94 protein-coding genes, 2 tRNA genes, 1 other RNA gene, 2 pseudogenes and 1 riboswitch (1 of these 100 running past the window's edge) are annotated in these 115,343 nt (G+C 64.3%); of the genes and pseudogenes, 38 read left to right on the top strand and 61 right to left on the bottom strand.

Annotated elements, in window-relative coordinates; all coding sequences use genetic code 11:
- The 7 genes and pseudogenes from KYG_RS20185 to KYG_RS20155 form a co-directional block, all read left to right on the top strand.
- A pseudogene (locus tag KYG_RS20185) lies at positions 1–618 on the top strand (SDR family oxidoreductase) (it extends 143 nt beyond the left edge of the window).
- A gap of 96 nt (positions 619–714) precedes the next feature.
- The gene (locus KYG_RS20180; RefSeq protein ID WP_008906782.1) at positions 715–1,134 is read left to right on the top strand and encodes a BLUF domain-containing protein; all 420 of its coding nucleotides are present in this window, start codon (positions 715–717) and stop codon (positions 1,132–1,134) included.
- Positions 1,135–1,187: 53 nt separating this feature from the next.
- Entirely contained in the window at positions 1,188–2,324 is a 1,137-nt protein-coding gene (gene moaA / locus KYG_RS20175; RefSeq protein WP_008906781.1) for a GTP 3',8-cyclase MoaA, read from the top strand.
- Positions 2,325–2,478: 154 nt separating this feature from the next.
- Positions 2,479–3,117, top strand: coding sequence for a molybdenum cofactor guanylyltransferase MobA (gene mobA / locus KYG_RS20170; RefSeq protein WP_008906780.1), 639 nt, complete (start codon positions 2,479–2,481; stop codon positions 3,115–3,117).
- 57 nt (positions 3,118–3,174) lie between these two features.
- Complete coding sequence (glp, locus tag KYG_RS20165; RefSeq protein WP_008906779.1) at positions 3,175–4,530, top strand: gephyrin-like molybdotransferase Glp; 1,356 nt, start codon at positions 3,175–3,177, stop codon at positions 4,528–4,530.
- Positions 4,531–4,624: 94 nt separating this feature from the next.
- Positions 4,625–4,951 carry a thioredoxin family protein gene (locus tag KYG_RS20160; RefSeq protein WP_008906778.1) on the top strand — a complete coding sequence of 109 codons (327 nt, stop codon included), beginning with the start codon at positions 4,625–4,627 and terminating at the stop codon, positions 4,949–4,951.
- Between the two features lie 407 nt (positions 4,952–5,358).
- Complete coding sequence (locus tag KYG_RS20155; protein ID WP_008906777.1) at positions 5,359–7,314, top strand: DUF262 domain-containing protein; 1,956 nt, start codon at positions 5,359–5,361, stop codon at positions 7,312–7,314.
- A 428-nt stretch (positions 7,315–7,742) separates the two neighbouring features.
- On the opposite strand, the gene KYG_RS20150 is transcribed toward KYG_RS20155, so the two are convergent.
- The 4 genes from KYG_RS20150 to KYG_RS20135 all read right to left on the bottom strand — a co-directional run bounded on the left by KYG_RS20150 (position 7,743) and on the right by KYG_RS20135 (position 13,748).
- Positions 7,743–10,904 (bottom strand): efflux RND transporter permease subunit, encoded by a 3,162-nt coding sequence (locus KYG_RS20150; protein ID WP_008906776.1) that lies wholly within the window; start codon positions 10,902–10,904, stop codon positions 7,743–7,745.
- A 21-nt stretch (positions 10,905–10,925) separates the two neighbouring features.
- Positions 10,926–12,239 carry an efflux RND transporter periplasmic adaptor subunit gene (locus KYG_RS20145; protein WP_008906775.1) on the bottom strand — a complete coding sequence of 438 codons (1,314 nt, stop codon included), beginning with the start codon at positions 12,237–12,239 and terminating at the stop codon, positions 10,926–10,928.
- A gap of 199 nt (positions 12,240–12,438) precedes the next feature.
- The gene (gene rnhA, locus KYG_RS20140) at positions 12,439–12,888 is read right to left on the bottom strand and encodes a ribonuclease HI (protein ID WP_008906774.1); all 450 of its coding nucleotides are present in this window, start codon (positions 12,886–12,888) and stop codon (positions 12,439–12,441) included.
- Between the two features lie 8 nt (positions 12,889–12,896).
- Positions 12,897–13,748, bottom strand: coding sequence for a class I SAM-dependent methyltransferase (locus tag KYG_RS20135; RefSeq protein WP_050813903.1), 852 nt, complete (start codon positions 13,746–13,748; stop codon positions 12,897–12,899).
- Between KYG_RS20135 and gloB the strand changes: the two genes are divergently transcribed.
- Both gloB and KYG_RS20125 read left to right on the top strand, forming a co-directional pair.
- The gene (gene gloB, locus KYG_RS20130; RefSeq protein WP_008906772.1) at positions 13,747–14,523 is read left to right on the top strand and encodes a hydroxyacylglutathione hydrolase; all 777 of its coding nucleotides are present in this window, start codon (positions 13,747–13,749) and stop codon (positions 14,521–14,523) included. The two genes, KYG_RS20135 and gloB, sit on opposite strands and share 2 nt — an antisense overlap.
- Complete coding sequence (locus KYG_RS20125) at positions 14,520–16,037, top strand: transglycosylase SLT domain-containing protein (RefSeq protein WP_008906771.1); 1,518 nt, start codon at positions 14,520–14,522, stop codon at positions 16,035–16,037. Before gloB ends, KYG_RS20125 begins: the two co-directional genes overlap by 4 nt.
- Before the next feature lie 9 nt (positions 16,038–16,046).
- Here the strand turns inward: KYG_RS20125 and KYG_RS24070 are convergent, their stop codons facing one another.
- The 6 genes from KYG_RS24070 to dnaX form a co-directional block, all read right to left on the bottom strand.
- Positions 16,047–16,199 carry a DUF3096 domain-containing protein gene (locus tag KYG_RS24070; protein ID WP_008906770.1) on the bottom strand — a complete coding sequence of 51 codons (153 nt, stop codon included), beginning with the start codon at positions 16,197–16,199 and terminating at the stop codon, positions 16,047–16,049.
- A gap of 190 nt (positions 16,200–16,389) precedes the next feature.
- A complete protein-coding gene (locus KYG_RS20120) occupies positions 16,390–17,445 on the bottom strand; it encodes an ABC transporter substrate-binding protein (RefSeq protein ID WP_008906769.1) in 1,056 nt (351 codons plus the stop codon).
- A 115-nt stretch (positions 17,446–17,560) separates the two neighbouring features.
- Positions 17,561–17,986 carry an MAPEG family protein gene (locus KYG_RS20115; protein ID WP_008906768.1) on the bottom strand — a complete coding sequence of 142 codons (426 nt, stop codon included), beginning with the start codon at positions 17,984–17,986 and terminating at the stop codon, positions 17,561–17,563.
- A 103-nt stretch (positions 17,987–18,089) separates the two neighbouring features.
- Complete coding sequence (recR, locus tag KYG_RS20110; protein WP_008906767.1) at positions 18,090–18,680, bottom strand: recombination mediator RecR; 591 nt, start codon at positions 18,678–18,680, stop codon at positions 18,090–18,092.
- 245 nt (positions 18,681–18,925) lie between these two features.
- Complete coding sequence (locus tag KYG_RS20105) at positions 18,926–19,258, bottom strand: YbaB/EbfC family nucleoid-associated protein (RefSeq protein WP_008906766.1); 333 nt, start codon at positions 19,256–19,258, stop codon at positions 18,926–18,928.
- Positions 19,259–19,488: 230 nt separating this feature from the next.
- A complete protein-coding gene (gene dnaX, locus KYG_RS20100) occupies positions 19,489–21,492 on the bottom strand; it encodes a DNA polymerase III subunit gamma/tau (RefSeq protein ID WP_008906765.1) in 2,004 nt (667 codons plus the stop codon).
- A 98-nt stretch (positions 21,493–21,590) separates the two neighbouring features.
- On the opposite strand from dnaX, the gene ffs reads away from it, so the two are divergent.
- Positions 21,591–21,687, top strand: an RNA gene (gene ffs / locus KYG_RS24065) — signal recognition particle sRNA small type.
- A 117-nt stretch (positions 21,688–21,804) separates the two neighbouring features.
- Here the strand turns inward: ffs and KYG_RS20095 are convergent.
- From KYG_RS20095 to KYG_RS20085, 3 genes are read right to left on the bottom strand one after another with little or no spacing between them, the layout of a single operon-like run.
- A complete protein-coding gene (locus tag KYG_RS20095; RefSeq protein ID WP_085942629.1) occupies positions 21,805–23,181 on the bottom strand; it encodes a TIGR03862 family flavoprotein in 1,377 nt (458 codons plus the stop codon).
- Positions 23,182–23,237: 56 nt separating this feature from the next.
- On the bottom strand, positions 23,238–26,717 hold the full coding sequence (locus KYG_RS20090; protein ID WP_008906763.1) for an exodeoxyribonuclease V subunit beta: 3,480 nt from the start codon (positions 26,715–26,717) through the stop codon (positions 23,238–23,240).
- Positions 26,714–29,320: a PD-(D/E)XK nuclease family protein gene (locus KYG_RS20085; protein WP_008906762.1), complete on the bottom strand. Its 2,607-nt coding sequence runs from the start codon at positions 29,318–29,320 to the stop codon at positions 26,714–26,716. Before KYG_RS20085 ends, KYG_RS20090 begins: the two co-directional genes overlap by 4 nt.
- 109 nt (positions 29,321–29,429) lie before the next feature.
- On the opposite strand from KYG_RS20085, the gene trxA reads away from it, so the two are divergent.
- The 5 genes from trxA to KYG_RS20060 all read left to right on the top strand — a co-directional run bounded on the left by trxA (position 29,430) and on the right by KYG_RS20060 (position 35,010).
- Positions 29,430–29,762: a thioredoxin TrxA gene (gene trxA, locus KYG_RS20080; protein WP_008906761.1), complete on the top strand. Its 333-nt coding sequence runs from the start codon at positions 29,430–29,432 to the stop codon at positions 29,760–29,762.
- A gap of 262 nt (positions 29,763–30,024) precedes the next feature.
- A complete protein-coding gene (rho, locus tag KYG_RS20075; protein ID WP_008906760.1) occupies positions 30,025–31,287 on the top strand; it encodes a transcription termination factor Rho in 1,263 nt (420 codons plus the stop codon).
- 272 nt (positions 31,288–31,559) lie between these two features.
- Positions 31,560–31,814: a type B 50S ribosomal protein L31 gene (locus tag KYG_RS20070; RefSeq protein ID WP_008906759.1), complete on the top strand. Its 255-nt coding sequence runs from the start codon at positions 31,560–31,562 to the stop codon at positions 31,812–31,814.
- Between the two features lie 106 nt (positions 31,815–31,920).
- Positions 31,921–33,621: a hypothetical protein gene (locus tag KYG_RS20065; protein WP_034695545.1), complete on the top strand. Its 1,701-nt coding sequence runs from the start codon at positions 31,921–31,923 to the stop codon at positions 33,619–33,621.
- 21 nt (positions 33,622–33,642) lie between these two features.
- Complete coding sequence (locus tag KYG_RS20060; RefSeq protein WP_008906757.1) at positions 33,643–35,010, top strand: MATE family efflux transporter; 1,368 nt, start codon at positions 33,643–33,645, stop codon at positions 35,008–35,010.
- Here KYG_RS20060 and phoR read toward each other — a convergent pair.
- The 7 genes from phoR to pstS all read right to left on the bottom strand — a co-directional run bounded on the left by phoR (position 34,964) and on the right by pstS (position 41,805).
- Positions 34,964–36,310: a phosphate regulon sensor histidine kinase PhoR gene (gene phoR / locus KYG_RS20055; protein WP_008906756.1), complete on the bottom strand. Its 1,347-nt coding sequence runs from the start codon at positions 36,308–36,310 to the stop codon at positions 34,964–34,966. The two genes, KYG_RS20060 and phoR, sit on opposite strands and share 47 nt — an antisense overlap.
- Before the next feature lie 113 nt (positions 36,311–36,423).
- Positions 36,424–37,131, bottom strand: a complete 708-nt coding sequence (gene phoB / locus KYG_RS20050) for a phosphate regulon transcriptional regulator PhoB (protein WP_008906755.1) — start codon at positions 37,129–37,131, stop codon at positions 36,424–36,426.
- Positions 37,132–37,151: 20 nt separating this feature from the next.
- Positions 37,152–37,853 carry a phosphate signaling complex protein PhoU gene (gene phoU / locus KYG_RS20045; RefSeq protein WP_008906754.1) on the bottom strand — a complete coding sequence of 234 codons (702 nt, stop codon included), beginning with the start codon at positions 37,851–37,853 and terminating at the stop codon, positions 37,152–37,154.
- A 91-nt stretch (positions 37,854–37,944) separates the two neighbouring features.
- Positions 37,945–38,727 carry a phosphate ABC transporter ATP-binding protein PstB gene (gene pstB / locus KYG_RS20040; protein ID WP_008906753.1) on the bottom strand — a complete coding sequence of 261 codons (783 nt, stop codon included), beginning with the start codon at positions 38,725–38,727 and terminating at the stop codon, positions 37,945–37,947.
- 56 nt (positions 38,728–38,783) lie between these two features.
- Positions 38,784–39,638, bottom strand: coding sequence for a phosphate ABC transporter permease PstA (gene pstA, locus KYG_RS20035; RefSeq protein WP_008906752.1), 855 nt, complete (start codon positions 39,636–39,638; stop codon positions 38,784–38,786).
- A gap of 41 nt (positions 39,639–39,679) precedes the next feature.
- On the bottom strand, positions 39,680–40,699 hold the full coding sequence (gene pstC, locus KYG_RS20030; RefSeq protein WP_008906751.1) for a phosphate ABC transporter permease subunit PstC: 1,020 nt from the start codon (positions 40,697–40,699) through the stop codon (positions 39,680–39,682).
- Between the two features lie 80 nt (positions 40,700–40,779).
- Positions 40,780–41,805, bottom strand: a complete 1,026-nt coding sequence (pstS, locus tag KYG_RS20025; protein ID WP_008906750.1) for a phosphate ABC transporter substrate-binding protein PstS — start codon at positions 41,803–41,805, stop codon at positions 40,780–40,782.
- A 265-nt stretch (positions 41,806–42,070) separates the two neighbouring features.
- On the opposite strand from pstS, the gene KYG_RS20020 reads away from it, so the two are divergent.
- The gene (locus KYG_RS20020; RefSeq protein ID WP_008906749.1) at positions 42,071–43,549 is read left to right on the top strand and encodes a Ppx/GppA phosphatase family protein; all 1,479 of its coding nucleotides are present in this window, start codon (positions 42,071–42,073) and stop codon (positions 43,547–43,549) included.
- Between the two features lie 57 nt (positions 43,550–43,606).
- On the top strand, positions 43,607–44,110 hold the full coding sequence (locus KYG_RS20015; RefSeq protein ID WP_008906748.1) for a hypothetical protein: 504 nt from the start codon (positions 43,607–43,609) through the stop codon (positions 44,108–44,110).
- Between the two features lie 39 nt (positions 44,111–44,149).
- On the opposite strand, the gene KYG_RS20010 is transcribed toward KYG_RS20015, so the two are convergent.
- Genes KYG_RS20010 through KYG_RS19990 form a run of 5 tightly spaced genes read right to left on the bottom strand, consistent with a single transcriptional unit; the run spans position 44,150 to position 49,597 of the window.
- Positions 44,150–44,611 (bottom strand): histidine phosphatase family protein, encoded by a 462-nt coding sequence (locus tag KYG_RS20010; RefSeq protein WP_008906747.1) that lies wholly within the window; start codon positions 44,609–44,611, stop codon positions 44,150–44,152.
- Positions 44,611–46,767, bottom strand: a complete 2,157-nt coding sequence (gene ppk1 / locus KYG_RS20005; protein WP_034695538.1) for a polyphosphate kinase 1 — start codon at positions 46,765–46,767, stop codon at positions 44,611–44,613. The genes KYG_RS20010 and ppk1 overlap by 1 nt, the downstream gene beginning before the upstream one ends.
- Positions 46,768–46,806: 39 nt before the next feature.
- Positions 46,807–47,895 carry a glycosyltransferase family 1 protein gene (locus KYG_RS20000; RefSeq protein ID WP_008906745.1) on the bottom strand — a complete coding sequence of 363 codons (1,089 nt, stop codon included), beginning with the start codon at positions 47,893–47,895 and terminating at the stop codon, positions 46,807–46,809.
- Positions 47,892–48,761, bottom strand: a complete 870-nt coding sequence (locus KYG_RS19995) for a UDP-2,3-diacylglucosamine diphosphatase (protein ID WP_008906744.1) — start codon at positions 48,759–48,761, stop codon at positions 47,892–47,894. Before KYG_RS19995 ends, KYG_RS20000 begins: the two co-directional genes overlap by 4 nt.
- The gene (locus KYG_RS19990; protein ID WP_034695534.1) at positions 48,761–49,597 is read right to left on the bottom strand and encodes a GNAT family N-acetyltransferase; all 837 of its coding nucleotides are present in this window, start codon (positions 49,595–49,597) and stop codon (positions 48,761–48,763) included. Before KYG_RS19990 ends, KYG_RS19995 begins: the two co-directional genes overlap by 1 nt.
- A gap of 180 nt (positions 49,598–49,777) precedes the next feature.
- On the opposite strand from KYG_RS19990, the gene KYG_RS19985 reads away from it, so the two are divergent.
- Together KYG_RS19985 and KYG_RS19980 are read left to right on the top strand one after the other, a co-directional pair.
- Positions 49,778–52,750 carry an EAL domain-containing protein gene (locus tag KYG_RS19985; RefSeq protein WP_008906742.1) on the top strand — a complete coding sequence of 991 codons (2,973 nt, stop codon included), beginning with the start codon at positions 49,778–49,780 and terminating at the stop codon, positions 52,748–52,750.
- 108 nt (positions 52,751–52,858) lie between these two features.
- Positions 52,859–55,084, top strand: coding sequence for a bifunctional diguanylate cyclase/phosphodiesterase (locus KYG_RS19980; protein ID WP_050813902.1), 2,226 nt, complete (start codon positions 52,859–52,861; stop codon positions 55,082–55,084).
- Between the two features lie 96 nt (positions 55,085–55,180).
- On the opposite strand, the gene KYG_RS19975 is transcribed toward KYG_RS19980, so the two are convergent.
- From KYG_RS19975 to KYG_RS19935, 9 genes and pseudogenes are all read right to left on the bottom strand, one after another.
- A complete protein-coding gene (locus KYG_RS19975; RefSeq protein ID WP_008906740.1) occupies positions 55,181–55,924 on the bottom strand; it encodes an amino acid ABC transporter ATP-binding protein in 744 nt (247 codons plus the stop codon).
- 23 nt (positions 55,925–55,947) lie between these two features.
- The gene (locus tag KYG_RS19970; protein WP_008906739.1) at positions 55,948–57,051 is read right to left on the bottom strand and encodes an amino acid ABC transporter permease; all 1,104 of its coding nucleotides are present in this window, start codon (positions 57,049–57,051) and stop codon (positions 55,948–55,950) included.
- A 4-nt stretch (positions 57,052–57,055) separates the two neighbouring features.
- Positions 57,056–58,234, bottom strand: a complete 1,179-nt coding sequence (locus tag KYG_RS19965) for an amino acid ABC transporter permease (RefSeq protein WP_008906738.1) — start codon at positions 58,232–58,234, stop codon at positions 57,056–57,058.
- A 199-nt stretch (positions 58,235–58,433) separates the two neighbouring features.
- Positions 58,434–59,465, bottom strand: a pseudogene (locus tag KYG_RS19960) (amino acid ABC transporter substrate-binding protein).
- A 202-nt stretch (positions 59,466–59,667) separates the two neighbouring features.
- A complete protein-coding gene (locus KYG_RS19955) occupies positions 59,668–60,201 on the bottom strand; it encodes a GNAT family N-acetyltransferase (protein ID WP_008906737.1) in 534 nt (177 codons plus the stop codon).
- Positions 60,202–60,224: 23 nt separating this feature from the next.
- On the bottom strand, positions 60,225–61,559 hold the full coding sequence (glmM, locus tag KYG_RS19950; RefSeq protein ID WP_008906736.1) for a phosphoglucosamine mutase: 1,335 nt from the start codon (positions 61,557–61,559) through the stop codon (positions 60,225–60,227).
- Between the two features lie 104 nt (positions 61,560–61,663).
- On the bottom strand, positions 61,664–62,494 hold the full coding sequence (gene folP, locus KYG_RS19945) for a dihydropteroate synthase (RefSeq protein WP_034695531.1): 831 nt from the start codon (positions 62,492–62,494) through the stop codon (positions 61,664–61,666).
- 119 nt (positions 62,495–62,613) lie between these two features.
- Complete coding sequence (gene ftsH / locus KYG_RS19940; protein ID WP_008906734.1) at positions 62,614–64,536, bottom strand: ATP-dependent zinc metalloprotease FtsH; 1,923 nt, start codon at positions 64,534–64,536, stop codon at positions 62,614–62,616.
- Positions 64,537–64,711: 175 nt separating this feature from the next.
- Positions 64,712–65,374, bottom strand: a complete 663-nt coding sequence (locus KYG_RS19935) for an RlmE family RNA methyltransferase (RefSeq protein WP_008906733.1) — start codon at positions 65,372–65,374, stop codon at positions 64,712–64,714.
- Between the two features lie 47 nt (positions 65,375–65,421).
- Between KYG_RS19935 and KYG_RS19930 the strand changes: the two genes are divergently transcribed.
- Positions 65,422–65,895 carry a YhbY family RNA-binding protein gene (locus tag KYG_RS19930; RefSeq protein WP_008906732.1) on the top strand — a complete coding sequence of 158 codons (474 nt, stop codon included), beginning with the start codon at positions 65,422–65,424 and terminating at the stop codon, positions 65,893–65,895.
- Positions 65,895–66,671 (top strand): hypothetical protein, encoded by a 777-nt coding sequence (locus tag KYG_RS19925; protein WP_008906731.1) that lies wholly within the window; start codon positions 65,895–65,897, stop codon positions 66,669–66,671. The genes KYG_RS19930 and KYG_RS19925 overlap by 1 nt, the downstream gene beginning before the upstream one ends.
- A 56-nt stretch (positions 66,672–66,727) precedes the next feature.
- On the opposite strand, the gene KYG_RS19920 is transcribed toward KYG_RS19925, so the two are convergent.
- From KYG_RS19920 to rpsB, 21 genes are all read right to left on the bottom strand, one after another.
- The gene (locus tag KYG_RS19920) at positions 66,728–67,177 is read right to left on the bottom strand and encodes a DUF4149 domain-containing protein (RefSeq protein ID WP_034695561.1); all 450 of its coding nucleotides are present in this window, start codon (positions 67,175–67,177) and stop codon (positions 66,728–66,730) included.
- A gap of 11 nt (positions 67,178–67,188) precedes the next feature.
- Positions 67,189–67,665: a transcription elongation factor GreA gene (gene greA, locus KYG_RS19915; RefSeq protein ID WP_008906729.1), complete on the bottom strand. Its 477-nt coding sequence runs from the start codon at positions 67,663–67,665 to the stop codon at positions 67,189–67,191.
- A 180-nt stretch (positions 67,666–67,845) separates the two neighbouring features.
- Positions 67,846–71,091, bottom strand: a complete 3,246-nt coding sequence (gene carB, locus KYG_RS19910; protein WP_008906728.1) for a carbamoyl-phosphate synthase large subunit — start codon at positions 71,089–71,091, stop codon at positions 67,846–67,848.
- A gap of 10 nt (positions 71,092–71,101) precedes the next feature.
- Positions 71,102–71,527 carry a hypothetical protein gene (locus tag KYG_RS19905; protein WP_008906727.1) on the bottom strand — a complete coding sequence of 142 codons (426 nt, stop codon included), beginning with the start codon at positions 71,525–71,527 and terminating at the stop codon, positions 71,102–71,104.
- A 20-nt stretch (positions 71,528–71,547) separates the two neighbouring features.
- Positions 71,548–72,720, bottom strand: a complete 1,173-nt coding sequence (carA, locus tag KYG_RS19900) for a glutamine-hydrolyzing carbamoyl-phosphate synthase small subunit (protein ID WP_034695527.1) — start codon at positions 72,718–72,720, stop codon at positions 71,548–71,550.
- 277 nt (positions 72,721–72,997) lie between these two features.
- Positions 72,998–73,771 (bottom strand): RNA methyltransferase, encoded by a 774-nt coding sequence (locus tag KYG_RS19895; RefSeq protein WP_008906725.1) that lies wholly within the window; start codon positions 73,769–73,771, stop codon positions 72,998–73,000.
- 12 nt (positions 73,772–73,783) lie between these two features.
- Positions 73,784–74,410 carry a ribonuclease HII gene (rnhB, locus tag KYG_RS19890; protein ID WP_008906724.1) on the bottom strand — a complete coding sequence of 209 codons (627 nt, stop codon included), beginning with the start codon at positions 74,408–74,410 and terminating at the stop codon, positions 73,784–73,786.
- A complete protein-coding gene (gene lpxB, locus KYG_RS19885; protein ID WP_008906723.1) occupies positions 74,376–75,539 on the bottom strand; it encodes a lipid-A-disaccharide synthase in 1,164 nt (387 codons plus the stop codon). The genes rnhB and lpxB overlap by 35 nt, the downstream gene beginning before the upstream one ends.
- A 10-nt stretch (positions 75,540–75,549) precedes the next feature.
- A complete protein-coding gene (gene lpxA, locus KYG_RS19880) occupies positions 75,550–76,338 on the bottom strand; it encodes an acyl-ACP--UDP-N-acetylglucosamine O-acyltransferase (protein ID WP_008906722.1) in 789 nt (262 codons plus the stop codon).
- Positions 76,339–76,359: 21 nt separating this feature from the next.
- Positions 76,360–76,800 carry a 3-hydroxyacyl-ACP dehydratase FabZ gene (gene fabZ, locus KYG_RS19875; RefSeq protein ID WP_008906721.1) on the bottom strand — a complete coding sequence of 147 codons (441 nt, stop codon included), beginning with the start codon at positions 76,798–76,800 and terminating at the stop codon, positions 76,360–76,362.
- Positions 76,801–76,816: 16 nt separating this feature from the next.
- The gene (gene lpxD / locus KYG_RS19870; RefSeq protein ID WP_008906720.1) at positions 76,817–77,800 is read right to left on the bottom strand and encodes a UDP-3-O-(3-hydroxymyristoyl)glucosamine N-acyltransferase; all 984 of its coding nucleotides are present in this window, start codon (positions 77,798–77,800) and stop codon (positions 76,817–76,819) included.
- Between the two features lie 24 nt (positions 77,801–77,824).
- On the bottom strand, positions 77,825–78,343 hold the full coding sequence (locus KYG_RS19865) for an OmpH family outer membrane protein (protein ID WP_008906719.1): 519 nt from the start codon (positions 78,341–78,343) through the stop codon (positions 77,825–77,827).
- Entirely contained in the window at positions 78,343–80,640 is a 2,298-nt protein-coding gene (gene bamA / locus KYG_RS19860; protein WP_008906718.1) for an outer membrane protein assembly factor BamA, read from the bottom strand. Before bamA ends, KYG_RS19865 begins: the two co-directional genes overlap by 1 nt.
- Positions 80,641–80,685: 45 nt before the next feature.
- Entirely contained in the window at positions 80,686–82,050 is a 1,365-nt protein-coding gene (rseP, locus tag KYG_RS19855) for an RIP metalloprotease RseP (protein WP_008906717.1), read from the bottom strand.
- Between the two features lie 29 nt (positions 82,051–82,079).
- Complete coding sequence (gene ispC / locus KYG_RS19850) at positions 82,080–83,261, bottom strand: 1-deoxy-D-xylulose-5-phosphate reductoisomerase (protein WP_008906716.1); 1,182 nt, start codon at positions 83,259–83,261, stop codon at positions 82,080–82,082.
- Complete coding sequence (locus tag KYG_RS19845; protein WP_008906715.1) at positions 83,258–84,112, bottom strand: phosphatidate cytidylyltransferase; 855 nt, start codon at positions 84,110–84,112, stop codon at positions 83,258–83,260. Before KYG_RS19845 ends, ispC begins: the two co-directional genes overlap by 4 nt.
- A 27-nt stretch (positions 84,113–84,139) precedes the next feature.
- On the bottom strand, positions 84,140–84,871 hold the full coding sequence (gene uppS / locus KYG_RS19840; RefSeq protein WP_008906714.1) for a polyprenyl diphosphate synthase: 732 nt from the start codon (positions 84,869–84,871) through the stop codon (positions 84,140–84,142).
- 30 nt (positions 84,872–84,901) lie between these two features.
- Positions 84,902–85,462, bottom strand: coding sequence for a ribosome recycling factor (frr, locus tag KYG_RS19835; RefSeq protein WP_008906713.1), 561 nt, complete (start codon positions 85,460–85,462; stop codon positions 84,902–84,904).
- Between the two features lie 49 nt (positions 85,463–85,511).
- Positions 85,512–86,234, bottom strand: coding sequence for a UMP kinase (pyrH, locus tag KYG_RS19830; protein ID WP_008906712.1), 723 nt, complete (start codon positions 86,232–86,234; stop codon positions 85,512–85,514).
- A gap of 53 nt (positions 86,235–86,287) precedes the next feature.
- Entirely contained in the window at positions 86,288–87,214 is a 927-nt protein-coding gene (gene tsf / locus KYG_RS19825) for a translation elongation factor Ts (protein ID WP_008906711.1), read from the bottom strand.
- A 105-nt stretch (positions 87,215–87,319) separates the two neighbouring features.
- On the bottom strand, positions 87,320–88,072 hold the full coding sequence (gene rpsB / locus KYG_RS19820; protein WP_008906710.1) for a 30S ribosomal protein S2: 753 nt from the start codon (positions 88,070–88,072) through the stop codon (positions 87,320–87,322).
- 187 nt (positions 88,073–88,259) lie between these two features.
- On the opposite strand from rpsB, the gene KYG_RS19815 reads away from it, so the two are divergent.
- The 3 genes from KYG_RS19815 (at position 88,260) to KYG_RS19805 (ending at position 92,529) form a co-directional block, all read left to right on the top strand.
- Positions 88,260–89,618: an amidase gene (locus KYG_RS19815; protein ID WP_008906709.1), complete on the top strand. Its 1,359-nt coding sequence runs from the start codon at positions 88,260–88,262 to the stop codon at positions 89,616–89,618.
- A 50-nt stretch (positions 89,619–89,668) separates the two neighbouring features.
- Positions 89,669–90,901, top strand: coding sequence for an FAD-dependent oxidoreductase (locus tag KYG_RS19810; protein WP_008906708.1), 1,233 nt, complete (start codon positions 89,669–89,671; stop codon positions 90,899–90,901).
- A gap of 86 nt (positions 90,902–90,987) precedes the next feature.
- Positions 90,988–92,529, top strand: coding sequence for an NAD(P)H-hydrate dehydratase (locus KYG_RS19805; protein ID WP_008906707.1), 1,542 nt, complete (start codon positions 90,988–90,990; stop codon positions 92,527–92,529).
- A gap of 3 nt (positions 92,530–92,532) precedes the next feature.
- Here KYG_RS19805 and KYG_RS19800 read toward each other — a convergent pair whose 3' ends face one another.
- Entirely contained in the window at positions 92,533–93,273 is a 741-nt protein-coding gene (locus KYG_RS19800) for an AraC family transcriptional regulator (protein WP_008906706.1), read from the bottom strand.
- Positions 93,274–93,402: 129 nt separating this feature from the next.
- Between KYG_RS19800 and KYG_RS25300 the strand changes: the two genes are divergently transcribed.
- Together KYG_RS25300 and KYG_RS19795 are read left to right on the top strand one after the other, a co-directional pair.
- Positions 93,403–93,702 carry a hypothetical protein gene (locus KYG_RS25300; RefSeq protein ID WP_008906705.1) on the top strand — a complete coding sequence of 100 codons (300 nt, stop codon included), beginning with the start codon at positions 93,403–93,405 and terminating at the stop codon, positions 93,700–93,702.
- Positions 93,663–94,394, top strand: a complete 732-nt coding sequence (locus KYG_RS19795) for an alpha/beta fold hydrolase (protein WP_008906704.1) — start codon at positions 93,663–93,665, stop codon at positions 94,392–94,394. The genes KYG_RS25300 and KYG_RS19795 overlap by 40 nt, the downstream gene beginning before the upstream one ends.
- A gap of 92 nt (positions 94,395–94,486) precedes the next feature.
- Here the strand turns inward: KYG_RS19795 and rnr are convergent, their stop codons facing one another.
- Entirely contained in the window at positions 94,487–96,817 is a 2,331-nt protein-coding gene (rnr, locus tag KYG_RS19790) for a ribonuclease R (protein WP_008906703.1), read from the bottom strand.
- 19 nt (positions 96,818–96,836) lie between these two features.
- Here rnr and KYG_RS19785 point away from each other — a divergent pair.
- Both KYG_RS19785 and KYG_RS19780 read left to right on the top strand, forming a co-directional pair.
- Positions 96,837–96,921: transfer RNA gene (locus KYG_RS19785), tRNA-Leu, on the top strand.
- Between the two features lie 314 nt (positions 96,922–97,235).
- Positions 97,236–97,320 (top strand) — tRNA-Leu (locus KYG_RS19780).
- Between the two features lie 144 nt (positions 97,321–97,464).
- Here the strand turns inward: KYG_RS19780 and KYG_RS19775 are convergent.
- Entirely contained in the window at positions 97,465–100,212 is a 2,748-nt protein-coding gene (locus tag KYG_RS19775) for a DUF349 domain-containing protein (protein ID WP_008906702.1), read from the bottom strand.
- Between the two features lie 952 nt (positions 100,213–101,164).
- Between KYG_RS19775 and KYG_RS19770 the strand changes: the two genes are divergently transcribed.
- The 4 genes from KYG_RS19770 (at position 101,165) to KYG_RS19755 (ending at position 105,166) form a co-directional block, all read left to right on the top strand.
- Positions 101,165–102,007, top strand: coding sequence for a lytic transglycosylase domain-containing protein (locus tag KYG_RS19770; protein WP_008906701.1), 843 nt, complete (start codon positions 101,165–101,167; stop codon positions 102,005–102,007).
- A 70-nt stretch (positions 102,008–102,077) separates the two neighbouring features.
- Positions 102,078–102,229, top strand: a riboswitch (ZMP/ZTP riboswitch).
- A 35-nt stretch (positions 102,230–102,264) separates the two neighbouring features.
- Positions 102,265–103,509 (top strand): serine hydroxymethyltransferase, encoded by a 1,245-nt coding sequence (gene glyA / locus KYG_RS19765; RefSeq protein ID WP_008906700.1) that lies wholly within the window; start codon positions 102,265–102,267, stop codon positions 103,507–103,509.
- A 17-nt stretch (positions 103,510–103,526) separates the two neighbouring features.
- Positions 103,527–103,976: a transcriptional regulator NrdR gene (gene nrdR, locus KYG_RS19760; protein WP_008906699.1), complete on the top strand. Its 450-nt coding sequence runs from the start codon at positions 103,527–103,529 to the stop codon at positions 103,974–103,976.
- Positions 103,977–104,263: 287 nt separating this feature from the next.
- A complete protein-coding gene (locus KYG_RS19755) occupies positions 104,264–105,166 on the top strand; it encodes a DMT family transporter (protein ID WP_008906698.1) in 903 nt (300 codons plus the stop codon).
- 12 nt (positions 105,167–105,178) lie between these two features.
- On the opposite strand, the gene aroC is transcribed toward KYG_RS19755, so the two are convergent.
- Entirely contained in the window at positions 105,179–106,276 is a 1,098-nt protein-coding gene (gene aroC / locus KYG_RS19750; RefSeq protein ID WP_008906697.1) for a chorismate synthase, read from the bottom strand.
- Between the two features lie 197 nt (positions 106,277–106,473).
- Here aroC and KYG_RS19745 point away from each other — a divergent pair, with 197 nt between their 5' ends.
- On the top strand, positions 106,474–108,675 hold the full coding sequence (locus KYG_RS19745; RefSeq protein WP_008906696.1) for an EAL domain-containing protein: 2,202 nt from the start codon (positions 106,474–106,476) through the stop codon (positions 108,673–108,675).
- Between the two features lie 67 nt (positions 108,676–108,742).
- On the opposite strand, the gene KYG_RS19740 is transcribed toward KYG_RS19745, so the two are convergent.
- On the bottom strand, positions 108,743–109,192 hold the full coding sequence (locus KYG_RS19740; RefSeq protein WP_008906695.1) for a CBS domain-containing protein: 450 nt from the start codon (positions 109,190–109,192) through the stop codon (positions 108,743–108,745).
- 158 nt (positions 109,193–109,350) lie between these two features.
- Between KYG_RS19740 and KYG_RS19735 the strand changes: the two genes are divergently transcribed.
- From KYG_RS19735 to KYG_RS19725, 3 genes are all read left to right on the top strand, one after another.
- Positions 109,351–110,661: an O-acetylhomoserine aminocarboxypropyltransferase gene (locus KYG_RS19735; RefSeq protein WP_008906694.1), complete on the top strand. Its 1,311-nt coding sequence runs from the start codon at positions 109,351–109,353 to the stop codon at positions 110,659–110,661.
- 2 nt (positions 110,662–110,663) lie between these two features.
- Complete coding sequence (locus tag KYG_RS19730; protein WP_008906693.1) at positions 110,664–111,482, top strand: alpha/beta fold hydrolase; 819 nt, start codon at positions 110,664–110,666, stop codon at positions 111,480–111,482.
- A 155-nt stretch (positions 111,483–111,637) separates the two neighbouring features.
- On the top strand, positions 111,638–111,985 hold the full coding sequence (locus KYG_RS19725) for an Mpo1-like protein (RefSeq protein WP_008906692.1): 348 nt from the start codon (positions 111,638–111,640) through the stop codon (positions 111,983–111,985).
- Positions 111,986–112,119: 134 nt separating this feature from the next.
- On the opposite strand, the gene KYG_RS19720 is transcribed toward KYG_RS19725, so the two are convergent.
- The gene (locus KYG_RS19720; protein ID WP_008906691.1) at positions 112,120–113,370 is read right to left on the bottom strand and encodes a YhjD/YihY/BrkB family envelope integrity protein; all 1,251 of its coding nucleotides are present in this window, start codon (positions 113,368–113,370) and stop codon (positions 112,120–112,122) included.
- A gap of 21 nt (positions 113,371–113,391) precedes the next feature.
- Here KYG_RS19720 and KYG_RS19715 point away from each other — a divergent pair, with 21 nt between their 5' ends.
- Positions 113,392–113,811 (top strand): DUF2069 domain-containing protein, encoded by a 420-nt coding sequence (locus KYG_RS19715; protein ID WP_034695513.1) that lies wholly within the window; start codon positions 113,392–113,394, stop codon positions 113,809–113,811.
- Between the two features lie 37 nt (positions 113,812–113,848).
- Positions 113,849–115,273: an FAD-binding oxidoreductase gene (locus tag KYG_RS19710; RefSeq protein ID WP_008906689.1), complete on the top strand. Its 1,425-nt coding sequence runs from the start codon at positions 113,849–113,851 to the stop codon at positions 115,271–115,273.
- Positions 115,274–115,343 lie beyond the last annotated feature (70 nt).

Here is a 115,343-nt window from a genome sequence, read left to right as displayed (position 1 = left end):
GATCACGGCCGCGGGCGGCACGGCAGCGTTCTTCAAGGCCGACGTGACGAAGTCCGCCGAAGTGAAGGCCATGGTCGACGAAGCCGTGCGCCTGTACGGCCGCCTGGACGTGGTGGTCAACAACGCAGGCTGGACACACCGCAACCGCCCCATGCTGGAGGTGACCGAGGAAGAGTTCGACAAGGTCTATGCCATCAACATGAAGAGCATCTACCTGAGCGCCATCCACGCCGTGCCCGCGCTGCGCCAGGCGGGGGCGGCAGCATCATCAACATCGCCTCCACAGCAGGGCTGCGGCCCCGCCCGGGCCTGACCTGGTACAACGGCTCCAAGGGCGCGGTCATCATCACCAGCAAGTCCATGGCGGCAGAACTGGGCCCGGACAACATTCGCGTCAACTGCATCAACCCCGTGTTCAACCCCGACACGGGCCTGGCCGCCGAATTTGCCGGTGGCCCGGTGGACGAGGCGCGCCGCGCCAAGTTTCTGGCCACCATTCCGCTGGGGCGCTTTTCCACCGCGCTGGATGTGGCCAATGCGGCGCTGTACCTGGCCAGCGACGAGGCCGCGTTTGTGAGCGGCGTGTGCATTGAAGTGGACGGCGGGCGCTGCGTGTAGCGCTGCTGCGCCGCCCGTCGCCCGCCAAGGGGCATTGCCGCGCCCACCGGCCACGGGGGGCCAAACCTGACACACTCCGCGTTTCAGGAGGCAAACATGTTGATACAACTTACCTACGCGAGCCGCACCTCGCGCGTGCTGGGCCCCGCCGATGTCAAGGACATCCTGGGCGCATCCCAGCGTAACAACGCCCGCGCGGGCATCACGGGCGCGCTGTGCCTGAACCATGGCATCTTCCTGCAGCAGCTCGAAGGCGACCGCACTGCGGTGAACGCGCTGTACCACCGGCTTCTCAAGGATTCGCGCCACAAGGACACGGCAGTGCTGGACTTTTGCGAGATCCCGCACCGGCGGTTTGCCAGCTGGTCCATGGGACTTTTGGGGTCGGTGGATGCCAACCGCCAGCTGTTCCTCAAGTACTCCAGCAGTAACGAGTTTGACCCGTTCAGCATGAGCACCTTGACGCTGCGCAGCTTCTTTGACGAAATCCTGCAGAACGTGCGCTGGCTGGAGTGAGAAAATGCGGCGCATGCACCCACCCTCTGCACCGCCGCTCTACGAGTCCGCCCATGGCTGAACGCGTCATTCCGCTCGTCGATGAACGTCTGGCCGCCCGTGTGGCCCAGGTGCCTGATCGCCTGGTAGCGCCCACAGGCCTGCTCACCGACACCCGGGGCCGCCCGCTGCGCGACCTGCGCATCAGCGTGACGGACCGCTGCAACTTCCGCTGCAACTACTGCATGCCCAAGGAAGTGTTCGACAAGGACTACCCCTACCTGCCGCACAGCGCCCTGCTGAGCTTTGAAGAGATCACGCGGCTGGCGCGGCTCTTTCTGGCGCATGGCGTGCGCAAGATACGCCTGACCGGCGGCGAGCCCCTACTGCGCAAGAACCTCGAAGACCTCGTCGCCCAACTGGCCCGGCTGCGCACGGTGGACGGGCTGGCGCCCGACCTCACGCTCACCACCAACGGATCCCTGCTGGCGCGCAAGGCCAAAGCGCTGAAAGACGCCGGCCTGAACCGCGTGACCGTGAGCCTGGACGGCCTGGACGACACGGTCTTTCGCCGCATGAACGATGTGGACTTTCCGGTGGCGGATGTGCTGGCGGGCATCGAGGCCGCGCACGCTGCGGGCCTGTCGCACATCAAGGTCAACATGGTGGTCAAGCGCGGCACCAACGACCACGAGATCTTGCCCATGGCGCGCCACTTTCGCGGCACGGGCACCACGCTGCGCTTCATCGAATACATGGACGTGGGCGCCACCAACGGCTGGCGCATGGACGAAGTGCTGCCCTCGGCCGAACTGATTGAGCGCCTGCGCGCCGAGCTGCCGCTGGTACAGCTGGATCCGAGCAGCCCCGGCGAAACTGCCGAGCGCTGGGGCTACACCAATGCCCAGGGCCAGCATGACCCCGCCCTGGGCGAGGTGGGCGTGATCAGCAGCGTGACCCAGGCCTTCTGCCACGACTGCAACCGCGCCCGCCTGTCCACCGAAGGCAAGCTCTACCTGTGCCTGTTTGCGTCCGACGGCTACGACCTGCGCACCCTGCTGCGCGGCGGCGCCAGCGACGAGGCCATTGCCTCGGCCATCGCCCCCATCTGGCAGCAGCGCACTGACCGCTATTCGGAGCTGCGCAGCAGCCTGCCTGCCGATACATCCCAAGGCGCCCGCCGTGTGGAAATGAGTTACATCGGCGGATAGCACGTGACACCTCCCCCTCAGTCGCCTTCAGCGCCTTCCCCCTCCTCTCGCGCTGCGCGCGGGAAGGGGAACACAGCCCTCGCTGTGGGGCGGCCCTTGCCCGGCTGCCCGGGCCTGGGCGGCGCTTACTGCATGAGCACTCACCTTTCAAAACATGATTGACACCCAAGACATCACCGGCCTGGTCCTGGCCGGAGGCCGCGGCTCCCGCATGGGCGGGGTCGATAAAGGCCTGCAGAACTTTCGCGGCCTGCCGCTGGCGCTTCACACGCTGATGCGGCTACAGATGCAGACCGGCAGTGTGATGGTCAACGCCAACCGCAACCTGGCCGCCTACGAGGCCTTTGGCGCGCCCGTGTGGCCGGATGTACTGGCTGACTACGCGGGGCCGCTGGCCGGCTTCCTCACCGGGCTGGAGCGTTGCGAGACGCCCTGGCTGCTGACGGTGCCGTGCGATACCCCGCTGTTCCCGCTGGACCTCGCCGCGCGCCTGGCCGCTGCGGCAGATGCCGAGGGCGCCGACATCGCCATGGCTGCCGCCCCCGAGGACGATGGCACGGGCCACAACACCGTGCGAACCCAGCCAGTGTTCTGCCTGCTGCGCGTGGACCTGCTCGAAAGCCTGGTCGCTTTCACCCAGGCCGGTGGCCGCAAGATCGACGCGTGGACAGGCCAGCACCGCTGCGCCATCGTGCCTTTTGACCAGCCCGGCGATGACCCCAAGGCCTTTTTCAACGCCAACACGCTGGCCGAGCTGCACGCGCTGGAAAGCGCCGGCACGCCCTCGCCCTGACGCCAGGCGCCGCGCACCCGCGTGCCTGCGCCACCTGCCGCCCCCACTTGGATTGCCATGAAAACCATTGCCCAGATTGCCGCCGAGCTGCAAGGCTACGACCCGCAGGCCCTGAGCGCCGCCGATGTCAATGCGTTCCTGGAACGGCTGGTCGAGCCCGTCACCGCCACCGAATCCCTGCCCCTCTTCAACGCCCTGGGCCGCGTGCTGGCGCAGGATGTGGTCTCGCCCATCAGCGTGCCCCCGCACGACAACTCGGCCATGGACGGCTATGCGTTTGCGGGCGCGCAGCTTGTTGCGGGCCAGCCTCTCGCGCTGCACGTGGTGGGCACGGCGCTGGCGGGCAAGGCCTGGGTGGGCACCGTCGCGGCGGGTGAATGCGTGAAGATCATGACCGGCGCCATCATGCCCGCAGGGCTCGACACCGTGGTGCCGCAGGAGTTCACCACGGCCGCTGCCGACGGCCGCATCACCATCGCGGCCGATGTGCTCAAGACCGGCGACAACCGCCGATTCAAGGGTGAAGACCTGATGGAGGGTAGTGTGGCGCTGGCCCGTGGCGCGCTGCTGACGCCCGCTGCCCTGGGCCTGGTGGCCAGCCTGGGCCTGCCCACGGTGACGGTGTTCCGCCGCCTGCGCGTGGCCTACTTTTCCACCGGCGACGAGATCCTGAGCCTGGGCGAGCCCCCGCGCGAAGGCGCCGTGTACGACAGCAACCGCTACACCGTATTTGGCCTGCTCACCCGCCTGGGCGTGGAGGTGATTGACATGGGCGTGGTGCGCGACGAACCCGCGCTGCTCGAAGCTGCCTTCCGGCAGGCCGCAGCACAGGCCGACGCCATCATCACCAGCGGCGGCGTGAGTGTGGGCGAGGCCGATCACACCCGCACCATGATGAAGAAGCTGGGCGACGTGGCCTTCTGGCGCATCGCCATGCGGCCCGGCCGCCCCATGGCCGTGGGGCGCATTGCCGCCGCCGAAAATCAAGCAAAATTGGCCGCTAGCGCTTATCCATCAAGCGCAAGCAGCTATCAAAAAAATAGCTTACAAACTGAGCACGGCGCCGTGCTGTTCGGGCTGCCCGGCAACCCCGTGGCGGTGATGGTGACCTTTCTCGCCTTCGTGCGGCCCGCCCTGCTGCGCATGATGGGCAGCACACACACCGCCCCGCCGCTGCTGCGCGCCATCAGCACCGAAGCGATGCGCAAGAAGCCCGGCCGCACCGAATACCAGCGCGGCCTGGTCACCACCGCGCCGGACGGCACGCTGCAGGTCTGCACCACGGGCAACCAGGGCTCGGGCGTGCTCAGCTCCATGGTGCAGGCCAACGGGCTCATCGTGCTGCACCATGGGCAAGGCAATGTGGCGGTGGGCGACGCCGTGGATGTGATGGTGTTTGACGGCGTGATCTGACACGGCGATGCGCCGCAAGCCGGGCCACGCACTCTGATACCGGGATAAGCTGAATGCAGCTTTTCGCCCCACTCACACACCCGCGTTTCACACCATGCCCTACGCCGCACAACACCTTGCCCAACCCCCGTCCCGCGATGACGTGGACAAACTGCCCGGCGCCACCGTGGTCGAATTTGGCACGCCCTGGTGCGGCCATTGCCAGCGCGCCCAGCCGCTCATCGAGCAGGCATTGAAGAACCGCGCAGACATCGCGCACGTCAAGGTGGAAGACGGCCCCGGCCAGCGCCTGGGCCGCAGCTTTGGCGTGAAGCTCTGGCCCACGCTGGTGTTTTTGAAAGATGGGAAGGAAGTGGCGCGGCTGATGCGGCCGCAGGGCGGTCAGGAAGTGCAGGACGCGGTGCGTGCTGTCGCGGGCTGAGTCGGGTGGATTTCGAGGGGAGATCTCGCCCCACCGAACTTTAAACTGCGAAAGCCGGGGCTGAGCGTTGATCGGCGACGGGATGCGCTGATCCGTGTCCGAGATATGGCCATCACCTGCCGTTCGTGAACGACAGGTCTCGGGGCACTTCAGGGTCCTGGACATCCAGGCAGCCGGGGCCGCAGCGCAGCTCGCTGCGCTGCCGCAGACGTCCGCCGCACCCGAACCGGTTGGCGCAGGTCGGTTCGCAAGGCCGAGTCCAGATGCTCTGCACACGCATAGAGCACAGCGATCTCGCCGCGCATGGCGTCCGACATAATTGGTCGAGATACAAAGCGGCCCGTCAATTCCTGAAGATGACGCGGATTAGGCTTCGCAAAGTACCAGACCTAGGGAGAAACCGACACATGGCAAAAACGACGTTCGACACCAATCCGGTGTTGCTCCAGACCCTGCTCAAGAACTGCGAAGACGGCAAGTTGCAGCTTCCCGATTTCCAACGCAGTTGGGTGTGGGAAGAAGAGCGCATCATGAGCCTGATAGCGTCTGTCTCTCGCGGCTTCCCGATGGGCGCGCTGATGTCGCTCAAGTCAAAGATCGACACGAGAGTGGTCTTCGCCTATCGCCCCATCGAGGGCGCTTTAGTTGGTCCGAATATCAAGCCCGAGCAGCTGTTGCTCGATGGACAGCAGCGCATGACATCGCTGTATCAAAGTTGCATGCGCCGTCAGGTTGTAGCCACCATCACTGCTAAGAAGCGGCTGGTCAAACGTTGGTTTTACATCGACATCACAAAAGCGCTTGTTAACGAGGCTGACCGCGAGTCTGCGATTTTCGCGATGCCCGAGGACCGCATGCTGAAGGCGAATTTCGACAAGGACATCGTGCTTGACCTGTCCTCGTCGGCCCTAGAGTACGAGCACCTGATGTTCCCGCTGAATCAAGTCTTCAGCACGGACGAGTGGATGCAGGGGTTTTGGAAATACTGGAACGCGAAGGGGGAGGACAAGATCGGCCTCTTTTTCCGATTCCAGAACGACGTGCTCAAGAACTTCACTGAGTACCAAGTCCCTGTCATCGCCCTCGGCGCAGACACCTCGCATGAAGCCGTTTGCCTTGTATTCGAGAAAGTAAACACTGGCGGCAAAGCATTGGATGCCTTTGAACTGTTGACCGCCATGTACGCGGCCCAAGGCCACAAGCTGCGCGACGACTGGCTGGGTGAGGAGAAATCCGAAGACCCCGACCGCAAGCTCGGCACACAGAAGCGGCTCGCTGCCTACGGCCGAGCTGCCAGCCAAGTGCAGGGGGTGCTGGCCAATGTCGCCGCGACCGACTTCTTGCAAGCCATTGCGTTGTTGCACACCAAGGAAGTGCGCCAAGCGGCAATGGCTGACCCCACCAAGACGGAAAACGACTGGCCGGCGGTTCGTGCCACTCGGCAGTCATTACTGGACCTACCGCTGGCGGCCTATAAAAAGCACTGCGACGCAGTGCACCAAGGCTTTGAACGCGCCGCCAGGTTTTTGCGCCAACAGCAAATTCACCGCATCAAAGACCTGCCGTACCAAACGCAGCTGGTGCCGCTGGCCGCAATCTTTGCCGAAATCGGCGACAAGGCTGACCACACCACCAACAACGAAAAGATCGCTCGTTGGTACTGGTGCGGTGTGTTTGGCGAGCTGTATGGCTCAGCCGTTGAGAGCCGCTTCGCAAAAGACATCGTTGAGGTCCCGGCTTGGCTGGATGGGGGGCCAACTCCATCGACTGTGATAGACGGCGTCTTGCGCCCTGACCGCTTGCTTACCATGCGCACCCGTCTCTCTGCGGCATACAAGGGCTTGCAAGCATTGCTGCTGCGACAAGGAGCCATCGACTTCAGAAGTGGCCAAGCCTTCGATCAAACGGTTTTTTTCGACGAAGACGTCGATATCCATCACATCTTTCCGCAAGATTGGTGCGGCAAGCAAACCCCAAAGATCCCGCCGAGCATATACGACTCCGTCATCAACAAGACGCCGCTCGGCTACCGCACCAACCGCATCATTGGCGGCGTGGCACCCTCTATCTATCTGAGAAAATTGGAAGCTGGCAAGCTTGGCCCCGGGGGGCAGATCGTGGAGCCGCCCATCGCCAAAGGCACGCTTTCTACATATCTCCAAACGCACTGCATACCAGTGCCTGAGCTATACGCCGATGACTTCATCGGTTTCATGAACGCACGCCAAAAGCTGCTTCTTGACTTGGTTGTCAGCGTAACCAAGAACGCCACACCGGCAAGCACCATTGCCGACGACGAGGGCGAAGAGCTCTCCCTGGCCATTGCCCACGACAGTGGTCTTGAACTTACTGAATCCGAATAAACAGCCAGTTCAGCGTGACCGGGGCGCTCTACACCTGCCGCCCCGATTCGGTGGACGTCATAAATGGCTTCTCGATGCGCGTCATGTTCATTCGTGGCCGTGAGGCTTGGGGTGATTTGCCGCCCAAGCCGAAGGCCGATAAGCATAAATATTGGCGCGCATAGACCTGATCCGACGCTGAAAGGCTATGCGTAGCAATCTGCTCGACTTACTTAGCGCAGGGCGAGAGCAGGCGTTGCTCGTCTCCAGTGAGGCTCTTTCCCCGACGCCCAGGACAGCACTGGGTCGAATGCACGCATATCGATCCCCGCCAGATGACCGACTGCTCTCCGGCAGGCAAACCCGCGATGGCGAATGACAGCACCGGGCCCGAAGCAGTCTTCGAGCAGATGAGGGCCCAGTCGGGCCTTTCTTAACCTTCTACCTACCTACTTGGCCACGTAATCATGCCCATGCGGATGCAACGGATGCGCCGGCTCATCCGCCGCCACCGCCGTATTCGCCCCCGGCACCACCTTGCGCGCAAACAGCGTGTACATGGTGGGCACGACAAAAATGGTGAGCAGCGTGCCCAGCGACATGCCGCCCACGATCACCCAGCCAATCTGCATGCGCGTTTCGGCGCCCGCGCCGGAGGCCAGTGCCAGCGGGATGGCGCCCAGCACCATGGCGCCCGTGGTCATCAGAATGGGGCGCAGGCGCTGGGCCGAGGCCTTGACGAGCGCATCCACCATCTCCATGCCCTGCTCGCGCAGCTGGTTGGTGAACTCCACGATCAGGATGCCGTGCTTGGTGATCAGCCCCACCAGCGTGATCAGCCCGATCTGCGAATACACGTTGATCGAGCCTCCGCTCCATTTGAGCGCCAGCAGCGCGCCAATCATGGACATGGGCACCGACACCATGATGACCAGCGGATCGATGAAGCTCTCGAACTGGGCGGCCAGCACCAGGAAGATGAACACCAGCGCCAGCACAAACACGATGCCCAGTGCGCCCTGCGAGCTCTTGAATTCGCGCGAGATGCCGTTCAGGTCGGTGGTGTAGCCCGGCTTGAGCACCTTGGCGGCGGTGGTGTCCATGAAGTTGAGCGCCTCGCCCAGCGAATAGTCGGGCGAAAGGTTGGCGGTGATGGTGGCCGAGCGGCGCTGCCCGAAATGGTTGAGCTCGCGGGGGCTCACGCTTTCGCGCACGTTGACCAGGCTGGACAGCGGGATCATCGCGTCGTTGCGCCCCCGCACGTAGATGGAGTCGATGTTCTCGGGCGTGCTGCGGCCACTGGCGGCGGTCTGCACGATCACGTCGTACTGTTCGGCGTCGCGCTTGTAGCGTGTCACGGTGCGGCCGCCCAGCATGGTTTCAATCGCCTTGGCGACCACGTCCACGCCCACGCCCAGGTCGGCGGCGCGCTCACGGTTGACCTCGATGCGCAGCTCGGGCTTGTTCAGGCGCAGGTCCACGTCGGGCCCGACAATGCCAGGGTTGCGTGCCATCTCGGCAAGAAATGCCGTGGCCACCTGGCTCAGGTTCTCGTAGCTGTCCGATGTCTGGATCACATACGTGAGCGGCCGTGAGCGAAAGCCCTGGCCCAGCGACGGCGGGGTGATGAGAAAGGCGTTGACCCCCGGCAGGCTGGAGACCTTGGGTTGCAATTCGCGGGCGAGTTCCAGCGTGGTGCGGTCGCGCTGCTCCCAGTCCACGGTGCGGTAGATCACGCTGCCCTGCGCCACCGTGGGGTTGCCGATGTTGGCGAACACCCGGTCGAACTCGGGGTAGTCGCGGCCGATTTTCTCCAGCTCCAGCGCATAGCGGTTGGTGTAGTCCAGGGTGGCCCCGTCGGGCGCTGTGACGCTGGCCAGAATGGTGCCCCGGTCTTCGAGCGGAGACAGCTCCTGCCGGATGCTGGGGTACACCAGGACCAGCGCAGCGCCACTGAAGGCCATCACCGCCACCACAATCCAGCGCGCTTGAAAGATCATGCCGCGCACGCCTGCGCGCTCGCCACCGGGGCTGCGCCAGCGCGCCGTCACCAGCCAGCGCAGTAGCCGCCCGTAGGCATCTGACAGATTGGTGAGCCAGCGCTCCATCGAGCGGTCAAACCAGTTCGGCTTGGGGTTGTGCTTGAGCAGCAGCGAACACATCATGGGCGACAACGTTAGCGCCACAAAGCCGGATACCACCACCGCCCCGGCCAGCGCCAGCGCAAACTCCATGAACAGCCGCCCCGTGCGCCCCGGCGTGAAGGCCAGCGGCGCATACACCGCCACCAGGGTCAGCGTCATGGCCACGATGGCAAAGCCGATCTCGCGCGCGCCCTTGATGGCGGCCGAGAACGGGTCGAGCCCTTCCTCGATGTGGCGGTAGATGTTTTCCAGCATCACGATGGCATCGTCCACCACCAGGCCGATGGCCAGCACCAGTGCCAGCAGCGTGAGGGTGTTGATCGAAAACCCCGCCAGTGACATCAGCGCAAAGCTGCCCACCAGGCTGACCGGGATGGTGATGATGGGAATGATGGACGCGCGGAAGGTGCGCAGGAACACAAAGATCACCAGGGCCACCAGTACCACGGCCTCGGCGATGGTGGTGTACACGCTCTTGATCGAGCGGTCGATGAAGAGCGAGTTGTCGTTGGCAATGTCGATGCCGATGTCGGGCGGCAGGTCGGCCTGCAGCGTGGGCAGCATCTCGCGCACACCTTTGGACAAGTCCAGCGGGTTGGCTGTGGCCTGGCGGATCACCCCCACCGAAATGGCATCGCGGCCGTTGAGCCGCACGCGGCTGCGGTCGCTGGCAGGCCCCTCTTCCACGCGGGCCACGTCTTTCAGGCGCACCGGAAATCCGTTGACGGTGCGAATCACCACATTCGAGAACTGTGCAGGCGTGCTCAGATCGGTCTGCGAGGTGACGCTGAACTCGCGCTGCTCGGACTCGATGCGCCCGGCGGGCAGCTCCAGGTTGTTGCGGCGGATGGCGTCTTCCACGTCCTGCGTGGTCAGGCGATAGGCCGCCAGGCGCTCCGGGTCAAGCCACACGCGCATGGCGTACTTGCGTTCGCCATAAATCGGCACGTCGGCCACGCCCGTCACGGTCTGCAGGCGGGGCTTGACGATGCGGTTGACGAGGTCGTTGATCTCCAGCGGGCTGCGGGTCTCGCTGCTGAAGGCCAGCCACATCACGGGCGAGGCGTCGGCCTCCACCTTGGCGATGACGGGCTCGTCCACCGCGTCGGGCAGGCGGTTGCGCACGCGCGCCGTGCGGTCGCGCACCTCGGCGGCAGCGTTGTCGGCATCCTTTTCAAGGCGAAAGCGCACGCTGATCTGGCTTTGCTCGGCGCGGCTGATCGAGGTGATGACGTCCACGGCGTCGATACCCGCGATGGAGTCCTCCAGCGGCTTGGTGACCTGCGATTCGATCACCTCGGCCGACGCACCCGCGTAGCGCACGCTGACCGTGACCACGGGCTCATCGATCTTGGGGTATTCGCGAACCGACAAACCCGTGAAGCTCACGGCGCCGATGAGCAGGACGAGCAGCGACAGCACGGTCGCAAAAACGGGCCGGCGGATCGAAATTTCAGCGAGTTGCATGGCTGTCCTGAAACGTGTTCATCATGCTGGCTGGCGCTGCGATGCCGGCGCCTTGCCGGCCGGACCGCACGGATTGGGGCCCGGCAGCGGTGCGATCTCGGCCACGGACGATGCCGGCGCCGAGGCCACCTTGCTACGCCCGAGGGGCGCAGGCACGTCGGGCACCGATGCCGCGCCATTGGGGGCGCTGGAGGCAGCGCCTTGCGGGGCCGGGCTGCCCAGCTCCACCACCCGCACAGCCGTGCCATCCCGCTGCACACGTTGCTGCCCCGCAGTCACCACCAAGTCACCTACAGCCAGGCCTTCCACCACTTCCACCAGCCCAGGAACCCGGGTGCCCAGCGTGACCGGCGTGCGCTGTGTGATGCGCGTGCCGGGCTCTTTGCCATCGACGATCTTGAGCACGTAAGGGCTGGCGCCATCCGGCACGATGGCCTCTTCAGGAATCACGCGGGCATCACTGCGCTCTGAAAACACCGCCGTGACGCGCGCGAACATGCCAGGGCGCAGCTGCAGGCGCCGGTTGTCAATGCAACCGCGCACCGCCACGGAACGGCCGTCGGCATCGATCTGGGGGTTGATGGCCTGCACCACGGCGCTGTAGCGCACGCCGGGCAAGGCGTCAAAAGCCACCTGGGCGCTCTGGCCGGTGCGGACCTTGCCCTGCAGCCGCTCGGGCAGGCGGAAATCGACGTACACCGCGTCCAGGTCTTCGACATTGACGATGTCCGCGCCGTCCTTGAGGTAGTCGCCCACGTTCACGCCCCTGATGCCGGCAATGCCATCAAACGGCGCCACGATCTTCAGGCGCGAGGCGGTAGCCTGCGCGAGCGACAGCTTGGCACGCGCCACCTGCAGGTTGGCGGCACTTTCATCCACCGAACGCTGGCTGATGAAGCCCTGGGCCACCAGCTCCTCATTGCGCTTGTGGTTGGCCTGGGCAATGGACAGTTCGGCCTGGCTTTGCTGGACCTGCGCGCGGGGCAACTGGTCGTCAAACTGCACCAGCACCTGGCCGCGCCGCACACGCTCGCCATCGCGGAAGTTCAGCGCCGTGATGCGCCCACTCACCTCGGGGCGCAAAACCACACTCTGGCGCGACCGCAGGCTGCCCACGGCCTCGGCATCATCGCGCAGGGCCATCTGGCGCACGGCCACGGCCTCCACCGCCACGGGGCGGCCCGCCCCACCCGCCCTGGCCGCACCATTTGCGGGCGCATTGCCTGCGACGGCGGCCTCGGTGCGCTGCTCAGGCCGCTGGAGCCACCACGCGGCACCAGAAGCGGCAGCGATGCCGATGACCGCGAAAACGATGTATTTGTTCTTGGACGCCATGGATCAGTGAAAGCGGGTGATGGGAGAAGCACGACCGAACAATGTATCAGTGCGTGTCTTGCGCCGCAGCAAACCCGAACATGACCCCAAGGACAATCGCGGAAGATTTACGCAGGCTTTACATGCCCCGGGCACAAAAAAAGCCCCGAGGGGCCTGTTGAAGCAACGCACATGCTCCGTGGCAGCGGTGAGCGCAGCCCTACGCGCGCCCCTGGGCCTTTTCAACCCCCCGGTTGGCCAAGGCATCGGCGCGCTCGTTGCCAGGATCGCCGGAATGGCCTTTAACCCATCGCCATTCAATGCGATGGCCACCCGTGCTGACCAGCGCGTCCAGCCGCTGCCACAGCTCCACGTTCTTGACCGGCTGCCGCGAGGCCGTGCGCCAGCCCTTGGCCTTCCAGCCGTGAATCCACTCGGTGATGCCCTTGCGCACGTACTCGCTGTCAAGGTACAGCGTCACCGCGCAAGGCCGCTTCAGCGCTGACAGCGCTTCGATCACGGCCATCAGCTCCATGCGGTTGTTGGTGGTGCCCAGCTCGCCGCCAAACAGCTCTTTCTCCGTCGACCCAGAGCGCAACCAAGCGCCCCATCCTCCCGGGCCGGGGTTGCCCTTGCAGGCGCCATCTGTATATATCTCTACCTGGTTCAAACTATGTCCTATCTATTTTTGTCAGTACCTGTGGCCGCCCTGGAAATCTGCGCAGGAGCCACGCGGTTGGCTACGGGCACCGTCGCCGCAGACCGCTGCCGGCCCGACCGCCATGCAGGCTCCAGCAGCCGCATGCCGTGCACCCGTTTCACTGCCACCAGAAAATATGCGGCTCCCAGAATAGGCCACCAGCGCTCGCCCCATGGGTCCATGAAGCCAAAACGTTCCAGCCACTGCGTGCTGCGCACCGCGGGACGATAGCAGCCAAACCGGGCCGATTCGACCTCGAAACTCAAAAGCCTGAGCCAGTCTCGCAGGCGCCGGTAACCAATGAACTCGCCCACGTCCGGCAGGTACAAGGTTCCCTTGCCCCCGCTCACGCGCTGGACCATGCGCGCACGCCACTGGCGCAGCCCCCAGAGGCTGGTGGGATTCAGGCCGCTGATGACGACCCGGCCCTCGGGCACCAGCACGCGCTCCACTTCGCGCAGGGCCGCGTGGGGGTCGATGCTCAGCTCCAGGGTATGGGGCAGTACAAGCAGGTCCAGGCTCGCTGCAGCGAACGGCAGGGCCACGGGCTCTGCCAGCAGATTCACCGGGCGGCGCTGCAGAGCGTCATCGCCAGCCCCGTTCTCCACAAAGGCGATGGAACCGTGCACTGCCTCCTGCCCCAGGCCCAGCCATTGGTGGGGCATGCGGTTGGCCCGCAGGCCATCGAGCAGCGGCATTCCAAGCTGCAGGCTGTGGTAGCCAAAGATATCCGCCACCGCTTCATCGAAACGCGCCTGCTCCCAGGCGAGCAGGTAGCGGCCCGGCGGGGAATCGAACCAGTGGTGCAAACCTATAATTTGATCGCTCATGAACTTGCTGCCGCTACCCGCCTTTACCGACAACTACATCTGGATGCTGCACGACGGCCGCCAGGCGATCGTTGTGGACCCGGGAGATTCCGCGCCTGTGCTGCAGGCCCTGCAGCACCTTGGCGTGCAGTTGAAGGCCATTCTAGTCACGCACCACCATGCCGATCATGTCGGCGGTGTGGATGCCCTGCGCAGCGCCACCGGCGCCGTGGTCTACGGCCCCGCACGCGAAAAAATCCCCGAGCCGCTGCACCGCCTGGCGCACGGTGATGCCGTGGAAACCATGGGACTTCGGTTCGCAGTCATTGATGTGCCTGGCCATACCGCTGGCCACATTGCCTACTACTGCCCCGACATCGACGGGGAGCCTCTGCTGTTCTGCGGCGACACGCTTTTTTCGGGGGGCTGTGGTCGGCTTTTTGAAGGCACCCCTGCCCAGATGCTGGACTCCCTGGACGCGCTGGCCGCTTTGCCCGGCAACACGCGGGTATGCTGCACCCACGAGTACACGCTCTCCAACCTGAAATTTGCGCGGGTGGTGGAACCCGGCAATGCGGCATTGCTCCACTACAGCAGCCATTGCGAGGCACTGCGGTCCAAAGACCAGCCCACGCTGCCCTCGCGCATGGCGCTCGAGCGTGACATCAACCCCTTCCTGCGCGTGCGTCAGCCTGCGGTGGCCCTTGCCGCCCACAGCCACGACGCGCAGGTGAACAAAGACGATGCCGTGGCGGTACTGGCCGCCCTGCGTCAATGGAAAAACGAGTTCCGATGAAAATTCTGTACATCGCCTGCCTGGCCTGCACGCTCTGGCTCACAGGCTGCGCCACCACCGGGCCCTCGCAGGACAGCGCGGCGGGTACCACCCCCGCCTCACCACCCACCGGCACGCCGGCCGCAGCGCCACATACCCCTGTCATCCCCAACGGCCCGCTCCGGCCCATCACGGCTGCGCAGGCTGCCAGCGGCGAAGTGGCGTCGCTCTCCACCCCTGCCGACCTCTGGGACCGTATCCGGCGCGGCTTTGCGATGCCGGACCTGCAGCACGAGCTGGTGCAGGACCGCGAGCAGTGGTACGCCACACGCCCCGACTACATGCAACGCATGACCGAGCGCTCCAGCAAATACCTGTTCCACATCGTCGAAGAACTGGAGCGGCGCGGCATGCCCACCGAGCTGGCGCTGCTGCCCTACATCGAAAGTGCGTTCAACCCGCAGGCCGTGTCCCACGCCAAGGCGGCGGGCATGTGGCAGTTCATGCCCGCCACGGGCAGTTATTTCGACCTCAAGCAGAACGCGTTCCGCGACGACCGCCGCGACGTGCTGGCATCCACGCGCGCTGCACTCGACTACCTGCAAAAGCTCCATGGCATGTTTGGCGATTGGCACCTGGCGCTGGCCGCCTACAACTGGGGCGAAGGCAGTGTGGGCCGGGCCATTGCCCGCAACCAGAAGCAGGGGCTGGGCACCAGCTACACGGACCTGAGCATGCCGGCCGAGACGCGCATGTATGTGCCCAAGCTGCAGGCCGTCAAGAACATTGTGGCCAACCCCGAAGCCTTTCGCACCGAGCTGCCGCTGATCGAGAACCACCCCTACTTCCAGACGGTGGACATCACCCACGACATTGACGTGGCCCTGGTGGCCACGCTGGCAGGCATACGCCAGGAAGATTTCCGCGCCCTGAACCCTTCCTTCCACCGGCCGGTCATTCTGGCTGCCGGCACGCCGCAGATCCTGCTGCCCTGGGACAATGCCAAGGTGTTCCAGCGCAATCTGGAGGCGCGCAGGGAAGGCCAGTACGCCAGCTGGACGGTGTGGTCGGTGCCCTCCACCATGACGGTGGCCGAGGCCGCGCAGCGGGCAGGCATGAGCGAGCATGATCTTCGCAGCGTCAACAGCATCCCGCCGCGCATGCTGATCAAGGCGGGCTCCGCACTCATGGTGCCGCGCTCTTCCGCCGTGCGCCAGGATGTGTCGCCGCAGCTGGCGGACAACGGGCAGATCGCATTTGCGCCCGAGATCGTCACCCGGCGCACCACGGTGCGGGCCCGCAAGGGCGAAACCGTTGCCAGCATTGCACGCCGCTACAAGCTCAGCGCTGCCAGCGTGGCCGACTGGAACGATGTGCGCGCCAACGCGGCGTTCAAGCTGGGGCAGGAGGTGGTGATGTACCTGCCGGTACGCCAGGCCACCCAGGCGCGCGGAACGGTTGCGCGCGCCGCACCGGCCAAGCGTTCAGCACCACCTGCGCGTCGCGGTGGCACGCCCTCAAAAAAGCGCCGCTGACGCCGCCGCTCAGAATTTGAGCGAGTGCATGCCCAGCAACCCCAGAATCCCCATGATGATGAGGTACAGCGCCACAATGGTGCTGAGCAGGCGGGGCATCACAAGAATCAGAATGCCGGCGATCAGGGATACCAGCGGGCCGATGCTGAGGGTGAAGGTCATGGTGAAGCAATCCTTGAGATGTGAATGACGGGTACACCGAGGCTACGGCACACCGAACGCCGACGAATGTAAGCCATCTTCCCGTTCCAGCCCGAACACCAGGCTGGCGGCAGCCGTCACCCCGCCATCCAATCACCATCACCTCGCCATCGGCCACGCAGCCGCCCGACGAACCGGGCGCACCACCTCGTCAGACATTGAATTTCTGGCGCGCCTTGCGGACGAAATCGTTGGTATAGGTGCGCGACAGGTCCACCCTGGCGTCCCCGAGTTCGGGGTGCGCCCTTGACAGCGCGCGCAACGCGGTGGCCGCACCATCATCGGGCATCATGCCGTTGGTCGAATAGGTTTCACGCACCCGCCCAAAAGCTGCCAGATACAGGCCACGGTCTCCCATGAGGTAGGCCGGCGGCACCGCTTTCACAAGGTCCGCAGGGGCAGCCGTTTGCAGCCACTTGAGGGCATGCACGATACCGTTCGCCAATGCCTGGGCCTGGGCGGGCTGCTTGTGCACAAAGGCCTGTGGTGCATAGATGCAGCCAGCCGGCATGGCGCCACCCAACATGTCCTGCGCGGTCTTGAGCGACCGCATGTCTCCTGCAATGCGGGTGTCGGCCTTTTGCTCCAGCAGCGTCATGAGCGGATCTGCGTGGCACAGCGCATGGACCTGACCTGCGCGCAGCGCGTTCATGGCAGCCACGCCCGAACCCACACCCACATACGCCACGTCACCCGGGCCCATGCCTGCACGCGCCAGCAGCAGCGTGGCCGCCAGGTGCGTGGAGGAGCCGACCGAAGACACGCCAATGCGCCGCCCGCGCAGATCAGGCAAATCCTTGTAAGACGGCAGCGCGCGGAGCGACACCCCCAACGCCAGCTGCGGGGCACGCCCGAGCAGCACCAGCGAACGATAGGCCTGGCCGCGCACCTGCTGGCGGAGGGTGTGCTCGAACGCCCCGGCACAGACATCGGCCGTGCCCTCTTGTACGGCCTGCAGCGCCATCGCCCCGGCAGAGAAATCGCGCACCCGCACGTCCAGGCCCTCTGCCCGGAAGTAACCCAGCTGGTCAGCCAGTGCCAGAGGGAGGTGGTACAGCACCCCCTGGCCACCCACTGCAATGGTCACCGCGCCCAGCGCCGGGACTTCGGGTTGTGCCGCGCGCACCACGGCGGGCAGGCACACCGCTGCCGCCGACAGGGCGGAAAGGGCACCAAAGGCGCGACGGGTCAGCGGAGATCGGTTCATGAACTGGGAAGAATGGGCTAATGCTGCACTGCAACAATCGTGCCGCAACGCGAGCGATCCCGCATCAGGGTGAATCCCACCGGGTTTCTACGTACCAGGCCCTCCGGCCTCGGGATCACCGGTATCCCAGAAACAGGATGGCGATGTTGACCAGAAACGCCGCGGCCCACACCGCGCTGCGCACGGTCGGCATGTCGGAGACATACATCAGGATGTAGAAGATGCGAAGCATCACGTACAGCAGCGCCAGCATGTCCAGCAGCGTCTGCCCTGCACCCAGCAGGTGCGCAATGATGACCGCACCGATGAAAAACGGCAAAGCCTCGAAACTGTTGGCCTGCGCGGCATTGGCACGGGCGCGCCAGTCGGCCTGCCGCGCCATCCATGCGCGGGGATCATGGTTGTCGTACCCGCCGTCCTTGAGCGACTTGCCAAAGCTGCCGCTCTTGGCCAGCCAGGCGCAACCGATGGGCAAAAGGGCCGCGATCAGCACGCACCAGTAAGCCACTGTGAACCGTGCGACATGCATGGTGGTATTCATTTTTAAGCCTTTTTGGGCTCCAGCGCTTGATAGTCAAGCGCCAGCAGCTATTAAATTGTGAGTATTCTAGCTGCGGCGGAGCCCGATTGTGCGAGCCCGCTGGCTACCGCCGGTCCACCAGCGCATGCGCAATCGTGCCCAGGTCCACGTACTCGAGCTCGCTGCCCACGGGCACACCGCGCGCCAGCCGGGTGACATGCACCCCCCGGCTCCTGAGAGCCTCGCTGATTACATGGGCGGTGGCCTCGCCTTCAGCATTGAAATTGGTGGCCAGAATGACCTCCTGCACCGTACCGTCCGTGGCGCGGTCCATGAGCTTCTGGATCCCGATTTCCTTGGGCCCGATGCCATCGAGCGGGCTCAAGCGGCCCATCAGCACGAAGTACAGACCCTTGAACGCGCCCGTACGCTCCAGCGCCGCCTGGTCGGCCGGCGTCTCCACCACACACAGCCGCGTGGCATCGCGCTCAGGATCGAGACAGGTGCTGCACACCTCGGCCTCGGTGAACGTGTGGCAACGCGCACAGTGGTGCACCGTGCCCACCGCCTCCGAGAGCGCCCGCGACAGGGCCAGCGCCCCTTCGCGGTCATGCTGCAGCAGATGAAACGCCATGCGCTGCGCAGACTTCACCCCCACCCCCGGCAAGCGGCGCAGCGCCTGGATCAGAACGTCGAGGGAGTTGGTGGTGGACATGGTAAGCAGGCGATGCGGATGAGCGGCCAGACAAGAGCGGTGCCAAGCTTCGACAGGCTCAGCCCGAACGGTGGTTGGGGCATTAAGCAAACTCTCACGAAGGCTTTCACACCCCGCCCTCAAGGGCGTAGCGAGCGCCTGCCAGGCTAGGCGGACGGAGCACAGCAACCGGAACGTACTTGCCTAGTACGTGAGGATTGCGAGCACCGCCCAACGACGCATGGCTGGCGCGCAGTAGCCAACCCTTAGAAAGGGAATTTCATGCCGCCGGGGAGGCCTGGCATGCCTTGGGTCAGCTTGCCCATCTTCTCCGCCGAAGTCTCTTCCGCCTTGCGCACCGCAGCATTGAACGCCGCCGCAACCAGATCTTCCAGCATGTCCTTGTCTTCGGCCAGCAGGCTCGGGTCGATGGTGATGCGCTTGACGTCGTGTTTGCAGGTCATCACCACCTTCACCAGGCCCGCGCCCGATTCACCCTCCACTTCGATGAAGGCCAGTTCGTCCTGGGCCTTCTTGAGGTTGTCCTGCATCGCCTGGGCCTGCTTCATGAGGCCAGCAAGTTGTCCTTTGTTGAACATGGTGTGATTTCCTTTGCTTTCTTTCTGGTTGATCGATTCCCACGAAGGGAGAGAGATTCGGTATCCGAGATGCACGGTATTGTGCTGTGCAATGTCAGCGGCCGTCGAAACTGGCTCACGCCAATCCGGTGCACTCGTGGAGCTGGCTTTGCCAGGCCACCGAGTGCGTCCCCCTCCCGCGAAGCGAGAGAGGGGGAAGGCGCCGCAGGCGACTCAGGGGGCGCTTCATCTCACGCAGGCTTGATGCTGCCCGGCACGATTCTCGCGCCAAGGTCGCGCACCAGCGACTGCACATAGGGGTCGTTGTTCACAATCTCCTCAGCACGGCGCTGGCGCTCGGCAGCGGCAGCGGCATTGCGGCGGGCGGGGCTGTCAATGACGTGGCCCACCTCCACACTGATCTGGGTGGCGTGGCCCGCAGCCTCCAGCGCGGCGCGCAGGCGCTCGCGTGCAGTAGGCTGGTTCAGCGACTCACGCTCCACGCGCAACAGCCAGTGGCCACCGTCGCGCGCCACCAGCTGCGATTGCAGGGCCAGCTCGCGCACCAGGGCGGTAATCGATTCTGCCGCCACCATCTGCTGCACGGTGGCATGCCAGACATCGCCCTCCTCGGTGGGCGTGTAGCGCGCAGAGACGGGCGTGGGGGCAGAAAGCGGCAGCGGTTGCAGACGCTCCCCTGGTTCGGGCGATTCACGCACCGGGATTGCTACATATTCAGGAGCGCCCTGCGCTTGCTGAGGTTGCGCTGGACGCTGATTTTGTCCAAATCTCTCGGGCGTACGCACCGGCAGTGCCGTGGCGGCGGAGTTTGCAGGTGATGCGGCACCCGGCTCTTCAGAACCTGGCCAGGGTGGTGGTTCCGAAGAGTCCACGGATTCGCCGGGTTCTGCAGAAATCTCCGGGGGCAATGCTGGCGCGGCACCTGTTGCAGGCGCTGCGGGAGGCACCGCCGGTGGCGCCTGGGGAACAGGCGCGGGCGTCGGCGCCGTTCGCGCCACGGGCGCTGGTACCGCCAAGGCAGCCGCTGCGGGAGCGGCACAAACCGCAACTGCTGGGCTGGAAGACGCCGCTTCAGCCCGCGTCAGAGTTTTTTTTTCAGCCGATTCGCCAACGCCGCCAACACCGCTTACAGGCTTGAACGCCAGCAAGCGCAGCAGCACCATGGTCAGTGCCGCGTACTCATCGGGCGCCAGGCCCAGTTCACCGCGCCCATGCAGGCACAGGCTGTAGAGCAGCTGGGTTTCGTCGGCAGGCATCAGCGCGGCAAGGCGGGCCGTTTCTGCGGCCTCGGGGTCGTCGGCATCCACGGTGCCTGCCATCTGGGGCACGGCCTGGAACACCGCCATGCACTGCAGCACGGCGCTCATTTCTTCGAGCGTAGAGGCGGCCGACAGGCCATTGAGACGCAGCGTGTCCGAGGTTTCCACCACGGTCTTGCCATCGCCCTCGGCCAACGCGCCGATGAGGCGGAACACGTAGGAGCGGTCCACCGCGCCCAGCATCTGGCGCACGGCGGCTTCCTGCAACTGGCCGCTGCCAAAAGCGATGGCCTGGTCGGTGAGCGAGAGCGCATCGCGCATGGAGCCACGCGCCGCGCGCGAGAGCAGGCGCAGGGCCTGGGGCTCGGACGATACGTTTTCCGATGCCAGCACCTGCGTGAGGTGCGAGAGCACGGTTTCGGGCGCCATCGGGCGCAGGTTGAACTGCAGACAGCGGCTCAGCACGGTCACCGGCACCTTCTGCGGGTCGGTTGTGGCCAGCACAAACTTGAGGTACTCGGGAGGCTCTTCCAGCGTCTTGAGCATGGCGTTGAACGCCGTGTTCGTGAGCATGTGCACTTCGTCAATCATGAAGACCTTGAAGCGGCCCTGCACTGGCTTGTAGACCGCCTGCTCCAGCAGGCTCTGCACTTCGTCCACACCCCGATTGGATGCGGCATCGAGCTCGGTGTAATCGGGAAAGCGGCCACTATCGATGTCCGTGCACGCCGAGCACCCGCCGCAGGGTGTGGCGGTGATGCCGCCCTGACCGTCGGGCCCCTGGCAGTTGAGCGATTTGGCCAGAATGCGCGACACCGTCGTCTTGCCCACACCCCGCGTGCCTGTGAACAGGTAGGCATGGTGCAGGCGCTGTGTGTTGAGCGCATTGGTGAGGGCCTGCACCACATGCTCCTGCCCCACCATTTCGGTGAAATTGCGGGGGCGGTACTTGCGGGCGAGCACGAGGTAGGACATCCGGCAGATTCTACGGGCTGTGCCGAGTGTCCTTCCAGCGCCCACGGCAGCGGGGCTGTTCAGAAAAGTGCATCCGCATCCGTCGTACAATCGACGGTGACGGGCCTCCTCGCATGGTGAAGCGGCCAACCGGGTCAGGTGGGGAACCAAGCAGCCCTAACTGTGGAGTCAGTGCCGGGGGTAAGGCTCGTCAACTTCTTTTTTTGCGCTGTCGCGCAGCCCCCTCCCAGCGGCGACATCCTTCGCGATGTCCCCTTGCCTGGCAAGGCCAGGCCCTTCGCCCCAGGCGCAAGCCCCTTTCGTTCAGCGAGCTCAAGCTCCGGCTGCTTGGCGCAGCCAGTGCAGCGCGCCCAACCCCGCCACACGGCCACTGGCCAAGCTGGCCGTGAGCAGATAGCCCCCGGTGGGCGCCTCCCAATCGAGCATTTCGCCCGCACAGAACACGCCCGGTAAGGCATGGGCCATGAGGTGCGTGTCCAGCGCCTCAAAAGCCACACCACCGGCGGTGCTGATGGCTTCGTCGATGGGCCGTGTGGCCACGACCGTGATGGGCAGTGCCTTGATGGCGTGCGCCAGAGCCACCGGGTCGTTCATGCCGTCCTTGCCCAGGTGTTCATACAGGATGCCCGCCTTGATGCCATCGAGCCCCAGACGGCTCTTGAGGTGGCTGGACAATGAACGTGATCCGCGTGGATGGCGCACTTCCACCAGCACGCGTTCCGGCGTGTGGTCGGGCAGCAAATCCAGATGAAAAGTGGCATGGCCGTGGGCCTCGATCTCATCGCGCAGCAGGTGCGACGCGGCGTAGACCAGGCTGCCCTCGACGCCCGTCGCTGTGGCCACGAATTCACCCCTGCGGCTGAATGTGCGGCCCTGGCTGTCGGTGAAAGCCAGCGCCACCGTCTTGAAGGGCTGGCCTGCAAAACGCTCGACAAAATGGGGCGTCCAGCCCACAGCGGGAACGGGGGTGCGGCCGATCAGCTCCTGCAAGAACGCGCGGCGCGTCTCACCCGCCGGCGCATCGGCGCGCAGCACGTCAAAACCACAGTTGGAGGGCCGCAGCGGCGCCACGGCCACACCGCGCTGCGCCAGCAGCGGCACCCAGGCACCATCCGACCCCAGGCGTGCCCAGCTGCCGCCGCCCAGCGCCAACACCACCGACTTGGCGGCCACTGGCACCTCGCCCGCAGGGGCTGCAAAACGCAGGGCACCGTCGTCCGACCAGCCCAGCCAGCGGTGTCGCATGTGGAACACCACGCCCTGCCCGCGCAGGCGCTGCAACCAGGCGCGCAGCAGGGGCGCGGCCTTCATGTCGGCGGGGAACACGCGGCCGGAGGTGCCCACGAAGGTCTCTACACCCAGGCCTTGCGCCCAGGCCCGGACCTCGGGCCCGCCAAATTCCTGCAGCAAAGGTTCCAGCTGAGGCTGGCGCTCTGCATAGCGGCTGACAAACGGAGCATGGGGCTCGGAATGTGTGAGGTTGAGCCCGCCCTTGCCCGCCAGCAGAAATTTGCGCCCCACCGAAGGCATGGCGTCAAACAGATGAACGGCCACCCCCGCCTGGGCCAGCACCTCGGCCGCCATCAGGCCCGCCGGGCCACCGCCGACGATGGCCACATCGCACCGCAAAGTCCCCGCAGAGAGGGCTGGTGCGACGGGTGAATCGGAAGGAGAAAGGGTGTGAGACACGGGAGAACCTTGCTAAAAGTGGGGGCGTTGCGCGGGTTGGAGGCCCTGGGTGCGGGTCAAAACAAAGAGCCTTGCGCAGAATCTGAAGGCCCCGGCGCGGGGCGTGGACGCTCGGGCTTTGCTAAGGCATCCGGCGCAGCGGGGGCGAGAGTATGCCCGACGGCGGCAGGGGTGGGCCCGCCCCCTGCCCGCACCAAACGCCCATCGCCTGTGAGGAAGGCCGCGTGCACGGCCTCGCCCGGCATCAGGGCCTGTACGGCTTCTTGGTAGCGCTGCAGTTGCGCCACCAGCGCTTGCTGGCGCTGAGGCTGGGCGGCGCTTTTGTAGTCGAGCACCCACCAGCCTGCCACGGCGTCATCTGCAGACAGGGCACGGCGCAGCACCAGCCGATCGATGCGCAGGCTTTGGCCCTGGTAATGCAGCGGGGCTTCGTTGATGGCGGTCTGCACCTGCTCCGGGTCCCACGCCCAGGCGCCCTCCCCGGCCAGGATGCCCTGTGCCATGCGGGCCGCCAACTCGGCCGCTGCAGGGGCAATGTCGTGGTCGCTGCCCAGCCTTGCAATGCGCGCAGCAGGCCAGCCGTGGGTGCGCAGGTCGGCCAGCGGGGCACCGGCCACACCGGCCTGCTCCAACAGTTGGTGCATGGCGTCGCCCTGGCGTGACAGGGGGGTGGACTCGGCGTCGCCAGGCATGGCCACGGGCGTAGCACTGGTGGGGTCGGCAGCTGCAGCACCAGGTTTGGTGCGGGCGCTTTGCAGGGCTTCGGGCAGGGGGTGCAGCGCGGCGATGGTGAAGGTGTCGGGGGTAGCACCGGCTCCAGCGGAAGACGCTGGGGCCGCGCCCGCGTCCACCTCGGTCACCAGTGGTGCCAGTCGGTTCCACCAGCTGCCCGGCGCCGAATTGCCGGGTTGCACGGACGACAGCGCCAGGCAATGTTTGGCGCGCGTCATGGCCACGTAGAGCATGTTCAGCTCCTCGCGGCTGCGGGCCTGCTGCTCGGCGGCGAGCGCGGCTTCTGCGCTGGGCGGTGGGTTCGATTCGCTGGCCAAAAAGACGAAGGCCGACGGCACGGCCTGCTCGCCAGGCCAGTCCAACAGCACGCCCATGGTCTCGGCCTTTTGCGGGCGGGTGTCGGTGTCGAGCAGCAGCACGCAGTCGGCCTCCAGCCCCTTGGCGCCGTGCACCGTCAGCAGGCGAACGGCCTGCGCATCCGCCCGGCCGGGCGCGCGCACGCCGCCCTTCTTCATGGCCCGCACAAACGCATAGGGCGTGAGGTAGCGGCCGCCGTCGTGCTGCAGCGATGCCGCCAGCAGCGCGCGCAGGTTGGCCTGCACTGCCTGGCGCTGGGTGACCGGGGCAGCAGCGGCGAAGCGGGCCAGCACGTCGCCGTGCTCGTAGATGGCATGCAGCGCATCGTGCGGCGGCAGGCCACTCACCCAGCCTTGGTATTGAGTCAAAACAGGTCCCAGCGCTTTCAAATCAAGCGCAAGCAGCTCATTTTTTAATAGCAACTCAAACCAACTGCAGCCCGCATGTTCCGGCTGGCGGCGCAGCACGGCCAGGGCCACCAGGGCGTCGTCGCCCAGGCTGAAAAGGGGCGACTTGAGCGCGCGGGCCAAAGACAAGTCGTGTGTGGGCGAAACCAGCACGTCGAGCAGCGCCACCATGTCCTGCACCTCGGGTGCGTCGAACAGGTCAGCCTTTTCGGGCTGCACGCAGGGCAGGTGCAGAGCGCGCAGGGCGTCTTGCATGCTGGCGAGGCGGTCGCGCTTGCGGGCCAGCACCAACACCTCTTTGGGCGGGGTGCCGCTGGCGATCTGCGCGGCCACCCAGGCGGCGGCCTGCGTGCACTCGCGCATGCGCTGGGTTTCTTCGGCCTCGTGGCGGGGTTCGGTCAGGCTATCGCGCCAGGCCAGGGGGTCGCGGCCTGCGCCTTGGCTGTCGTCGTCCGCGTCGGTGATGGCGGGCAGGCGCAGCAGCTGGCCCGCGTGTTTGGATTCGGTGGTGTGGTCGCGGAAGCCGCTGGTCTCTTGCTGCGCCTGGGCCTGGCCCATGACGGCGTTGACCGCGGCAATCACGCCCTGTGCGTTGCGGCGCGTGTGGTCGCAGCTGAGCAGGTCGCCGCGCAGCCCATCGCGGACAAACGCCTGCGCAGCGATGAACACCTGTGGTTCGGCGCGGCGAAAGCGGTAGATGCTCTGCTTGGGGTCGCCCACGATGAACACGCTGGGCGCGGCCGAACCACCGCCCGAGCCCGCGTAGCCCGACAGCCACGCGTGCAGCGCCTGCCACTGCAGCGGGTTGGTGTCCTGGAACTCATCGACCAACAGGTGGCGGATGCGCGCGTCCAGCCGCTCCTGCACCCAGCCACTGAGCACCGGGTCGGCCAGCATGACCAGGGCGGTGCGCTCCACGTCATTCATGTCCACCCAGCCATGCTGCTGCTTGACGGCCACAAACTGCGCAATCAGGCAACGCGCCAGCCGGGCCATGCGCTGCTGGTGTTGCCAGGCCTCGTGCTGGCGGCGGGCGGTGAGCAGGCGCTGCAACTCGGGCTCGGCCTCCTGGGCGGCGGGGAACTTCTCCAGGTTCTTGGAGAGGCGGTCTTCCTTGGCCACAAACATCGCCTTGCGCAGCATGTCCAGGCGCTGGTTCAGGTCGGTGCAGGCCAGCGCGTCGATGATGGCGTCCGCCGCCTTCTGCGGGGTCTTGTTGGCCTCGGCGCCCAGGGTGCTGGCGCGGCTGCGCCAGCGTTGCAGGGCGGCTTCGGTCTGCAGGGCCTCAGCGGGCTCGGCCAACGCGGCCAGATCGGGGTACGCGAGCTGGAAGGGTGGCACCGACGCATCCACCACGCCTGCCTCATCGGCCAGATCAAACTCCACCCGCTTGGCCAGCGCCGCTGCCAGGGCCTTGTGGGTTTGCGAGCGGCCGTGGCGGGCCACCACGGCTTCGTAGTCGGCGCGCAGGCTGGCGCTCTCGGCCACGGTCTGCAGGAACGGCGGCCAGACTTCGCGCACGGCCTCGGCATCGTCTTCGAGCAGCTCAAAGTGCGCGGGCAGGCCCTGTTGCTGCAGCAGTGCCAGCGGTGCTGTGCCCAGCAGCGCGGCAAACCAGCTGTGGAAGGTGCGAATCTGCACCGGGCGGCCCGCTTCGAGCAGCTGGCGGTATAGATTTTGTAGCGCCTCGCGCTTTTCCAGCGCGCCTTGGGGGCTTATTCCGCGTGCAATCAGCTCGGCGGTGAGCTCCTCCAGCGGCTTGTGGCTGAACTGCTCCAGCCACTCCTGCAGGCGCTGGCGCATTTCGCCTGCGGCCTTTTTGGTGAAGGTGATCGCCAGGATTTCGTGCGGCGCGCAGCCGTCGAGCAGCGCGCGCAGCATGCGCGAGACCAGCATCCAGGTCTTGCCCGCGCCCGCGCAGGCCTCCACCGCCACGCTGCGGGCGGGGTCGCAGGCAATGGCGTAGAAGGCCTCGCGCGAGACGGGGCGGCCGTTGTGTTCGTAGGCGGCCTGGGTGGGTTGTGGAATGCTGACGGTCATGGCGTCTCTTGCGCGGGCAACGCCTGTTCAGCGTCCGCCCAGTAGTCTTTGCGGCACAGGCCGCGCACGGCGCAGAACTCGCACACCGAGCCCTCGCCCAGCGCGGGCAGCGACGCACCGGCGGCGATGCGGGCGATGTCGTGCTGGATGCCTTCGATGAGCACATCGCGCAGGTGCACCACTTCGTCCTGTTCGTGCATTTGCGTCTCGCCGCGCTCGCCCACGTTGACGTAGGCAGCGCGCAGGGTGTCGTGGCTCAGCAGGGCGGCGTAGAAGGCCAGTTGCGTGTCCTCCGCTCCGCTCTTGATGCGCTGGCGGGTCACGCTGTCGCTTTCGGTTTTGTAGTCGATCACCAGCACCGTGGGCTCGCCGGTGGACGAGACGCCGTCAATGCGGTCGATGGTGCCGACCAGTTCCAGATCGCCCAGCGGCTGGCGGGCCTTGACCTCGGCCTGGCGGAACATCGCGCCCTGCTGCTCATGCCCTGCCAGCCATTGCAGGTAGCCGTCGCGCAGTTGCGCCCAGCCTGCGGCAAAGGGCAGAAAGTCTCCGTCTTGCAGCCGTTGCTCGCGGGTGACAGCCTCGGCGGCGGCGTCCATGCGGTTGCGGCGCTCGTCCACGTGGTCGGTGGGCTCGGCCAGCAACGCCTCGTGAAAGTGTTGCAGCACGGCGTGCAGCCAGTTGCCAAAGTCGCGCTTGTCCACTTCGGCATCCAGTTCGTCGGCCTCGCGCAGACCCAGCTGGCGCTGGGCAAAGAAGCGGTACGGACAATGGCGCAGGTCGGAATACGCGGTGGACGACAGGTGCGCCACCGGCAGCGCCTGGCCCACGGGCTGGGGACGCAGCGTGGGGGTGGCGGCCACGGCACGGGCCGCACGGTCGTCCGTGCCGGGTGTAGCGGCGCCATCCAGTTGCAGGGCCAGCACCAGGGCGCTGGCCAACAGGGGCTCGCCGCCCTCGTCGCCGGTGCGCCACAGCACGTCCACCACGGGCGTGCGCAGGGCTTGGGCCCAGGCGGCCCGCTGGGCGGCCTCCAGCGACTGGCGTGTGGGCAGGCCCCAGGCCTCGCGCTGGGCCTGCGACCAGTCGCCTGATGGTTCAGGTGCGGCTTGCAGACGCTTTTCATCGCAGCCCGGCAGCACGGCGGCGGCAAAGGGGCGAGCCAGCAGTTGCGGCAGGGGCACCACCACCACGGGCGCATCGGCGGCCTGGGTGGCCACGTAGCGCCCGGCTTCGAGCACGTCCTTGGCCCAGCGGGTGAATTCGGCCAGTGTCATGCGCCGGCCCGCGCTGTCGCCCCAGGCGTCCAGCTCGGCCTGCTGGCCGTCTTGCAGGCGCAGGGCAGCCAGCACACGCATGCCGGCCGGGTCGGCCGAGAGTCCTTGCCACTGGCCCGCCTGCTCCAGCACGGCGCGCAGGGCGGGCAGCCACTGCGCCAGCGGGCGCGCAGTGCGCAGGGTGTCACGCCAGGCCTCCACCGTGGCCACTGCGCGGGCCAGGTGGGGCTGGGCGCTCAGGTCGCGGGCGGCAGCAGCGGTCCAGTGCTGCACCACGCCCTTGCGCAGCCATTGCTCCAGCCGATTCACATCGCCCGGCATCAGCGCAGGGGTGTGTTTGATCCAGTCCAGCACCGCGTTGGAAGAGGCGTTCCACGCCGCAGCCTGCAGCGCGGCCATGACCCGCGAAGCGGCGCGTGTGGTCGAGAGTATCCAGCCACTTTCATCGCGCACCAGCACGCCGCTGCTGTCCAGGTGAGCGAGCACGCGGCGGATCAGTGCGCGGTCGGTGGCGGCCAGCGCGACGGGCACCCGGCCATCTCGCACGTGGGCCAGCACGCAGGCAGCGGCGCGGTGGGCTTCGTCTTCGGCATCGGTGGCGGCATGCAGAGAGCGTTTTGGCGGCGCGGGAGCTTCATCGACCAATGCTGGCAGCGCAACACAAGCCCCCTGCTCGCACCAATGGGCCAGCAGGGCCTGGGGCAGCGCGTCGGACTGAAAGCCTTCGAGCACCACCAGCGCATCCACCGCCGCGCGCACACCGGGCTCGAACAGCACATCGGTGGCGTGGCGTGAGGCCAGCACCCATTCCAGCGCCAGGCGCGCCACCAGGGCCTCGTAATGCAGACTGCTGCCTTCATCGGCGGTGGCCAGCAGTTTACGGGCCTCGTCGCCCCAGGCCGCGCGCTGCGCCGGGGGCACAGCGGCCACGGCGGGGGCCAGTTGGGCGGCGGCTTCTTGCAGGGGCGTGGCCAGCATCTCGCGCTGGGCGCCCTGCCCCACACGATCGAGCAAGGCGCGCGCCGTGAGGGTGTCGCGCGCCACGTCGCCCGCAAAGTCGTCGGCCGAAGGCTCAAACACCTGCAACTGGCGGGCCCAGTTGCGGGTGGTTTCAAAGCGCGGCGCAAAGCCTTGCGGAAACTGCAGCGCCCAGTGGCGCTGGGCCCAGGGCATGAGCTGGGCGTAGGGCACCAACACCACTGTGCGCGCCAAATGGGCGCCATGGGCCTGGGCATGTGCGGCCACCAGGGCCAGAGCACGTTGCCACAAGGCGGTGCTGGCGACAGCAAACCCACTGGTTTGATCGCTTTTCGCTATGACTGTCATAGCGTCGCAAGGCCCGGCCACACCGGTGAACGTGGGATTGGTTTCTGTCACAATGCCCAGACTTTAAACGTACACCGGTCACAACCCGCTCAAAATCAAGGAATCCGCCATGGCCAGCGAACTCATCAAACATGTCTCTGACGCCAGCTTTGAAGCCGACGTGCTGCAACCCGGCTCCGCCGTGCTGGTGGACTACTGGGCCGAATGGTGCGGCCCCTGCAAAATGATTGCCCCCATCCTGGACGAAGTGGCAGGCACCTACCAGGGCAAGCTGCAGATCGCCAAGATGAATGTGGACGAAAACCGCGAGATCCCCGCCAAGTTCGGCATTCGCGGCATTCCCACACTGATGCTGTTCAAGGACGGCCAGCTGGCCGCCACCAAGGTCGGCGCCATGAGCAAGGCGCAACTGACCGCCTTCATTGATCAACAACTCGCCTGATCCGCACCCACAACCCCGCGCCTGCCCCCATGCACGCGGGGTTGTCTGTTTTCACGACACCTATTGCAGCGCCAGACACAGACCGAATTCGGATCCCGTGAATCTCCCGCTTTTTTTCCTGTCATAATTCCTTCAGATCACCGGCCTGCACGCATTGGCAGCCGGACCGAGATCCCCGGCGCGCCGGATCTGCAAACAGCAGTCCATCCGGCACCAGCCCTCCTCCCCCAGATTCATACCCGCTCCGCCAAGGAGTCATTCCATGCACTTAAACGAACTCAAGGCACTGCACGTGTCTGAAGTCCTGAAGCAGGCCGAAGAACTCGAAATCGAGAACACCGGCCGGATGCGCAAGCAGGAGCTGATGTTTGCCATCATCAAGAAGCGCGCCAAGGCGGGCGAGCAGGTATTTGCCGATGGGGTTCTGGAAATCCTGCCCGACGGATTCGGCTTTCTGCGCAGCCCCGACACCAGCTTCACGGCCAGCACGGACGACATCTACATCTCGCCCAGCCAGGTGCGCCGGTTCAATCTGCACACGGGTGACATGATTGAAGGCGAAGTGCGCACGCCCAAGGATGGCGAGCGCTACTTTGCCCTCACCAAGCTCGACAAGGTCAACGACGGCCCGCCCGAGCAGAACAAGCACAAGGTGATGTTCGAAAACCTCACGCCGCTGTTCCCCAAGGAGCACATGCGGCTGGAGCGCGACATCAAGAGCGAAGAGAACATCACCGGCCGCATCATCGACATCATCGCGCCCATCGGCCGCGGCCAGCGTGCGCTGATCGTTGCCCCGCCCAAGAGCGGCAAGACGGTGATGATGCAGCACATCGCCCACGCCATCACGGCCAACAACCCCGACGTGCACCTGATGGTGCTGCTGGTGGACGAACGCCCTGAAGAAGTGACCGAAATGCAGCGCACCGTCAAGGGCGAAATCATTGCCTCGACCTTCGACGAGCCCGCCGCCCGCCACGTGCACGTGGCCGAGATGGTGATCGAACGCGCCAAGCGCCTGGTCGAACTGAAGAAGGACGTGGTGATCCTGCTGGACTCCATCACCCGCCTGGCCCGCGCCTACAACAACGTCGTGCCCTCCAGTGGCAAGGTGCTGTCAGGCGGTGTGGACGCCGCCGCACTGCAGCGCCCCAAGCGCTTCTTTGGCGCCGCACGCAAGGTCGAGGAAGGCGGCTCGCTCACCATCATCGCCACGGCACTGGTCGATACCGGCAGTCGCATGGACGAAGTGATCTTTGAAGAATTCAAGGGCACGGGCAACTGCGAAATCCACCTGAACCGCCGCCTGTATGAAAAGCGCGTGTTCCCCGCCATCGAACTCAACAAGAGCGGCACGCGCCGCGAGGAACTGCTGCTGGCGCCCGAGATCCTGCAAAAGACCCGCATCCTGCGCCAGTTCATGTACAACATGGACGAAATCGAATCGATGGAGCTCATGATCAAGAACATGAAGGCCACCAAGACCAATGTGGACTTCTTCGACATGATGCGACGCGGAGGGTGACAACCCCCTGAGGCGCTTTCGCGCCTTCCCCCTTCTCTCGAATTGCTACGCAATTCGGGAAGGGGGACACCGCCAGCGCGGCGGGGCGGCCCTTGCGCGGCGGTTCTGGCCAAGGCCTTGCCAGTTTCAGCCGTTACGGGCCGTCGCGAAAATGCCATCAAACCGCCTGTGCAATAATAGAGGGCTTTTTCTGCGGAAAGTACGTTGGATGCTCCACGGCGCAAAGGTTGCTCCGGGTTCAGCGCGGCTCCCGCACTTGACAAGGATTGATCATGAAAGAAGGCATTCACCCCAACTACCGCGAAGTCCTGTTCTCGGACCTGTCCAACGGCTTCAAGTTCGTGACCCGCTCGTGCGTGAACACGAAGGAAATGGAAACCTTCGAAGGCAAGGAATACCCGCTGTTCAAGCTGGACACCTCCTCTGAATCGCACCCCTTCTACACCGGCACGCAAAAGTCGGTGGACAACATGGGTGGCCGCGTCGAGCGCTTCCGCAACCGTTTCGGCAAGACCGCCGCGAAGTAATTCGCGCTTGCGTCCCCGCCATAAAGGCAGCCCGGGCAACCGGGCTGCCTTTTTGTTTGGTTTTGCCCTTATTCTCGGTGGCTTCGCTTGTGCCACCGCCTGACGCGTGAATCTACCCACTCCCGCCATCGTTACCCAGAACGCTGTCAGCCCCCTGCCGCGCTGGGCGTTGATTCTGCTGTGCATTGCCTACGTCGTTCCCGGCTTTGTGGGGCGTGACCCCTGGAAGAGTGCGGATGTCACGGCGTTCGGATACATGCTGGAGCTGGCCCAGGGCCGCACTCCCTGGCTGAACCCGCTGCTCGGCGGCATGCCCCCCGACACCGAAGGGCTTTTGCCGTACTGGCTGGGCGCTTGGGCCCTCCAGCTGGCGCCCACATGGGTTACCGCCGACATGGCCGTTCGCCTGCCGTTTGCGTTCCTGCTGGTCATCACCCTTGCGGCCACCTGGTATGGCGTTTACTACCTCGCTCGCAGCCCTGGCGCCCAGCCTGTGGCTTTCGCGTTCGGGGGTGAAGCCACTCCCGCCGACTATGCCCGCGCTATTGCTGACGGAGGCTTGCTGGCGCTGATTGCCTGCCTGGGCCTCGCGCAGCTATCGCATGAAACCACGGGTTATGTGGTGCAGCTGAGCTGCACAGCAATGGTGTTCTTCTCTGTGGCGGCCATGCCCCACCGCACCGTTGCGCCCGCCCTCGCGCTGGTCACGGGGATGGTCGGTCTGACATTGGCGGGGGGGCCGGCGCTGGCGGCGCTGCTGGGCTTGGGCAGTATGGCGGTGGTGGTGTGGGCGCCCGGCAGTGACACCGACCATCGCTGGCGCTGGGCACTGGCCGTGGCTTCGGTGACCTTTGTGGCCGCCCTGATCGCATGGGGGCTGGATCTTTGGGGGTGGCGAATTGTCGATTCCGGCTCCGGCGGCAAGGAATGGCAGAGCCTGGCGCGGCTTCTGCTGTGGTTTGGATGGCCGGCCTGGCCCCTGGCGCTGTGGACGCTCTGGCGCTGGCGCAAGCAGATCATCAGCGCCCAGGGGCACCGTCACCTGCTGCTCCCGCTGTGGTTCTCGGCGGTGTCCATCGCAGCCACCCTCACCACGCGCCCGGCAGACAGGGCCTTGCTGCTGGGCTTGCCGGCGTTGGCGGCACTGGCAGCGTTTGCGCTGCCCACCCTGAAGCGCAGCGTGGGGGCGCTGATCGACTGGTTCACGCTGCTGTTCTTCACCATTTCTGCGCTGGCGATCTGGGTGATCTGGATTGCCATGCAGACCGGCGTGCCCGCCAAGCCTGCGGCCAATGTGGCCAAGCTGGCCCCGGGTTTTGTGCCGCAGTTTTCGGCCCTGGCCCTGGTGGTGGCCCTGGCCGCTACGGTGGGCTGGTTCACTCTGGTGTGGTGGCGCGCGTCACGCAACCGGGCGCCCATCTGGAAGAGCCTGGTGCTGCCCGCCAGCGGCGCTGCGCTGGGCTGGCTGCTGCTGATGACCCTTTGGCTCCCGCTGCTGGATTACGCCCGCAGTTACCGCGCCCAGATCAGCGGCGTGACGGCGGCGCTGGGCACATCGCCAGGGTGTGTGCAGACCGTGGGACTGAGCCGCTCGCAGGTGGCAGCGTTGCAATACCATGGCGACCTCGTCCTGCAGCGCGCGGGCCTGCAGGACGAGTGTGACTGGCTGGTGGCCGATATCGCCTCCTGGCCTGCTTCAGAGCGCATGGTGAATGCAGCGCATTGGGAGGCCCGCGCCAAGATCGCCCGACCGACCGACAAGAACGAGCATCTTCTGGTGTTCCGCCGTGTGGCATCTGCACGCTGATGCCCGCATGACATCGGCGTAATGTCAGAGCTGTCGACCATTTCGCGCCACGCCATCACGGTGCTGGCGGGGCAGCTGGCGGTAATGGCGTTTGGCGTGACGGACACCATCGTCGCCGGGCGCCACGGAGAGGCCTCGCTTGCCGCTTTGTCGGTGGGCAGCGCGATTTTCATCAGCGTGTATGTGGCGCTGATTGGCGTTTTGCAGGCGCTGCTGCCCGTGTGGGCCGAGCTGCGCGGTGCCCGGCAGACCGATGGCGTGGGACGGTCGCTGCGGCAGTCGCTGTATCTGTGCGCAGCAGCCTCGCTGGTGGGCATGGCCATCCTGTTGTCCCCGGGGCCCCTGTTGCGCTGGACCGAGGTACCGCCAGCCCTGCGCACAGAGGTGGAAAATTACCTCGCCGTGCTCGCCCTGGCGCTGCCACCGGCCCTGCTCTTTCGCATCTACAGCACCCTGAACCAGGCGCTGGGCAGGCCCCAGCTCGTCACCTGGCTGCAGGTGGGCTCACTGTTCATCAAGCTGCCGCTCTCGGTCTGGTTCACCTTTGGTGGCGCAGGCCTGCCCGCGCAGGGCGTGGTCGGCTGCGCCTGGGCGACCCTCGTGGTCAACTGCAGCATGCTTGCGCTGGCCTTCTGGCTGCTGCGCACGCAAGACATCTATGAGCCCCTGCGCATATGGCGCCGCATGGAGCCCCCGCACTGGCCCACGATTGCGGGATTTGCCCGCCTGGGCATTCCGGCCGGGCTGGCGGTGATGGTGGAAGTGACCTCGTTCACGCTGATGGCGCTGTTCATCGCGCGCCAGGGCACCACCTCGGCGGCGGCCCACCAGATCGCCGCCAACGTGGCGGCGGTGCTGTACATGGTGCCGCTGTCACTGGCCATTGCCACCAGCGCCCGCGTCAGCTACTGGCTGGGTGCGGGCAATCCGGCACAGGCCCGCAGGGTGGTTTTTATAGGTTTCAGGCTCGCAGCGCTTATGGGTATTGCGCTGGCAGCTATTTTATTAATAGCAAAAAATCACATCGGCAGCATCTACTCTGCCAACCCCGCGGTGGTGGCCCTGACGGGCGGGGTCCTGGTGTGGGTGGCGGCCTATCACGCAGCCGATGCACTGCAGACGCTGTGTGTATTTGTGCTGCGCTGCTACCGCATCACCGTGGCGCCACTGGTGGTGTACTGTGTGTTGCTGTGGGGTGCGGGCCTGGGGGGCGGCTACCTGCTGGCCTACGAAGGACTGGGCCCCTGGGCCGCAGCACCATCGCCCACCCCCTTCTGGGCAGCAAGCGCTGCGGCGCTGTGGGTCACGGCAGCGCTGTTCCTGGCGATGCTGTGGCGTGCCATCAGCCCGGCAGGGCAAAGCCACGCAAACGGTTGGCCGGGAAGGTGACCGAGAACACCGAGCCCTTGCCCAAGGTGCTGGTGATGTCCAGCGTGGCGCCGTGGCGCTGCACCACATGCTTGACGATGGCAAGCCCGAGGCCCGTGCCCCCGGTCTCGCGCGAACGGCTGCGGTCGACCCGGTAGAAGCGCTCTGTCAACCGTGGCAGGTGTTCGGGCGCAATGCCCGGCCCCGTGTCCTGTACGGAAAAGACCGCGCTGCCATCTTCCTTGCGGGTCCACGCCACCGTGATCATCCCGCCCGCAGGGGTATAGCGCACGGCGTTGTTGATGAGGTTCGACAGGGCGCTCTGCAATTCGGCGGGCACACCAGCAATGTCCCCCTCGGCATGCAAGGCGTCCGTCGACGGGAACACCATGGCATGGGGGCGCTGCTGGGTCTGGGTCACCAGCGCGGACAACGCGCGGCCCTCCTCCTCGCAGCGCTGCAGCAGCGCCTGCACTGGCGTCCACTCGGCCATGCCGGGCGGCGGGCTGCCCTCCAGGCGCGACAGCGTCAACAGGTCCTGCACCACACTTTGCATGCGCAGCGCCTGCTGGGCCATCATGCCCAGGTAGCGGGAACGTTCGTCGGCACTCAGGGGCAGGGTTTGCAGCGTTTCCACAAAACCGGTCAGCACCGTCAGGGGCGTGCGGATCTCGTGGGACACATTGGCCACAAAATCGCGCCGCATGGCCTCGGCCTGCTCCAGTGCCGTGACATCGCGTGACAGCAGCAAGGTGCGCCCATCGCCATAAGGGTGCAGGTGGACCGAGATGCGCACCGGTCGCGACGGCGTGCTGAAGCGCCCCTCCAGCACCACGTCGTGGGAGAAGTCCTGGGCGGCATAGTAGGCCGTGAACTCGGGGTCGCGCACCAGGTTGCCAATCGACTGCATCACATCGCGCTGCGCATCAAACCCGAACTGGCTCGCGGCGATCTGGTTGCACCATTCGATGCGGCCCTGCCCATCGAGCAGCACCACGCCATTGGGCGTGGCCTGCAGCGCGGCCAGGATTTCCTGCAGGCGGTCCTGGCTGTCGCGAATCTGTGCTTCCTGCCTGCGCAGCAGGCGCCGTGCGCGGTCTGCCGCCTCGCCCCAGATGCCACGCATGGCCGGGACTTCAGTCAGGTCGCCCGCGCGCAGCCAGCGCAGCACACGTGCGCCGCGCAGCAGATCCCAGACAAACCACGCCCACGCCGCCAGGGCGGCGCCCAGAGCCGCGCCCCAGGGACCACCCTGCCACCACCAACCCAGCCCTCCACCGGCTATCTGCCAGAGCAGGAAATACGAAATACGCCACAGCATGCCGTCAGCAACGCCTTCTCATAAAAGCAGGGGCGCACCCTTGTGCGCCCCATCCAGGACATCCGGCCCGCGCCCTCAAAACAGATTTACCCCGTTGCCAGAACCCTGCACGCTCAGGCCTGCAACTGAACCTGGGGCTGGGCGGTAAGCCGGTAGCCTGCGCCCCGCACGGTTTCCACCATCACAGAGGCGCTGCCCAGGGCCTCACGCAGCCGCTTGACGTGCACGTCCACGGTGCGCTCCTCGATGAACACGTGGTCACCCCAGACCTTGTCGAGCAGCTGGGAACGGCTGTGCACACGCTCGGCATGCTTCATGAGGAAGTGCAGCAGTTTGAACTCGGTGGGGCCCACCTTGAGCGGCTGCCCCTGGAACGTCACGCGGTAGGTGCCGGCATCAAGCACCAGCTCGCCAATGGTGACGCTGTCGCTGACCTGCTCGGGCGCCCGGCGGCGCAGCACGGCGCGGATGCGGGCCAGCAGCTCCTGCGTGGAGAAAGGCTTGGTGATGTAGTCGTCTGCGCCCGCATCCAGCCCGGCGATCTTGTCGGGCTCGTCGCCCCGCGCCGTGAGCATCAGGATCGGGATCGGCTTGGTACGGCTGTCAGCACGCCACTTGCGCGCCAGCGACAGGCCGCTTTGCCCCGGCAGCATCCAGTCGAGCAGGATGACATCCGGCAGCACGGCATCGAGCTCGCGCTGGGCAGAGTCACCGTCTTCCGCCCAGAAGGGCTGGAATCCGTTGTGCCGGAGATTGACCGCAATCAGCTCGGCAATGGCAGGTTCATCCTCGACGATGAGGACGCGTGGGAGTTTTCTCATAACGGTGCCAACGCCCTTTCTTACAAGACGGCCGACTCGATCTCGTCGAGGGCAGTGTGGCGCACATCCTTGCCCTTGACCAGATAGATGATCAGCTCGGCCACGTTCTTGGAATGGTCTCCGATGCGCTCGATGGCCTTGGCCAGGAACAGCAGGTCCAGGCTGGGCGAGATGGTGCGCGGGTCTTCCATCATGTAGGTGATGAGCTTGCGCACGAAGCCGTCGAACTCCTTGTCGATGAGGTCATCCTCTTTCAGGATGGCCACCGCCGCCTTGACGTCCAGGCGCGCAAACGCATCCAGCGTCTTGCGCAGCTGGCCAGAGGCCAGATCGGCTGCCGTGCGCAGGTCGCTCGAGGGCAGCGAGCGCGGTGCCCCGCCTTCTATGATGGAGCGCACCATGCGGGCCATCTTGTTGGCCTCATCACCCATGCGCTCCAGATTGGCCGTGGCCTTGGAGAAGGCCAGCAGCAGGCGCAGGTCGCGCGCTGTGGGCTGGCGGCGGGCGATGATGGAAGACAGCTCCTGGTCGATCTCGATTTCCATCGCATTGATGCGGGTTTCCATCGAAGCGACGGTTTCCACCGCCTCCAGGCTGAACTGCGACAGCGCATAAACCGCCTGGCGGATCTGCGACTCCACGAGGCCGCCCATCTCCATGACACGGGCGGAGACACTGTTGAGTTCGCTGTCGAACTGGGAGGAAAGGTGTTTGTCTGGCATTGGGTGTACAACCTCACGGTTATGAATCAAATATGGCTCCAGCGCTTATCCATCAAGCGCCAGTAGCTATAAATATAGTAGCAAACATCCATCAGCCGAAACGGCCTGTGATGTAGTCCTCGGTTTCCTTGCGCTCGGGCTTGAAGAAGATCTGCTCGGTGGCGCCGAACTCGATCATTTCGCCCAGGTACATGTAGGCCGTGTAGTCGCTGCAGCGCGCGGCCTGCTGCATGTTGTGCGTCACGATGGCGATGGTGTAGTCGTGCTTGAGCTCGTCGATCAGCTCTTCGATCTTGGCAGTGGACAGCGGGTCCAGCGCCGAGGTGGGCTCGTCCAGCAGCAGCACCGAAGGCTTGACGGCCACGCTGCGCGCGATGCACAGGCGCTGCTGCTGGCCGCCCGACAGCGACAGGCCACTCTGGTGCAGCTTGTCCTTCACTTCATTCCACAAGGCGGCCTTGGACAGCGCCCACTCCACGCGGTCGTCCATTTCGCTTTTGCTCAGGCTCTCGTAGAGCTTCACGCCGAAGGCAATGTTGTCGTAGATGGACATGGGAAACGGCGTGGGCTTCTGGAACACCATGCCGATGCGCGCGCGCAGCAGGTTGATGTCCTGCTTGGGGTCCAGAATGTCCTGGCCGTAGAAGTTGATGGTGCCTTCTGCACGCTGGCCGGGGTACAGGCTGTACATGCGGTTGAGCGTGCGCAGCAGCGTGGACTTGCCGCAGCCCGAGGGCCCGATGAAAGCGGTGACCTTGTGCTCGGCAATGTTGAGGCTCACGTTGCGCAGGCCCTGAAACTTGCCGTAGAAAAAGCTCAGGTTGCGCAGTTCCAGCGCGTTCTTGCTGGGGGTGAGGGTAGCGGTGGCGTTCATTGTCAAATCCTGAAAATGGAGGCTGTCTGGGTGTGTCTGCTGGGTGGGCCGCCCACTCAGGCGCGGCTCTTTTCACGCAGGAACACCCGCGCAACGATGTTGAGCACCAGCACCGACAACGTGATGAGCAACGCCCCGCCCCAGGCCAGGCGCACCCAGTTTTCGTAGGGGCTCAGCGCAAACTGGAAGATCACCACCGGCAGGTTGGCCATGGGGGCGTTCATGTTGGTGCTGAAGAACTGGTTGTTGAGCGCCGTGAACAACAGCGGCGCCGTCTCGCCACTGATGCGGGCCACGGCCAGCAGCAGGCCGGTCATCACGCCACTGCGCGCAGCCCGCAGCGTGACCATGGTGGACACCTTCCAGCGCGGCGCGCCCAAGGCAAAGGCAGCTTCACGCAGGCTGCCGGGCACCAGGCGCAGCATGTTCTCGGTGGTACGCACCACCACCGGCACGGCAATCAGCGACAGGGCCAGGCTACCGGCCCAGCCCGAAAAATTGCCTACCGTAGCCACCGCAATGGCATAGACAAACAGGCCCAGCACGATGGAAGGCGCTGACAGCATGATGTCGGTCACGAAGCGGGTGAGCTCGGCCGTCTTGCTCTGGTCACCGTATTCCGCCAGGTACACGCCGGCCAGCACACCGATCGGTGTAGACACCAGCACGGTAAAGCCCACCATCATCAGGCTGCCCACAATGGCGTTGGCCAGGCCACCGCCTTCGGAGCCTGGTGCGGGCGTGGACTGGGTGAACATGTTCCAGTCCAGAGCGGCAAAGCCGTTGGACAGCAAAACGCTCAGGATCCAGAGCAGCACGAACAGGCCCAGCACCATCGCCCCCAGGGAGAGGGTGAGGCCAATGGCGTTGGAGCGCTGGCGTTTTTTGTAGAGTTCTTGGTTGAATTCCATGGAGCTGGTCTCAAAAGAGGTTCATGGTCGGCCGCACGGGCTTACAGGCCCTTGGCCTTTTCAGCACGCAGCATCAAGATCTTGGCCGCTGACAGCACCACGAAGGTGATCACGAACAGCAGGAAGCCCAACGCGAACAGCGTGGAGAGGTGGAAGTCGGCGGCTTCGCCAAACTCGTTGGCCAGCGTCGAGGCGATCGAGGTTCCGGGCGAGAAAAGCGATGTCGGCATGCGGTTGGCGTTGCCGATCACAAAGGTCACAGCCATGGTCTCGCCCAGGGCGCGGCCCAGGCCCAGCATGATTCCGCCGATCACGCCTTTTTGCGTGTAGGGCAGCACCACGCGGCGCACCACCTCCCAGGTCGTGCAGCCCAGCCCGTAGGCCGACTCGCGCAGGATGGGCGGGACGATTTCAAATACGTCCCGCATCACAGCCGCCACAAACGGCAGCACCATGAATGCGAGCACCACGCCCGCCGCGAGGATGCCGAACCCGTTCGTGCTGCCGCCAAACATAAAACCCACCAGCGGCATCGAGCCCAGCAGCTTCTGCACAGGCATCTGGAAATAGTCGGCAAACAGCGGCGCGAACACAAAAAGGCCAAACATGCCGTAGATGATCGAAGGGACGGCCGCCAGCAGCTCCACCGCCGTACCCAGGGGCCGACGCAACCAGACCGGGCAGGTTTCTGTCAGAAACAGGGCAATGCCAAATGCCAGCGGCACCGCAATCAGCAGCGCAATGCCGGCACTGGCCAAGGTGCCGACGATGGCAATCGCGGCACCGAATTCTTCATTGATGATGTCCCATTCAACGCGCCAGATGAACTGGACACCGAACTTGTGGAAGGTCGGCCAGGCGTAGATGAAAAGCGAGACGATGATTCCCAGAAGCGCCGCCAGGACCAACAGCGAGAGACTTTGGGTGAGCCGATGAAAAAAGATGTCCTGCAGGCGCTGCCGCCTTGCAATCGATACCATCGACTCGGTAGGGGCGTCTGTCTTCTTGACGGACCCGGTTTGCGAACTCATGGTGGTTCCCACGCTCATGTTGACTCCCATCTGGCTTCTGGAGACCCCCACAAACCAGCACCCATCGGCCAGACCAGCCGGCCGATGGGGGGTATTCTGGGGCAGACTGCTTACTTCTTGATCTGCGACCAGACTTTGGAGCGGATCTCGGCGGTCAGGGTGTCAGGCAGCGGCACATAGTCGAGCTCGGCGGCCATGGCCTTGCCGTTCTTGAATGCCCAGTCAAAGAACTTCAGCACTTCGGCCGACTGGGCCTTGTCCGCAGGGTCCTTGTACATGAGGATGAACGAAGCCGTGCTCACAGGCCAGCTCTCTGCGCCCTTGGCGTTGACCATCGAGATGCCCATGCCAGGAACGCTGAACCAGTCGGCACCCGCTGCTGCGGCTGCGAAAGACTTGTCGTCAGGGCTGACATACTTGCCGTCTGCGTTTTGCAGCTGCAGGAAGTTCATGTTGTTCTTCTTGACGTAGGCGTACTCGACATACCCGATGGCGCCCTTCACCCGCGTCACGTTGGCGGCCACACCTTCGTTACCCTTGCCACCCACCGAGGAGGCGGCAGGCCACTTCACGGCAGCACCCTTGCCCACGGTGTCCGCCCATTCCTTGCTCACGGCGGACAGATAGTCCGTCCAGTTGAAGGTGGTGCCCGAGCCGTCTGCGCGGTGCACCACGGTGATGTTCTGGTCGGGCAGTGTCTTGCCGGGGTTCAAAGCCGCGAGCTTGGGATCATTCCATTTGCTGATCTTCCCCATGAACATTTCGGCCAGCACAGGGCCGGTTACACGCAGTTCGCCGGGTTTGAAACCCTCGACGTTGATCACAGGCACCGTACCGCCGATGATGGCGGGAAACTGCACCATGCCATCCTTGTCCAGATCCGCACCGGAAACAGGAGCATCGGAGGCGCCGAAAGCCACAGTCTTGGCACGGATCTGGCGAATGCCGCCCGAAGAGCCAATGGACTGGTAATTCAGGCCGGTGCCGGTTTCCTTCTTGTACGCTTCCGCCCACTTGGCATACATCGGGAAGGGGAAGGTGGCGCCAGCGCCCGTGATGTCTGCCGCAAAGGCAGCGCTACCGACCGCCATCGTGGCCAGCGTTACAGCGACGGTTTTGAGAAATGTGCGTTTCATTCGATACCTTTCGGCTAGGGTTAACAGGAACAGGGGGAACTGTAGAGACCCAAAATGACAATTCAGTGACAACCACATTTCTGGGCAACTGCACCAAAACTGGCGGCCTGCACCCCGGTGACACCGTCACTGCACTGTCATGAAAGCTTCGGAAACTCACAGGATTTCAGGAAGTTGGTGGCCTGCACGCGGTGCAGCCGTGTGCGCCGGGGCGCAGCACCCTCGACCGCGTTACCATGCCCCACAAGCTATCACCCCCTGACACATGCACAACGGCACCCGTCTCGCCGCAGTCGACCTCGGCTCCAACAGTTTTCGCCTGGAAATCGGGCGCTATGAATTCGGACACATCCAGCGGGTTGAATACCTCAAGGAGACCGTTCGCCAAGGCAGTGGACTGGATGAAGAGCGCAATCTGAGCAAGGAAGCCATGGAGCGCGGCTGGGCGTGCCTGGCCCGGTTTGGCGAACGTCTGGCAGGCTTTCCCCGCGCACAGGTGCGCGCAGTGGCCACCCAGACTCTGCGTGAAGCGCGCAACCGGGAGGAGTTCCTGTCACGTGGCAGCGAAGTTCTGGGCTACCCCATTGACGTGGTTTCCGGCCCCGAAGAGGCTCGGCTGATTTACCAGGGAGTCGCACGACTGCTTCCCCAGTCCGACGAGCGCAGGCTGGTGGTAGACATCGGCGGACGTTCTACCGAGCTCATCCTGGGTCACCAATTCACGCCCCACGCAGTGGCGTCGTACCGGGTGGGCAGCGTCGCATGGTCGCAGCGCTACTTTGCCAGGGGTGAGTTCACTCCGCAGGCGTTTGCCACGGCAGAAATCGCCGCAAAGGCGGTACTGGATGAAGCACTGGGGACCTTCCGCCGGGACGCCTGGGAAATCGCCTATGGTTCCTCCGGCACTGCAGGAGCTGTTGGTGACATTTTGCAAGCGGCAGGCGGAGCGCCCGGCGTCATCACCCGTGAAGGGCTGCAGTGGCTGCAAGATCGCCTGCTGCGCGCCCAAACTGCGGATCGCGTGCGTCTGGAAGGGCTCAAGGAAGAAAGGCGGCCAGTGATCGGCGGCGGCATCAGCGTGTTGCGCGCCGTGTTTGATCTGCTCGATATCCAGCAAATGCATGTGGCTCAAGGTGCCCTTCGCCAGGGCGCCCTCTACGACCTGCTCGATCGTGAACAACCTGGAACCGACCTGCGAACGGCTACCGTCAACGGCCTCATGCACCGGTTTGCGGTCGATATGGAACACGCCGAGCGGGTCGCACACACGGCTTGCGCCCTTTTCTCCCAGGCAGCGCCGGCAGGCTGCGAGCGCGCTGCGCGAAAGCTGGAATGGGCGGCAAGGCTTCATGAAATCGGCTGCCGCATCTCCCACAGCGACTACCACCGCCATGGCGCCTACATCCTCGACAACACGGATGCAGCGGGCTTTGCCGTTCCCGAACTTCATCGCCTGGGGGTGCTGGTGCAGGGACAACGTGGCAAAGTGCGAAAAATTGACGCTGACCTGCAGGACTCCATTTTCGCGCTGCAACTGGTTTGCATGCGGATCGCCGTGGCCCTGTGCCACGCCCGCCGGGATCCGGACACGGCGGGACTGTCTCTGCGCACCGATCGCAACCGGTTCCTACTTGCCGCCCGCCCCGGATGGTCCGCAGCATTCCCACAGTCGGCCCACCTCCTCCACGAAGAAGTGCAAGCCTGGCAAAAGACTCCCTGGGAGCTGGTGGTTGATCTTCCTTGAAGTAAAACAATAAACTATATAAACTGTTTACACCGTTTATTCATCACCCTTCACGCCATGACACCCACCACCACCCCGTCTGCAGGCAACTCGCCGCTTTCCGATGTCGCTGCAGCAGCGAAGGCTGCCAAAGCAGCACCCGCAGATTCCGGCAAGCGGCCCAGCAAAGCAGACTCCAAACCGCGGACAGTTGCGAAAACCAGCCCAAAGCCCGCCGCGGCCAAGCCCCCGGCCCCCACGGCCAAACCGCGTGAGCCAGAAGAAACCCGAGATAGCAAGTTCAAGAAACCGAAGCTGGTGCGCGACAGTTTCACCATCCCCAAAGACGAATACGCAGTAGTTGAAACGCTGAAGCAGCGCTCGGCGGCGCTCGCACATCCGGTGAAGAAAAGCGAACTGTTGCGCGCAGGTCTCAAGGTACTTGCCGCAATGTCCGATGCCGCGCTGCGCAGTGCGGTCCAGGCAGTGCCCTCCATCAAGACGGGGCGCCCCAAGGCGGTAGCAGTCAGCGCTGCTCCGGCGGCTGCGGCGAAGAGCAGGACAAAAGCGTCCCGCAAGTAATCCTGCCGTGGCTGAACCGGCTTTTGCCAGCAACAGGCGTCACAGCAGCTCTGGCGACTGGACTGTCACAAGCACGGTCTGGCTTTGATCCAGGCGTTGCCTTTGCCTCAGCCACCAGACAGCCCCCTTGCGCACGGCGCAGTCAGACGCCTGCAACCCCATTAGCTGAGCAATCGTTTGACCCAGCATTGGCTGGTGTCCCACAACCAGCACGGCCCCTTTGGCGCGCGGCCACTGCGCAAGTTCGAGAAGGTCCTGCGGCGAGCCCCCGGGCAACAGCTCGGCGCGCATCTTGAATTTGCGCCCCAGGGCGCGTGCGGTCTGCTCGGTACGCCGGGAGGGGCTTGCAAGCACACGCAACCCTTCCGGCAGCTGTCTGTCCAGCCAGGCAGCCATGCGTGCGGCCTGCTTTTCACCCCTTGGTGTCAAAGCACGCGCAAGATCCTCGCTTCCGTCCTCGACATCCTCTGCCTCTGCGTGCCGCCACAGGATGAGATCCATCACGCCACAACCTCGCTGCCATGGACCGCAGACGGCAGGGGCCCATATCGCACCATGAGAGCATTCTGGGCACCCAACCCATCCTTCGGCCGGGGGGCGCGTGTGTAAGAGCCGTCCGCGCCGAGCGTCCATGCATCCCGGTCGTCATGCAGATACGCGACCAGACACTCATCCACAATCTGCTGCCGCAGCAACCGGTCGGTCACCGGCCAGGCCAGTTCGACACGCCGCATCATGTTGCGGTTCATCCAGTCCGCACTGGACAGATAAAGGTCTTCCTCCGAGCCGCTGCGGAAATAGAAAACCCGCGTGTGTTCCAGAAACCGGCCTATCACCGAGCGCACGCTGATGTTGTCGGTCATGCCCGGAACGTTGGCTGGCAGCATGCAGGCGCCGCGCACAATGAGGTCAATACGCGCACCGCGCTGGCCGGCCAGCACCAGGGCACGCATGAGACCCTCATCGGTCAGGGCGTTCATCTTGGCAACGATCCGCGCGTCCTCGCCCCGGCTCGCTGCCAGACCGACCTGTTCAATCTTCTCCAGCATGCGCCGATGCAGGTGAAAAGGGGCCAGCATCAGTTTGCGCAGCTTGGGTGGACGGTTCTGGCTTGCCAGGTGATTGAACACGCCGTCCATATCGGCAGTGGTTTCCGCATCCGCCGTGAGGTAGCTCAGGTCGGTATAGAGCCTTGCGGTGCGCACGTTGTAGTTGCCGGTCGACAGGTGCCCATAACGCCGCAGCTTTCGCCCCTCGCGGCGCGTCACCAGCAGCATCTTGGCATGGGTCTTGAGGCCTACAACGCCATAGACCACCTGGGCTCCGATCGACTCCAGCGCTTCAGCCCAGTTGATGTTGGCTTCTTCATCAAAGCGTGCCTTGAGTTCAACAACCGCCATCACCTCCTTGCCACGACGCACGGCTTCGGAAAGCAGATCCATGAGTTCTGAATCGGCACCGGTCCGGTAGATGGTCTGCTTGATCACGAGCACATCCGGATCGTTGACGGCTTCCCGCAGGAAAGCGAGCAAGCCGTCGAAGCTCTCAAATGGCTGGTGAATGACCACGTCGCGCCTGCGCAGCTGTTCCATGATGGAAACGCCCGACTGCAATTGCCGCGGCCATGCCGAACTCCACGGAGGAAACAGCAGCTCGGGCGCATCCACCAGATCCACCAGCTGCGTCAGGCGCACCAGGTTCACCGGCCCCTGCACGCGGTACAGCGCAGCGGACGGCAGTCCGAACTGGGCCAGCAGAAAATCCGAAAGAAACTGTGAACACCCCGAGGACACCTCCAACCGCACTGCCTGCCCGTAGTGCCGGTGCTGCAGGCCTTGCCGCAGTGCGGTGCGCAGATTGCGAACATCTTCTTCGTCCAGCGCAAGATCGGAATGGCGGGTTACGCGGAATTGCGAAAACTCGGTCACCTCGCGCCCCGGGAAGAGGTCTTCCAGATGCGCCCGGACTATGCTTGAAAGGCTTACGAACAATGCCTCGCCCGGCGCCACACGCGCCGGCATGCGGACGAGCCTCGGCAATGCGCGAGGCACTTTGACAATGGCAATCTCGTTCTCGCGGCCAAAAGCATCGTGGCCCTTCAACCGCACAATGAAGTTGAGCGACTTGTTGGCTACCTGGGGAAACGGGTGCGCCGGGTCCAGCCCCACCGGAATCAGCAGCGGCCGAACCTCGTTGACAAAGTAATCATGGACCCAGCGGGTCTGGGCAGCGGAGCGCTCCCCGTACCCCACGATCCGGATTCCGTGCGCAGCGAACGCCGGCACCAGCGATTCGTTGTAAAGCGTGTATTGCCGCGCAACCAGGCTGTGCACCTTGGCAGCTACCGCCTCGAAGGAAGCGGTGGAATACACCCCTTTGGTTTCACCTTTTTGTGCCGCAGTAATGTGGGGTGCTGCGCGGACTTCAAAAAACTCGTCGAGGTTCGACGACACGATGCACAAGAAGCGTAACCGCTCGAGCAAGGGGACATCCTCGCGAACGGCCCAGTCAAACACCCGTTCATTGAAGGCCAGAATGCTGTGATCCCTGTCAAGAAACTGCAGCGCCCCGCCTGAACTCCGGGCCTCTACGGCGCTCGCGTCACCCTCTTCCAACGGAACGGGGCTGGCAGAACCATCAATATGCAAGGACGACATGGATCTCAAACAGGGCTGGTGCAGGACGGCTCCCAGTATTTAACGCCCAGATGACAAAGTTGTGACAGTCTTTGTGACTGTCACAGGGACATCAACGGGTGGTCGTGCGGGTACCAGATACTGTTCGAACAACCGTGCGGCCTGTGCCCATGTGAAATCCAGAGCGCGCGCCCTGGCTTGCGACCGCGGTATCGCCAGCGCAGCTTGCGTCGCCGTGAGCAGGTCGCTGGCCAGTGCCCCGCCCTTTGGTGGTGCGCCGCTGTCTGCACCCAGCACCTGCAAAGGCCCGTCCACCGGAAACGCCGCCACAGGGGTACCGCACGCCATGGCCTCAAGCATCACCAGACCGAAGGTCTCGGAGCGGCTCGGAAACACAAATACATCCGCCGCTGCATACACCTGCGCCAGTTCGGCCCTGTCCAGAATCCCCAGCCAGCGTACCTGTGGGAACCGCGCTTTTAGGCGCGCTTCCAGCGGCCCCACGCCGCACACCACCTTGGACCCCGGCATCTCGAGTTCCAGAAAAGCCTCGATGTTTTTTTCGTAGGAAACCCGCCCGACATACAGGCAAACGGGATGCGCCAGCGCACCGGTCATTGCATTCGGCGTCGGAGCTCCGTGGAAAGCAAAGGCGCGTGTGTCGACACCATGGCTCCACAGGCGAAGATTGCGAAATCCGCGCCGCTCCAGCATCTCCAGAACACCCCGGGTGGGCACCATGACCCCGGAAGACGGGCGATGGAAATGCCTGAAAAGCGCGTATCCCCATCCAAGCGGCATGCGCAGGGCGGCGTTCAGAATCTCAGGGAATCTTGTATGGAAAGCGGTAGTAAACGCCAGCCCCCTGCGCAGGCAGTGGCGGCGCGCAGCCCAGCCGAGCGGTCCTTCGGTGGCCAGGTGAATGGCGTCCGGCTCCATCGCTGTGAGCATTTTTGCGACACGTGCTGAAGGTCGCACCGCCAGGTCGATACCGGAATAGCCAGGACACGGCCGAGTGTCAAACAGGCCAGGGTGCAGCACCTGCACGTCATGGCCCGCATTCTCCAGCTCCTGCACCAGCTCCACGAGGGTGGTGACGACACCATTGACCTGCGGGTGCCATGCATCGGTAATCAGCGCGATTCTCATGGCGATTCGACCGTGAGTGCACGCGCGGCCTCGGCCCGGGCAGATCCTCGCCATTGCAGCAGTTCTAGCCTGCCGTCCAGATGTTCGACCAACGCCGTGTGGCTTTCCACCCAGTCGCCGTCGTTGCAATACAGCGTCCCTGCGATGTCTCGCATCTCTGCGCGGTGTATGTGGCCGCATACAACGCCGTCATGCCCTCTGCGTCGCGCCTCGGCGGCCACAGCTACTTCAAAGTCGGTCACATAGTTGAGGGCCGTCTTCACCTTGCCCTTCAGGTACGCTGACAGCGACCAGTAGGGCAACCCGATGCGGGCACGCAGGGTATTGAGATGCCGGTTGAGCTTGAGCGTGAACTCATAGAGGTTGTCCCCCACGTACGCCAGCCACTTTGCACACTGGATGACACCGTCAAAATGATCTCCATGGGTCACCCAAAGGTTGCGACCATCGGCGGTGGTGTGGACTGCATCCTGCCGCACCTCTATCCCCCCAAAGGAATGGCCCACAAAGGCCCTCGCAAACTCATCGTGGTTGCCGGGTACAAAAACCACCCGGCATCCCTTGCGCGCACGTCGCAGCAGTTTTTGAACCACATCGTTGTGGGCTTGTGGCCAAAACCACCTGCGGCGCAGCTGCCAGCCATCGACGATGTCCCCGACCAGGTAGAGGTACTCGCTCGGGTGGTGCCTGAGAAAGTCCAGCAAAGCATTGGCCTGGCACCCTGGAGTGCCAAGGTGCAGGTCCGAGATGAATACGGCCCGGTATCGCTGCCGACCGAGTTCAAAGGCAGCTGCGTCCTCGCCCCCGTCTGTGGTGCCCCTGGAATGATCCATCCAGGGGCCCAGAGCGTCGAACGCGGTTCGCATCAGGCACCCAGAAAGTGGCGACGATAGCGCGGATGCAGATCAGCCAGCCGCATCAGCATGGGCAGGTCGGCCGTGTTGAAATCGGGGTCCCAGGCCGGAGCGCCCAGCACCCGCGCGCCCAGGCGCAGGTAGCCTTTGATCAGGGCCGGCGGCTCCACCGGCACGGATCCGTCAAGCTGGTCTATCGGCAGTGGCAGACGGGGCAGCACATGGTGTTCGATGGGTGCCAGGTGCGTTTTGCGCACCTGATGCCAGATGCTGGCAGCAGCGTTGCCACTGACAACACCGTTGTGCAACATCGGGATGCTCGCGCAGCCGATCATGGTGTCGAGCTGGTTGCGAACCATGAAGTCGGCCAGTGCACTCCACAGCGCCATGATCACGCCGCCATGGCGATGCTCAGGATGCACACAGCTGCGGCCCAGCTCCACCATGCGCGGCCGCAGCGAACGCAAGCGCGTGAGGTCAAACTCCGTGTCGCTGTACGTGCCGCCGACGCGCCGGGCCTGTGCCGGTGTGAGCACCCGGTAAGTCCCAATGACTTGCTGGCTCACGGCATCGCGCACAAGCAGGTGTTCGCAGTAGTCGTCAAAAAGATCCACGTCATGACCAGGGATGGGGGTCGTCAATCGAGCGCCCATTTCCCCTGCAAACACGTCGAATCGCAGCTTTTGCGCCTGTCGCACCTCGTCTTCATGGCGAGCCCAGCGCACTTCAATGGCGCCACGCTCCGGAACCGGGCGCTTGGCCCCGGCCAACCCGCCTGCTCCGGGGATGGCCCCCGGGGTAGCAACTTCAGCCGTCGGGGGTAGCGTCAACGCGGGCAGTTCATTCATGGTGCAAGGTTTCCTTGTGTGAGGACGGGCTCACCGGGTGGCCCCTTGATGAGCCGCAACCCGCTTACCCTGGCCCGCAGTGTGAAATTGGCCCGTGACCACACCATGTCGGTCTGGTGTCAATCCAGTGACATTTGCCCCTGTGCAAGCCCCAATGCAGCCAGGCGTGCCGTCTGCATAATGGGCGAAGGACATCCAGACGTGCAAAACCACACGCCCCCCAACCCTCGAACCCCAGTGGCGGGACCGCTGCTGGTGTTTGTGCTGGCCGCACTGTGCGCGGGCCTCGTGGTGTGGGCGCTGGAGCGCCAGGAGCGTGCCCAGCAGCGCACGCAGGTGGCCGACCTGGCTGGTGACCATGTGCAGGCCCTGCAACGCGCCATCGAGCTGTCTCTGTCGGCCAACAACGCCCTGGTGGCGTTGGTCCGCCAGGGCAACGGACAGGTCACGCAGTTTGAAGAAATCGGCACGCAGATGCTGCCGTTCTATCCGGGCATCGCTGCCATGGGGCTATCGCCCGATGGGGTGGTGCGGCAGGTGGTGCCCCGCCAGGGCAATGAAAGCCTACTGGGGTTCGATCAACTCAATGACCCGCGCCAGGGCCCTGAAGCGGCCCGCGCCCGGGAGTCGGGGCGATTGACCCTGGCCGGCCCGGTGGAGCTGGTACAAGGCGGCCTGGGGGTGGTGGGTCGGCAGCCCGTGTATCTAGAAGACAGCCAGGGGCAAACCAGTTTCTGGGGTTTTACCTATGTGACGATCCGGCTGGCGGAAGCGCTGGATGCGGCCCGCCTGCCCCAGCTGATGCAGCGGGGATACCACTACCGGCTGTGGAGAATCCGGCCAGACACCGGTGAGGAACAGACCATCTCCGCTTCTGCCCCGTCACCGGGCCTGGACGCGGTGGGCCGGTCGCTTACCTTGCCCAACGGCCAATGGACCCTGAGCCTGGCTCCCGCCAAAGGCTGGGGTGACCCGGCGGTGTTGGCTCTGCGCAGCGCAGTGGCGCTCATGTTCGCGTTGATGATGACGTACCTGGCCAGGCTGTTGTTCGAGCTGAAGGCGCATGAACGGGGACTGGCGTTCCAGGTGGCGCAGAGGACGTCGGAAATCCAGGCCACCCAGCAGCAGCTGCGTGCCACCATTGATGCCATTCCGGACCCCCTGTTCGAACTCGACCAGGACGGCAACTACTGCAGCTTGCACAGCCAGCGCCCCGAATTGCTCCTGGCGCCCGCTGAAACACTGGTGGGGCGCAACGTCGCGGACGTGATGCCCGCGCTCGCTGCGATGTCCGTCATGGACGTGCTCAACGAGGCCCGGACACTGGGCTGGTCCACGGGACGGCAGATCATGCTGGACCTGCCCAGCCAGGGTGCCACATGGTTTGAACTGTCTGCAGCGCGCAAGGCGACCTCGCCCGGAGCCAAACCAAGGTTCATCGTGCTGTCGCGCGACATCACGGAGCGCAAGCGCGCGCAGGAGCAGCTGCTGCTCACCGCCCAGGTATTTGACCAGAGCAGTGAGGCCATCGTGATTGCCGATGCAGGCCACTGCATCGTGCGCATCAACCGTGCCTTCACACGCATCACGGGCTACACCGACAGCGAGGCCATGGGGCAATCCGTGCGCCTGCTGACGGTGGCAGATGCGGGGCACGATGTGAACCTCGATACCGTGTACACCCGGCTCCCGCAAGGCGTGGACTGGGAGGGTGAAGCATGGGGCCGCCGCAAGGATGGATCCACCTATGCCCAGTGGCTGTCGGTCAGCGGCGTCCGCGATGGCAACGGTACCGTGACCCACTCCATCACGCTGTTCCGCGACATCACCGTGCAGCGTGAGGCGCAGGACCGCATCCAGCGCCTGGCGCATTTTGACCCACTCACCAATCTGCCCAACCGTGCGCTTCTGGCCGAGCGTGCGCACCGCCACATTGCAGAAGAGCAGGCCCGCGGTGGGACCCTGGCCATGCTGTTTCTGGATCTGGACCATTTCAAGAACGTCAACGACTCGCTCGGCCACCGCACCGGCGACATCCTGCTCGTGGCCGTGGCGCAGCGGCTCCAGGCTCTGTTGCGGCCGCAGGACACGGTCTCGCGGCTGGGCGGCGACGAGTTTCTGCTGCTCCTTCCCGCCACCACCCCGGCAGTGGCTGCCGACATGGCCACGCGGCTGCTGGCCGCCGTGGCCCAGCCGTTTCAGGTGGAGCCCTATGAACTCACGACCACGCTGTCGGTGGGCATTGCCATGTATCCGGCAGACGGAGACTCGTTCGACACGCTGTACCAGCGGGCAGATGCCGCCATGTATCGCGCCAAACAGAACGGGCGCAACCGCTACGGTTTTTTCACAGCCGACCTGGAGGCCCGCACGGCGCGCGCGCTGCTGATCGAGAACGCGCTGCGCCGCGCCCTGGAGCGCAACCAGTTCGAAGTGCACTACCAGCCGCAGGTGTCGCTGACCTCGCGCCAGGTGGTGGGTGCGGAGGCACTGCTGCGCTGGCGCCACCCCGAGCTGGGAGTGGTGTCACCAGCGGAGTTCATTCCCGTGGCCGAGAGCAGCGGGATGATTGTGGCCATCGGCGAATGGGTCATCCACACGGCCGTGAACGACGCCAAGCGCTGGCTGGACCAGCAGCTGCCCCTGCGCGCAGTCTCTGTCAACCTGTCGGCAGTGCAGTTCAGGCACCCGCAGCTGCCCGAAATGGTGACCCGCTGCCTTGCACAGGCAGGGCTTCCTGCTCGCAGGCTGGAGCTGGAACTGACCGAAGGGGCTGCCGTGGATGACCCCGCAGCCGCTTTGGCGATGATGGACGATCTGCACGACCGGGGCGTGCGCCTGTCGATGGATGACTTCGGCACCGGGTATTCGTCACTCAGCTACCTCAAGCGGTTTCAGATCTACAAGCTCAAGATCGATCAATCGTTTGTGCGGGACCTGGACGACGACGCCAACGACCGCGCCATCGTGAGCGCCATCATCCGCATGGCCCAGGCGCTGGGCATGCAGACCACGGCCGAAGGGGTTGAAACCGACGGGCAACTGGCCTTCCTGCGCGAACAGGGTTGCGACGAGGGGCAAGGCTACCTGTTCAGCCGCCCCCTGCCCCCCGCCGAATTCGAGGCGTACCTGCGAAGCCACCTGGCACGCTGAGTGCCATCGCCTGTCGTGGCCGGGTGCGAAGCACCGGGCTGAATCTGCCTGCTGCTACAATTTGCAACAAACATCAGGCCGCCTGGCCCCATTGCCGCAACGGTCTCCATGTCTCCGCCGTACAGCACTCCGCAATTGCAGCGCCCGGCTGTTGCCCCCGATACACCCCTGCAACGCACCCTGCGTGAACAGCAAATCCTGCTCGACAGCGCGGGCGTGGGCATTGTTTTCTTGCGCCAGCGCAGCGTGGTGCGCTGCAACCAGCGGTATGCGGAAATTTTTGGCTATGCCGCTGCCGAGCGGATGGTCGGCCTCAGCACCGAGGCGTTCTATCCGAACCGCGAGGCTTTTCGCGAACTGGCGCGCTCCGCCTACCCGGTGTTGGCCCAGGGGCAGTCCTTTCGCGTAGAGCGCCAGCTGCGGCGCCGCGATGGCAGCGCGTTCTGGGGCAGCCTCACCGGGCGGCTCATCAACCCCCACGACACCACCGAGGGTTCGATCTGGATCGTTGACGATATCGACGAGCAAAAACGTGCCCAGGCCGCACTGAGCGCGGCAGTGCGTGAAAAGCAGTTGCTGTTTGACAGCGCCATGGTGGGCATCGTTTTCCTGCGCGACCGGCATCTGACCCGCTGCAACGACCATTTCGAGCAGATGCTGGGCTACGAACCGGGCGAGCTGATGGGCTCCCCATCGCGCCGCTGGTATGCCAGCGATGCAGCATGGGAAGAGGTTGGCCAGCGGTGCTACCCCGCTCTGGCGGCCGGGCACTCGTACGAAGGCGAGGTGGAGCTGTGCCGCAAGAACGGCTCGCCCGTCATCTGCGAGGTGCGCAGCAAACCCATAGACCCCGTCGACCCGGCGCAAGGCTCCATCTGGATCACGATGGACATCACCGAGCGCAAGCAGGCCCAGGCCGCGCTGGCCCGTGCCCATGAGAACCTTGAGCGGCAGGTGCAAGACCGCACCCGCGAGCTGCGTGAAACTGTGGACAACCTGCACCAGGAGATCCGCGACCGCAAGGCTGACCAGGAGCGCATCTACTGGCTGGCGCACTACGACGCGCTGACCGGCCTGCCCAACCGCACACTGCTGTCCGAGCGCGCGCAGAAGGCCATCCGCGTTGCGCAAGCGGGCGGAACCCCCCTGGCGGTGATCTTCCTGGACCTGGACCACTTCAAGCATGTCAACGACTCACTGGGCCACCGCGTGGGCGACGCGCTGCTGGTCGAGATCGCCAAGCGGCTGCGGGCGGTGGTGCGCGACAAGGACACCGTCTCACGCCTGGGTGGTGACGAGTTCATCCTGCTGCTGCCCGGTGCCAACGCCCACGGCGCTGCGCGCGTGGCTGGCAAGCTGCAGGAGGCTTCGCGCCAGCACTACCAGATTGACCACCACGAACTCACCATGGCGCCGTCCATGGGCATTGCGCTGTTCCCGCAGGACGGTGCCGACTTCGACACCCTGACCCAGTCGGCCGACGTGGCGATGTACCACGCCAAGCTGGACGGCCGCAACACGTTCCGCTTCTTCACGCCCGAGATGCAGGCCCAGTCGGTGCGCGCACTGCAGTTGGAGAACGCCTTGCGCCGCGCGCTGGAGCGCGACCAGTTTCACCTGCACTACCAGCCACAGATGTGCCTTGCAACGGGCTCGGTGCACAGCGTGGAGGCGCTGTTGCGCTGGCACCACCCGCAACTGGGCCCTGTGTCTCCCGCCGAATTCATCCCCATCGCGGAAGACAGCGGCCAGATACTGCAGATCGGCGAATGGGTGCTGCGCACGGCGCTGGCCCAGCTCAAGACCTGGCGATGCGGCGGGTTCCCGGGGCTCGCGATGGCGGTCAACCTGTCGGCGATCCAGTTCCGCCAGCCCCAGCTGCCCGAGCTGGTCAGCCGCATGCTGGCCGAGTTTGACCTGCCGCCGGATTCGCTGGAGCTGGAGCTGACCGAAGGCGTGGCCGTGGACGACCCGCACGCCGCGGTGGCCACCATGGACCAGCTGCACGCGCGCGGCGTGCGCATGTCGATGGACGACTTTGGTACCGGTTATTCATCGCTCAGCCAGCTCAAGCGGTTCCAGATCTTCAAGCTCAAGATCGATCAATCGTTTGTGCGCGACCTGGGCAACGACATCAACGACCGTGCCATCGTCAGCGCCATCATCCGCATGGCACAGGCCCTTGGCATGCGCACCACGGCCGAAGGCGTGGAGACGGAGGGCCAGCTGGCGTTCCTGCGGGAACAGGGCTGCGACGAAGCGCAAGGCTATCACTTCAGCACGCCGCTACCTGCGCCGGAGCTGGAGGCTTTCATGCGACGCATCGTGCACTAGAAATTCAATCAAAAACGGTCTCCAGCGCTTATCCAGCAAGCGCTAACAGCTACTAATTTAATAGCACCAAGACATTGAAATCCGCACTGCCAACCCTCAGTGACCGAGGATCTTGGACAGGAAATCGCGGCTGCGCTCGTTCTGTGGGTTGTTGAAGAACTCGGTCGGGGTGTTCTGCTCCACGATCTGTCCCTGGTCCATGAAGATCACGCGGTCGGCCACCGCCTTGGCAAAGCCCATTTCGTGCGTGACGCAGATCATGGTGATGCCCTGGTTTGCCAGCTCGATCATCACGTCCAGCACTTCCTTGATCATCTCCGGGTCCAGGGCCGACGTCGGCTCGTCAAACAGCATGATCTTGGGCGTGAGGCACAAGGCCCGCGCAATTGCCACGCGCTGCTGCTGCCCGCCCGAGAGCTGCAGCGGGTACTTGCCCGCCTGCTCGGCAATGCGCACGCGTTCGAGCTGCTGCATGGCACGCGCCTCGGCCTCCTTCTTGGGGAGCTTGCCCACCCACATGGGCGAGAGTGTCAGGTTCTCCAGCACTGTCAGGTGCGGAAACAGGTTGAACTGCTGGAACACCATGCCCACCTGCTTGCGGATGGTGTCAATGGCCTTGATGTCGTCGGACAGCTCTACGCCATCCACAATCAGGCGCCCTTCCTGGTGCTCTTCCAGCCGGTTGATGCAGCGGATCAGCGTGGATTTGCCCGAGCCCGAGGGGCCGCACACCACAATGCGCTCGCCCTTGGCAACCTGCAGGTCGATATCGCGCAGTACATGAAAGTTATTGCCGTACCACTTGTTGACTTTGTCAAAGGTAATGATGGGTTCAGACATGGCGGAATGGATTTCGGGTGGCATTAGCGCTGGCGTCCTTTGTTGGCCTGCTTCTCCACCCACAGGCTGTAGCGCGACATGGAGAAACAGAACGCAAAGTAGATGAGCGCGATGAACAGGTAGCCCTCGATCTTGTAGGGCCGCCAGTCGGCATCGGAGTTGAGGGCCAGCCCCAGCGAGCCGGTCAGCTCGTACAGGCTCACGATGGTGACCAGCGAGGTGTCCTTGAAGATCGCGATGAAGCTGTTCATGATGCCGGGCACCACAATGGCCAGCGCCTGCGGCAGCACGATCTTGCGCTGCGTCTGCCAGTACGACAGGCCCAGCGTGGCAGCCGCCTCCACCTGCCCCTTGGGAATGGCCTGCAAGCCACCCCGGATCACCTCGGCCATATAGGCCGCAGCAAAGAGCGTGATGCCCGCCAGCACGCGGATGAGCACATCAATCGTCATGCCTTGGGGCATGAACAGCGGGAACATGAACGATGCCATGAACAGCACCGAGATCAGCGGAACCCCGCGCACCAGCTCCACATAGATGGTGCAGAACGTGCGGATGGCCGGCAGCGACGACCGCCGGCCCAGCGCCACCACCAAGGCCAGTGGGAACGCCATCACGATGGACAGCGAGGCCAGCAATATGGTGAGCGGCAACCCGCCCCAGCGGTCGGTTTCCACCTTAGTCAGGCCCAGCACGTTGCCGTACATCAGGCCAAAAAAACTGGCCAGCACCACCGCCCACAGCAACACCAGCCACGGGCGCCAGAACGCACGGGTGCAACTGGCCACCAGCATCGACACCATCAGCACCGTGGCCACCAGGGGGCGCCACTGTTCGTCAAACGGATAGCGCCCGAAGATGATGAGGCGGTATTTCTCGGCGATAACGCCCCAGCAGGCGCCGACCCCGTCCACCCGGCAGGCGTCAGAATCTGGCCGCCAGATGGCCTGGAACACACCCCAATTGAGGAACTGCGGCACATACCAGAGCAGCAACCCACCCAGGATGACGGTGGAGAGCGAGGTTTTCCAGTCGGCAAACAGGTTGCTGCGCAGCCATCCAGCGAGGCCGCGGTTTTGCACCGGCGCGGGGCGCGGGGCAATGGGTTCAAAGGTTTTGGCCACCATGGTGTCAGCGCTCCTTGATCGCGGCGCGCGCGTTGTACCAGTTCATCAGCAGCGAGGTGATGAGGGACGTGCTGAGGTACACCAGCATGACGATGGAAATGCATTCCACCGCACGTCCGGTCTGATTCAGCGCGGTGTTGGAGATCGACACGACATCGGGGTAGCCAATGGCCACCGCCAACGAGGAGTTTTTGGTGAGATTCAGGTACTGGCTGGTCAGCGGCGGAATGATGACGCGCAAGGCCTGCGGCAGCATCACCAGGCGCATCTGCTGGCTGCGGTTGAGCCCCAGCGCCGCTGCCGCCTCGCCCTGCCCGCTGGAGACCGACTGGATACCGGCGCGCACCACTTCGGCCACAAAGGCCGATGTGTAGAACGTGAGGCCCAGCAACACGGCCAGAAACTCGGGCGTCAGCGCGCCGCCATTCTCGATGGCGAACTCCCCCTTGATGGGCGAGTTCATTTGCGCGGGCGCACCGCCGGCCAGCCAGCCCAGCAGCCCCCCGGCCAACACCACGGCCACGGGCACCCAGAAGGTGCTGCGAATCCGGCCCGTGGCTTCAAACTGCCGCATGGCCCAACGCCGGTAAGCCCACGCCGCCACGCACCCCAGCAGCAGCCCGACAGCGGCGACTCCGTGGCCCGTGGCCCACACAGGGATCGGAAAGTTGAGCCCGCCCTTGCTCAGGAAGAACGGACCCACTTTCCAGGGCTCGTAACTGGCGGGCAGGGTTTCGGTCAGCACCAGGTACCAGGTCAGCAACTGCAGCAGGATCGGCACGTTGCGAAACAGCTCCACATAGGCCGAACACAGGCCACGCACCAATGCGTTGCGTGAAAAGCGCCCCACGCCCAGCAAGGTACCGAGCACAGTGGTCAGCACGATGCCAATCACCGCAACCCGCAGCGTATTGACCACGCCCATCAGGAATGCGCGCCAGTAGGGCTCGCCGGAGTCGAACGGGTACAGGCCTTCGCCAATGTCAAAACCGGCGGGCTGGGTCAAAAAATCAAACCCGCTCTGGATGCCGCGCACCTGCATGTTGTGCATGGTGTTCTTGGCCAGAAACCACACCACGAAGCCAATCAGGCCAGCAGCCAGCAACTGGTAGATCAGCCCCCGGAAGGCCTGACTGCGCCAGGACCAGGAGCGTTTTTTGGGAGGAAGGCGGGAGGGTGGCATGCCTGCTCAATCAAAGACGATGGGAACGCGCAACCTCCGGGGTGTCAGAGGTCACGACAGGACAAGGTCGCACACACGGTAGCGCGTGGAGCCTCGGTATCCATCAGGAAATGGGGTACCGCTTGCCAGCGCAGGGCCAGCCGGCGGCATCCGGCACAACGGCTGTGGCGTGCGCAAGCACACCACAGGGTGGCCAGGATCAGCGAATCGGGAAGGCGTACATCAGGCCTTCCTTGTTCCACTGGTTGTTCAGACCACGCGGCAGGGCCAGGGCCGACTTGGGCCCCACGTTGCGCTCAAAGATCTCGCCATAGTTGCCCGTCGTCTTGATGGCGCGGGCCATCCAGTCGCGCTCCAGCCCCAGCAGCTTGCCGGTGTCTTCCGTGGTACCCAGAATGCGCTGCACCACGGGATCGGTGCTGGTCTTCATCTGATCAAGATTGGCCTGGGTGATGCCATATTCCTCCGCCTCGATCAGCCCATACACCACCCACTTGACGATGGCAAACCACTCGTCGTCACCCCGGCGCACCATGGGGCCGAGCGGCTCCTTGGAGATGAGCTCGGGCAGGATCACATGCTCGGTGGGGTCCTTGGCTTCCTTGTTGCGCACCGAGGCCAGGCCCGAGGCGTCGGTGGTGTAGGCGATGCAGCGGCCAGCGAAGTAGGCACCCGTGGCAGCTTCCACCTTCTCGAACACCACCGGCTTGATCGCGAGGTTGTTCGCCTTGGAATAGTCGGTCAGGTTCTTCTCGGTGGTGGTGCCGGATTGCACGCCCACCGTCTGACCCTTGAGCTGTTTGGCGCTCTTGATGTTGCTCTTGGCGGGCACCATGAAGCCCTGGCCGTCGTAGTAGGTCACTGCTGTCTGGTGCAGGCCCAGGGATGCATCACGTGTGAGCGAGAACGTGGTGTTGCGCGAGAGCACATCCACCTCGCCCGACTACAGGGCCGTAAAGCGCTGCTGTGCGTTCAAGGGCACGTACTTGACCTTCTCACCATCGCCCAGCACGGCCGCAGCCACGGCGCGGCAGATGTCCACGTCCAGACCGGACCATTTGCCGTTGGAGTCTGCCGCAGAGAACCCGGCCAGTCCGGTGTTGACACCGCAGACCACCTGGCCACGGGACTTGATACCGTCCAGGGTCTTGCCGGCGTGCGCCGGGGCACTCGCAAATGCGGCTGCGGTGGCAAGGCAGGCGGCGGCAATGCGCAATGGGGATTTGTTCATAACGGGCTCTCTCCAAAACAAGATGGAATGTGGATGACCTTGAACCGCTGCAGTGCGCGTTCTTGGTGCCGAACCCGGACCTTAACGATACGTCCCCCCGACGGGCATCGGGGTTTACGCGGTCGAGGCAAACCCTTGGTGCGCCTCGCCGCGACGGATTTCCGCGCGACGGGCTAGGATTTGGATGGTGCCAGCAGCCAGTTCAATCCAGTATTTTTTGCAAGAACTGTGCCTGCCCCATTTCGGGGTCGAGGGTGTAGGCGGCAAAGCCTTCGCGGGCATAGGCGCGCAAGGCGCTCTCGTTGCCAGAGAGCACTTCCATCGTGAGTTTGCAGGCGCCGCGCTCACGGGCAATGGCCTCGACAAGGTGCAGCATCCGCTGGGCAATGCGCTGCCCCCGCCACGCCGGTAGCACCACGACGTCGTGCACGTTCACCAGCGGCTGGCAGGCAAAGGTCGAAAACCCTTCAAAGCAATTCACAAGGCCCACGGGTACCCGGCCTCCGGCGGCCTCTGGCCGCGTGGCCCAGGCGAGCACGCTGAAGGCCTGGGGGCGCTGGCCCAGTGCTTCAACCAAGCCTTGTTTGACATCGTCGCGCAAGGGGACGCCGCCGCCCGCGGGCTCCCGCGCATAGCTGTCGAGCAGTGCAACCAGTGCCGCGGCGTCGTGTGCGTTGCCGTAGTCCGCGCGGCAGATGGTGATGGAGTCAGAGGCTTCAGAAGCGGAAGGGTTCATGAAACGCCCGTTTCTCCAGCCCATCAGCCCGCGCGGGCTGCATCTGCCAGTCGCTGTGCACACGCGCTGGCCACCTGCACCTCGCGCGCCTCCACCATCACCCGCAGCAACGGCTCGGTGCCGCTCGCGCGGATCAGTACGCGACCGGTGTCGCCAAGCTCCTGTTCCACGGCCCGGGTGGTGTCTGCCAGCAACCGGTTCGACTTCCAGTCCAGTCCGGGGGGCAGGCGGACGTTGAGCAGCACCTGCGGGTACAGCGTGATGTCGGCCAGCAGCTGCGCGAGGGTGCTACCGCTGCGCACACAGGCCTGCAGCACCTGCAGCGCACTGACAAGGCCGTCGCCGGTGGTGTGGCGGTCCAGCGCCAGCAGGTGGCCCGAACCCTCGCCGCCCAGCACCCATTGGTGGCGCGACAGTTCTTCGAGCACATAGCGGTCGCCCACCTTGGCCCGCACAAACTTCACGCCCCGTTGCTGCAGTGCCACCTCGACGGCCATGTTGGTCATCAACGTGCCCACCACGCCCGGCACATGCTCGTCGCGGCCCATGCGGTCGGACGCCATCAGGTACAAGAGCTCGTCACCGTTGTACAGGCGCCCCGTGGCATCCACCACCTGCAGGCGGTCGGCATCGCCGTCCAGCGCGATGCCGTAATCCGCATGGTTGGCACGCACCGCACGCACCAGGGCGTCGGGGTGTGTGGCGCCAACTTCGTGATTGATGTTGAGGCCATCCGGTGCACAGCCTATCGATATCACGTCAGCACCCAGCTCGTGGAACACCTTGGGGGCCACCTGGTAGGCTGCACCATGCGCCGCATCCACCACAATCCGGAGCCCTTTCAAGGTCAGGTCGTGGGGGAAGGTGCTTTTGCAGAACTCGATGTAACGCCCCGCCGCATCATCCAGCCGCCGCGCCTTGCCCAGGCTGGCCGAGTCGGCCCACACAGGGGCCTCAGCGAGAGCCGTTTCCACTGCAAGCTCCCACTCGTCAGAAAGCTTGGTGCCTTGCGCACTGAAGAATTTGATGCCGTTGTCGGGATAGGGGTTATGGCTGGCGCTGATCACCACCCCCAGGCTCGCGCGCTGGGCGCGTGTGAGGTACGCCACGCCGGGCGTGGGCAAGGGACCGAGCAACACCACATCCACGCCCGCCGAGTTGAACCCCGACTCCAGGGCGCTCTCGAGCATGTAGCCGGATATGCGCGTGTCCTTGCCAATGAGCACGGTGGGCCGCTCTTCCGTGCGACGCAACACACGCCCCACCGCATGGGCCAGGCGCAAAACAAAATCGGGGGTGATGGGCGGCTCCCCCACCGTGCCGCGAATGCCGTCGGTTCCAAAATACTGGCGCGTCATGCTGTAGCGTCTCCTCGTGAGATTTTCGTTGTTTTGTGAATCGCCGGACCCTCGCCGGCATGGACATCCAGTGTGGCCGTACCAGCCTTCCTGCTTTACCGGCCTCAGACCGCCCTTTGCATGGCCGCCCACACGGCCAGTGCCGCCACCGTTTCGCGCACGTCATGCACCCGCACTACCGATGCGCCCCGGTCCACCGCCAACACGGCCGCCACAACGCTGGGTGCCAGGCGATCCTGTACGTCGAGCCCGGTGACCGAACCCAGCGAGGATTTGCGTGACCACCCCGCCAGAACCGGATAGCCCGCCGCCTGCAAGACCGACTGCCTTGCGAGCAGCGCGAAATTCTGCTCCACCGTTTTTCCGAAACCTATGCCCGGGTCCAGCACTATCCGGTTCTTTTCGACCCCTAGCGCTTGCAGGTCAAGCGCCGATTGCTTCAAAAACGATAGCACATCGGGCACTACATCGCCCGCCATGGGCGCCACCTGCATGGTCTGCGGATCGCGATGCATATGCATCAGGCACACGCCGCAGCGCGGATGCGCGGCCACCACCGCTGCTGCCCCTGCCTGACGCAGGGCCCAGATGTCATTGATGATGTCGGCCCCCAAGTCCAGCACGGCCTGCATCACCTCGGGCTTGTAGGTGTCCACGGATATCGGCACACCCAGCGTGGCCGCGTCGCGCACCACGGGCACCACACGTGCCAGCTCTTCTGCCAGAGAGACCGGGGGGCTGCCGGGCCGCGTGGACTCTCCACCGATATCCAAAATGTGCGCGCCATCCTTGATGAGCTGTTCGCAGTGGCGCAGCGCACTGGCAGTCGAGGCATTGCGCCCCCCATCGGAGAATGAGTCAGGGGTGACGTTGACAATACCCATCACGCAGGGCTGCGTGAGGTCAACAGAAAACCGTGAAGTAAGCCAGGTCATGGGTTCATCCGAAAACGGCGCGAGGGCCTGCACCGAAGCATTTCATCCAACAGGCGCCGCCACAGCGGCCATGAAAAACGGGGCGCGTGGCCCCGTTGGATGGCTGACTCAAACCACACTCACGCAGCAGAGGGCGCGGTATCGGTCGTCACGGCAGGCGTTCCGCCACTGGAGTTGTCTCCACCCGAAGAGGGAGGCGTGCGAGGCGTCCAGTCCTTCGGTGGCCGGGGCTCTTTGCCAGCCATGATGTCATCAAGCTGCTCGGTGTCGATGGTTTCCCATTCGAGCAGGGCCTTGGCCATGGCGTGCATCTTGTCGCTGTTTTCCTCGATCAGGCGGCGGGCCAGGTTGTACTGCTCGTCGATGATGCGACGCACCTCCATGTCCACCTTTTCCATGGTCTGCTCGCTCATGGTGGTGGTCTTGGTGACCGAGCGGCCGAGGAACACTTCGCCTTCGTTCTCCGCGTAGACCATGGGGCCCAGGGCATCGGTCATTCCGTAGCGCGTCACCATGTCACGGGCGATGTGCGTGGCGCGCTCGAAGTCGTTGCTGGCACCGGTGGTCATCTGGTTCATGAACACTTCTTCGGCAATACGGCCACCGAACAGCATGCTGATCTGGTTGAGCATGTATTCGCGGTCGTAGCTGTAGCGGTCTTGCGCGGGCAGGCTCATTGTCACGCCCAGGGCGCGGCCACGGGGGATGATGGTGACCTTGTGAACAGGGTCGCACTTGGGCAGGAGCTTGCCGATAAGCGCGTGGCCAGACTCGTGGTAGGCCGTATTGCGGCGCTCTTCCTCGGGCATGACCATGCTCTTGCGCTCGGGGCCCATGAGGATCTTGTCCTTGGCCTTTTCAAAGTCCTGCATTTCCACGGTGCGGGCGTTGCGGCGGGCAGCCATCAGCGCCGCCTCGTTGCACAGATTGGCCAGGTCGGCACCGCTCATGCCGGGCGTGCCACGGGCGATGATGCCGGGGTTCACATCCTGGCCCACCGGAATCTTGCGCATGTGCACGTTCAGGATCTGCTCGCGGCCGCGGATGTCGGGCAGCGTCACGTACACCTGCCGGTCGAAACGGCCGGGGCGCAGCAAGGCGGCATCCAGGATGTCGGGGCGGTTGGTGGCTGCCACCACGATCACGCCCAGGTTGGTCTCGAAGCCGTCCATCTCCACCAGCATCTGGTTCAGGGTCTGTTCGCGCTCGTCATTGCCGCCGCCCAGGCCCGCACCACGCTGGCGTCCGACGGCGTCGATTTCATCGATGAAGATGATGCAGGGCGCGTTCTTCTTGGCGTTGTCGAACATGTCGCGCACGCGCGCCGCGCCCACACCCACAAACATCTCCACAAAGTCAGAGCCGGAGATGCTGAAGAAAGGCACCTTGGCTTCGCCTGCAATGGACTTGGCCAGCAGCGTCTTGCCGGTTCCGGGAGGACCCACGAGGAGCAGGCCCCGTGGAATGCGGCCACCCAGCTTCTGGAATTTTTGCGGGTCTTTCAGGAAGTCCACAACTTCCTTCACTTCTTCCTTGGCCTCGTCACAACCGGCCACATCCGCGAACGTGACCTGGTTGTTGTTCTCGTCCAGCATGCGTGCCTTGCTCTTGCCAAAACTGAAGGCACCGCCCTTGCCGCCGCCCTGCATCTGGCGCATGAAGTAAACCCACACGCCGATCAGCAGCAGCATGGGGCCCCAGCTGACCAGCAGGGTCATGAGGAGAGACCCTTCTTCGCGTGGCTTGACGTCGAACTTGACGTTGTTGTTGATCAGGTCGCCCACGAGGCCACGGTCGAGGTAGGTGGCGGTCGTGCGGATCTTGCGGTCGTCGTTGGTGACGGCCACGATCTCGGTGCCGCCCTGGCCTTCCTGGATGGTGGCGCTCTTGATGCGGTTGCTGCGGACTTCCTCCAGGAACTCCGAATAGCCGACGTGGCCTGCGCCGGCTCCGGCACGGGTGTCAAACTGTTTGAACACCGTGAACAGCACCATGGCGATAACCAGCCACACGGCAATTTTTGAAAACCACTGATTGTTCAAGCGGAGCTCCAGTTACAGGAAACAGAAAACGGACACGATGCCGTCATGGCACGCATGTGCGGCCCATTTTAGGACTTTCAAGTCGGGCGGCCATCCCTAATCCCCCTAGCGCCCATGGAAACAGCGCGGGCTTTTCAGCCCTGTTCGGCGAAGTCTTGATGTGCGGCAAGCCCGCTCAGGCTGTTTTCCGGAGCCCCATGCCCACCAGGAAGGTTTCGGAAGACTTGTCCCGCGAGGCCTTGGGTTTGAGGGGCTTGACGACCTTGAAGGTCTGTTTGAAGAGGGTCACGAGATCACTGTAGCCGCTGCCATGGAACAGCTTGACCACCAAAGCACCATCCGGTTTCAAATGGTTGCAGGCAAAATCCACCGCCAGCTCGACCAGATGCGCAATGCGCGCGGCGTCAGCCGATTCGATCCCGGACAGATTGGGTGCCATGTCCGACACGACGACATCCACCACCCTTCCCTCCAGCGCCTGCTCCAGGTGTTCCAGCACCTCCGGCTCACGAAAATCACCGTTGATATAGGTAACGCCCTCGATGGGCTCCATGGGCAGAATGTCCAGCGCGATGATCACCCCGTTCAGCTGCCCCGACGCAGCGCCGGCTGGCGACATGCGCCTGCGCAGGTATTGGCTCCAGGCGCCTGGTGTGGAACCGAGATCCACCACGGTGTAACCCGGCTTGATGAGCCCCAGTTGTTCGTCGATTTCCTTGAGCTTGTAGGCAGCGCGGGCCCGGTAACCCTCTTTCTGGGCCAATTTGACGTAGGTGTCGTTGACATGGTCGTTCAACCACGCCTTGTTGACCTTCTTGCTTTGGGTTTTGACTTTCATACCGCTCCATTGTCTCTCGACAATCAGCACCGCCGATAATACGGCCCATGCCCCAAATTCAACTGACTCCCGCCGAGCGCCGGGAACAACGCGCCAATGCCCACCACCTGGACCCCGTCGTCCTGGTCGGTGGCGATGGCTTGACTCCTGCTGTGCAGAAGGAGATTGACGCTGCACTGAACGCCCACGGGCTCATCAAGGTGCGCGTTTTCAATGACGACCGCACCGCCCGCGAGCTGATGTACCAGCAACTTGCAGCCGAACTCAACGCAGCCCCGATCCAGCACATCGGCAAGCTGCTGGTGCTGTGGCGCCCCCAACCCGTCAAGGAGCGTACGGTCGATGAGGACCGCATGCCCGGCCCGCGCGACGTCAAGGTGCTCAAGTACAGCAAGCGCGGCGGCCAGCGCCCCGAGATCAAGCAACTGCGCGTGCTGGGCAACCAGCGACTCACCCCGGGCGGCCAGATCAAGCGCGCCAAACCCAAGCAAAAATCCATCAAGAAGCGCCAGGCCGACTGATGAGCCACGATGCAGGCCCGGCAGCCTTTGCTGCCCCTGCCGGATCGGCCCCCGCCCGCCACATCCTCTGCATGAAATGGGGCACGAAATACGGCCCCGAATACGTCAACCGGCTGTATGCGATGGTGCGCAGGCACCTGAGCGGCGACTTCCGCTTTGTGTGCCTGACCGATGACAGCACCGGCATTCGCAGCGAAGTGCAATGCCTGCCCATCCCTGCGCTCGACCTGCCGCCCGGCATCCCCGAACGGGGCTGGACCAAGCTGGCCACCTTCAGCAAAGACCTGCACGGGCTGCGCGGCACCGCCTTGTTCCTGGATGTGGACGTGGTCATCACCGGCAGCCTGGACGACTTTTTCACCCAGCCGGGCGAATTTCTGATCATCCACGACTACAAGCGTCCCTGGCGCATCACGGGCAACTCGTCGGTCTATCGCTTTGAGCTCGGCGCACATCCTGACGTGCTGGAGCACTTTCGCACGCATTTCCCGGAAATCCGCGCGCAGTTCCGCAATGAGCAGGCCTATTTGTCGGACTTTCTGCACCGGCAGGGCAAGTTGCAATACTGGCCCGCTGCGTGGTGCCCGAGTTTCAAATACCACGGCATACCTCCCTGGCCGACCAACTACTGGCGCCCGCCGTTTGTGCCAGCGGGCGCACGCATCGTGATATTTCATGGGGAATGCAATCCCCCCGATGCTTTGGCCGGGCGGCGCAACCGGCGGTTTCGCTTCATTCAGCCTGCCACGTGGGTGGCCGAGCACTGGCGCGAATAGGCTGCTTCTGCAGCGGCCCTGGCTGCTGCGCCGGACGCCCTTCAGGCAACTGGCGTTCAGGTGTCGGCAGACCCGCCGGGCGAGGACGGCGGTACCGGGTCCTGTCGCAGTGTTTGCCACAACACTGCCAGTGCGCAGCACCACTGCAGCGCATACATCACCGTCCCCACGCTGTGCCACAGGCGAAGATCCTGCCGCGCCACGATCCGGGGGGCCACGCCAAACTGCGTGAGCAGTGCCAGCAGCAGCCCGCCAAGTATAAAAACCATAGCAGCTTGCGCCCATGGATACTGCGCTACAGCCTGTTTTGGCCTTGAAATCAGCAGCAACACCAGACAGCAGGCCACCGCCACCCAGGTCTGTGCGGCAAAAAGCTTCGCCGCCATGTTGCCCGCCGCCATGGGCGACGGAAGGTGGGCAAACAGCATCGGCACCACCAGAAACCCGATGGTGGTCAGGCTGCCCCACCAGAGCGCAGCGACCAGGGTAGGAAGGCGGTGGAACATGCCGTGCCAGTTCACTGGTAGCTGACTGCGACCACTTCGTAACGGCGGATACCGCCGGGCGCCTGCACTTCGGCGGTATCGCCCTCTTCCTTGCCGATCAGCGCACGGGCGATGGGGCTCGAGATATTGATAAGCCCCTGCTTCAGATCCGCCTCGTCCTCGCCCACGATCTGGTACTTCACGAGGTCGCCAGACTCTTCGTCTTCCAGCTCCACCGTGGCGCCAAAGACCACCTTGCCGCCGCCATCCACGGCGCTGGGGTCGATCACCTGCGCCACCGACAGCTTGCCCTCGATCTCCTGGATGCGGCCTTCGATGAAGCCCTGGCGGTCTTTGGCGGCGTCGTAGTCGGCGTTTTCACTGAGGTCACCTTGCGCACGCGCCTCTGCAATGGCCGTGATCACGGCGGGGCGTTCAATGGTTTTGAGGCGATGCAGCTCCTCCTTGAGCTTTTCAGCGCCGCGCTTGGTGATCGGAATGGTGGCCATCGTGTTGTGTCTCCATAAGTCAAAACGGTGAAAGCGCCAAAAGCACTTCCACCGGTCAGTCGCCATGCATGCCCGCACGGGGCGGAACACTAAGATGGGCGAGTCTACAAAAGGAAACCGCCGCACGTTGCCGCGCGGCGGTCTCTGTTCAGGCGGCAATTATGCCGCTTTTGCCGGTGCTCAAGCAGCCAGTTGGGCGTGCAGCTCCTGTACCGAGTACACGTCGAGCTTGTCCAGGTACTTCATGCCCTCCACGGCGGCCTCGGCACCGAAGATGGTCGTGAAGGTGGTCACGCGGGCCAGCAGCGACGAGGTGCGGATTGCACGCGAGTCGGCAATCGCATTGCGGCGCTCTTCGACGGTGTTGATGACCATGACAATCTCGTTGTTCTTGATCATGTCCACGATGTGCGGACGGCCTTCGGTGACCTTGTTGACCACCACCACCGGGACACCCGCCTCGGCAATCGCTGCAGCGGTGCCCTTGGTGGCCACCAGATCAAAGCCCAGCGCCACCAATTGACGCGCGATATCCACTGCGCGGGGCTTGTCGTTGTTCTTCACGGTGAGGAACACCTTGCCCGAGGTGGGCAGCTTGGTGCCCGCACCCAGCTGGCTCTTCACAAAGGCTTCGCCAAAGGTCTTGCCCACGCCCATGACTTCGCCGGTCGACTTCATCTCTGGGCCGAGGATGGTGTCCACGCCCGGGAACTTGACGAAGGGGAAAACGGCTTCCTTCACGCTGAAGTAAGGCGGGGTGACTTCCTTGGTGATGCCCTGCGAAGCCAGCGTCTGGCCGGCCATGCAACGCGCCGCGACCTTGGCCAACTGGATACCGGTGGCCTTGGAAACGAACGGCACCGTGCGCGAGGCGCGGGGGTTCACTTCCAGCACATAGATCACGTCCTGGCCGTCCACTTCCTGGATGGCGAACTGCACGTTCATCAGGCCCACCACATTCAGGCCTTCCGCCATGGCGGCAGACTGGCGCTTGAGCTCATCCACCGTGGCCTGCTTGAGGTAGTAAGGGGGCAGCGAGCAGGCCGAGTCACCCGAGTGCACGCCCGCTTGCTCGATGTGCTCCATCACGCCACCGATGAAGGTCTTGCCTTCGGGGTCGCGCAGGCAGTCCACATCGCACTCGATGGCGTCGTTCAGGAAGCGGTCCAGCAGCACGGGCGAGTCGTTGCTCACCTTGACGGCCTCGCGCATGTAGCGCTCCAGGTCGCGCTGCTCGTGCACGATTTCCATCGCGCGGCCACCCAGCACGTAGCTGGGGCGCACCACAAGGGGGTAGCCCAGGGCGGCGGCTTTTTCCAGTGCTTCGGCTTCAGTGCGTGCGGTAGCGTTGGGCGGCTGGCGCAGGCCCAGGTCACCCAGCAGCTTCTGGAAACGCTCGCGGTCTTCCGCAGCATCGATCATGTCCGGGCTGGTGCCGATGATCGGTACGCCTTCGGCTTCCAGGCCCAGTGCGAGCTTGAGCGGCGTCTGGCCCCCGTACTGCACGATCACGCCAACCGGCTTTTCCTTGTCCACGATCTCGAGCACGTCTTCGAGAGTGAGCGGCTCGAAGTACAGGCGGTCCGACGTGTCGTAGTCGGTGGACACGGTTTCGGGGTTGCAGTTGACCATGATGGTTTCGTAGCCATCCTCGCGCATGGCGAGTGCGGCGTGCACGCAGCAATAGTCAAACTCGATACCCTGGCCGATGCGGTTCGGGCCACCGCCCAGCACCATGATCTTCTTGTTGTTCGTGGGCTCCGCTTCGCACTCGTCCTCGTAGGTCGAGTACATGTAGGCGGTGTTGGTGGCGAACTCGGCCGCGCAGGTGTCCACGCGCTTGTACACGGGGCGCACGTTGAGCGCGCGGCGTGCTTCGCGCACCGACTTTTCAGTGGTCTTGAGCAGCTTGGCCAGGCGGCGGTCCGAGAAGCCCTTCTTCTTGAGCGCGCGCAGCGTGTCAGCATCCAGCGATGCCAGTGCGCCCTCACCCTTCTCAGCGGCGAGCTGGTCCAGTTCGAGTTCGATCTTCACGATCTCCTCGATCTGCACCAGGAACCATTTGTCGATCTTGGTGAGGTCGTACACCTCGTCCACCGACAGGCCCATGGCAAAGGCGTCACCCACATACCAGATGCGCTCGGGGCCCGGCTCGCCCAGTTCTTTTTCGAGCGTCTCGCGGTCCTGGGTTTTCTCGTTCATGCCGTCCACGCCAACTTCCAGGCCGCGCAGGGCTTTCTGGAAGGATTCCTGGAAGGTGCGGCCCATGGCCATGACCTCGCCCACCGACTTCATCTGCGTGGTCAGGCGGCTGTCGGCCGTGGGGAATTTTTCGAACGCAAAACGTGGGATCTTGGTGACCACGTAGTCGATCGAAGGCTCGAACGATGCAGGCGTGGCACCGCCCGTGATTTCGTTCTTGAGCTCGTCCAGCGTGTAGCCCACGGCCAGCTTGGCGGCGACCTTGGCAATCGGGAAGCCCGTGGCCTTGGAGGCCAGCGCCGACGAACGCGACACGCGCGGGTTCATCTCGATGACGATCATGCGGCCGTCCTTCGGGTTGACCGAGAACTGCACGTTGGAACCGCCCGTGTCCACGCCGATCTCGCGCAGCACCGCGAGCGAGGCGTTGCGCATGATCTGGTATTCCTTGTCGGTCAGCGTCTGCGCGGGGGCCACGGTGATCGAGTCGCCCGTGTGCACACCCATGGGGTCGAGGTTTTCGATGGAGCAGATGATGATGCAGTTGTCCGCCTTGTCGCGGACCACTTCCATCTCGTACTCCTTCCAGCCGAGCAGCGACTCTTCAATCAGCAACTCGTTGGTGGGCGACGCTTCGAGGCCGCGCTTGCAGATGGTCTCGAACTCTTCAGGGTTGTAGGCAATGCCGCCGCCGGTCCCGCCCAGCGTGAAGCTGGGGCGGATCACGGTGGGGAAACCCACGGTCTTTTGCACGGCCCAGGCTTCGTCCATGCTGTGGGCGATGCCGGAGCGCGCGGAGCCCAGACCGATCTTGGTCATGGCGTCCTTGAACTTCAGGCGGTCTTCGGCCTTGTCGATGGCTTCGGGTGTGGCACCGATCAACTCGACCTTGTACTTGTCGAGCACGCCGTTGTGCCACAGGTCCAGCGCGCAGTTCAGCGCGGTCTGGCCGCCCATGGTGGGCAAGATGGCGTCGGGACGCTCCTTGGCGATGATCTTCTCGACCGTCTGCCAAGTGATGGGCTCGATGTAGGTCACATCGGCGGTGGCCGGGTCGGTCATGATCGTGGCAGGGTTGCTGTTGATCAGGATGACCTTGTAGCCTTCTTCGCGCAGGGCCTTGCAGGCCTGCACGCCGGAGTAGTCGAACTCGCAGGCCTGGCCGATGATGATCGGGCCAGCGCCGATGATGAGAATGCTTTTGATGTCTGTGCGTTTTGGCATGGTGCGTCGATCAGTCGATCGTGGGTTCGGCTGCCTGGGGGCTGGGGGTGGGGGCTGAGGCTGCTGCTGCATCTGCGGGCAAACGCCGCTGGGTCAACTTGGCAAGCAGCGCCTCGGCGCGTGCGGGAGGAAGGTTCTTCTGCATCAGCTGCAGCAGGCCGTCGCCCTGGATCAGTGGGCGCAAGACTTCTTCTTCCGCGTCATAAAACGTCACTTCCCACTCCTGCAGCAGCTCTGCAAAGGCGGCATCGTCCAGCGTCTTGCCCTTGGCCACGAGCGTGACGAGCGGCATGGCCTTGTTCTCGACAAACGCTTTCTTGTAGGGCTTTTGCGCCCAACGTTCCGTGAACCACTCACGGTGGGGCGAAGGCAGGGTCAGGACACGCTTGTGGATCGCTTTTTCCAGCGATGCAAGGGGGAAGCTGAACAGTTTCATGGTGCTGTTTCCTTCCGCGCTTAACCGGCTTTTGCCGCGCGCATGGCGTCGGTGAAGCGGTCAAACAGGTATGCGATGTCGTGCGGACCGGGGGATGCCTCAGGATGCCCCTGGAAACAGAAAGCGGGCTTGTCCTTGTGGACCAGCCCTTGCAGCGTGCCATCAAACAGGCTCACATGCGTGGCGCGCAGATTGGCGGGCAGCGAGTCCATGTCCACCGCAAAACCGTGGTTCTGGCTCGTGATGCTCACGCGGCCCGTGTCCAGGTCCTTCACCGGGTGGTTGGCACCGTGGTGGCTGTGGGTCATCTTGAAGGTCTTGGCGCCTGCGGCCAGGGCCATGATCTGGTGCCCCAGGCAGATGCCGAAGGTAGGCATGCCGCTGTCCACAATGGTGCGGGTCGCTGCAATCGCGTAGTCGCAAGGCTCTGGGTCGCCAGGGCCGTTGGACAGGAAAACACCATCCGGCTTCATGGCAAGCACCTCAGCGGCAGGCGTCTTCGCGGGCACGACGGTGACCTTGCAGCCGCGCTCGGCCAGCATGCGCAGGATGTTCTTCTTGACGCCAAAGTCGTACGCCACTACGTGAAACTGCGGTACCGACAGCTCGCCGTAACCGGTGCCCAGCTTCCACTCAGTCTGGGTCCACTCATAACGCGCTGCCGTGGTCACCACCTGGGCCAGATCCAGCCCGGCCATGTTGGGGGCCGCCTTGGCCTTGGCGATGGCTTCGTCGATGAGCGCCTGCGTGACAGCCTGCCCTGCGGCAAGGCCGATGATGGCGCCGTTTTGCGCACCCTTGCTGCGCAGCAGCCGAGTGAGCTTTCGGGTATCGATGTTGGCGATGGCCACCGTCTTCTCACGCACAAGGTACTGAGAGAGCGTTTCCGTCGAGCGGAAGTTGCTTGCCAGCAAGGGCAGGTCTTTGATGATCAGGCCTGCGGCGTGGACCTTGTCGGCTTCGATGTCCTCCACATTGACGCCGTAGTTGCCGATGTGCGGATACGTGAGGGTCACGATCTGCTGGCAGTAGCTCGGGTCGGTAAGGATTTCCTGGTAGCCGGTGATGGCGGTGTTGAACACCACCTCGCCGACGGTGGTGCCGGTGGCACCAATCGAATTGCCGATAAAGACCGTGCCGTCTGCGAGCGCCAGGATGGCGGGCGGGAAGTTTCCCTGTAGAGACAAAAGCACTGGGTTCTCCGGATGGTTACGGTCGCCCGGCGCCTGCAGTCCACTCGTGCACGCAAAGGTACGCAAGTGCTGGTGGCTGCTCTCAGATGGGTTGTTGCTTTGGGTGCGGTCGGGCGACGCTGTTGCGAGAAAAGCTCCCGATTATATCTCTCGGTGCAGGTTTGCCGGAAAATGCATGCCTTGCATAACCTTGTTGCCACAGCCAGTGTTCTTGGGTATTGGCGGGGACAAGGGCCCGCCCCCGCGGGTCCGTCCGCAGGCTTGGCTACCGGCGGCGTCAGCGCCCGGCGCCGCTGGCATGCAGGCAGATTGCCGCCGCTGCCGCGACGTTGAGGGACTCTTCCCCGCCGGGTTGCGCGATGCGGATGCGCATCGCAGCGCGTTCCTCCAGAGCAGACGATACGCCCTGCCCTTCGTGGCCCAACACCCAGGCACACGGCCAGGGCAAGGCGGCACGGTGCAGCCAGTCGCCCGTGTGCGAGCTGGTGACGAGCATGGGCACCTGCAGCGATTGAAGTTCGCCGTGCTCCACACCCTCAATCAGGTCCAGCGCAAAATGCGCCCCCATGCCGGCGCGCAGCACCTTGGGCGACCACAGGGCCGCACTGCCCTTGATGGCCACCACCTGCCGGAACCCGAACGCTGACGCACTGCGCAGGATGGAGCCCACGTTGCCCGCGTCCTGAACACGGTCCAGCACGACGGTGGCTGTATCCGGCTGCAGCGCAGCGGGCGCGGGCAGATCCATGATGAAACCCATGCGGGCGGGGGACTCCAGCCCGCTGATGTCGGCAAAGAGCGCATCAGCAATTACTATGAATTTAATAGCTGCTTGCGCCCATTCCACCTGCGCCAGAGGCCAAAAAGACTCTGAAAACACCGCAATGGATGCGCGCTGGCCACGCTCCAGGGCCGCACGGCAAAGGTGGTCGCCCTCCAGCCAGACCCGGCCCTGCTTGCGGTAGGCCGTGGTGTCCTGCGCAAGACGGCGCAGGTCTTTCACGAAGGTGTTGTCCCGCGAATGGATGGTGGTGATCAACGACGAAGTCATGGGCAGACAGGTTCAGAAAAGCAGATTCTGCGCGACGGGCGCAAACGAGCGCCGGTGGTGAACGCAGGCGCCGTGCTCGCGCAGCGCTGCCATGTGCACCGCCGTGCCATAGCCTTTGTGACCGTCGAACCCATACTGCGGAAATTCTTCATGGATCTGCGCGCACCAGCGGTCGCGGTGCACCTTGGCCAGGATGGACGCGGCCGAGATGGCCGGCACCAGTGCATCGCCCTTGACGATGGCCTCGGACTGGATGTCGAGCGTGGGAAGCCGATTGCCATCGACCAGCACCATGACCGGCTTCAGGCGCAACCCCATCACCGCCCGCCGCATGGCCAGCATCGTGGCCTGCAGGATATTGAGCCGGTCAATCTCTTCCACGCTGGCCTCGGCAATGCTGCAGCACAGCGCCTTGGCGCGGATTTCGTCGTAGAGCTTTTCGCGCCGGGCCGGCGTGAGCTTTTTGGAGTCTGCCAGGCCTGCGATGGGATGCAGGTCATCAAGGATGACTGCAGCCGCCACCACAGGCCCTGCCAGCGGGCCACGGCCCGCTTCGTCCACGCCAGCCACCAGGCCTGGCGGGTGCCAGGGCAGGCAGGCCTGTTCAGGCAGCGGGATGGAGGATTTTCTGGATCGCATCGGCAGCCAGTTGGGGAGTGTTGCGGTGCAAGCTTTCGTGCAGTGCGGTAAAGCGCTGCTCCAGGGCCGCGATTTTCTCGGGGTCGTGCTGGCGTGCCTCCAGCCACTGCAGCGTTGCCGCGCACAGCGCCTGGGGTGTCGCGGCATCCTGGATCAGCTCGGGCACCACGAATTCGCCACACAGAATGTTGGGCAACCCCACCCAGGGCTGCAGTTGTTTGCGGCGCATGAGCCACCAGCTCAATGGGTGCATGTGGTAGCCAATGACCATGGGGCGCTTGAACAGCGCAGCCTCCAGCGTGGCGGTACCACTGGCAATCAGCGTGGCATCACACGCAGCCAGCACGGCATGGGACTGCCCGGACACAATCTGCACCGCACCGCCCAGCCCGGCGGCTTGAACGGCCTGCACGATGCGATCGTGCTGCGCCGGCACGGCAGGCACTACCAATTTGATAGCTGGTCGCGCTTTACGGACAAGCGCTGCAGCCTCAAAAAAGGGTTGAGCAATGTAGGTGACCTCGGAAGAGCGGCTGCCCGGCAAAATGGCCAGCACCTCATCCGAGTCCTGCAGCCCGAGCTGGGCGCGGGCCGCAGCGCGGTCGGGCACCATGGGAATCACACCCGCCAGCGGGTGACCCACGTAGGTGGCGGCAATGCCATGGCGCGCCAGCAGTTCAGGCTCGAACGGAAAAATGCACAACACGTGATCAGCGCTGCGGCGAATCTTCTCGACGCGTTCCGCACGCCAGGCCCAGATGGAAGGGCACACGAAGTGAACGGTCTTGATGCCTGCAGCGCGCAAGTCGGCCTCCAGTCCCAGGTTGAAATCGGGGGCGTCCACGCCCACGAAGACGTCCGGACGGTCCCGGAGCAACCGGGTGCGCAGCTGTTTGCGGATACCCAGCAACTCGCGCAGCCGGCGCAACACCTCCATGCTGTAGCCATGCACGGCAAGCTTCTCGCTGGGCCACCAGGCAGCAAACCCCCGGCGCTGCATCTGTGGGCCACCGATGCCGCTGGCCTGCAGATCTGGCCAATGGGCCTGCAGGCCGTCGAGGAGCAAACCCGCCAGCAGGTCACCCGATGTCTCGCCCGCCACCATGGCGACGCGGGGGGAGGCCTCCATCACCGGGTCCTCAGCGCGCAATTCCGCGCGTGGAGACATCCAGGAAGCCCAGCATCATGGCGATGTCGGCCTCAGATTCAGGATGGTCCACCGTCAGCCCGGAGATACCAGAGCGCGCGGCCTCCAGCGTCAGCCCCTGGCGGTACAGCAACCGGTGCATCTGCTTGATGCCCGCAATGCGCGCCGGCGAAAAACCTCGGCGGCGAAGCCCTTCCAGGTTCAGGCCGCGCACGGCCAGCGGGTTGCCATCCACCATCATGAAAGGCGGGACGTCCTGCGAAATATGGCTGGCAAAGCCGGCCATCACATGGGCACCCACCTTCACAAACTGATGGACACCCGTCAGGCCGCCGATGATGGCCTGGTCAGCCACGTGCACGTGGCCTGCCAGGGTGGCGTTGTTGGCGAGAATGGTCTGGTTGCCGACCACGCAATCGTGCGCGATGTGCACGTAGGCCATGATCCAGTTGTCGTTTCCGATCGTGGTCACACCCTGGTCCTGCGTGGTTCCCAGGTTGAAGGTGCAGAACTCGCGAATGGTGTTGCGGTCGCCAATGACGAGCCGGGTAGGCTCGCCCGCGTATTTCTTGTCCTGCGGGGCAGCACCCAGGGATGCGAACTGAAAGATGCGGTTGTCTGCACCAATCGTCGTGCGACCCTCAATGACGCAATGCGCGCCAACCGTCGTGCCCGCGCCAATGGACACATGCTCGCCAATGACCGCATAGGGCCCCACGGTCACCGACGGGTCCAGGCGGGCGCCGTCCGCAACAATGGCAGTGGGATGGATGTTGCTCACGATCCAGCAGGCCCGGGCGGGTCAACCCACATTGCGCATGGTGCACATGAGCTCGGCCTCGCAGGCCACCTCTTCGCCCACGCTGGCCACGCCCTTGAACTTCCAGATGCCACCGCGCACGCGGTCGATGGTGATGGCCAGGATCAGCTGATCGCCGGGCTCCACAGGGCGCTTGAACCGCGCACCATCAATGCCCACAAAGTAGTAGATATTGTTCTCATCGGGCACCTTGCCCATGGCATCAAACGCCAGCAACCCCGCCGCCTGGGCCAGCGCTTCCAGAATCAGAACACCCGGCATCACCGGGCGGCCAGGAAAATGCCCCATGAAATAGGGCTCGTTGAACGTGACGTTCTTGATGGCCTTGATGCGGGTGTTGCTCTCCAACTCGATCACTTTGTCCACCAGCAGAAACGGGTAGCGGTGGGGCAGTTGCTTGAGAATTGCGTGAATATCCATCATCGAGTTGTTCTTCCGTTCATGCTGCCTTGAGAGCCTGCTCCAGCGCCTTGATGCGCTCGCGCAAGCTGTGCAGTTGTTTGAGTGTTGCAGCGTTTTTTTCCCAGCGCGCATTGTCGTCGATAGGAAACATGCCGGTGTATTGGCCAGGTCGGGTCAGAGAGCGTGTGACCACCGTAGCAGCCGAGATATGCACGTTGTCGGCCAGTTCCAGGTGGCCCAGCACAATCGCCCCGCCGCCCACGGTGCAGTGCGCGCCAATGGTCGCGCTGCCCGCCACCCCCACACACCCGGCCATGGCCGAGTGCTTGCCGATGCGCACGTTGTGGCCGATCTGGATCAGGTTGTCGAGCTTGACCCCGTCTTCGATGACGGTGTCCAGCAGTGCGCCCCGGTCGATGCAGGTGTTGGCGCCGATCTCGACGTCGTCTCCGATGCGCACGGCGCCGAGCTGCTCGATCTTGACCCACTGCCCCCGCTCGGGCGCAAAGCCAAAACCATCCGCGCCAATCACCACACCGGCGTGCACGATGCAACGCTCGCCGATGGTGCAGCCTTCGCCCACGGTCACACGCGACTTGAGCACGGAGCCCGCACCCACCTGAGCGCCGCGCTCCACCACACACAGCGGTCCTATCGTCGCGGTGGGATGCACCAGCGCCGTGGGATGCACCACTGCACTGGGGTGAATCCCCACTTCCTGGGCCGGCGCATTGTGTTGCCGCCACAACTGGGTGGCACGTGCGAAATACACGTAGGGGTTGTCCGCCACGATGCAGGCACCCCGCGCCAGTGCGGCATCGCGCATGGCAGGCGCCACAATGACACAGGCCGCCCGGGAGGCGGCCAGTTGTTGCTGGTAGCGGGGGTTGCTCAGGAAACTGAGGTCTCCCGGTCCCGCAACCTCCAGGGGCGCGATGCGGGAGATGACGGCATCCCGTGCCCCACCTCCTTCCAGCGAGCCCCCGAGCGCATCAACGATCTGCCCAAGAAGCAAGCTCACGCGTCACCTGCAAAGGGCTGGCGCTCACTTGCCAGAAGAGGCATTCAACGCCTTGATCACCTTGTCGGTGATGTCATGCTTGGGGTTGATGTAGACGGCCTCCTGGAGGATCACGTCGTACTTCTCGGCTTCCGCCACTTGCTTGACGACCTTGTTCGCACGTTCGAGCACCTGGGACAGCTCCTCGTTCTTGCGGGCGCTCAGGTCTTCCTGGAATTCGCGGCGCTTGCGCTGGAATTCACGGTCCTGGTCCACGATCTGGCGCTGGCGGGTGGTCCGCTGGCTTTCCGCCATCGTCGGGGCTTCACGCTCGAACTTTTCGGTGGCATTTTTCAGCGAATTGCCCATCTCCACGAGTTCTTTTTCGCGGCGGGAAAACTCCTGCTCCAGCTTGGTCTGCGCAGCCTTGGCCGTGTTGGCTTCGCGGAAGATGCGGTCTGTGTTTACAAACCCGGCTTTGAACTCCTGAGCATGCGCGGGAGCTGCGGCAACCATCGAGCCAAGCAGCAGGGCCAAAGAGATATGGCGAGAAAAGGATTTCATTAGAAGGACGTTCCAATCTGGAATTGCAGTTTCTGGATTCTATCGCCGGCAAACTTGCGCACCGGTTGCGCAAACGCCAGGCGCAAGGGCCCGAGTGGAGAAATCCAGCTCAAGCCCACGCCAACGGAAGAGCGCATGCCACTGAACGTGATCTTCTCGTCTTCCCCATACACATTGCCGATGTCGAAGAAAGTGAACACGCGCAGGGTGCGGTCATTTCCGGCGCCGGGGAACGGAGCAATCAGTTCGGCATTCAGGGTCAGCTTCTTCGGCCCGCCCAGTGATGCCCCGGTGACATCACGCGGCCCCAGGGTACCCTGATCGAAACCACGAACAGAGCCCAGACCGCCAGAGTAGAAATTCTTGAACACCGGGAAAGGCCGGCCATTCAAGCCTTTGCCGATACCGACCTCGCCGTTGAAGGCGACAGTAAAGCGCTTGTTCAACGGCACGTAATGCTGGTACTGGTAGTTGGCACGAACGTAACGGGAATCACCTGCGACTGACCACTCCGAATTGAGCCGCTGATAACGACCGGAGTTGGGGGCCAATGCACTGTCGCGGTCATCCCGCGACCAGCCAATGGTCAAAGGAACGGACGTGCTGCTGTACCCAAAGCGCTCGGCATAGGACAGGTAAGTCGCCGGAATGTTGGTGCCCGCCTTGATCTTGGTCTGTTCAAGCCCACCGCCGAAATACACCGTGTCGGTCTCACTGAATGGCACACCGAATTTCACGGATGTCCCCGTGGTGATGAGCTCGTAATTGCCGCCCTGATCCTCGTACGGCTTGTCGGTACGGTAATACACATCCAGCGTGCGCGAGATACCTTCTGGAGTGAAGTACGGATCAATGGTGCTGAATACAAAAGTTCGGCGGTACTTGCTGGTATTGACATCAATACCCAGGTAATTGCCAGAGCCGAAGATGTTCTCCTGCTTGATACCAAAGGAAAGCGATACTTTCTCTGCACTGGAGAAACCCACGCCCATCTGGAGCGATCCGGTGGGCTTTTCGGCAACTGTAATCACCAGATCCACCTGGTCGGGCGAGCCTGGTACCTCCTGGGTTTCCACATTGACCTCGGTGAAGAAACCCAGGCGATCGACGCGGTCGCGTGACAAGCGGATTTTTTCACCGTCGTACCAGGAAGCTTCGTATTGCCGGAATTCGCGGCGGATCACCTCATCACGCGTCCGGTTGTTGCCGCTCACATTGATACGGCGCACGTAAGCCCGTCGCGAGGGTTCCGCCTGCAGAACGAATGCCACACGGCTGTTTTCGCGGTCAACCTCTGGCACAGCCTGTATGCGCGCGAACGCAAAACCAAATCGAGCGAAATACTCTGAAAATGCCTTCGTCGTTTCAGCAACCTGGTCAGCGTTGTACGGCTCGCCCGCACGAATGGTGACCAATGACTTGAACTCATCGTCGCGATCGAGGTAATTGCCTTCCAGCTTCACGCCAGAAACGACAAAGCGTTCGCCTTCCGTCACATTGACAGTGATCGAGATATCCTGCTTGTCCGGCGATATGGCAACCTGGGTGGAATCAACGCGGAACTCCAGGTATCCCCGTTGCAGGTAATACGAGCGCAGGGTCTCCAGATCGGCGTTGAGCTTCGCGCGTGAATAGCGGTCCGATTTCGTGTACCAGCTGAGCCAGCCGCCCGTATCCTGATCAAACAGCCCCTTGAGCGTGGATTCGCTGAACGCCTTGTTACCAACAATGCGGATTTCGTTGATGCGGGCTGGCTCACCCTCCACCACGGTGAACGTCAGATTGACGCGGTTGCGCTCGATCGGGGTCACAGTGGTGACCACTTCTGCGCCATACAAACTCTTGTTGATGTACTGGCGTTTGAGTTCCTGCTCAGCCCGGTCAGTCAGCGCCTTGTCATAAGGGCGGCCTTCGGTCAGCCCGACATCGCGCATCGCATTTTTGAGCACATCCTTGTCAAATTCGCGGGAACCGACGAAATCCACGTCGGCCACTGTGGGGCGCTCTTCCACCACCACGACCAGCACATCGCCCACCGCTTCAAGGCGCACATCCTTGAACAGTCCCAGACCAAAGAGCGCACGGATCGCCGCAGCACCTTTTTCATCGTTGTAGTCATCGCCCACCCGCAACGGCATGGACGCAAACACTGTACCCGGCTCCACGCGCTGCAGGCCCTCGACACGGATGTCCTGCACCTTGAATGGCTCCAGAGCCCAAGCCGCGTTGGCGACAAAAACCATGGCTGCAACGGCCGATGCAGTGCGCACGCCCAGGCGATTGATGTGTTTTTTCATGAATGAAGCTGGCGCCGCACTTGCATGGCAAGGACGGCAAAAGTGTTAGCCAAAGAGCCGGGTGACATCGTTGAACAGGGCAATGGACATCATGAGGAGCAACACTGCAACGCCTCCACGCTGCAGGCGCTCCATCCATGCGTCAGACACACCCCTGCCCGTGAGTCCCTCCCAAAGATAATACATCAGGTGCCCACCGTCCAAGACCGGTAACGGCAGCAGGTTCAGCACACCAAGACTCACGCTGATGAGCGCCAGAAAAACAAGATACTGTGTCAGGCCCAAGCTGGCTGACCGGCCTGCATAGTCGGCAATGGTCAGCGGCCCACTGAGGTTCTTGAGCGAGGCCTCCCCGATGAGCATGCGGCCCATCATGCGAAGCGTCAGAACAGACACATCCCAGGTCTTGACCACCCCGGCCCAGGCGCCTTCGAAGACGCCGTAGTCGACCGTCACGAACTCCGGAGCTGCCCCCACGTAAGCGCCAATCCGGCCTACGGTAGCCTCTGCCTCGGCCTTGGCCTCCGGAAGCACGTCCAGGGTCAATACCCGCCCCGAACGATCAATGCGCCAGGGTTGCTCCAGTGGCTCGCTGCCTCGCACGGACTGGCGGATCAGCTCACGCAACTGTTGCCCATCCACCACGTCGCTGCTGCCGATCCTGAGCACGACATCGCCTTGTTGAAGCCCGGCGCGGGCGGCAGCTCCGTCGGGCATGACCTCGCCAAGCACCGGGCGCGTCCATGGCCCCAGAATGCCAATCTTGCGAAACAGCTGGGCGTCAGCCTCGCGGCTGTCAATCTCAGACATGTCCAGCAGGATTTCACGGTGCACAGCACCTGACTGGGGTTGCACGTCCAGACGTACCGTCACACCCTCCAGGGCCCCCCGCGTGAGCAGCCAGCGCAAGTCTTCAAACGATCGCACCGGCTCCATGTCGTCCGACCCCAGCGCTGCCTGCGAAACCAGTTCGCCACCACGCAAGCCTGCGCTTTGGGCGACAGAACCGGCCACCGGGCTGGCAAGGACGGCCTTGGGCTCCTGTACACCATTCCAGTTCACGATGGAGTAAAGCAACACCGCCAGCAGCAGGTTCGCGAGGGGGCCGGCAGCAACAATGGACGCGCGGGACCTGAGCGGCTGGGTGTTAAAGGCCAAATGGCGCTCTTCGGGCGCGACAGGCGCCTCACGCTCGTCCAGCATGCGTACATACCCACCCAACGGGAAGGCGCCGAGCACGAACTCCGTGGGCGAGCCCTTGGGTTGCCAGCGCAACAGCGGCTTGCCAAAGCCCACAGAGAACCGCAACACTTTGACCCCGCAAGCGACGGCGACCCGGTAATGACCGTATTCGTGCACGGCAATCAGCAGACCGAGTGCAACGATAAAGGCAACGATCGTGAGAAGCATGGGTTGCGGTTCCGTGTAGCGGTGAAAACTCAGGCCGCCAGGCGGACTGCAGCTTGCTCGGCAGCACTGCGCGCCTGGGTATCCAGGTCCAGCAATGCTTCGAGCGAATCCGGCTTGGAGGGGTAAACCGCATCCAAAGTTGCAAGATTCACGGCGTGAATGTGGTCAAAACGAAGCCGCCCGGACAAAAAGGCCCCCACTGCCACCTCGTTGGCAGCATTGAGCACGGCGGTCGTCCCTTCGGCCGCTTTCAGTGCCTGCCAGGACAGATGCAACCCCGGGAAGCGGCGGGCATCAGCGTCTTCAAAGGCCAGGGCGGACAGGGTCGAAAAATCCAGCTTGCTCGCACCACTCGCAATGCGCTCCGGCCACGCCAGGCCGCACGCAATGGGCACGCGCATGTCGGGCGTACCCAACTGCGCCAGGATCGAGGCATCGTTGAACTGCACCATGGAATGGATGATCTGCTGCGGATGGATCACCACCTTGATCTGGTCGGGGTGCAGATCAAACAGCCAGCGGGCCTCGATCACTTCGAGCGCCTTGTTCATCATCGTGGCCGAATCCACCGAAATCTTGCGCCCCATCGAGAAATTGGGGTGGGCGCAAGCCTGGGCCGGTGTGATCTCGGCCAGTGTCGCCGGATCCCGTTGCCGAAACGGCCCCCCGGACGCTGTGAGCAAGATGCTGTCCACACGCTCTGCCCAGGTGGCAGGGTTTTCAGGCAGGCACTGGAAGATGGCGGAGTGTTCGCTGTCGATGGGCAGCAGCGTCGCCCGGCCCTCGCGCACCGTCTGCATGAACAACCCGCCGCCAACCACCAAGGCTTCCTTGTTCGCCAGCAGCAATCTCTTGCCTGCGCGCGCAGCCGCCAAGCAGGGCGCCAGACCCGCAGCGCCCACAATCGCCGCCATCACAGCATCCACCTCGGGGTGTGACGCTATCAATTTAATAGCATCTTGCGCTTGAAGGACCTGCGTTGGAAGACTATTTGACGCTAATTTATCAGCGAGAAGCGCCGCATGGGGCGCGCTTGCCATCACCGCGAAGCGCGGGCGGAACTGCGCGCACTGCGCCAGCATGAGATCCACCTGGGTGGCGGCGCTGAGCGCAAACACGGCAAACCGGTCCGGGTGGCGGGCCACCACATCCAGCGTGCTGGTCCCGATGGAACCCGTGGAACCCAAAACGGTGATCTGTTGCTTCTTCATCGTGTTGTCAGGCTCGTGAGCATCATGGCCAGGGGGAGCGTGGGCAGCAAGGCATCCACGCGGTCAAGCACACCGCCGTGCCCGGGCAGCAGGCCACTGCTGTCCTTGACACCGGCGCTGCGCTTGATGAGAGACTCCACGAGATCCCCCGACACACTCATGGCCACCATGAACAGTGCCGCAATCACCAGCATCCACCAGCCGGGCTGTGCCATGCGGCTGTAGAAACTGGGCACAACCGCCTGCCAGTGGGCATCGGCCGCGACCCAGACGAAGGCCATCACCATCACACCCGCCAGGCCGCCCCACACGCCTTCCCAGCTTTTGCCGGGACTGATGGAGGGGGCCAGCTTGCCCTTGGTAAAGCGCAGGCCAAAAGCACGGCCGGCAAAGTAGGCAAAGATGTCGGCCACCCACACCAGCAGCAGCACCGACAGCAGAAAATTGATACCCACATTGCGCGCCTGTACCACGGCCAGCCATGCAAGCCACAGCGCCAATACCCCCGCCACAAGCCGCACGCCACCCGGAATGCGAGGCCAACCGGGCACCCCGGCCTTGAGCAGCCAGGCAGCCGCCAACACCCACAGCCCCCCGCCCACCACCCAAAGGGCGGTCAACGGACGATCGACCCAGCCCAGGGCCCAAGAACCCGCGCACAGTGCAACACACGCAGCGCCCACGGCCAACGAGCCGGCCTGGCCAAAACCGCTCAGGCGCCCCCATTCCCACGCCCCGGCGGCCATGAGCACCAGAACCACCAGCATGAACGGCCCGGTCGACGGGTAAAAAAGTGCGGGCAGCAAAACCGCCAGCAGGACAAGTGCAGTGATGACGCGCTGTTTGAGCATGGGGCCTTTCAGAACCTGTACAGGTTCTCAGCCCGGCATCGGATCGGGATGCGCGGACAGTATTTGTTCGGAGGTTTTGCCGAAACGGCGTTCACGCCGCCCGTAGGCGGCAATGGCCTCGTCCAGCGCCGAGTCATCGAAGTCGGGCCACAACCGGTCACTGAAGAAGAACTCGGAGTATGCCGATTGCCACAGCAAGAAGTTGCTGATGCGCATTTCGCCACCGGTGCGGATCACCAGGTCCGGGTCTGGCACGTGGGCCAGTCCCATCGCGCTGTGCAGACTGGCCTCGGTGATTGGCTCACCACGCGCGGCCAGCGACGCGGCCGCCTGAGCGATGTCCCAACGGCCTCCGTAGTTGAAGCAGACATTGAGCACCAGGCGTGTGTTGTCCGCCGTGGCCGCTTCGGCCTGACCCAGACCGTCTCGCACCTTGGGCGAAAGGCTGTCCCTCTCGCCCACAAAATGAAGGCGCGCACCGTCCTTCTTGAGCTGGGGCACCTCGCGCGCCAGGGCCATCGCCAGCAGCTCCATAAGGCCAGAGACCTCATCCGCAGGACGATTCCAGTTTTCGGAGGAAAAAGCGAAGACGGTCAGCACACCCACGCCGCGCTGCGCGCAGGCGCGTGCGCAGCGGCGCAATGCATCAACCCCTTGCTTGTGGCCTGCCAGGCGCGGCAGGAAGCGGCGCGTGGCCCAGCGACCGTTGCCATCCATGACGATGGCAATGTGGTGTGGCACCACCGATGAAACAGACATGAAAAACGATCAGCGCCGGTACACCGGGGCTCAGACCGCCAGGATTTCCTGCTCTTTGGCAGCCACCAGCGCATCGATTTCGGCGATGTGCCTGTCGGTGAACTTCTGAACGTCAGCCTCGGCGCGCTTCTGGTCGTCTTCGGACGCGAGCTTGTCCTTGACCAGTTTCTTGACGGATTCATTGGCATCGCGGCGCAGGTTGCGCACGGCGATCTTTGCGCTCTCGCCTTCGTTGCGCGCGAGCTTGGTCATTTCCTTGCGGCGCTCTTCGCTCATGGGAGGCATGGGCACGCGAATCAGGTCGCCCATGGATGCGGGGTTCAGACCCAGGTCGCTCTCTCGGATGGCTTTCTCAATCTTGGCGCCCATGCCCTTTTCCCAAGGCTGCACGCTGATGGTGCGCGAATCGATCAGGGCGACGTTGGCCACTTGGGAGAGGGGCACCATGGAGCCGTAGTACTCCACCTGGACCGAGTCCAGCAAGGCCGGGTTGGCACGGCCTGTACGAATTTTTTGCAGGTTGTTCTTGAACGCTGCGATGGATTGGTCCATCTTGGTTTCGGCAGTTTTCTTGATGTCGGCAATCGTCATGTTTTCTCCTCGGGGCGGCCTGCATCCGGTGCAGGCCCATCCATCGTGATCAGGCGTAAACCAGCGTACCTTCGTCTTCACCCATCACCACGCGCTTCAGGGCGCCGTGTTTGATGATGGAAAACACCTTTACCGGCAGCTTCTGGTCGCGGCACAGGGCGAAGGCGGTCGCATCCATGATGCCCAGATTGCGGGACATGGCCTCGTCAAAGCTGAGCTTGGTATATCGCGTCGCCGTGGGGTCCTTCTGGGGGTCGGCAGTATAAACGCCGTCCACCTTGGTAGCCTTGAGCACCAGTTCCGCGCCAATTTCGGCACCCCGCAGGGCGGCGGCTGTGTCGGTGGTGAAAAACGGATTGCCCGTACCGGCCGCGAAGACCACGACCTTGCCCTCTTCAAGATACTGCAGCGCCTTGGGGCGCACATAGGGCTCGACCACCTGCTCGATGGCGATGGCGGACATCACACGGGCCACCAGGCCCTGCTTGTCCATGGCATCGGCCAGGGCCAGGGCGTTCATCACGGTGGCCAGCATGCCCATGTAGTCGGCAGTGGCACGGTCCATACCGACCGAGCCCCCGGCGACGCCACGGAAAATATTGCCCCCACCGATCACCACGGCCACCTGGACACCCAGGCGGGTCACTTCGGCGATCTCCTCGACCATGCGCACGATGGTGGCGCGGTTGATACCGAAGGCATCATCCCCCATCAGCGCCTCACCAGACAGCTTGAGCAAAATGCGCTTGTGGGCTGGTGCGGCGTTGGACATGGGAAATTTCTCCGGTAAGTGGTGCGAGGCTTGGGTGGGGTTGTACGGAACGATCAGGCAGCAGCCTTGGCAGCAGCCACCTGGGCAGCCACTTCGGCGGCAAAGTCGTCCACCTTCTTCTCGATGCCTTCGCCCACCACGTACAGGGTGAAACCCTTCACGTTGGTGTTGGCAGCCTTGAGCATCTGGGCCACGGTCTGCTTGCCGTCAGCGGCCTTCACGAAGACCTGGTCGGCCAGCGAGACTTCCTTGAGGTACTTCTGCACAGCGCCGTCGATGCGCTTGGCCGTGATTTCGGCGCTTTGTGCGGGCTTGCCAGCGGCCACGAGTTCCTTGTTGGCTTCGTCAGCCTTGCCTTCGGCCACCGAACGCTCCTTGGCGATCAGTTCGGCAGGCACGTCAGCACTGGTCAGGGCCACGGGCTTCATGGCAGCCACGTGCATGGCAACGTCCTTGGCCGCAGCGGCGTCACCGTCGAACTCGACGACCACACCAATGCGCGAACCGTGCAGGTAAGCAGCCAGGTTGGAGCCGCTGAAGCGCTTGAAGCGGCGGAACGACATGTTTTCGCCGATCTTGCCGATCAGGCCCTTGCGCACGTCTTCCAGCGTGGGACCGAAGCTGTCCTGCTCGTAGGCCAGAGCGCCGAGGGCTTCCACATCAGCCGGGTTGTGCAGGGCGACCAGCTTGGCAGCAGCGTTGGCCATGGCGATGAAGCTGTCGTTCTTGGAGACGAAGTCGGTTTCGCTGTTGACTTCGACCAGAGCACCCGTGGTGCCGTCGATGTAGCTGGCGACGACGCCTTCAGCCGTGATGCGCGATGCAGCCTTGCCAGCCTTGGTGCCCAGCTTGACGCGCAGCAGCTCTTCCGCCTTGGCCATGTCGCCGTCGGCTTCGGTCAGCGCCTTCTTGCATTCCATCATGGGGGCATCGGTCTTGCCACGCAGTTCAGCCACCATGCTTGCGGTAATTGCAGCCATCTTTGTTCCTTCAGTGTTCAGTTCAGTCAGTTCAGATTCGGGCTAAAAAAAGGGGGCTCACCAGGGGCCCCGCTTTTGTTCGCGACGGATCGCGCAGCCGGGCTATCAGGCAGCGGCTTCTTGCACTTCCACGAATTCGTCGGTGCTCTCTGCAGTAGCAGCCTTCACGACTTCATTCACGGCGTTGGCACGGCCTTCGATGATCGCGTCAGCGATGCCACGGGCGTACAGCATCACGGCCTTGGCCGAGTCGTCGTTACCAGGGATCACGTAGTCGATGCCTTCGGGCGAGTGGTTGGTATCAACCACACCGATCAGCGGAATGCCCAGCTTCTTGGCTTCGGCAACGGCGATCTTGTGGAAGCCCACGTCGATGATGAAGATGGCATCGGGCAGAGCAGCCATGTCCTGGATGCCGCCGATGTCCTTTTCGAGCTTTTCGATTTCGCGGGAGAACGTCAATTGCTCCTTCTTGCTCAGGCTGTCCAGGCCAGCTTCTTGCTGGGCCTTCATGTCCTTGAGGCGCTTGATCGAGGTCTTCACGGTCTTGAAGTTCGTCAGCATGCCGCCCAGCCAGCGCTGGTCCACGAAAGGCACGCCAGCGCGTTGCGCTTCGGCGGACAGGATTTCACGGGCCTGGCGCTTCGTGCCGACCATCAGGATCGTGCCGCGGTTGGCAGCCAGTTGCTTGGCGAATTTTTGGGCTTCCTGGAACAGTGGCAGCGACTTTTCCAGGTTGATGATGTGAATCTTGTTGCGATGGCCGAAGATGTAAGGGGCCATCTTGGGGTTCCAGAAGCGGGTTTGGTGACCGAAGTGGACACCGGCTTCCAGCATTTCGCGCATGGTAACGGACATAAAAATACTCCAAAGGTTAAGTCTAAAATCAGCCCCAATAATTGCAGTGCCGTGATCATCACGAACACTGCAACACCTTGACAGGGCTGCTTTGCGATTGGTCTTGCCGCAGCGGCCACGCCGGTTGTGCAAACCTTGCACCACTGCGCTACTGCTCCCAGCAAAACCCAAAGATTCTAGCACACCCATGCTTCCTGACCTGATCGCCACCCGTGAGCAACTGCGGGACGGCGCCACCACCGCGCCCGCCGAGCTGGAGCGCTGCATCGACGCTGCCCAGGCCGCATCCAACACCCACAGCTTTGTACGCACGCTGTTTGACGAGGCACGCACCACGGCGGTGCAGCCGGGTGTGACCCAGTTGCCTCTTGCCGGACTGGCCGTGTCGGTGAAGGACCTGTTTGACGTGGCCGGCCAACCCACCCCGGCGGGCTCCACCGCGCTGGCGGGGGCTCCCGCAGCAGCTCAAGACTGCCCGGCCGTGGCCCGGCTGCGCGCTGCGGGTGCCAGCCTGATTGGCCGCACCAACATGGTGGAGTTCGCTTTCTCTGGCGTGGGCGTCAACCCCCACTACGACACGCCTGCTGCCTGGGATGCCCGATTTGGCGCCCTGCCCGGCGCGCCCCGCGTGCCCGGCGGGTCTTCGTCTGGCGCCGGGGTGTCGGTAGCCACTGGCGCCGCGTTCATCGGGCTGGGGTCGGACACCGGTGGCTCCATCCGCATTCCTGCGGCGCTCAACGGCATCGTGGGCTTCAAGAACACTGCCCGGCTGGTGCCCACCGCTGGCGCCGTGCCGCTGTCCACCACCCTGGACACTGCCTGCGCCATGACGCGCACCGTGCGCGATGCCATCGTGGCGCACGAGGTACTGGCCGCACGGCGCGTGACGCGCAGCCTTGCGCCGCTGTCGCAATACCGGCTGGCCGTGCCGTCCACCTTGTTCCTCGACGGACTTGACGCCACTGTGGCCCAGGCCTTTGAGCGCAGTGTGGAAGCATTGCGCCAGGCAGGCGCCCAGATTGACATCATCGCCCTGCCCGCCGTGCTGGAGCAGCCCGCGTACGGCTTTGCCGCCCCCGAAGCCTACGCCTGGCACCGCGAGCTGCTGCAGCGTGCAGGCGACCGCTACGACCCCCGGGTGCGCATGCGCATCGAAAAAGGCGCCACGCTGATGGCCTGGGAATACATCGACCTTTTGCAGGCGCGCCAGCACTGGATTGCACGCATGCTCGCCGACATGGAGCCGTACGACGCCCTGCTGTCCCCCACCGTGCCCATCCTGGCGCCACTGCTGGCCGATGTCGCCCCCGCAGATGGCGTGGACAAGGCCCGGGACGCCGCCCGCGACGCCGAGTTCTTCCGCGTGAACAACCTGCTGCTGCGCAACACCAGCGTGGTCAACCTGCTGGACGGCTGCGCGCTGTCGCTGCCCTGCCATGTACAAGGGGAACTCCCGGTCGGGCTCATGGTCTGGCACGGGGCGCTCAGGGATGACACGGTGCTCAACATCGGCCTGCAGATCGAGCAAAAACTACAAAAACAATAGCTGTTAGCGCTTTATGCATAAGCGCCAGAGCCAACAAACACCAAAAACTCATGAAGATTGCCATCGTGGGCGCCGGCATCATCGGCGTCACCACTGCGTATGAGCTGGCCAGCGACGGCCACGAAGTCACGGTGTTTGAACAACGCAGTGCGGCCGCCGAAGAGGCCAGCTTTGCCACCGCCGGGCTGCTGGCGCCCCACCTGCTCAGCCCCTGGGCGCTACCGGGCTTCGGCCAGCCGCTGCGACTGATGGGGACACAGGCCACCCTGCGGCTGGCTGGCGGGCTGACCCGAGCCAACTGGGCCTGGCTGCGGCGCTGGCGCAGCATGGCGCGCAGCCACAGCGCCCCGGCAGCCGCGGTCGAACGCCTGGCGCAATACAGCCAAGCTCGACTGCAGGCCATTGCGAGCCAGCATGAGCTGGACTTTGAAGCCAGCGACGGCCGCCTGGTGCTGCTGCGCACCGAAGAAGACCGCACCCGACTGCAACCCGCGCTGCAAGTGCTGCGCGACAGCGGTGTGGCCCTGCGCGAGATCGGCGCCGATGTGGCGCGCCAGATCGAGCCTGGCCTCTCGCCCGAAGCCCCGCTGGCAGGCGCGATCCACCTGCCCGATGCGCGCGCTGGCAACTGCCGCCTGTTCGCCCAGCTGCTGCGCCAGGGCATCCAGGGCGCGGGTGCGCAGTTTGTGTTCAACACCCGGGTGGACCGCCTGGGCACCAGCCCCACCGGCGTGGTGCTGCAAGGCGAAGCGGACCTGCGCCGCTTTGATGCCGTGGTGCTGTGCGCCGGCATGGCTTCGGCCACGCTGCTGCCCGAACTGGGCCTGGGCCTGCCCATGGCGGCCGTGTATGGCTACTCTGTCAGTGCCCCGCTGCGCGAATCCACTCACGCCCCCCGCGCCAGCGTGGTGGATGCGGGCCAGCAAATCTCCATCACCCGCCTGGGCCAGCGCGTGCGCATTGCCGGTGGCGCTGAACTGGCCGGGGCCGATGCCGAGCACCACACCCCCACACTGCAACGCCTGTACCGCACGCTGAACGACTGGTTCCCTGGCGGCGCGCAGCTGTCATCCAACCTGCAGATCTGGCGCGGCGCCCGCACCATGCTGCCCGACGGAGCACCGGTGGTGGGCGCCAGCGGCGTGCCGGGCATGTGGCTCAACACCGGCCATGGCGCTGGCGGCTGGGCCTTGGCCTGCGGCAGCGCGCGGGCACTGGCCGACCTGATCGCGCAACGGGACCCCGAGGTGTCGCTGGACGGGCTGGGCATGCGGCGGTTCTAAACCTTCCTGCGCTTTGCCCCCACGGGGCATCGGCGCACAATGGCAGGCGCGCTGCCGCTGGCAGCAGCCCTTGCCCCCTGCAGCCCATGCACCGCATCACCGCCCACCAGCCGCACCCCTTGTTCAACACCGCCGCCACCCGCCGCCTGGAAAAAGCGGCAGCGGCCGCCCTGCCCCCGCACACCCTCATGCAACGCGCCGGGCTGGCCGTGGCGCAACTGGCGCATGCGTTGGCACCCCACGCACGCACCGTGTGGATTGCCTGCGGCCCCGGCAACAACGGCGGTGACGGGCTGGAAGCTGCCATGCACCTGCAGCGCAGTGGCCGCAGAGTGGTCGTGACCTGGCTGGGCCAGCCCGATACGGCCCCGGCGGATGCCAGGGCCTCGTGGCAGCGCGCACGGGATGCGGGCGTGTCCTGGGCAGACACTGCGCCCAACGATCTGGGGGCCAACGACCTGTGCATTGATGCGCTGCTGGGCCTTGGCGTCTCTTCTTTACCCCACAGCCCCGCACGCACGCCCGACGCAAGGCTCCAGGCCTGTCTGCAAGCCCTGCACCGCAGCCAGGCCCCCGTGCTGGCCGTGGACCTGCCCAGCGGGCTGGACGCAGACACCGGCCAGTTTGCGGCAGGCCTCGCGCCCGACACCCCAACCCAACTGAACTACCACCTGCACCACCAAACGCCCCCGCCACGCCACACGCTGAGTCTGCTCACCCTCAAGCCCGGCCTGTTCACCGCCGCCGGGCGGGACGCAGCAGGCCAGGTCTGGCTGGATGATCTGGGCGTAGAACCCGGGCACGAGCCGCCCAACGCCTGGCTCTCCGGCCCCGCCCTGCCCGCCCCCCGCGCCCACGCCAGCCACAAGGGCAGCTATGGCGACGTGGCAGTGGTGGGCGGCGAAGGATTGGCGGCGCGGGGCATGGGCATGGCGGGCGCCGCACTGCTGGCCGCTTCGGCCGCTCTGCACAGCGGCGCGGGCCGGGTGCTGGTGGCCCTGCTCGACAACGGCCAGCAGCAACTCGACCCACAGCAGCCCGAGTTGATGTTCCGCAGCTTTGAAGCGCTGGCACTGGAACAGCACACCGTGGTCTGCGGCTGTGGCGGCGGGCAGGCCATCGCTCGCGTTCTGCCCGAGGTCATCACCCGCGCAGCCCGACTGGTGCTGGATGCCGACGCGCTCAACACCATCGCCACCCAGGCCGCACTGCACGCGCTGGTGGTGGCACGCGGACAGCACGGGCAACCCACGGTGCTCACACCGCACCCGCTGGAGGCTGCTCGCCTGCTGGGCCTGACCACCGCCGAGGTCCAGGCCCACCGGCTGGATGCCGCGCAGCAACTGGCCAACCAGTTCAACTGCGTGGCCGTGCTCAAGGGTTCGGGCACCGTGGTCGCTGCACCCGACCGCGTCCCGGCCATCAACCCTACGGGCAATGCGCGGCTGGCCACGGCGGGTACAGGCGATGTGCTGGCAGGCATGGTGGGCGCCCACCTGGCCGCCGGTGCGAGCGCCTTGCGCGCTGCGAGTGAAGCGGTTTACCAGCATGGCCAGGCGGCTGATGATTGGCCAGCGCGCCAGGCGCTGACGGCCAGTGCGCTGGCGCGGCGCGTGGGCGGAAGCTGAGCCTCAAGCCAGCAAGGTCACCTTCTTGAGCGGCTTGAGCACGCTCGACGGTGTCATGCCAAAGGTCTGCCGGAACATGCGGCTGAAGTGGGCCGAATCAGAAAACTCGCCATGTAGCGCCGCGTCGGTCAGGCGCGGGCTGACCGCCAGCCCCGCCATCGCCAGCCGCACCTGGGACCAGACCCGATAGGTACGCAAGCTCACCCCCATCTCGGCGCGAAACAGGTGATTGAAACGCGACGCCGAAAGCTGGACGCCCGAGGCCAGGTCATCCCGTGCCACCCGCCCCGCCTGCGGATGGCGCAGCGCATGCAGACTGCGCACCACGCGTAGGTCCAGCGGCGTCACCTCGCTATCGAACGGGCAGCGCAGCAAGGCGGGCAGGTCGAAGTGATGCAGATAACCCTCCATGGCACTGCGCGCACCCACTGGAGCTGCTACATCCAGCACCACGCCACCCTCTTGCTGGAGAAGACCGCGCAACGCCCGTGCTTCGTGCGAATCCGGCTCCAGGTACACCAGCGCCACCACTTCACCACAAGGGTCGAACAGGTGCGCCACCCCGGCATCGACCAACGCGCTGTGGCAGGTCTCCTCATGCCCTGCCCCCCAGTGCACCGCAAACCGGCCCGAGAGCCCCATCAGCAGCACCGGCGACGCATGGCAGTGCCAGCCGGTAGCCGGGATCTCTCCGACGTAGAGCGCCCGGTCAGTGCCCAGGGTCAGTGTGTTGCGTGCTGGCATAGCCCAAATCTACAAGTTTTTTTACCGCGTTCTCCGTAGCCTTGCCTCTCCGCCAGGGGCCGAGCGTGTGTTGACGCTTGAAGCTGCAGTCCCTGGCATGCACGCAGCCATACCCCTGGAGAACGCTTCTTGAAACGCATCGTTATTTCTGTCGCAACGGCACTGGTACTGGGCACGGTCGGCCTCTACTACGGGGCACCTTCGCTGTTCAAAGAGCCGCTGCTCAGCGCCAATCGCCATCTGTCCGGCCTGGAAGAAAAAACCGCCGATGCGGCCATGCACACCATCCACTACCTGGACAACGGCACGCCCCAAACCCCGCGCCGGGCCACGGCAGTGGCACGCCCATCGTTCTGCTGCACGGCATTTTTGCGGAGAAAGATCATTGGGTGGATTTTGCGCGACCGCTCACCGGCCAGTACCGGGTGATTGCCCCTGATATCCCGGGCTTTGGCGAGAGCACACGGCGGGACGACCAGCCCTACGACTACGCCGCCCACGTCACGCGGCTGGCCGCGTTTCTGGACGCGCTCGGCCTTGGGCGCGTGCATCTGGCGGGCAACTCGATGGGCGGCACGATCGCAGCGCTCTTTGCCCTGCAATACCCTGAGCGCGTAGCCAGCGTGGCCTTCATCGGCGCGCCCCACGGCATACGCTCGCCCCAGCCCAGCACCATGGACCGCCTCATCGACGCCGGGCAACGCCCGCTGGTGGCCCACAATGCCACCGCCTTCAAAGCGATGATGGAGTTGGTGTTTGAAAAGCGCCCCTTCCTGCCCTACCCCATCCTGCATGCCTCCGAGCAGGACGCGCTGCGCAACGCTGCATCCAACACCCGCCTGTGGGACGCGCAGCTCAAAGACCGCTACCTGCTGGAACAACACCTGGGCCGCCTGCAGCAGCATCCCACCCTGGTCCTGTGGGGCGACAGCGACCGCGTGTTCGACCGAAGCGGCCTCAAGACCTTGCAAACGCTGCTTCCGCACGCGCAGATTGCCGCGCTGCCTGGCATCGGCCACCTGCCCATGATGGAAGCGCCCAAAGACACAGCGCAGCGGTACGCAAACTTTCTGGCCGTTGCGGTCAGCCCCAAGAGCAGTGCCGCCGTGAAATATCCATAAAAATAGCCTCCAGCGCTTATCCATAAAGCGCCAGCAGCTATAAATTTATGAGTAAACGAACAAGAGGTGCGTTGTGCGCCGTCTGGCTTGAATCACCCGCGGCGCGGCTTGCGCGCCTTGCTCTTGCTCGACTTGCCCGCAACCGCCTTCTTGACGGAGGCCTTCAGCGACTGAATCGGTGAACGCGCTGCCCGCTCGCGCGAGAGCCCGGCTTGCTCGGTCGCTGACGGGATTGCACCCTTGTCAGACTTTCGCCCGCCCGAGCGGCCGCCGGTCTTTCGGGCAGCACCGCCGGTGCCCTCGGTGCCTACGCCCTTGTCCTTGAGCGCGCGGCCCAGCAGCTCTTCGCCCTCGCGCACCAAGCGGAAGTCGATCTTGCGGCCGTCCAGATCGACGCGGCTCACCTGCACCCGAACGCGGGCACCGATGGCATAACGGATGCCGGTGCGCTCACCGCGCAGTTCCTGGCGCGCTTCGTCGAACTTGAAGTATTCGCCACCGAGCTCGGTGATGTGCACCAGGCCTTCAACATACATGGCATCGAGCGTGACGAAGATGCCGAAGCTGGTTGCTGCGCTCACTACCCCGCTGTATTCCTCGCCCAGGTGCTCGCGCATGTACTTGCACTTGAGCCAGGCTTCCACGTCGCGGCTGGCTTCGTCGGCGCGACGCTCGTTGGCACTGCAGTGCAGGCCGGCGGCCTCCCAGGCCTGCGTGTCGCGGCTGGGCGGTGCCACATCCTTGCGGGGCTTGGTGCCGGGCGCCGCCACGCGGGCAGCCAGCCGCTTGGCCAGTTTGGCATGGGCTTCACCGGGTATGGGCAAGGTCGGCAACGCGTACTTCGTCTTGCTCAGAATGGCCTTGATGACGCGGTGCACCAGCAGGTCGGGGTAGCGCCGGATCGGGCTGGTGAAATGCGTGTAGGCATCGAACGCCAGGCCAAAGTGCCCACTGTTGACGGGCGTGTAGATGGCCTGCTGCATGGACCTCAGCAGCATGGTGTGGATCTGCTGCGCGTCGGGCCGCTCTTTGGTCGCCGTGGCAATCGCCTGGAAGTCGCCCGGCTTCGGGTCGTCGCCAATCGTCATGCCCACGGCCATGGCCTTGAGATAGTTGCGCAGGATCTCCTGCTTCTCGGGGGTGGGGCCTTCGTGCACGCGGAACAGGCCCGGCTGGCCACCCTGCGCGATGAAGTCGGCACTGCACACGTTGGCGGCCAGCATGGCTTCCTCGATGAGCTTGTGCGCATCGTTGCGCGTGCGGGGCACAATCTTTTCGATGCGGCCGTTTTCGTCGCAGACGATCTGCGTCTCGGTGGTTTCAAAATCTACCGCGCCGCGCGCCTGGCGTGCGATGAGCAGCGCGCGGTACGCGTCGTGCAGGTTGAGCAGGTCCTTGACCCGGTCCTTGCGCTTGCTGGCCTCGGGGCCGCGCGTGTTGGCAAGGATCGCCGCCACCTCGGTGTAGGTGAAGCGTGCGTGGCTGAACATCACGGCCGGGTAGAACTGGTACGCGTGCACCTCGCCCTTGGCAGTGACCAGCATGTCGCAGACCATGCACAGGCGCTCCACCTCGGGGTTCAGAGAACAAAGCCCGTTGCTGAGCTTCTCGGGCAGCATGGGGATCACGCGGCGCGGAAAATACACGCTGGTGGCGCGGTCGTAGGCATCGATGTCGATGGCGCTGCCCGTTTCCACATAGTGGCTCACATCGGCAATCGCCACCAGCAGGCGCCAGCCCTTGCTGCGGCCGACCTTGGCGGGCTCACAGTACACGGCATCGTCGAAGTCGCGGGCGTCTTCGCCGTCGATGGTGACCAGGGGCACGTCGGTCAGATCCACGCGACGCTTCTTGTCCTGTGCGCGCACCTTGTCGGGCAGCTCCTTGGCCTGCGCCAGGCACTCGGCAGAGAACTCGTGCGGCACACCGTACTTGCGCACGGCGATTTCGATCTCCATGCCGGGGTCATCGACCTCGCCCAGCACTTCGGTGATACGCCCCACAGGCTGGCCAAACAAGGCCGGCGGCTCGGTCAGCTCGACTACAACGACCTGCCCAGGTTTCGCGGCGCCCGTAGCACCCTTGGGGATCAGTACATCCTGACCGTAGCGCTTGTCTTCGGGGGCCACGAGCCAGACGCCGCTTTCCTGCAGCAGCCGGCCGATGATGGGCTGGGGCGGACGCTCAATGATTTCAACGACGCGCCCCTCGGGGCGGCCACGGCGGTCCTGGCGGACGATGCGCACGCGCACACGGTCCTTGTGCAGGACTGCGCGCATTTCGTTCGGGGGGATATAGATGTCGCCTTCGCCATCGTCACGGATGACAAAACCGTGTCCATCACGGTGCCCTTGCACGCTGCCTTCAATCTCGTCCGACAAATGCGCGGACTGCGCGCCGGGGGTGGTTTTTTTGTTATACAATCTTAGTCTTTCCTGAAATGCCCAGGTGGCGGAATTGGTAGACGCACTAGTTTCAGGTACTAGCGAGTAACATCGTGGAGGTTCGAGTCCTCTCCTGGGCACCAAGTTTAACGAGAACCTGAGAAGGTTTTCAAAATATCAAAGCCGCTGCTAACACAGCGGCTTTTTTGTTGTGCGTGCCCAAGAAAATCCGCTCCCGAATCTGGCGTCTACGTGACAGATGCGGGCAGGAACTCAACCCAAAGCTCCGCTGACCGCGTTGCAACCGCCCCTGAGCCGCACCAACCACTTGCCCTTCGATTGATGCACGGTGCCTACCACGGGCCCTCGCCCTTCTCCACCGGCCTTTTCAGCATATTCTTTGGAAGTTGGTCAGCGCTGCGAATTATTTGTTCTATAATTCGAGGCTGATCTGAAAGCCCAGGTGGCGGAATTGGTAGACGCACTAGTTTCAGGTACTAGCGAGTAACATCGTGGAGGTTCGAGTCCTCTCCTGGGCACCAAATACACAAAAAGCCGTTGCAACTGCAACGGCTTTTTTGCTTTCTGACCTCCAAAAAAACGAGACCGCCAGAGCGATCTCGTTTTCGTTTTGGGTGCAGTGTTACGGGCATACGCATTGCAGGGCGCGTACCCCGACTCGTGAGTTACTTGCGCAACAGCGTCTTCAGAACATTCTGTAAACGGCGTGCGTTGGCGCCATCGCTGGCACTGCCCAGAACCCGTGCAACATCCTGACCCCAGGTCTGCGCCGGGGCAGGGTCATTGCGGCGCGTCAGCAATTGCAGCTGCAGCATGCGCCGCGCAGCAATGTGTTCTGCGGGTGTCGGCGCTTCAGCGGCAATTTCCAGGCGCAGCAGGGCTTCGCCAGCCTCTCCCTTGGGTGGGGCCGCCAGCGCTTGCGTCCAGGCACTGCGCACCGATGCACTCACACCAGCGCCCAGATCGTGTGAGCCCGGCACAAGCGCTGCGTCGCGCTTCTCCCAAGCCGTCAACAGCTGGGTCAGGGCTTCGCCATGGGCCTGCGCCGCCAGCTTCTTCAAAGCCAGCTGTGCGTGTTCCATGGCTTCGCGCTGGGCGCGGAACGCAGTGTCACCCAGACGGGGGCCCCGGTCTTCAAAGGCCGGGCGGTCACCGAAGCGGCCACCCCGGTCACCGCGGTCCGCCATGCGGCCATCACCGCGCGGGCCACGGCCGCCGTCGCGGTCACCCGCACGACCCTCGCGACGGTCGCCAGGGCGAGCACCACGGCCAGGGGCTACAGGCGCGTCCTTCTTCATGCCGGGGCGGTCATCACCGCGCACGGCCACCACAGGCCGGACTGGAGGCTTGGGCGCTGCGGGCGCCGGGGCTGCAGCTTCGGCGGTTTCACTGCCGGTGGTTGTTCCATCCGATGCGCTGGAACTTGCTTCTGCAGCAACGGCGGGGGAGCCCGCCTGCGCCTCCGATTGCGCCTGGGCATCCTTGTGCGCTGTGGCCACAGCTTCTGCAGCCTGGGCCTGGCCGCGCAGTGCCGCTTCCAGCGCCTGCATGGCTGCACGGATCCGCTGCGCGTCGCCGCTGGCATTGGCAGCCTCCAGGGCCTTGGAAGCCTCCAGCACCACGCGGTCGCGCGCACTCAACTCGGTCACTGCGCGCTCGCGGTCTGCCGACTTGCGGTTAAAGGCTTCATCAATGGGCTTGCGGAATGCATCCCACAGCTTTTGTTCATGCTTGCGGTCCAAGGGCACTGTTTGCGCCTCGGCTTGCCAGCGTTGCTGCAGCGCCTTGACGGCATCAATACGCAAGCTGGGCGCAGCACCGAGGGCCATGGCCTCATCGATCATGGCATGGCGGCGGGCCAGGCTTTCCTTCTGTGCAGCTTCGAGCGGAGCCGCCGCCAGGGCGATAGCCTGCTTCCACAGCGGTTGCAATTCCGCGAAAAGCTTCTCGCCCACGTGGCCGCCTTCGCGCCAACGATCCCCAAACTGGTGGAGGGCGCGGTTGATCGCCTTCCAGTCGCCAGAGTTTGCGTGTTCCTGGGCCCACGCCTTGACCTCTTCGATCAGCGCCAGCCGTTGCGCCTTGTGCTCAGCGGCCTCGGTGCGGATCTTGTCGAGCCAGGCTTCGACCACCTTGTGCGCTGCATTGCAGGCTTCGTCAAACTTCTTCCACAGGCCATGGTTGGGAGCCCCCCCCTGATCGGCCTGCTTCCACTGCTCGCGCAGGCTGCGCAGGGTTTCCTGCATCTTGCGGCCACCCAGAGCCTGACCTTCGGGTCGATTCAGGAGGGCTTCTGCCTTGGCCACCAGGTCTTCGCGCACCTGATCTGCACTCCAGCGCTGCCAGCCTTCAAGTTCCCCGGCTGCCACGAGGGCCGTGTGCACCTGTTGCTCGAGGGCACCGTCGATATGCTTGCCATGCACCTTGAGCACGGCGCGCAGCGCAGCTGCCGCCCCGGCGCTCGCCTTGCCATGGCCCTCGGCAGTTTCCTTTTCGAGGACTGCCAGCGCATCGCGCACGCTCTGCACCGCCTTCTCAACCACTTCGGGTGCAGCTTTGGGCTTTGCCACGCGCGCAGGCTTGGCGGCTGAAGCAGCCTCCGTGGGCAATCCACGCGCGACTCGCAATTCGTCGGCCCACACGGGGACCGGGGGGAGAGGTGCATTCACGTCTTCCGACGCAGCAACTGCCTGGGCAATCGCAGGCTGGAAGGCATCCCACACCACCAGCAATTGGGTACGAGATGCGTCCAGCAGCGGCGGAAAACGCGCTTCGACGCTGTTCCAGCTGGCGTCACCCGTCAACTCCAGCGCCTGCTCCTGCCAACGGGCGACATCCACGCGCAGCAGTTCCAGCGCCGCTTGTGCATCCCGCCAGGATTTCGTGGACAGCACCTCGATGCGCTGGGCCAGCAACACTGCCGCCTCGCGCTGCACTTGCACGCGGTGCTGCAGATCCTCGATCACCTTGATGCGGTCGGCAACCTGAACCTTGAGCAGCGACAGGGGCTCGCGCGAGAGCGGCGCCCCGGCTTTGGCGGCATCACGTTGCCAGGCCAACGCATCGGCAATGTTGAGTTTGGGGGCTGCGAGCAGCGCTTGTGCTTTCTCTGCCCACTCTGCGGCAATGGCTTCCTGGCCCTTCGCGCGGCGGATTTCGTCAAGGCGCTCGCGCACAGCACGTGCAGCGCCTTTGTCCCGCCCACTCAATTCCTTGAACACCTCTTGCAACTGCTCAGTGGGAGGCTGGCTGGCAAGCCAGTCGCGAATGCGGGAGGACCGCTCACCGGACGTGGCAGCCGAAAAAGCGCCGCCGGTCAAAGCATCCAGCGGATGCGGCTCATGGGGTTTGGCCGGGGCCGGATTCACTTCAGGTGCGTCGGACATTTTGTTGCGGGAAAAAAATGGAAACATGGATCCAATGGATAACAGAGGTGCCCCGGCGTACCGCCTCGGGGCGCGCCCTGGCGACCGCGCCATGCGCGCACCAGAACTACAAGGAAGCTATTTTCACCGGGTTTGGCAAACAGTCCGCATCGAGGCGGTACGCCCACCCGTGAGGGTGATCTGGCACAAAGCTTTGCCAGACTGACTGACATGGTGCATCCCCTGGAGCGCCGCACTCAAACTCATGCGACAAGGCGTCTGCCCCAAGGCACGGCCTCCATTATCTATATATGCAAGCGCAACCCAAGTCCACCGACGGCAACACTTGATGGTGCAAAGAAGAAAGCCCGGCGGACAGGGCCTCAAGGCCTGCCCGCCGGGCTTGACGGCTGACACAACGGTCTTTGCCATCGATCGCAATGCGGAGATGAAAGTCCACATGGCGCGGAGGCAAGGTATTGCCTCCAAGGGTTGCCTTGAAAGCCGCATCTGCTGCACCTGGGCACTGAATGCCTCCGGAGGGAGAGTTGGCTTTGTCTGGCGATGCCTGTTATCTACAGGCAGCGCAACCTTACCAAACCCGCAGCTTCAACTCAAACCGGATTCTCAATGGCACCCAAACCCGCGATTGAAAATGCCATTCAGGTAGGCCAGCCATTCACCCAGAGGTACAGGCAAAGGTCAGCCAAATACCCAAAAAACTGTGGTTTTTCACATATTTTTCATAACTTTAATGTCTGAAAATGTACTTTTTTAGTATTGACTAAGCATTTAGTGAACTTCTAGAATCCGCCAGCCCCAAACCGGGCTAGTAAAAACCCCAATCTCGCTGCCGACCCCGGCTAAGTCAAGGCAGGCCCCAAGCACACCCCAGACGTGCGGCCTCCGTTGATGGCGTACCAATCCAGGCGATATCCGCACCGGGCCAGTCCCTCCAAGGACTGGATCCAACACTGCGGCGCCTCAGAAAGGAAGAGCTATGACAGCGTCAGGAAAATTGGTCTCCGGCGTACGGACCTTCGTGGCCGACGTGACCGAAGGTTTTCTTGAAATCACCCACAACAGCTTTGCCCTCATCGGCCTGGCCGTTGCATTCGTCGTGATCACCCTCACGGCCCGCCCGGACCTGCGCCAGGCGGGCGAAGCGCAACTGATAAACTGGTTACAGGCCCGGCAGGTTGAAGTGCTGGGCATGCCCGTCGAGCCCGAGGCCAGCGAGCGCGCAACCGCGGCCAACCCCCGCGACCTTCCCAAAGAGCAGGCGGCTGTCGCCTTCTGGCTCAGCAAGAAGTACCGCGTGGCGCCCGAACCGCTGAGCGTGCTGGTGGCCGAGGCCTACGACATCGGCGCGCGCGCCAAGATTGATCCCACTCTGATCCTTGCCATCATGGCGATCGAGTCGAGCTTCAACCCGTTTGCCCAAAGCTCCGTGGGCGCGCAAGGCCTGATGCAGGTGATGACCAAAGTGCATACCGACAAGTATGAAAACTTCGGCGGCCACTTTGCCGCCTTCGACCCGGTCACCAACCTGCGTGTGGGTGTGAAGGTGCTGCAGGAATGCATTGCACGGGCCGGGTCGGTAGAGGGTGGACTGCGCTACTACGTCGGCGCAGCAAATCTGCCGGATGATGGTGGCTATGCGGCCAAGGTGATGGCCGAGCACTTCCGGCTGCGCCAGGTGGCCGGAGGCCGGTCGTCGATGCCCACATCGCCACCGCCGACTTTGTCGACCCAGGCGCCTGCGCAGGTCATCCCCGTGGTGGCGCCACCTGCGCCGGCCCCGGCCAGCAATGACAAGGTCGCCCTGCTCTCGGGCCTTTGAGCCGGTCAGGTGGCCTTGCGGCGCGCACTCTTTCTGCGGTGTGACGGCCGTGACGGCCCTCAGCTACACTAGCGGGGTACGCGACTGGCGATAGGCGCGACCCCCGCAACGGGTGTCGCCGCTGACGTGGAAACCAGCAAGAGCCTGCCTCTTGTGAACCACTGGGGAGCGTGCCGCAAAGGTCTTTATCTGCGCGTTCAGCCGTTCGCCTGGGCAGCCCTTGTTTCAAGGGACACAAGTTCATAGGACTGCCAACCATGTACGACCGCAAAATTCTTGTCGAACAAACCGACCCCGAACTCTTTGCCGCCATCCAGGCTGAAAACGCCCGGCAAGAACACCACATCGAGCTGATCGCCAGCGAGAACTACGCCTCTCCCGCCGTGATGTGGGCGCAGGGCACGCAACTGACCAACAAATACGCCGAAGGCTACCCCGGCAAACGCTACTACGGTGGCTGCGAGCATGTGGACGTGGCCGAGCAGCTGGCCATCAACCGCGTCAAGCAGATCTTTGGCGCCGAAGCCGCCAACGTGCAGCCGCACTGCGGCGCCTCTGCCAACGAGGCCGTGTTTCTGGCCTTCCTGAAGCCTGGCGACACCATCATGGGCATGAGCCTGGCCGAAGGTGGTCACCTGACGCACGGCATGCCGCTGAACCTGTCGGGCAAGTGGTTCAACGTGGTCTCCTACGGCCTCGACGCCAACGAAGCCATCGACTACGACGCGATGGAAAAAAAGGCCCACGAAACCAGGCCCAAGCTCATCATCGCCGGTGCCTCGGCCTACAGCCTGCACATCGACTTTGAGCGCTTTGCCAAGGTGGCCAAGGATGTTGGCGCGATCTTCATGGTGGACATGGCCCACTACGCCGGCCTGATTGCCGCTGGCGTGTACCCCAACCCTGTGCCCCATGCCGACGTGGTCACATCCACTACGCACAAGAGCCTGCGCGGCCCGCGCGGCGGCATCATCCTGATGAAGGCCCAACATGAGAAGGCCATCAACAGTGCCATCTTCCCCGGCCTGCAAGGCGGCCCGCTGATGCACGTCATCGCGGCCAAGGCCGTGGCCTTCAAGGAAGCGCTGCAGCCCGAGTTCAAGACCTACCAGGAACAGGTGGCCAAGAACGCCAAGGTGGTGGCCGAGACGCTGACCGCACGCGGCCTGCGCATCGTGAGCGGCGGAACGCAAAGCCACGTGATGCTGGTCGATCTGCGCGCCAAGGGCATTACCGGCAAGGAAGCCGAGGCCGTGCTGGGCGCTGCCCACATGACCATCAACAAGAACGCGATCCCCAACGACCCTGAAAAGCCGATGGTGACCAGCGGCGTGCGCATTGGCACCCCCGCCATGACCACGCGCGGCTTCAAGGAAGAAGAAGCCCGCATCACGGCCAACCTGATCGCGGACGTGCTGGACAACCCGCGCGACGAAGCCAACATCGCCGCGGTGCGTGCCAAGGTCAACGCACTGACCGCCCGCTTCCCCGTCTACGGCTAAATCCACCGCCGAAAACCATGAAGTGCCCCTTCTGCAGCAACCTCGAAACGCAAGTCGTTGAAACGCGGGTGTCTGAGGATGGGGTCTTCATTCGCCGCCGCCGCCAGTGCGGCGCGTGCGACAAGCGCTTTACCACCTACGAGCGGCCGGAGGTGAACTTCCCGGCCATCGTCAAAAAGGACGGGCGCCGCATTGAATACGACCGGGGCAAGCTGCTCGCTTCGTTCAATCTGGCGCTGCGCAAGCGTCCCGTCAGCACCGACCAGATCGACAGCGCCATCGAGCGTATCGAGGAAAAACTGCTCAATCTGGGCCAGCGCGAAGTGGTCTCCAGCCGCATTGGCGAGCTGGTGATGCGGGAGCTCAAGAAGCTCGACAAGGTGGCCTACATCCGCTTTGCCAGCGTGTACCGAAGCTTTGAAGACATCGACGACTTCCGCGCCATGGTCGATGAAGTGCGCAAATAACCGACACATCGTCGCGTATGCACCTGAAGCGTGCGGCTTGATAGGTTGAAGGTGTTTTTGGCCTCTAGCGCTTGACCAGTAAGCGCCTTCAGCTATTGATTGCATAGCAAATCGCAGAATATCGTATAGCGGATGCCAACACGGGTGGGGCCGGCTGTCACCTGTGCAACACCCACAGCAACTCCTTAATTGATAGCTACCAGCGCTTGATGGATAAGCGCTAACGGCATTTTTCATCCAAAATTTGGTGTGCAACGCGCCAGCGCATGAACCGCCCGTGCCCCACAATGCGCCCGGTGAAAACCCGCCACTTCCTGCAGCTGGTGCTGCTGTCTGCCCTGTGGGGCGCCTCGTTTCTCTTTATCCGCATTGCCAGCCCTGTGCTCGGGCCGAACGTGATGGCTGCGCTGCGCATTGGCCTGGCCACGGTCACCCTGATCGGCATCATGCGTTTCGCCAACGAAGCCTGGCCCTGGCGCCACTGGCGCGAGCTGGTCGGATTGGGCACGCTGACCGTGGCCCTGCCCTTTCTGCTGTATGCCTGGGCGGCCTTGCACCTGCCCGCAGGCTACAGCTCATTGCTCAACACCATGGCCGTGCCCTTCGGCGTGATTGCCGCCGCCTGGATGAAGGAGGACTCGCTGAGCACGCGCAAGTGGCTGGGCTGCATCTGCGGCTTTGCGGGGGTTGCGCTGATTGTGCAACTGGGGCCGGTGGAGCCCACACCGGCCTTGCTCTGGGCCGCCGCTGCGTGCGTGGCGGCGTCCGCGTGCTACGGGATTTCGACGACCTGGATGAAGCGTGCCACCAAGCGCATGTCTCCGCTGTCGATCGCTGCGGGCATCCACGCCGCTGCACTGGTATTGCTGATCCCGGGCGCGGGCTGGAGCCTGCCGCAGGCCCAGTTCACGCCCGGTGCCCTGGCAGCGGTGGCGGTGATGGGTATCGTGACCTCGGGCCTGGCGTACTGGCTCAACCTGCGGGTGCTGACCCATGTGTCCCCGGTGGCGGCAATGAGCTCCGCCTTCATGATTCCGCTGTTTGGCGTGGCCTGGGGCCACATCTTTCTGGGCGAGGCCCTCGGGCCCGCCATGGTGTGGGGCGGCACCCTGGTGCTGGTGGCCACGGGCCTGGTCACGGGGTTCAACCCGCTGCGGTGGCTTGTTGCGCTGCGCTCGCGCCGGAGTTAGCCGCCCGGCCAGTCAAAGAAACGACGCCTGGATGGGCGGCACGGGGGAGGCCACGTCGCCACACTGCGCACGGTGACGCAGGGCGTGGTCCATCACCACCAGCGCGAGCAGCGCCTCGGCAATGGGCGCTGCGCGAATGCCCACGCAGGGGTCGTGGCGGCCCTTGGTGATGACTTCGGTGCTGTTGCCGTGCACGTCAATCGACTCGCGCGGGCTGATGATGGAGCTGGTGGGCTTGATGGCGATGCTCACCTCCAGGTCCTGCCCGGTGCTGATGCCACCCAGCACACCGCCGGCGTTGTTGGTGCGAAAGCCCTGGGGCGTCATCGAATCGCCGTGCATGGTGCCCCGGTGGGCCACGCTGGCAAAGCCTGCACCAATCTCCACGCCCTTGACAGCGTTCAGGCCCATCATGGCGTGGGCGATATCAGCGTCGAGCTTGTCATACAGCGGCTCGCCCAAGCCCACCGGCACGCCCGTGGCCTGCACACGGATGCGGGCGCCGCACGAGTCACCGGCCTTGCGCAGGGCGTCCATGTAGTCCTCGTACTGCTGCACGTCGGCCACCGGGGCAAAGAAGGGGTTGGCGCGTACGTGATCCCAGCTCTCGAACGGGATGGGCAACTCGCCCAGCTGCGTCATGCAGGCGCGGAACTGGGCGCCATACTGTTGTGCCAGCCACTTCTTGGCCACTGCACCGGCGGCCACCGTGGGCGCCGTCTGGCGGGCCGACGAGCGGCCGCCACCGCGCGGGTCGCGGATGCCGTATTTGTGCCAGTAGGTGTAGTCCGCGTGGCCGGGGCGAAAACTCTCGGCGATATTGCTGTAGTCCTTGCTGCGCTGGTCGGTGTTGCGGATCAGCAGGGCAATGGGGGTACCGGTGGTCTTGCCTTCGTATACGCCAGAGAGGATCTCTACCGCATCGGGCTCGTTGCGCTGCGTGACGTGGCGGCTGGTGCCGGGGCGGCGCCGGTCGAGGTCGGCCTGGATGTCGGCCTCGGTGAGCGGCATGCCAGGCGGACAGCCGTCAATCACGCAGCCAATGGCCGGGCCGTGGGATTCACCAAAGTTGGTGACTGCGAATAGGGTGCCGATGGTGTTGCCGCTCATGGGGCGGGATTATCCCAGAGCCATGACGGCCCCGGCGCACCATGAAGCCTGGTGGCGCTCCCCACCCTGACGCGGACCCGCGGGCACCACCAGTGGGGCCAGTTCCTGCTTGGCATCGCACTGCGCGCTTGCTAGCATGCGGCATCCACCTTCGGGACACCATGCCCTCCTTCGCGCCACCCAGACAGGGCTCTCCATTGCCGATCCACCCTCCCCAGCCCGCTCCACTGGCAGACGCGCAACTTCGGCGTGCCCTTGACGCCAGCGACAACGCCATCGTGCTGACCAACAGCGCCAAACGCGTGGTGTACGTGAACGAAGGCTTCACGCGCATGTTTGGCTACGGGCCCGATGAAGTACTGGGCAGGCGTCTGAACGAGGTGCTCCTGGGGCCCCATTCCGACAGGGACCTGATCGACAGCATCCGGGCGAACGTGGAAGCGCACGGGCATCTCCATGGCGACACGCTCCTGTATGGAAAGTCCGGGCAACCACGCTGGGCCTCGTTGGTCATCAACCCTGCCGGTGACGACGCGGACGGCCCGGGCGGCAGCATCTCGATCCTGACCGACATCACGCTCACCAAGATGCATGAGGTGCTGCAGACGCGGGTGCTGGAAGGCATGGTAAAGGAACTGCCGCTGCCCGAGCTGATGGCGCTGGTCTGCCGCGAGGTCGAACGCATAGCCCCCGAGGTCACCGCCACCATCCTCGCGGTCGATGCACAGGGCCTGCTGAGGCCACTGGCGGCCCCTGGGCTGCCAGCCGCCATCAGCCGGGCCCTGGATGGTGTGCCGATGGGGCCCAGGGCGGGTTCGTGCGGCACGGCTGCATTTCGCAATGAGCCCGTGGTGGTGACCGACATTGCCTCCGACCCACTGTGGGACGACTACCGCGCCCTGTTTGTCGACAGCGGGATGCGCGCCTGCTGGTCCAGCCCCATCCGCGACCACCGGGGGCAGCCGATCGGCACGTTTGCGTTTTACTACCGCGAACCGCGCATGCCCGATGCCCTGCACCGGCGGCTTGTGGACGTGTGCCTGCACCTGTGTGCGGTGGCGATTGAGCGCGACAGCACGCACCAGCGCATCCACCAGCTGGCGTTTTTTGACGTACTGACCGGTCTGCCCAACCGCGCCCTGTTTCGCAGCAGTGCGCAGCGTGCCCTGGTCGAGCTTCACCGCGAAGGTCGGCCGGGCGCGTTGCTGTTCCTGGACCTGGACCGGTTCAAGCAGGTGAACGAAATGCAAGGTCACGCGGCTGGCGATGCGCTGCTCTGCGAAGTGGCCAAGCGCCTCACACAGGGCCTGCGCGCCCGCGACCTGATCGCCCGCCTGTCGAGCGACGAGTTTGTGCTGCTGCTGTCCGAATGCAGCACCGAGCAGGCGGTGCAACGCGCACATCGGGTGCTGCATGCCATCGCCCAGCCGCTGAACATTCTGGGACAGACCCATGTGCCGCACGCAAGCATCGGCATCGCCATGTTTCCGAGCGATGGCGACACCATTGACACCCTGCTGCGCCATGCAGACCAGGCCATGCACCAGGCCAAGAGCGACCACCGCCACAGCCTGCAGCTGTTCAGCGCCGAGATGAACCGCCGCGCGCAGGAGCGCGCCGCGCTGGAGCGTGCACTGCAGCAGGCGCTGTCCGACCGCAGCCTCACGCTGCACTACCAGCCGCAGGTCCTCAGCAGCGCCCCCGGCACCTTGCACGGTGTGGAGGCCCTGGCGCGCTGGAACCACCCGCAGTGGGGCATGGTGCCGCCGTCACAGTTCATCCCCGTGGCCGAAGACGCCGGGCTGATTCATGAGCTCACCCTGTGGCTGCTGGACGAAGCCAGCCGCCAGCTGGCGGCCTGGCGCGCTGCGGGCCACGATGTACCGTGCGTGGCCGTCAACCTCTCGGGCCGCAGCTTTCACCGGCCGGAGTTTGCGCAGCAGATTGGCGATGCGCTGCAACGCCATGGCCTGCGTGCCAGCGACGTGCTGCTGGAGATCACCGAAAGCGTGATGATGGATGCACGGCCCGTCACGCTGCAGAACATCGAGGCCCTGCACCACCAGGGCTTCAAGCTGTCGCTGGATGACTTCGGCACCGGCTATTCCAGCCTGAGCTATCTGCACCGCCTGCCCATCAGCGAGCTCAAGCTCGACATGGCTTTTGTGCAGGACCTCACCACCAGCGCCACGGCGCGCGCCCTCACGGTGTCGGTGCTGAGCATTGCGCACAGCCTGGGCATGGTGGTGGTGGCCGAGGGGGTGGAGACCACCGGTCAGCAGCAGTGGTTGCAGGCCCACGGCTGCCCGGTAATGCAGGGCTACCTGTTCGGCAAGCCGCTACCACCCGATGAGATCGAGGCCTGGCTCTGCGCCCAGGCGCCTCGCCCCTATCGCTGACCTGGCTAGAGGCACATCTGTGCAGTCAAGCCGGGGCGTGGGCTTCACGCCCTGCCCAAAAACAACCTCAGGTACGGGGTTCTTCTTCCGGCCAGTCGCGGATATAGGCCTTGAGCATCTTGTTCTCGAAGTTCTGGCTGTCCACCACGGCCTTGGCCACGTCATAGAAGCTGATCACGCCCATCAGCATGCGGCGGTCCATCACGGGCATGTAGCGCGCGTGGCGGTCCAGCATCATGCGGCGCACTTCGTCCATGTCGGTTTCGAGCGTGCAGGTCAGGGGTGCATCGTCCATGGCGGTGCGCACCAGCATCGTGCCCACGCCGCCCCCGTTTTTGACCAAGGCCTGGATCACCTCGCGAAACGTGAGCATGCCCACCAGGTCGCCATGCTCCATCACCACCAGCGAGCCAATGTCGCGCTCGGCCATCAGGCTCACGGCACCTGCCAGCGGCTCGTCCGGCGATGCGGTGTACAGGGTGTTGCCTTTGACGCGAAGGATGTCGCTGACTTTCATGGTGCGGAGTCTCCGGGGGATCGGGAAGAATCGGAAAGAGTGTGTGTGGGCCCGCAGAGACCAGCAAATCCATTGGGGTTGCCCAGGGGCTGCAGGCGGTTTGTCGGCAAATATAGCCCACAATGCCCGCCTGCATTGACAACATGGGAGACATACAGATGCCCGGTTACTCCGACCCCGGCTTTGACACGCTGGCGCTGCACGCAGGCGCAAGCCCCGACCCCGCCACCGGCGCGCGCGCCACGCCCATCCACCTGACCACTTCGTTCGTCTTCGAATCGAGCGACCACGCAGCGTCGCTCTTCAATCTGGAGCGCGGCGGCCATGTGTACAGCCGCATCAGCAACCCCACCAATGCGGTGCTGGAACAACGCGTGGCAGCACTGGAAGGTGGCGTAGGCGCGATTGCCACCGCCAGCGGCCAGGCCGCGCTGCACCTGGCGATTGCCACGCTGATGGGCGCAGGCAGCCACATCGTCGCCAGCACGGCGCTGTATGGCGGGTCGCAGAACCTTCTGCACTACACGCTGTCGCGTTTCGGCATCGAGACCACGTTTGTGAAGCCCGGCGACATCGAGGGCTGGCGCGCTGCCGTGCGGCCCAACACCAAGCTGTTCTTTGGCGAGACTGTGGGCAACCCTGGCCTGGATGTGCTGGACATCCCCACCGTGAGTGCTATCGCGCATGAGGCCGGTGTGCCGCTGCTGGTGGACTCCACCCTGACCTCGCCCTGGCTCATCAAGCCCTTCGAGCATGGCGCCGACCTGGTCTATCACTCGGCCACCAAGTTCCTCTCGGGGCACGGCACGGTGGTGGGCGGCATCGTGGTGGATGGCGGCAGCTTTGACTGGGACGGCCCGAAGTCGGCCGGCAAATTTGCCGAGCTGACGCAGCCCTACGACGGCTTTCACAACATGGTGTTTACCGAAGAAAGCACCGTGGGCGCTTTTTTGCTGCGCGCGCGGCGCGAGGGCCTGCGCGACTTTGGCGCCTGCATGAGCCCGCACACCGCCTGGCTCATCCTGCAAGGCATCGAGACCCTGCCGCTGCGCATGGCGCAGCACATGCGCAACACCGAGAAGGTGGTGGAGTTTCTGGCAGCGCAGCCCTTTGTGTCACGCGTGGGCCACCCGTTGCTGGAGTCTCACCCCAGCCATGCCTTGGCGCAAAAGCTGCTGCCGCGCGGCGCTGGGTCGGTGTTCAGCTTCGACCTCAAGGGCAACCGCGAGCAGGGCAAGAAGTTCATCGAAACCCTCAAGGTCTTCAGCCACCTGGCCAACGTGGGCGACTGCCGCAGCCTGGTGATCCACCCGGCCAGCACCACGCATTTCCGCATGAGCGACGAAGCGCTGGCGGGCGCAGGCATCAGCCAGGGCACGATCCGCCTGTCGATCGGCCTCGAAGATGCCGACGACCTCATTGACGACCTGAAACGCGCGCTCAAAGCCGCAGAAAAGGCAGGGGCCTGACCATGCACATCCAAGTCAACGGCGCCGCCATCTACTGCTACACCGGCGGCAAGGCATTTGATGCCGCCAAACCGACCGTGGTGTTCATCCACGGCGTGCTCAACGACCACAGCGTGTGGGCCCTGCAAAGCCGCTACATGGCCAACCACGGCTGGAACGTGCTGGCCATCGACCTGCCGGGCCACTGCCGCAGTGGTGGCGATGCGCCCGCCACGGTGGAGCAAGGCGCGGACTTTATCGGCGCTCTCCTGGATGCTGCGGGCGTGCAGCGCGCAGCGCTGGTGGGCCACAGCTGGGGTTCACTCATTGCCATGGAGGCGGCCGCGCGGCTCAAGGACCGCATCAGCCACCTGGTGCTGGTGGGCACGGCGTTCCCGATGAAGGTGTCGCCCGCACTCATCGAAGCGTCACAGACCGACCCCGAGAAGGCGATGCGCATGGTCAACGTGTTCTCGCGCAGCACCCTGTCTGCGCCGCCGTCGGCCCTGGGCCCGGGCACCTGGGTGTTTGGCGCGGGCATGGCGCTGGGGCGCAAGGTGCTGCGCAGCAATACGGCGGTCAACGTGTTCCACCGGGGGTTTGTGGCCTGTGACAGCTACGCCGGCGGCGAAGCGGCCATGGCGCAACTGACCTGCCCCGTGCTGTTTGCGCTGGGCAGCCAGGACCAGATGACGGCGCCCAAGGCCGCACAGGGTCTCGTCAAGGCCGCTCAGGCTGCTGGCAAGCAGGTGCAGATTGCCCACCTGCCCGTGGGCCACAACCAGATGACCGAGGCGCCAGAGGAAACACTCGCCGCCATCCGGGACTTCCTGGCGCGCTGACTCCCCGGCACGCTGGCAGACCCGCCGGGGCTTTCCAAACCTATTCAAGGTGGCAGACCCGTTGGCGACAGCGCACCCGCACTGCCCCGCTGGTGCGCGCCGGGGTCACGGCGTATAACGCGGGCAGAGCCCCAACGCCGCCCGGAGACAACGCCATGACCACGCAGACTGCCACGCCGCAACCCGCGCCCAGCACGGACCCTCGGGCCTTCAAAAGCTTCGCGGACTTCTACCCGTTCTACCTGAGCGAGCACGGCAACCGCACGTGCCGCCGCCTGCACTTTGTGGGCTCCACGCTCACCCTGGTCTGCCTGGCCATGCTGGTGGCCACGGGCAAGCCGCAGTACCTGCTGTATGGCCTGCTCTGCGGCTATGGCTTTGCGTGGGTGGGGCACTTCGGCTTTGAGAAGAACAAGCCCGCCAGCTTCAAGCGCCCGCTGTACAGCTTCATGGGCGACTGGGTGATGTACAAGGACATCTGGACGGGGAAGGTGCGGCTGTAGCACGTTCAGGCACAAAACGGGCTCCAGCGCTTTGCAGATAAGCGCCACAAGCTATACATTTAATAGCAATCAAAATTCCGTATCGGCCCCAGATGCCGGCACCACGGCGCTCGGCGGCACGACGAACGCAGGGCTCACCCCGGCTGCAGCACGTCGGCCAGGTGCAGGGCCTCCAGCCGTGCATGGGTCCACAAGGGCGTCAGGCTGTCCACCCGCTGCAGCAGCAGTTTCTGCAGCAACGGGGCCAGCAAGGTGGTGTCGGGGTCGGCCAGCAGCACATAGCGGGACTCCGGCACATCAGTAGCGTTGGCGGCCGCATCGTTGACCTGGCCTACCCAGTCCAGGCCCGTCAGCGCATCCAGCACTGGCCCCAGTTGCAGCACGTCCACGCGCAAGAGCTGCGCAAGCTGCGTGGGGCGCAGGCCTTTGATGCTGTGACGCCGGGCGCGGTGCAGCTCCTGCAGCACCTCCACCGCAAGCTGAAACGTCCAGCCCGCCACCGTGCCGCGCCGCGCCACCCCGGCCAGCAGGCTGGGCAGATACGCCGTCACCACCGCCCCCAGCAGCACGATCACCCAGGCCACGTAGATCCACACCAGCAGGATGGGCAAGGTGGCAAAGGCACCATAGACGACGGAATAGGTGGGCACCTTGCCCAGGTAGAGCGCCAGCACCTTCTTGGCCAGCTCGATGCCCACCGCCACAAAGAATCCCCCTGTCCACGCATGGCGCCATTTCACGGGCGTATTGGGCACATAGTGGTACAGCGACGCCATCCCGCCCGCCAGCAACACAAACTGGATCGAGTCGAACAGCAGCTGCACGCCATCCGGCAGCCGCTTGACGAGCCCGCCGGACGCGGACATCACATACGAGGTGACTGCGAGGCTTGCGCCCATCAGCAGCGGCCCCAGGGTGATGGCGGCCCAGTAGATCAGCACCCGCTGCCCCAGAGGGCGCAAACGCGGCACACGCCAGATGTCGTTGAGCGTTCGGTCAATGGTCAGGATCAGGGCCAGCGCAGTGGCCAGCAGGATGCTGAATCCCGCCACCCCCAGACTGCTGGCCTTGGCCGCAAATTGCGTGAGGTAACCCAGCACCTGGCGCGAGATGCTGTCGGGCACCAGGCTGCTCACCAGCCAGCCCTGCAGCGCATCCTGCAGCTTGCTGAAGATGGGGAATGCGGTGAACACTGCCAGCGCCACCGTGAAGAACGGCACCAGCGCGAGCACGGTGGTGAACGTGAGGCTGCTGGCCGTGAGCCCCAGGTGGTCCTCACGAAACCTCTCGCGCAAAGTCTGGGCGGTGGTTTTCCAGGGGAAGTGCGACAGCTCGGCCAGCAGCAGCTCCAGGCGCTGGGCCACTGCCTGTAAGGACAAGGACATGGCCGATATGATGCCACCCCAATGACCCCATCCCCTCAAGCCCCTTCCCCTGCGCTCTCCGTGCCCGACAACGGCGTTGCCGCTACCCGCTGGACGGCCACCGCAAGCCTGCTGGGCCTCATTGTTTTGTGTCTGGCCTGGGAGCTGGTGCTGGCGCCGCTGCGCCCCGGGGGCTCGTGGCTCGCTCTCAAGGCGCTGCCGCTGTGCATTCCCCTGGCCGGCATCCTCAAGAACCGCATGTACACCTACCGCTGGGTCAGCCTGGTGATCTGGCTGTATTTCACCGAGGGGGTGGTGCGCGGCTGGAGTGACCAGCCGCCGTCGCAGTGGCTGGCCTGGGTCGAAATAGCACTGTGCCTGGTGCTGTTCACCGCCTGCACGCTGCATGTGCGCCTGCGCCAGCGCAACGCCCGGGCAGCGGCCGCCGCCGCCCAACCCTGACCCCGGCCACCCCCTGTTTGATGGAAGTCCCCAGCCCATGACCACCTTGCTCGACACCCTGCGCACCATCGTTGGCACCACCCATGTGATCACCGAAGGCGACCTCTCTGCCTGGGAGCAGGACTGGCGCCGCCGTGTGCGCGGCAAGGCACTGGCCGTGGTGCGCCCCGCCAGCACACAAGAGGTGGCCGCCGTGGTCAAGGCCTGCGCCACAGCAGGCGCCGCCATCGTTCCGCAAGGCGGCAACACCGGCCTGGCCGTGGGCTCCACGCCCGATGACAGCGGCACGCAGATTGTGCTGAGCCTCACGCGCATGAACGCCGTGCGCAGCGTGGACACCGACAACCTCACCATGACGGTGGAGGCCGGCTGCATCCTGCAGAACCTGCAGGACGTGGCGCAGAACGCGGGCGTGCTGTTCCCCCTGAGCCTCGCGGCGGAAGGCAGCTGCACCATTGGCGGCAACCTGGGCACCAACGCGGGCGGCACACAGGTGGTGCGCTACGGCAATGCGCGCGACCTGTGCCTGGGCCTCGAAGTGGTCACAGCCCAGGGCGAGGTGTGGGATGGCCTGAAGGGCCTGCGCAAGGACAACACCGGCTACGACCTGCGCGACCTGTTCATCGGCAGCGAAGGCACGCTGGGCATCATCACCGCCGCGACGATGAAGCTCTACCCCCAGCCTGCCGCACGCCTCACCGCCTGGGCCGCCGTGCCATCCATGGAACACGCGGTGGCGCTGCTGGGCCTGGCGCACAAGCAGCTGGGCGCGGGCCTCACGGGCTTTGAAGTGATGGGCCAGTTTGCGCTGAGCCTGGTGGGCAAACACATGCCGCAGCTGCGTGTGCCCTTCCTGGGCGACGACAACGCGCCCTGGTGCGTGCTGCTCGAAAACTCCGACAGCGAATCCGAGGAACACGCGCGTGCAAGGTTTGAGTCACTGCTGGAGACGGCGTTTGAAATGGGCTGCGTGACCGATGCCGTGGTGGCCGAGAACCTCACCCAGGCGCACCAGCTGTGGCACATCCGCGAGAGCATTCCGCTCGCCCAGGCCGAAGAGGGCCTGAACATCAAGCACGACATCTCGGTGCAGATCTCGCGCATCCCCGCCTTCGTGGCCCACACCGACGCAGTGCTGCAGCGCGAGATCCCCGGCGTGCGCCTGGTCAACTTTGGCCACCTGGGCGATGGCAACCTGCACTACAACGTGCAGGCACCGGCCGATGGCGATGCCAAGGCCTTCCTGCGCGAGCATGAACAGCACGTGCACCATCTGGTGTACGAAGCCGTGGCGGAGTTTGGCGGCTCGTTCTCGGCCGAGCACGGCATTGGCGAGCTCAAGGCCGACAAGCTCGCCAAGTACCAGTCACCTGTGGCGCTATCGATGATGCGCGCCATCAAGCAGGCACTGGACCCGCAGGGCATCATGAACCCCGGGCGGGTGCTGCAACTGCCTGGCTAAGCGGTGAAGCAGCGGCGCCAACGGTTGCCTACCACTATCAGAACAATAGCTGCAAGCGCTTTACCATCAA

The sequence above is a fragment of the Acidovorax sp. NO-1 genome, from assembly GCF_000238595.1.
Classification (GTDB): domain Bacteria; phylum Pseudomonadota; class Gammaproteobacteria; order Burkholderiales; family Burkholderiaceae_C; genus Acidovorax.
This window is presented reverse-complemented; position numbering and strand designations above follow the sequence as displayed.

Bases quoted from the DNA above. Each gene is read 5' to 3' on its own strand.
- KYG_RS20180 (WP_008906782.1), top strand. From the start codon at position 715: ATGTTGATACAACTTACCTACGCGAGCCGCACCTCGCGCGTGCTGGGC.
- moaA (WP_008906781.1), top strand. From the start codon at position 1,188: ATGGCTGAACGCGTCATTCCGCTCGTCGATGAACGTCTGGCCGCCCGT.
- mobA (WP_008906780.1), top strand. From the start codon at position 2,479: ATGATTGACACCCAAGACATCACCGGCCTGGTCCTGGCCGGAGGCCGC.
- glp (WP_008906779.1), top strand. From the start codon at position 3,175: ATGAAAACCATTGCCCAGATTGCCGCCGAGCTGCAAGGCTACGACCCG.
- KYG_RS20160 (WP_008906778.1), top strand. From the start codon at position 4,625: ATGCCCTACGCCGCACAACACCTTGCCCAACCCCCGTCCCGCGATGAC.
- KYG_RS20155 (WP_008906777.1), top strand. From the start codon at position 5,359: ATGGCAAAAACGACGTTCGACACCAATCCGGTGTTGCTCCAGACCCTG.
- KYG_RS20150 (WP_008906776.1), bottom strand. From the start codon at position 10,904: ATGCAACTCGCTGAAATTTCGATCCGCCGGCCCGTTTTTGCGACCGTG.
- KYG_RS20145 (WP_008906775.1), bottom strand. From the start codon at position 12,239: ATGGCGTCCAAGAACAAATACATCGTTTTCGCGGTCATCGGCATCGCT.
- gloB (WP_008906772.1), top strand. From the start codon at position 13,747: ATGAACTTGCTGCCGCTACCCGCCTTTACCGACAACTACATCTGGATG.
- KYG_RS20135 (WP_050813903.1), bottom strand. From the start codon at position 13,748: ATGAGCGATCAAATTATAGGTTTGCACCACTGGTTCGATTCCCCGCCG.
- KYG_RS20125 (WP_008906771.1), top strand. From the start codon at position 14,520: ATGAAAATTCTGTACATCGCCTGCCTGGCCTGCACGCTCTGGCTCACA.
- KYG_RS24070 (WP_008906770.1), bottom strand. From the start codon at position 16,199: ATGACCTTCACCCTCAGCATCGGCCCGCTGGTATCCCTGATCGCCGGC.
- KYG_RS20120 (WP_008906769.1), bottom strand. From the start codon at position 17,445: ATGAACCGATCTCCGCTGACCCGTCGCGCCTTTGGTGCCCTTTCCGCC.
- KYG_RS20115 (WP_008906768.1), bottom strand. From the start codon at position 17,986: ATGAATACCACCATGCATGTCGCACGGTTCACAGTGGCTTACTGGTGC.
- recR (WP_008906767.1), bottom strand. From the start codon at position 18,680: ATGTCCACCACCAACTCCCTCGACGTTCTGATCCAGGCGCTGCGCCGC.
- KYG_RS20105 (WP_008906766.1), bottom strand. From the start codon at position 19,258: ATGTTCAACAAAGGACAACTTGCTGGCCTCATGAAGCAGGCCCAGGCG.
- dnaX (WP_008906765.1), bottom strand. From the start codon at position 21,492: ATGTCCTACCTCGTGCTCGCCCGCAAGTACCGCCCCCGCAATTTCACC.
- KYG_RS20090 (WP_008906763.1), bottom strand. From the start codon at position 26,717: ATGACCGTCAGCATTCCACAACCCACCCAGGCCGCCTACGAACACAAC.
- KYG_RS20085 (WP_008906762.1), bottom strand. From the start codon at position 29,320: ATGACAGTCATAGCGAAAAGCGATCAAACCAGTGGGTTTGCTGTCGCC.
- trxA (WP_008906761.1), top strand. From the start codon at position 29,430: ATGGCCAGCGAACTCATCAAACATGTCTCTGACGCCAGCTTTGAAGCC.
- rho (WP_008906760.1), top strand. From the start codon at position 30,025: ATGCACTTAAACGAACTCAAGGCACTGCACGTGTCTGAAGTCCTGAAG.
- KYG_RS20070 (WP_008906759.1), top strand. From the start codon at position 31,560: ATGAAAGAAGGCATTCACCCCAACTACCGCGAAGTCCTGTTCTCGGAC.
- KYG_RS20060 (WP_008906757.1), top strand. From the start codon at position 33,643: ATGTCAGAGCTGTCGACCATTTCGCGCCACGCCATCACGGTGCTGGCG.
- phoR (WP_008906756.1), bottom strand. From the start codon at position 36,310: ATGCTGTGGCGTATTTCGTATTTCCTGCTCTGGCAGATAGCCGGTGGA.
- phoB (WP_008906755.1), bottom strand. From the start codon at position 37,131: ATGAGAAAACTCCCACGCGTCCTCATCGTCGAGGATGAACCTGCCATT.
- phoU (WP_008906754.1), bottom strand. From the start codon at position 37,853: ATGCCAGACAAACACCTTTCCTCCCAGTTCGACAGCGAACTCAACAGT.
- pstB (WP_008906753.1), bottom strand. From the start codon at position 38,727: ATGAACGCCACCGCTACCCTCACCCCCAGCAAGAACGCGCTGGAACTG.
- pstA (WP_008906752.1), bottom strand. From the start codon at position 39,638: ATGGAATTCAACCAAGAACTCTACAAAAAACGCCAGCGCTCCAACGCC.
- pstC (WP_008906751.1), bottom strand. From the start codon at position 40,699: ATGGGAGTCAACATGAGCGTGGGAACCACCATGAGTTCGCAAACCGGG.
- pstS (WP_008906750.1), bottom strand. From the start codon at position 41,805: ATGAAACGCACATTTCTCAAAACCGTCGCTGTAACGCTGGCCACGATG.
- KYG_RS20020 (WP_008906749.1), top strand. From the start codon at position 42,071: ATGCACAACGGCACCCGTCTCGCCGCAGTCGACCTCGGCTCCAACAGT.
- KYG_RS20015 (WP_008906748.1), top strand. From the start codon at position 43,607: ATGACACCCACCACCACCCCGTCTGCAGGCAACTCGCCGCTTTCCGAT.
- KYG_RS20010 (WP_008906747.1), bottom strand. From the start codon at position 44,611: ATGGATCTCATCCTGTGGCGGCACGCAGAGGCAGAGGATGTCGAGGAC.
- ppk1 (WP_034695538.1), bottom strand. From the start codon at position 46,767: ATGTCGTCCTTGCATATTGATGGTTCTGCCAGCCCCGTTCCGTTGGAA.
- KYG_RS20000 (WP_008906745.1), bottom strand. From the start codon at position 47,895: ATGAGAATCGCGCTGATTACCGATGCATGGCACCCGCAGGTCAATGGT.
- KYG_RS19995 (WP_008906744.1), bottom strand. From the start codon at position 48,761: ATGCGAACCGCGTTCGACGCTCTGGGCCCCTGGATGGATCATTCCAGG.
- KYG_RS19990 (WP_034695534.1), bottom strand. From the start codon at position 49,597: ATGAATGAACTGCCCGCGTTGACGCTACCCCCGACGGCTGAAGTTGCT.
- KYG_RS19985 (WP_008906742.1), top strand. From the start codon at position 49,778: ATGGGCGAAGGACATCCAGACGTGCAAAACCACACGCCCCCCAACCCT.
- KYG_RS19980 (WP_050813902.1), top strand. From the start codon at position 52,859: ATGTCTCCGCCGTACAGCACTCCGCAATTGCAGCGCCCGGCTGTTGCC.
- KYG_RS19975 (WP_008906740.1), bottom strand. From the start codon at position 55,924: ATGTCTGAACCCATCATTACCTTTGACAAAGTCAACAAGTGGTACGGC.
- KYG_RS19970 (WP_008906739.1), bottom strand. From the start codon at position 57,051: ATGGTGGCCAAAACCTTTGAACCCATTGCCCCGCGCCCCGCGCCGGTG.
- KYG_RS19965 (WP_008906738.1), bottom strand. From the start codon at position 58,234: ATGCCACCCTCCCGCCTTCCTCCCAAAAAACGCTCCTGGTCCTGGCGC.
- KYG_RS19955 (WP_008906737.1), bottom strand. From the start codon at position 60,201: ATGAACCCTTCCGCTTCTGAAGCCTCTGACTCCATCACCATCTGCCGC.
- glmM (WP_008906736.1), bottom strand. From the start codon at position 61,559: ATGACGCGCCAGTATTTTGGAACCGACGGCATTCGCGGCACGGTGGGG.
- folP (WP_034695531.1), bottom strand. From the start codon at position 62,494: ATGACCTGGCTTACTTCACGGTTTTCTGTTGACCTCACGCAGCCCTGC.
- KYG_RS19935 (WP_008906733.1), bottom strand. From the start codon at position 65,374: ATGAAAGTCAAAACCCAAAGCAAGAAGGTCAACAAGGCGTGGTTGAAC.
- KYG_RS19930 (WP_008906732.1), top strand. From the start codon at position 65,422: ATGCCCCAAATTCAACTGACTCCCGCCGAGCGCCGGGAACAACGCGCC.
- KYG_RS19925 (WP_008906731.1), top strand. From the start codon at position 65,895: ATGAGCCACGATGCAGGCCCGGCAGCCTTTGCTGCCCCTGCCGGATCG.
- KYG_RS19920 (WP_034695561.1), bottom strand. From the start codon at position 67,177: ATGTTCCACCGCCTTCCTACCCTGGTCGCTGCGCTCTGGTGGGGCAGC.
- greA (WP_008906729.1), bottom strand. From the start codon at position 67,665: ATGGCCACCATTCCGATCACCAAGCGCGGCGCTGAAAAGCTCAAGGAG.
- carB (WP_008906728.1), bottom strand. From the start codon at position 71,091: ATGCCAAAACGCACAGACATCAAAAGCATTCTCATCATCGGCGCTGGC.
- KYG_RS19905 (WP_008906727.1), bottom strand. From the start codon at position 71,527: ATGAAACTGTTCAGCTTCCCCCTTGCATCGCTGGAAAAAGCGATCCAC.
- KYG_RS19895 (WP_008906725.1), bottom strand. From the start codon at position 73,771: ATGACTTCGTCGTTGATCACCACCATCCATTCGCGGGACAACACCTTC.
- rnhB (WP_008906724.1), bottom strand. From the start codon at position 74,410: ATGCGATCCAGAAAATCCTCCATCCCGCTGCCTGAACAGGCCTGCCTG.
- lpxB (WP_008906723.1), bottom strand. From the start codon at position 75,539: ATGGAGGCCTCCCCCCGCGTCGCCATGGTGGCGGGCGAGACATCGGGT.
- fabZ (WP_008906721.1), bottom strand. From the start codon at position 76,800: ATGATGGATATTCACGCAATTCTCAAGCAACTGCCCCACCGCTACCCG.
- KYG_RS19865 (WP_008906719.1), bottom strand. From the start codon at position 78,343: ATGAAATCCTTTTCTCGCCATATCTCTTTGGCCCTGCTGCTTGGCTCG.
- bamA (WP_008906718.1), bottom strand. From the start codon at position 80,640: ATGAAAAAACACATCAATCGCCTGGGCGTGCGCACTGCATCGGCCGTT.
- rseP (WP_008906717.1), bottom strand. From the start codon at position 82,050: ATGCTTCTCACGATCGTTGCCTTTATCGTTGCACTCGGTCTGCTGATT.
- ispC (WP_008906716.1), bottom strand. From the start codon at position 83,261: ATGAAGAAGCAACAGATCACCGTTTTGGGTTCCACGGGTTCCATCGGG.
- KYG_RS19845 (WP_008906715.1), bottom strand. From the start codon at position 84,112: ATGCTCAAACAGCGCGTCATCACTGCACTTGTCCTGCTGGCGGTTTTG.
- uppS (WP_008906714.1), bottom strand. From the start codon at position 84,871: ATGTCTGTTTCATCGGTGGTGCCACACCACATTGCCATCGTCATGGAT.
- frr (WP_008906713.1), bottom strand. From the start codon at position 85,462: ATGACGATTGCCGACATCAAGAAAACTGCCGAAACCAAGATGGACCAA.
- pyrH (WP_008906712.1), bottom strand. From the start codon at position 86,234: ATGTCCAACGCCGCACCAGCCCACAAGCGCATTTTGCTCAAGCTGTCT.
- tsf (WP_008906711.1), bottom strand. From the start codon at position 87,214: ATGGCTGCAATTACCGCAAGCATGGTGGCTGAACTGCGTGGCAAGACC.
- rpsB (WP_008906710.1), bottom strand. From the start codon at position 88,072: ATGTCCGTTACCATGCGCGAAATGCTGGAAGCCGGTGTCCACTTCGGT.
- KYG_RS19815 (WP_008906709.1), top strand. From the start codon at position 88,260: ATGCTTCCTGACCTGATCGCCACCCGTGAGCAACTGCGGGACGGCGCC.
- KYG_RS19810 (WP_008906708.1), top strand. From the start codon at position 89,669: ATGAAGATTGCCATCGTGGGCGCCGGCATCATCGGCGTCACCACTGCG.
- KYG_RS19805 (WP_008906707.1), top strand. From the start codon at position 90,988: ATGCACCGCATCACCGCCCACCAGCCGCACCCCTTGTTCAACACCGCC.
- KYG_RS19800 (WP_008906706.1), bottom strand. From the start codon at position 93,273: ATGCCAGCACGCAACACACTGACCCTGGGCACTGACCGGGCGCTCTAC.
- KYG_RS19775 (WP_008906702.1), bottom strand. From the start codon at position 100,212: ATGTTTCCATTTTTTTCCCGCAACAAAATGTCCGACGCACCTGAAGTG.
- KYG_RS19770 (WP_008906701.1), top strand. From the start codon at position 101,165: ATGACAGCGTCAGGAAAATTGGTCTCCGGCGTACGGACCTTCGTGGCC.
- glyA (WP_008906700.1), top strand. From the start codon at position 102,265: ATGTACGACCGCAAAATTCTTGTCGAACAAACCGACCCCGAACTCTTT.
- nrdR (WP_008906699.1), top strand. From the start codon at position 103,527: ATGAAGTGCCCCTTCTGCAGCAACCTCGAAACGCAAGTCGTTGAAACG.
- KYG_RS19755 (WP_008906698.1), top strand. From the start codon at position 104,264: ATGCGCCCGGTGAAAACCCGCCACTTCCTGCAGCTGGTGCTGCTGTCT.
- aroC (WP_008906697.1), bottom strand. From the start codon at position 106,276: ATGAGCGGCAACACCATCGGCACCCTATTCGCAGTCACCAACTTTGGT.
- KYG_RS19740 (WP_008906695.1), bottom strand. From the start codon at position 109,192: ATGAAAGTCAGCGACATCCTTCGCGTCAAAGGCAACACCCTGTACACC.
- KYG_RS19735 (WP_008906694.1), top strand. From the start codon at position 109,351: ATGCCCGGTTACTCCGACCCCGGCTTTGACACGCTGGCGCTGCACGCA.
- KYG_RS19730 (WP_008906693.1), top strand. From the start codon at position 110,664: ATGCACATCCAAGTCAACGGCGCCGCCATCTACTGCTACACCGGCGGC.
- KYG_RS19725 (WP_008906692.1), top strand. From the start codon at position 111,638: ATGACCACGCAGACTGCCACGCCGCAACCCGCGCCCAGCACGGACCCT.
- KYG_RS19720 (WP_008906691.1), bottom strand. From the start codon at position 113,370: ATGTCCTTGTCCTTACAGGCAGTGGCCCAGCGCCTGGAGCTGCTGCTG.
- KYG_RS19715 (WP_034695513.1), top strand. From the start codon at position 113,392: ATGACCCCATCCCCTCAAGCCCCTTCCCCTGCGCTCTCCGTGCCCGAC.
- KYG_RS19710 (WP_008906689.1), top strand. From the start codon at position 113,849: ATGACCACCTTGCTCGACACCCTGCGCACCATCGTTGGCACCACCCAT.